The sequence below is a fragment of the Pseudomonas sp. Z1-14 genome (genome assembly GCF_051132005.1).
Lineage (GTDB): Bacteria > Pseudomonadota > Gammaproteobacteria > Pseudomonadales > Pseudomonadaceae > Aquipseudomonas.
This window is the reverse complement of record NZ_CP071646.1, coordinates 1,067,642-1,182,559: the sequence shown is the minus strand read 5'-3', so window position 1 is coordinate 1,182,559 and position 114,918 is coordinate 1,067,642. Positions and strand designations below refer to the sequence as shown.

Here is a 114,918-nt window from a genome sequence, read left to right as displayed (position 1 = left end):
CCTGGTCCGGATCCCGGATGGTCCCCTGGTTGCCAGTGACAGCTGCACCTCGGCTCGGGGTACTGCGCGGGCCCAGGGTGCTGTCCTTGAAGCCACGCACCGAGTTGAAACCACCGGCGTAGTAGTTCTCGTAGAACGGCAGGCCGTCGGTCGAACCGTAGCCATCGCCATAACCCAGCTCGGTGTGCAGGCGCATGGTGTAGTTGTCAGACAGCGGCTGGAACAGCTGGCCGCGGTAGTCGAGCTTGAAGAACGACAGGTCGCTGCCAGGCGTGGTGGTTTCCAGGACCAAGCTCTGGGAACGGCCACGGGTCGCCAACACACCCTTGTTCAGGGTCGACTCGGACCAACCAACAGACGCCTTGAAGTTCAGGTACTTGTCGCCCTCTTTCTCGACGAAATCGAAAATTTCGTCAACGGTATAGCGGCCAGTGCTGATCTCGTCCTGCTGGGCGGTGAGGCCGAAGGTCAGGCGCGACGTTTCGCTGATCGGATAGCCGATGTTGACGCCGGCACCCAGGCTGTCCACCGCATAGCTGGAGATGTCAGAGTCGAGCTCGTCGTAGTCGGTGGTGCGATAGAAGGCGTTGTAGCCCAGGCTCACACCGTCGGCAGTCCAGTAGGGGTCCACGTAACCGAAGTTGTAGCGGGTCTGGTACTCGCTGCGGGTCAGGCCCACGCTGACGCGGTTACCGGTACCGAGGAAGTTGTTCTGGGTGATCGAACCACCCAGGATCAGGCCCGCGCTCTGGGCGAAACCGACACTGGCGGTGATCGAACCGGAGGCTTGTTCCTCGACGCTGTAGTTCACATCCACCTGGTCATCGACGCCCGGTACGGCCGGGGTCTCGACGTTGACTTCCTTGAAGAAGCCCAGGCGCTCCAGGCGGGTCTTGGACTGGTCGATCAGGTAGGTCGACGCCCAGCCACCTTCCATCTGGCGCATTTCGCGACGCAGCACTTCGTCCTCGGACTTGGTGTTGCCACGGAAGTTGATGCGGTTGACGTAGGCACGCTTGCCGGGGTCCACGCCGAACGTGATGTCGACGGTATGGTCTTCATCGTGCGGTTGTGGCACGCCGTTCACGTTGGCGAAGGTGTAACCCTCGTTACCCAGGCGGCGAGTGATCAGCTCGGACGTGGTGGTCATCAGCTTGCGCGAGAACACCTGCCCCTTCTGCACCAGCAACAGCGATTTGACCTGGTCTTCCGGAACTTTCAGGTCACCACTGAGCTTGACGTCACGAACGGTGTACTTCTCGCCTTCGTTGACGTTGACAGTGATGTAGACGTGCTTCTTGTCCGGGGTGATGGACACCTGGGTCGAAGCAATGTCCATGTTGATGTAGCCACGGTCCAGGTAGTAGGAACGCAGGCGCTCCAGGTCACCGGAGAGTTTTTCACGAGCGTACTTGTCGTCGTTCTTGAAGAACGACAGCCAGTTGGTGGTCTTGAGTTCGAACAGGTCGATCAGGTCTTCATCCGGGAACACCGTGTTGCCGACCACGTTGATGTGCTGGATGGCGGCGACGGTGCCTTCGTTGATGTTGACCTTCAGGCCGACGCGGTTGCGCGGCTGCGGCACGACTTCGGTGTCGACAGTCGCCGAATAACGGCCCTGGGCAACGTATTGGCGTTGCAGCTCGTTACGGACGCCTTCGAGGGTCGCGCGCTGGAAGATCTCGCCTTCGGCCAGGCCGGATTGCTTGAGGCCTTTCATCAGGTCTTCAGTAGAGATCGCCTTGTTGCCTTCGATCTCGATACTGGCAACCGATGGGCGCTCGACGACCGTGATGACCAGGACATTGCCGTCGCGGCCCAGCTGGATATCTTGAAAGAAGCCGGTCTTGAACAGCGCACGAGTGGATTCCACCAGGCGCCGATCATCCGCCTGCTCGCCGACGTTCAACGGCAAGGCACCAAAGACGCTACCCGCGGAAACCCGCTGGAGGCCGTTGACGCGAATATCAGAGATAGTGAAGGACTCGGCGTGAACTTCGGCGATCATCAATACGGTGAGAACCGCAGTTAGCAGCAGACGTTTCATGAAGTCCTTTCTTATTCCAACTGGCAATAAACAAACTGCCGCAAAATGCGGCAGATTCGCAATTCAGCGAAGCGTTACAGACGACCCAGATCGTTGACCAGAGCAAGCAACATCACCCCGACCACCAAGCTGATACCGATCTGTATCCCCCAACCTTGCACCCGATCCGACAAGGGACGACCACGCGCCCACTCGATCAGATAAAACAGCAGATGCCCCCCATCCAGTACCGGAATGGGCAGCAAATTCAGAACCCCCAGGCTAATGCTCAGATAAGCAAGGAAATTCAGGAAATCAGCGACGCCCGACTGGGCAGAAGCGCCCGCCACTTTAGCAATGGTTATCGGTCCACTCAAGTTTTTTACCGAGAGCTCGCCGAACAACATTTTCTTCAGCGAGTCCAGGGTCAGGACACTCATGGTCCAGGTACGACGCGCACCCTCGCCAATCGCCTCAAGAGGGCCGAAGCTGACCTCGCGGATCATTTCCGGCGGCCACTCGACCGCCTTGACGCCCGCCCCCAGGTAACCGGTCGGCGCCTTGCTTTCGCCACGGGCGGCCAGAGTCACCGGGACGTCGATTGAAGCACCGTCGCGTTCGACGCGCAGCAGGATTTTGGTATCAGGACGTACACGAACCGAATCAACCACCTGTTGCCAGTCATTCACCGACTGGCCATCGAATGCCAGCAATCGGTCGCCGGTTTTCAGACCTGCGGCGTGAGCCGGGCCTTTCGGATCGAGCTCGGCCAGCACAGGCGGCAGCGCCGGACGCCATGGGCGGATCCCCAGGGAACGGATCGGATCCGGCTCGTCGGCGCCCTTGAGCCAGTTGTCGAGAATCAGCTCTCGCGGCGAATCCGCCGTCGAGCCCTGCTCGCGCACCAGCAATTGCAGCGAGCCACTTTCGCCCAGGCGGCGCACCAACTGCAGGTTGACCGCCGCCCAGCCCGAGGTGGGTTCACCATCGATGGCGACAATTTCCTGGCCTGCGCCCAACCCGGCCCGAGCCGCCACGCTGCCGGCCTCTACCGCACCGATGACCGGGCGCACCTGCTCGCTGCCGAGCATTGCCAAAGCCCAGAAAAACACCAGGGCCAACAGGAAATTGGCGATCGGGCCCGCCGCCACGATAGCGATACGCTGACGAACGGTCTTGCGATTGAAAGATTGGTCAAGCTGATCGACAGGCACTTCGCCTTCGCGCTCATCGAGCATCTTGACGTAGCCGCCCAGCGGGATGGCCGCGACGACGAACTCGGTGCCCTGCTTGTCGTGCCAGCGCAGCAAAGGCATGCCGAAGCCAACGGAAAAACGCAGAACCTTGACGCCACAGCGACGCGCGACCCAGAAATGGCCGAATTCGTGAAAAGTGACCAGCACCCCCAGCGCAACCAGGGTGCCGACAATCATATAGAGCGCGCTCATCTGTTTTCTCCACAATCCTGCCCGGGACAACCCTGGCTAAGGTACCGCAGTCTCAACGCCCGTGGCGCTTCAACCAATGGCCCGCCAGCTCACGAGCCCTGGCGTCGACGGTAAATACCGCATCGAGATCATCAAGCGAAACCACGGCCTCGAGATTCAAGACCTCCTCGATGATACTCGCGATCTCGAGGTAACGGACACGCCCATCGAGAAACGCTGCGACCGCCACTTCGTTGGCCGCGTTAAGCATGGCCGGGGCACTGTCGCCGGCCTCGGCCGCCTGCCGAGCCAGGCGCAGGCAAGGAAACCGCTGCTCATCGGGCGCCTGGAAATCCAGACGGGCGATGGCAAACAGGTCCAGCGGCGCCACCCCCGAATCGATCCGCTCCGGCCAGGCCAGCGCATTGGCGATCGGCGTACGCATGTCCGGGTTCCCCAGCTGGGCGAGGACCGAACCATCGACATAATCCACCAGGGAGTGGATCACGCTTTGTGGATGGATCACCACCTCGACCTGGGACGGCCGGGCATCGAACAGCCAGCAGGCCTCGATCAGCTCCAGCCCCTTGTTCATCATGCTGGCGGAGTCCACGGAAATCTTGCGTCCCATGGACCAGTTCGGGTGGGCGCAAGCCTGCTCGGGCGAAACATGCACCAATTCTTCCAGGGGTGTCTGCCGGAATGGGCCGCCAGACGCTGTCAGAAGAATCCGCCGAACGCCGACCGCCCCCAGGCCGCGGGAAAAATCCTGCGGCATGCATTGGAAAATCGCATTGTGTTCGCTGTCGATGGGCAGCAGTACCGAGCCGCTTTTGCGCACCGCCTGCATGAACAGTGCACCGGACATCACCAGCGCTTCCTTGTTCGCCAGCAGGATTTTCTTGCCAGCCTCCACCGCCGCCAGCGTCGGACGCAAGCCAGCCGCCCCTACGATTGCCGCCATCACGGCGTCGACTTCAGGGTCGGAAGCCACCTGGCAAAGGCCCTCCTCCCCCACCAGCACACGGGTTTGCAGGCCAGCGGCGCGCAGGTCGTCCTGCAGCGCCCGCGCCACATCGGCATGTGGCACCACGGCAAAGCGCGGCGTGTGGCGGATGCACAGCGCCAGCAGCTCGCTCAGACGGGTGAAGCCACTGAGAGCGAATACCTGATAGCGCTCCGGATGGCGACCGATGACATCAAGGGTACTCAGTCCGATGGAGCCCGTGGCCCCCAGAACGGTAATCTGCTGAGGACGACTCACGGTGCCGCCATCCACAACAGCACGGCGAAGATCGGGATTGCGGCGGTCAGGCTGTCGATACGGTCCAGTACACCACCGTGGCCCGGCAGCAGGTTACTGCTGTCCTTGACCCCGGACTGACGCTTGAACATGCTTTCGGTCAGGTCACCGACGACCGATACGAAAACCACCAGGGCCGCGCCGAACAGGCCCATCAGCAATTGCGCGACGGTCCAGTCCCGCACAAAACCGACCACAGCGGTGATGACCAGGCTCAGGGCCAGGCCACCATAGACACCTTCCCAGCTTTTGCCCGGACTGACTTTCGGCGCCAGCTTGCGCTTGCCAAAGGCACGACCGGAGAAATAGGCGCCAACGTCAGCCCCCCAGACCAGCACCATCACCGCCATGATCTGCCAGTTACCCAGTGCGCCCTGCTTGATCCAGATCAGCCCTTGCCAGGCCGGCAGCAGGATCAACAGGCCGATCATCAGCTTGGTCGCGGCATTGGCCCAGTGGTGCGTAGTGCGTGGATAGGTCAGCACCAGGAAGGTTGCCGTCGCCCACCACAGCACTGCCGCCCCCAGCACCCACGGCGCGATGCCAGGCACCAGGTACATGATGAACAGCATGACGGCGACCACTGCCGCGTAGATCATGCGCGCCGACTGCGCAACAAAACCTGCCAGCCGCGCCCATTCCCAGGCGCCCAGCGTCACGACCAGGCCGATGAACAGGGCGAAGCCGGCTCCTTCAAGCAGGAAAAAGCCAGCCAAGGCGATAGGCAACAGGATCAGGGCGGTGATGATTCGTTGTTTGAGCATTAAACCCGGGCTCCAGCTTCGATCTGCTCGCTCGTTTTACCGAAACGACGCTGACGGGAAGCGAAATCGGCCAGCGCAGTGCGCATGGCTTCGTGTTTGAAGTCCGGCCAGAACAGGTCGGAGAAGTACAGCTCGGCGTAAGCCAGCTGCCAGAGCAGGAAATTGCTGATGCGATGTTCGCCACCGGTGCGGATGCACAGATCCGGCAACGGCAGGTCGCCGGTTGCCAGGCAGGTTTGCAACAGCTCGGGCGTGATGTCTTCGGGCCGCAGGTGACCGGCCTGGACTTCCCGCGCCAGGCGCTGGGCCGCCTGGGCGATATCCCACTGACCGCCGTAATTGGCGGCAATCTGCAGCACGAACCGATCGGCGCCAGCCGTGGCGGTCTCGGCTTCGCGCATCGCAGCCTGCAGTTCCGGGTGAAAGCGCGAGCGATCACCGATGATCCGCAGACTGATCCTGTTCTCGTCGAGCCGCTTGGCTTCACGCCGCAACGCCTTGAGGAACAGGTCCATCAAGGCGCTGACCTCATCGGCCGGACGCTGCCAGTTTTCGCTGGAAAACGCGAACAAGGTGAGCACCTCGACCCCGGCCTCGGCACACACCTCAATGACCGCCCGAACCGCGTCGACCCCGGCTTTATGCCCGGCAACACCGGGCATAAAGCGCTTCTTGGCCCAGCGGTTATTGCCGTCCATGATGATCGCCACATGGCGCGGTACCGCGAACGGCACGGCCTGCTTGGTCTTATCCATGAAAACGAGACCCTTATACGGCCATCAGGTCTTTTTCTTTCTCGTCCGTAGCCTTGCTGATCAGGGCCTCGGATTCTTTGGTCAGCTTATCGATATCAGCGATGGCACGACGCTCTTCGTCTTCACTGATTTCCTTGTCCTTGACCAGCTTCTTCAGCTCACCCAACGCGTCACGACGGATATTGCGCACGGCAACACGCGCATCTTCCGCGGCGCTACGGGCCTGTTTCGTGAAGCCTTTGCGCGTTTCCTCGGTGAGGGCCGGCATCGGGATCAGCAGCAGCTCGCCCAGGTTGGTTGGGTTGAGGTTCAAACCGGCGCTCTGGATCGCCTTGTCTACAGCGGCGAGCATGTTGCGCTCGAAAGCCACGACCTGCAGGGTGCGCGAGTCTTTCACGGTGACGTTGGCGACGCTGCTCAGCGGCGTGTCAGTGCCGTAGTAAGGCACCATGACGCTACCGAGGATGCTCGGGTGAGCCTTGCCGGTACGAATCTGGCCGAATGCGTGGTTCAGAGACTCCAGGGATTTCTGCATGCGCTCTTGAGCGTCTTTCTTGATGTCGTTGATCATTGCTTGCCTTCCTCGATCAGTGTTCCTTCGGCGCCACCGTGCACGATGTTGAGCAGGGCCCCGGGTTTGTTCATGTTGAAAACGCGCAGCGGCATCTTGTGGTCGCGGCACAGGCAGATAGCGGTCAGGTCCATTACACCCAGCTTGCGATCCAGCACTTCATCGTAGGTCAGATGATCGAACTTCTCGGCATGCGGGTCTTTGAACGGGTCAGCGGTGTACACGCCATCCACCTTGGTAGCCTTGAGCACGACATCGGCGTCGATCTCGATCGCTCGCAGGCACGCGGCCGAATCCGTGGTGAAGAACGGATTGCCGGTACCCGCGGCAAAAATCACCACCTCCTTGGAATTGAGGTGGCGCATGGCCTTGCGGCGATCGTAGTGATCGGTCACGCCAACCATGGAAATCGCCGACATCACGATCGCGGAGATATTGGCACGCTCCAGCGCGTCGCGCATAGCCAGGGCGTTCATCACAGTGGCCAGCATGCCCATGTGGTCGCCCGTGACCCGATCCATGCCCGCCGCGCTCAGCGCCGCGCCACGGAACAGGTTGCCGCCGCCGATGACCAGGCCGACCTGAACGCCGATCCCGACCAACTGACCAACTTCCAAGGCCATGCGGTCCAGCACCTTCGGGTCGATCCCGAACTCTTCCGAGCCCATCAGGGCCTCGCCGCTAAGCTTGAGTAGAATGCGTTTATAGCGAGCCTGATAACCACTGCCCTGCTGAGCCATTGCGAATCTCTCCTGCGGCGTATTTTTCAAAAAATTCTGTTGCGGGCTGTTTGCAGCCTGCGTTCACTCTAGCTTGACGCTGACACAGCGCCATCGGAACACGGCTTTGTAAGCCAGTTCCGACAGGAAACCAATATAAATCGGCATCCTTATCCGAAAAGAGGCTGCGCGCGTGAGCGGGCAGCCTCTTCAGGGCGACAGTTATACAAACTGTCTTATTGCTTGCTGGCAGCCAGCTGAGCAGCTACTTCTTCAGCGAAGTTGTCTACTGGCTTCTCGATGCCTTCGCCCACTTTGAAGTAGGTGAAGGAAACGATTTCAGCGCCGCCCTTCTTGGCCAGTTCACCGACCTTGATTTCAGGGTTCTTGACGAACGCCTGCTCAACCAGGCTGGCTTCAGCCAGGAACTTGGTGATACGACCGGCAACCATTTTTTCAACGATTTCGGCTGGCTTGCCTTTGATCTTGTCTTCGTTGAGCTGCATGAACACAGCTTTTTCACGCTCGATGGCGTCAGCGGAAACTTCCGACGGCAGCAGGAACTCAGGGTTGCTGGCAGCGACGTGCATTGCGATGTCTTTGGCCAGCTCGACGTTGCCGCCTTTGAGGGCCACAACAACACCGATCTTGTTGCCGTGCAGGTAAGAACCGACAACATCGCCTTCGACGCGAACCAGACGACGGATGTTGACGTTTTCGCCTACTTTGGCAACCAGGGCTTCACGAGCCGATTCCTGAGCGGCGATCAGCGGAGCTGCGTCGGTCAGTTTGTCGGCGAATGCTTTTTCGACGCTGGCGGCAACGAATGCCTTGAAGTCGTCTTGCAGGGCCAGGAAGTCGGTCTGCGAGTTGACTTCGATGATAACGGCAGCTTTACCGTCATCCTTGATGCCGATCGCGCCTTCAGCGGCAATGTTGCCGGCTTTCTTGGCAGCCTTGATGGCGCCCGAAGCGCGCATGTCATCAATGGCTTTTTCGATGTCGCCGCCAGCCTTGGTCAAGGCTTTCTTGCAGTCCATCATGCCTTCGCCGGTACGCTCGCGCAGTTCTTTGACCAACGCTGCAGTAATCTCTGCCATTTCAAAATCCTCTTGGATAGGTTTTCAACCATTCCACCCGACCGAACGGGCGATCAATTCTTCCTGAAAAACCACTGCTTATAGACCGCTGCAGGTTACAAACAGGTAGCTGCGCTGGCGACAAGTGGTTTTCGAGGTGGCAAAAAGGGGGCCAAGCCCCCTTTTTGCTTACTGAGTCAACGCCAGGGCGTCAATTACTCAGCGGCTGCTGCCGGAGCTTCTTCAGCGAAGACTTCGGTGCCGCCATTTACATTGTTGCGACCACGGATGACAGCGTCAGCCATCGAACCCATGTACAGCTGGATGGCGCGGATGGCGTCATCGTTGCCTGGGATGATGTAGTCAACGCCTTCCGGGCTGCTGTTGGTATCGACAACGCCGATGACCGGGATACCCAGCTTGTTGGCTTCGGTGATCGCGATGCGCTCGTGGTCAACGTCGATCACGAACAGCGCGTCAGGCAGACCGCCCATGTCCTTGATACCGCCCAGGGAGCGGTCCAGCTTCTCAAGATCACGAGTGCGCATCAGCGCTTCTTTCTTGGTCAGCTTGGCGAAAGTACCGTCTTCGGACTGGACTTCAAGGTCACGCAGACGCTTGATGGAAGCGCGAATGGTCTTGAAGTTGGTCAGCATGCCGCCCAACCAGCGGTGATCGACGTACGGCGAACCGCAACGTGCTGCTTCTTCAGCAACGATCTTGCCAGCGGAACGCTTGGTGCCGACGAACAGAATCTTGTTTTTGCCCTGGGCCAGGCGCTCTACGAAGGTCAGTGCTTCGTTGAACATCGGCAGGGTTTTTTCAAGGTTGATGATGTGGATCTTGTTGCGCGCGCCGAAAATGTACTTGCCCATTTTCGGGTTCCAGTAACGGGTCTGGTGGCCGAAGTGCACACCGGCCTTCAGCATATCGCGCATGTTGACTTGGGACATGATAGTTCCTTGATAAGTCGGGTTTGGCCTCCACGTATCCCAATGACCAACCAGCGACTGTAAAAGCCGAAGGCACCCAGGTCATCGTGTCGACACGTGTGTGGATTTAAGCTTACGGGGTCATCCCCGGAAAGCGGCGCATTTTATACCACAGCAAGGATTAAAACGAAACCCGGATTCTGAAAACCTGGCGAAGCGCTTGCACGCCGCCCGTTCATTGCCTGGGAATACGCACCCTTATAGAGAGAAGCGATGCACGCGGGCGCGGATTTGCGCTGATCGTCTGGTAGAATCGCCTTTTTCAGGGCCGCAACGACATCATCCGCCGCCCATTTCGTTTTGAACAGCGCCGTCGGGCGCAGAGAGAGCCTGTATGACCGTCACCCTCAAGACTCCCGAGGACATCGCCAAAATGCGTGTCGCCGGCAAACTCGCCGCCGAAGTGCTGGAAATGATCGCCGACTACGTCAAGCCGGGCGTCACCACCGAAGAGCTGGACCGCATCTGCCACGATTACATCGTCAACGAGCAGAAGGCCATCCCGGCTCCGCTCAACTATAAAGGCTTCCCGAAGTCGATCTGCACCTCGATCAACCACGTGGTCTGCCACGGCATCCCCAACGAGAAACCGTTGAAGGATGGCGACACCCTGAACATCGACGTCACCGTCATCAAGGACGGCTACCACGGCGATACCAGCCGCATGTTCCACGTCGGCAACGTACCGGAGTGGGCCGAGCGCCTGTCCAAGGTCACCCAGGAATGCATGTACATGGCCATCGAACTGGTGAAGCCGGGCTGCCGCCTGGGTGACATCGGCGAGGTGATCCAGAAGCACGCGCAGAAAAACGGTTTTTTCGGTGGTGCGTGAGTTCTGCGGCCACGGCATCGGCAAGGTGTTCCACGAAGAACCGCAGATCCTCCACTACGGCCGCGCCGGTACCGGCATGGAACTGCAGGCGGGCATGACCTTCACCATCGAACCGATGATCAACCAGGGCCGCGCCGACACCAAGGTACTGGGCGACGGCTGGACCGCCATCACCAAGGACCGCAAGCTGTCGGCGCAGTGGGAGCACACGCTGCTGGTCACCGAGACTGGCTACGAGATCTTCACCCTGCGCAGCGATGACACCATTCCCCGTGTTTCCGCCTGATCAGAACCCAGCCTGACCGATCCGATAGATATAGATAGAAAGGAAAGCCATTCAATGCCGCAGGTGGATCCCGAACTCTTCGACCGCGGCCAGTTCCAGGCTGAACTGGCCCTGAAGGCAAGCCCCATCTCGGCATTCAAGAAGGCGATCCGCCAGGCCCACGAAGTGCTCGACCAGCGCTTTCGCAGTGGCCGCGATATTCGTCGGCTGATCGAGGACCGCGCCTGGTTCGTCGACAACATCCTGCAAAAGGCCTGGGAGCAATTCAACTGGAGCGAGGACGCCGACATCGCCCTGGTGGCCGTGGGCGGCTACGGGCGCGGCGAACTGCACCCCTACTCCGATATCGATCTGCTGATCCTGCTGGAGAGCGCCGACCACGAGATTTTCCGTGATTCCATCGAGCGTTTCCTCACGCTGCTGTGGGACATCGGCCTGGAAGTCGGCCAGAGCGTGCGTTCGGTGCAGGAATGCGCCGACGAGGCCCGCGCCGACCTCACGGTGATCACCAACCTGATGGAAAGCCGCACCATTGCCGGCCCCGAGCGCTTACGCCAGCGCATGCTCGACGTCACCAGCACGGCGCACATGTGGCCGAGCAAGGACTTTTTCCTTGCCAAGCGCGCCGAGCAGAAGGCTCGCCATCACAAGTACAACGATACCGAGTACAACCTGGAACCCAACGTCAAAGGCTCGCCAGGCGGGCTGCGGGACATCCAGACCATCCTGTGGGTCGCCCGTCGCCAGTACGGCACGCTGAACCTGCGCGCACTGGCCGGCGAAGGCTTCCTGGTGGAAAGCGAGAACGCCCTGCTGGCCTCCTCCCAGGAATTCCTCTGGAAGGTCCGCTACGCGTTGCACATGCTCGCCGGGCGCTCCGAGGATCGCCTGCTGTTCGATCACCAGCGCTCCATCGCCGGCCTGCTGGGTTTCGAAGGCCAGGACGCCAAGCAGTCCATCGAAAACTTCATGCAGCAGTACTATCGCGTGGTGATGAGCATCGCCCAGCTCAGCGAACTGATCATCCAGCACTTCGAGGAAGTCATCCTCGCGCCGGAAGACGAGGCGCCGCCGCAGCCGATCAATTCCCGGTTCCAGTTGCACGACGGCTACATCGAGGCGCGCCACGCCAACGTGTTTCGCCGCACGCCGTTCGCCATGCTCGAGATTTTCGTGCTCATGGCCCAGCAGCCGGAAATCAAGGGTGTGCGCGCCGACACCATCCGCCTGCTGCGGGAAAACCGTCACCTGATCGATGACGACTTCCGCCACGATATTCGCAACACCAGCCTGTTCATCGAACTGTTCAAGTGCAAGATCGGCGTGCACCGCAACCTGCGGCGCATGAACCGCTATGGGATCCTCGGGCGTTACCTGCCGGAGTTCGGCTACATCGTCGGGCAGATGCAGCACGACCTGTTCCACATCTATACGGTCGATGCGCACACGCTGAACCTGATCAAACACCTGCGCAAGTTGCAGTACACCCAGGTGTCGGAGAAATTCCCGCTGGCCAGCAAGCTCATGGCCAAGCTGCCCAAGCCCGAGCTGATCTACATGGCGGGGCTGTATCACGACATCGGCAAGGGCCGCCAAGGCGACCATTCGGAGATTGGCGCGGTGGATGCCGAGGCGTTCTGCCAGCGGCACCAGTTGCCGGTGTGGGACAGCCGGCTGATCGTCTGGCTGGTGCAGAACCACCTGGTGATGTCGACCACCGCCCAGCGCAAGGACTTGTCCGACCCGCAGGTGATCCACGATTTTGCCCAGGCGGTGGGCGATGAAACCCGCCTGGATTATCTCTACGTGCTGACCGTGGCCGACATCAACGCCACCAACCCGACCCTGTGGAATTCCTGGCGCGCCAGCCTGTTGCGCCAGTTGTACACCGAGACCAAGCGTGCCCTGCGCCGTGGCCTGGAGAACCCGGTGGATCGCGAAGAACAGATCCGCCGCACCCAGAGCGCGGCCCTGGACATCCTGGTACGCGGCGGCACCGATCCGGATGATGTCGAGCAACTCTGGTCGCAACTGGGCGATGACTACTTTCTGCGCCACACCGCCGGCGATGTGGCCTGGCACACCGATGCGATTCTCCAGCAGCCGGCCGATGGCGGGCCGCTGGTATTGATCAAGGAAACCACCCAGCGCGAATTCGAGGGCGGTACGCAGATCTTCATCTACGCCCCGGACCAGCACGATTTCTTTGCCGTGACCGTGGCGGCGATGGACCAGCTCAACCTCAACATCCATGACGCCCGAGTCATTACGTCCAGCAGCCAGTTCACTCTCGACACCTACATCGTGCTCGACACTGACGGCGACTCGATCGGCGACAACCCGGCGCGGGTCAAGCAGATTCGCGACGGTCTCACCGAAGCCCTGCGCAACCCGGCGGACTACCCGACCATCATCCAGCGCCGGGTGCCACGCCAGCTCAAGCATTTCGCCTTTGCGCCGCAGGTAACGATCCACAACGACGCACAGCGCCAGGTCACCGTGCTGGAACTCAGCGCGCCGGACCGCCCAGGCCTGCTGGCGCGGGTCGGCCATATTTTCCTGGAATTCGATCTGTCGCTGCAGAACGCCAAGATCGCGACCCTCGGCGAGCGGGTGGAAGACGTATTCTTCATCACCGACGCCCATAACCAGCCGCTGTCCGACCCGCAGCTGTGCAGCCGTTTGCAGGAAGCGATCGTGCGGCACCTGAGCGTCAACCAGGAACCCGACATCAACCTGACGCGCATCAGCATCTGAACGAACATATTCCCCCTGTGGGAGCGAGCTTGCTCGCGAAAGCCGCGGATCAGTCAATGATTTTGTCGACTGACACAGCGTATTCGCGAGCAGGCTCGCTCTCACAAGGGGCAGTGCCCCACATTGAACGAGGCCCCCGATGAACAACGCCCTGTCCCAGCTCCAGCCCTACCCGTTCGAGAAGCTTCGCGCCTTGCTCGGCAGCGTCACGCCCAATCCGGACAAGCGCCCGATCGCGTTGTCCATCGGCGAACCCAAGCATCGCTCGCCCGCTTTCGTGGCAGAAGCCCTGGCCGGCAATCTGGAAAAAATGGCGGTGTACCCGACCACCCTTGGCATCCCCGAGCTGCGCGAAGCCATCACCGGTTGGTGCGAGCGCCGCTTCAACGTGCCAGACGGCTGGCTCGATCCGGCGCGCCATGTGCTGCCGGTCAACGGTACCCGTGAAGCCTTGTTCGCCTTCACCCAGACCGTGGTCAACCGTGGCGATGACGCCCTGGTCGTCAGCCCGAACCCCTTCTATCAGATCTACGAAGGCGCAGCGTTCCTGGCCGGGGCCAAGCCACACTACCTGCCATGCCTGGACACGAACGGCTTCAACCCGGATTTCGATGCCGTCTCGCCGGACATCTGGAAACGCTGCCAGATCCTGTTCCTCTGCTCGCCGGGCAATCCGACCGGCGCCTTGATTCCGGTGGACGTGCTGAAGAAGCTCATCGCCCTGGCTGACGAGCACGACTTCGTCATCGCCGCGGACGAGTGCTACAGCGAGCTCTACTTCGACGAACAGACCCCGCCGCCAGGCCTGCTCAGCGCCTGCGTCGAACTGGGTCGCAAGGACTTCAAGCGCTGCGTGGTGTTCCACAGCCTGTCCAAGCGCTCCAACCTGCCGGGCCTGCGCTCCGGTTTCGTTGCTGGCGACGCCGACATCCTCAAGGGCTTTTTGCTCTACCGCACCTATCACGGTTGCGCGATGCCGGTTCAGACCCAATTGGCGAGCATTGCCGCGTGGAACGACGAAGTGCACGTCCGGGCCAACCGCGCGCTGTACCGGGAAAAATTCGACGCGGTGCTGGAAATCCTCAGCCCGGTGCTCGACGTGCAACGCCCCGACGGCAGCTTCTACCTGTGGCCGAACGTGGCCGGCGACGACGCGGCATTCTGCCGTGACCTGTTCGAACAGGAACACGTGACGGTCGTCCCAGGCTCGTACCTGTCGCGCGATGTGGATGGCGTCAACCCCGGCGCCGGTCGCGTGCGCATGGCCCTGGTCGCGCCATTGGCCGAATGCGTGGAAGCGGCGGAACGAATCCGCGCATTCATCCAGCGCCGGGGTTGATGGCTCTATCGAGCCGAAACGGACCGCTGTCGTGGCGAGGAAGCTTGTTCCCGCCGGGCTGCGCAGCGGCCCTAAAAGCAGACAACTCAATCTGTCTGATGCATTCGATCCATACAACACGCTGCCCGTACAGCAAATTGCGGTCATGGGCTGCTGCTTGTGAATGCTTGCAAAAGTCCCACCCTGGGACTACATTCTCACCCATGAGAATTATCGCCCTCAGTCATCTGAAAGCCTTTTGGGAGAAATACCCAGATTCCGAACAGCAACTTAAGGCTTGGCTTGACGATGCCAAAAAAGCCACTTGGACCAACCCAAACGACATCAAGGCGCAATACGGTAACGCAAGCATTCTCAAGAGTCGCCGCGTGGTGTTCAACATCAAGGGTAACGACTACCGCCTGGTGGTCGCCATTGCCTACCGCTTCGGCGCTGTGTACATCAAGTTTGTCGGCACTCATCGCCGATACGATGAGATCGACGCAAACACCGTGGAAATGGAGTAATCATCATGAACATTCGCCCAATCCGCACCGATGAAGAATACCGGGTAGCTCTCAAAGAGATCTCTCCCCTGTTTGAGAATGAGCCTGAACCTGGCACCCCGGAAGGCGATGCTTTCGAAGTCATGGTCACTCTGATCGAGGCATATGAAGCCAAGCATTTCCCGGTGGATCTGCCCGACCCAATTGAAGCCATCAAGTTTCGCATGGAGCAATCCGGACTCACCGCGGCCGATCTTGCTCCGGCTATCGGAAAAACGAACCGCGTATACGAGGTGCTCAACCGTAAGCGCTCGTTAACTCTGCCCATGATCTGGAAGCTTCACGATATGTTCGGCATCCCAGCAGAAAGCCTGATAAAGCCAATAAAAGCTGCCTGATACTAGCCCGGCCCGCCGGGCTTTTTCAAACCAGCAAGGACAAGAAATGGCCTCAACCAAAGAGAAAGAAATACCAGAGGTCGACCTGGGTGAGTTCGTAAAGCACATCGGGCCAAAACTACTACCTCACGACAACACGTGCGAAACACGATCAGATGCTGCTCAAGATTCTAGATTCGCCGGCTGAAGCAATCCAAAAATAGCAGTACAGGATCGCCACCATTCGTATTTGACTATGCCCATCGCGAGCAAGGTTTGTTAATAGAGCCTGTGATCGACCCCAGGCTATTCGGGAAATGAGGCCAGTATTTATTTACCCAACCCCAAATTCGCCGTAACCGTCCGGGCAACACACCTTCCTAACACCGTCGCTTGAGGCGATGGTGTCCACCTAAATTTAAGTGGACACCATTTTTAGCCTTTTTAAGCGGACGCCTATGCCACAAGAACGCCGTTCCTATTCAAAGTCCTTCAAGGCCCAGGTCATCGCCGAATGCGCTCAGCCTGACACCTCGATCGCCAATGTCGCGTTGACCCACAATCTCAACGCCAACCTCGTCCATAAATGGATACGCGTGCATGCGCAGAAAAACCTGACACTTCAAACCGCCTTCATCCCGGTCAAGACACCGCCGCCGGTGCCGATGCATCAGGCCCTTCCTGCCACGATCCGAATCGAAGTGCCGCATTCAAAAGGCGTAGTCGTGGTGAGTTGGCCGGCAGAAAATGCAGCGGCGTGTTCTGCTTTCCTGCGAGACCTGCTGCGATGATCCGCATCGACTCCATCTGGCTCGCCACCGAGCCCATGGACATGCGCGCCGGCACTGAAACTGCGCTGGCGCGGGTCGTGGCGGTGTTCGGTGCGGCGAAGCCGCACTGTGCTTATCTGTTTGCCAACCGTCGTGCCAATCGCATGAAAGTGCTGGTGCATGATGGCTTGGGGATTTGGCTTGCAGCCCGGCGCTTGAATCAAGGACGTTTCTTTTGGCCGGGCGTGCGGCACGGCTCTGAAGTCGAGTTGGATGCAGAGCAACTTCAAGCCTTGGTGCTCGGCTTACCTTGGCAACGCGTCGGTTCCGGAGGAGCTATCACGGTGCTCTAACTTGTCTGCCATAGTGCGCTTGCCAGCGCAATTGGCCCATCAGTCTATCGCCGCCACTAGCCCTCTCTGGCAAAATCGGCTGCATGACTTCGCATCCGAATCTCGATCAATTAAACCCTGAAGAATTGCGTGCCTTGGCGGCGCAGTTGATCCAGCGCGTCGAGACGATGGACAAGCAAATCACTCATCACAAGTCGGTCAACGAGAAATTGGCCCACGAGATCGCGCTGCTCAAACGCTTCAAATTTGCCAAGCGCAGCGAGCAGTTGAGCCCGGATCAAGCCAGCCTGCTCGACGACTTGATCGATACGGATATCGCCGCTATCGAAGCCGAACTTGAGGCGCTGCAACCGGCACCTGTCGAAGCCAAAGTGCGCCAGCAACCCAAGCGCGCACCGCTGCCACCGCAGTTTCCTCGCACACTGATCCATCACGAACCGGACAACAGCCACTGCCAGTGCGGCTGCGCCCTCAAGCGCATCGGCGAAGACGCCAGCGAAAAGCTCGACTACACGCCCGGCGTGTTCACCGTCGAGCGCCACATCCGTGGAAAGTGGGCCTGCGAACAGTGCGAAACGCTGATCCAGGCGCCGGTACCGGCGCACGTCATCGACAAAGGCGTCCCGACCGCAGGCCTGCTGGCCCACATCATGGTGGCCAAGTTCGCCGACCATCTGCCGCTGTATCGCCAAGAGAAAATCTTTGGCCGCGCCGGGCTGCCCATCGCCCGTTCGACCTTGGCGCAGTGGGTGGGCAACTGCGGCGTGCAACTTCAACCGCTGGTTGATGCGCTGCGCGAAGCCGTGCTGACGCACGGCGTCGTTCACGCCGACGAGACGCCGGTACAAATGCTGACGCCTGGCGCGAAAAAAACTCACCGCGCTTACGTCTGGGCCTATGCCACCAGTCAGTTCTCCGACCTAGCGGCGGTCGTTTACGACTTCAGCCCGAGCCGCGCTGGCGAACATGCCCGAGCCTTCTTGGGCAGTTGGAACGGCAAGCTGGTCTGCGATGACTTTGCCGGCTACAAGGCAGGCTTTGAACTGGGCGTTACAGAAATCGGCTGCATGGCCCATGCACGCCGAAAGTTCTTCGATTTGCACGCGACCAACAAGAGCCAGGTCGCCGAAAAAGCGCTGCACTACATCGCGGCATTGTACGAAGTTGAACGAGAAGTCCGAGAGCTGGAGCTGAGTGATCGGCAGCGAATACGGCAGGAAAAAGCGGCGCCAATCGCCGACGCACTTCATACCTGGATGATCGCCCAAAGACAGCTTGTGCCTGAGGGTTCGGCCATCGCCAAGGCGCTGGATTACAGCCTCAAACGCTGGGTAGCGCTGACGCGCTATCTCGATGACGGTGCTGTGCCCATCGATAATAACTGGTGCGAGAATCAAATCCGGCCGTGGGCTCTTGGGCGCTCGAACTGGCTGTTCGCGGGCTCGTTACGCAGCGGTAAACGTGCGGCGGCGATCATGAGTTTGATCCAGTCGGTGCGGCTCAACGGGCATGATCCGTATGCTTACTTGAAGGATGTTCTTACACGCCTGCCGACGCAGCGGGCGAGTGAGATTACCGCGCTGTTGCCACACAGGTGGACGCCCGTTTAATCACACAAGGTGTGTTGGGCGGACGCTTACAATTCGCCTCCGCCAAATCCAGCTCCGCCAGCACCTCACGCAACACGTCATCGCCTATCTGGTGCTGGCGACTGAGGCGATACAGCTCCAACCGCTGCGCTCGGTACGCCTTCAAACGTAACCGGCGCTCCAGCAGGTCCATTTCGAACGCCAGCGCCTGGGCTTCGGCCGAGTCGTTGAATACTTCAAGCTGATGACGATACTCGGACATCAGCCGCGCCTTGACCTCCGCCGCCAGCGCCGCCGTGGCCGCGTCAGGCGCGGCTGTCTCGGCCGGTTCCTCCACTTCCAAGGCATGAATCGCCGCTTCAGCGGTTTTACGCCAGGCCTCACGGACTTCGTTGCGGCGTTTATCGTCCGGCCCCTTCTCGACGCCGCGCAACAGCAGAGGCAAAGCGATGCAAGCGGCGACCAGTGACAGCAGAATCACCCCCGCAGCGATGAAGATCAGCAAGTCGCGCTCGGGAAACGCCTCACCCGCCCCCAACAGCAACGGCACCGACATCACGCCCGCCAGCGTTACCGCCCCGCGCACGCCGCCAAACGTCAGCAACCAGCAAGAGCGCGCGGTCGGCACCAGGGTCAACTCGCCCTTGCCGCGCCAGCGGCGCAACAGCCCGGACAAGCGCCAGATGCTTTGCACCCAGACAAAACGCAACACCAGCAGCACCAGGAAAATCGCCACCACATCCAGGCAGCGGTAGAACAACATCGGCCACAACGTGGTCTCGTGGCTGGTCACGGCTTTGATGATGTCCGGCAGTTGCAAGCCCAGCAGCAAGAAAATCAAGCCATTGAAGGCAAATTCCAACAGCGCCCAGACGCTGCGATTGAGCAACCGCGTACCAGTCTGGCGCGGCAGCAGGTCAAGCCAGCTCTGCATCATCCCAGCCGCAACCGCCGAGAGAATGCCCGAGGCGCCCAGGCGTTCAGCCAGCACATAAGCGGCAAACGGCAGCAATAACATGAACACCACATGGGTGGCGGGGTCGTCCCAGCCCCGGGCGATCATCCATGCCCGCAAGCGTCCCACCAGCCAACTCAGGGCCACACCTACCAGCAGGCCACCGACAGCGACCAGGACAAAAGTCAGGCTGGCACTGGCCAGGGAGAACACCCCGGTGATGGCCGCTGCCACAGCGAACTTGAAAGTCACCAGGCCCGACGCATCGTTCATCAGTGCCTCACCCTGGAGCATGTGCATCAACGGCGCGGGCAAGCGGTCCCGGGCAATTGCCGACACGGCCACCGCGTCAGTCGGCGACAGCACCGCCGCCAGGGCGAAGGCCACCGGCAACGGAATGCTTGGCAACAACCAATGAATGAAATAACCCGCGCCGACCACCGTGAACAACACCAGCCCGACCGCCAGCGTCAGGACCGGCCCGCGCAGGCGCCACAGGTCACGCTTGGGCATGCGCCAACCGTCAGAGAACAGCAACGGCGGGAGGAACAGAAACAGGAACAACTCGGGATCGAGCGCCACATGCAGCCCCAGCGACGGCCAGGCCAGCACGGCACCGGCAGCGATCTGCACCAGGGGCAGCGGCAGCGGGATCAATCGCCCGACCAGGCGCGAGACGCCCACCAGCATCAACAGGATCAGGACGGTATAGGCGCTTTGCATAACAGCTTTCCAGTAACAGCCACACACATCCGGCAACAGCTTGCCGTTGAAGTGCCATGTTAACCGCTTGGCATTGGCCTGGCCGTTACACCTATGTCGCAGTCCTCCCTAATTTGGATGCCAGCAGATCTGGAGCGCGGCGACACCGCCAGGCCGCCACAAGATGTCTTCGTCGCGTACCTCGGCACCAGCGCAAAGGGTCCGGCCACGCCACACTTCTCCGGGCTTGGCGTGACCGGTCACTACCCAAGCTAAACTGCCCGCTCCGCAGCATTGAGGGTCGAGCGTGCCGGCACGATATCGTCGCCTTCGCTCTCGCTATCACTACCGAGCCGTTCGGTCGCATTCGTTTCGACCAGGGGCAACATGCCTTGTAGCTCATCTGGATGCGCGGGCCCGGTGGTAAGCCTGTCCAACGCAGCGGAAGCCTTGTCCGCCAAGGGCTGCGTCATCACAGCCGTGGTCACCCATGCGGCGACCACAGGGGCCATAGTCGCGGTGACGGTCGCCTTGCCCGCCGCCGCTATTCCCGCCGGCGAAACCCCGGCACGCCTGGCCGCGTTGACAGCCGCCGTCTGGGCCATGCCGATCGCGGTGATACCACCGGCCAATGCACCGAGGCCACTGACCAGCCCCGTGGGTGTAACCAGCGCTTGCAGCGATTTGCTGCCGTCGCGCACCGCGTCCAGGGGTAAGCTGCCGACCCGCTTCGCAATTCCCATGGCGGCACTGCCCACGCCATAGCCCTTGAGGTCCTTGTAGCGCTGGTGCCAGTCGTGGCGACCCAAAAGGTATTCCGGGCCAACCCGATGTTTCGATTTATCAATGGAATGTTGCAGATCATAGGCGGCCATGCCGGAAAGCGGAGAACCGACGGCAGCTATCACCGAGTCCACTTTGCTCCCCGTCTGGGCATCGACGGTCTTCGTCACGATGGGTTGGATAACCGTGCGCAGTACGTTTCGCGCGGAAAAGGTCTGGAAGGTCAGGCTGCCTTCGATCGCCTGAGTCGCCAGGCTCGGCTTCACCGCCTGGGCCGCCTCCTGCATGACCGGCTCCAGCTGGGTATCCTCTGCAACGAGCCATTGGGTATCACTAGTCGCACGTTTCATCAGCCCATTGCCGACGGTATCGGCGGCACTGCTGACCAGGCCGGAAATCGCCGACAACGCCAACGGCGCTGTTATGGAGCCATTTCCCGTTACCGCTGGGGCGAAGTCCAATGCGATGGACGCGGCACCGAAAGGAACCGAGCGCACGAATCCAACAGCATCATGGGCCGCGCGATCCAGCCGCGAACCCTTGGCCAGAACGGCGTCGACGCTTTGCGCAGTTTCCCCATCATTGGCCAAGGTACGCGAACGATCGTCGATCAGCGCTTCGAAGGCTTCGCGATTGGCGCCGTTCATATGGGGCTCGAAAACCCTGGTGAGCTGGGCTTTGATGGCGCCCGCCCGATCTGCCAGGTCCTGTTCAGCCGTGACCGGGCCAATCGGGACGGATGCAGCGGTCCCGGTGCTCGCCGTTGTTGAATGAGCCGGCACGCCGTGTTGCTGGGGCGGGAGTGTTTCTTGGGATTGATTCGTCAAGGCATGAAGCGGTATCGGTAAGATGGCATCCATGGGGAGTCTCTTATGCGAAATAAAGTGCTGGGGTTCACCTGTGCTGTGTGGTCGCCTTGGCCTATCGGTTCCGTACCGTCCGATCCGCCGACAGTCGAGGCACGCAGTGGAACGACGTGGCATAATCGTCGGCTGATTTTCAGGACGATACCGGGAACGTTTTGGGGGAGCATTCATGCCCAATGAAATCAAGCACTTAAAGCTTTACGGCATCAAAGCCTGCGACACGATGAAAAAGGCCCGCACCTGGCTCGATGAACACGCGGTGCATTATGACTTTCACGATTACAAGACTGCCGGCATCGACCGTGAGCACCTGGCCCAATGGTGCAACGAGCATGGCTGGCAAGTGGTGTTGAACCGTGCCGGTACGACCTTTCGCAAACTCGACGACGAACGCAAAGCCGATCTCGACCAGACGAAAGCCATCGAACTGATGCTCGCCCAACCCTCGATGATCAAGCGCCCGGTGCTCGATCTCGGTGACCGAACCCTGATTGGCTTCAAGCCAGATATCTATGCGGCAGAGATCAAGTAAGCCTGCCCAGTCCATTTTGTTGAGGTAATTTTCATGTCCACTACCCTGTTCAGCCTGGCCTTCGGTGTCGGCACTCAAAACCGTGAAGGCGCCTGGCTGGAAGTCTTCTACGCCCAACCGCTGCTCAACCCGTCGGCCGAGATCGTTGCCGCCATTGCGCCGATCCTTGGCTACAGCGAAGGCAACCAGGCCATCACGTTCACCACGGCCCAGGCCTCGCAACTGGCTGAAGCGCTGCGCAACGTCGACGCCGCGCAAGCCAAGCTGCTGACCCGCCTGGCTGAAAGCCACAAGCCGCTGGTCGCCACGCTGCTGGCCGAAGATGCGCAACTGGCATCCACGCCTGAGGCGTACCTCAAGCTGCACCTGCTGTCCCATCGCCTGGTCAAGCCCCACGGCCTGAACCTGGCCGGCATCTTCCCACTGCTGCCGAACGTGGCCTGGACCAGCCAGGGCGCGATCGACCTGGCCGAACTGGCCGAGCACCAGCTCGAAGCCCGTCTGCGTGGCGAGTTGCTGGAAGTGTTCTCGGTGGACAAATTCCCGAAGATGACCGACTACGTGGTTCCGGCCGGCGTGCGTATCGCCGACGCCGCGCGCCTGCGCCTGGGCGCCTATGTGGGCGAAGGCACCACGGTGATGCACGAAGGTTTCGTCAACTTCAACGCCGGTACCGAAGGGCCGGGGATGATCGAAGGCCGGGTCTCGGCGGGTGTGTTCGTCGGCAAGGGCTCGGACCTGGGCGGCGGTTGCTCGACCATGGGCACCCTGTCGGGTGGTGGCAACATCGTGATCAAGGTTGGCGAAGGCTGCCTGATCGGTGCCAACGCCGGCATCGGCATCCCGCTGGGCGATCGCAACACCGTGGAGTCGGGCCTGTACGTGACCGCCGGCACCAAGGTTGCGCTGCTGGATGAGAACAACCAATTGGTCAAAGTGGTCAAGGCTCGCGACCTGGCCGGCCAGCCGGACCTGCTGTTCCGGCGCAACTCCGAGACCGGCGCAGTGGAATGCAAGACCCACAAGTCGGCCATCGAGCTGAACGAAGCACTGCACGCGCATAACTGAACCGCTTCACACCTCACCTGTGGGAGCAATCTTGCTCCCACAGGGTCCGGCGTAACTCCAGCAGGGCCCGAAAGCATGTTAATTCCATCCCCCTGGCGTGCCGATTTTCCGGCCCTCGCCGCCCTGCAACGGCAAGGCCAGACCTATCTGGACAACGCCGCCACCACACAGAAACCCCAAGCCCTGATGGACGCCCTGGCGCATTACTACGCCAACGGCGCGGCCAACGTGCACCGGGCGCAGCATCTGCCCGGCGCACTGGCCACCCAGGCGTTCGAGGACAGCCGACTCAAGGTTTCCCAGTGGCTCAATGCGGGAAATTGCGGACAGATCGTTTTTACCCACGGCGCCACGTCGGCGCTGAACCTGCTGGCCTATGGGCTGGAACACCTGTTCAACCCGGGCGATGAAATTGTCATCAGCGCCCTTGAGCATCACGCCAACCTGCTGCCCTGGCAGCAACTGGCCGAGCGCCGCTCGCTGGCGCTGGTGGTGCTGCCCCTGGATGCCGACGGGGTGATCGATACGGAGGCCGCCACCAGGCTGATCGGTCCGCGCACCCGCCTGCTGGCGGTGAGCCAGTTGTCCAACGTGCTTGGCACCTGGCAACCGGTGCCGGCGTTGCTGGCGATGGCCAAGGCGCAAGGTGCGCTGACGGTAGTCGATGGCGCACAGGGCGTGGTCCACGGGCGCCATGATGTGGAAGCGCTGGGCTGCGACTTCTATGTTTTTTCCAGCCACAAGCTTTACGGTCCCGAAGGCCTGGGCGTGCTGTTCGGCCGTACCGACGCCCTCGCTCGACTGCGTCATTGGCAGTTCGGCGGGGAAATGGTGCAAACGGCTGATTACCACAGCGCCACGTTCCGCCCGGCGCCGTTGGGTTTCGAAGCCGGCACGCCGCCCACCGCCAGCGTGATCGGCCTGGGAGCGACGCTCGACTACCTGTCCGATCTCGACGGGCAGGCGGTAATCGATCACGAAACCGCGCTGCACGATTATCTGCTTCACGGGCTGCTGGCGCGCAACGGCGTGCGGCTGGTGGGCAACCCACAACTGGCGCTGGTCAGCTTCGGCGTCGAAGGCGTTCATAACGCTGATCTGGCGCACCTGTTGACCGAGCAAGGCATTGCCGTGCGCGCCGGGCATCACTGTGCGATGCCGCTGTTCAAGCAGTTGAAGCTTTCCGGGGCGATTCGTGTGTCGCTGGCGCTGTACAACGACTCCGCCGATATCGAACGGTTCTTCGAGGCGCTGGATCAGGCCCTGGAGATGCTGCGATGAGCCTGCCTGCCGATGCCGCTGCGGCACTGCGGATTTTCCAGGACGCCTCCGGCTGGGAGCAACGCGCCCGGCTGCTGATGCAGTGGGGCGATCGCTTGCCACCGCTGAGCGATGCAGACAAGTGCGAGGACAACCTCGTCAACGGCTGTGAAAGCCAGGTATGGCTGGTGGGTCGGCTGCATGATGGGCACTGGCAGTTTTCCGCCAGCAGCGATGCGCGCTTGATACGCGGGTTGGTGGCGTTGTTGCTGGCGCGGGTCAACGGGTTGTCGGCTGAGGATTTGCGCCAGGTCGATTTGCCGGACTGGTTCAATCAGTTGGGGTTGTCACGGCAGTTGTCGCCTTCGCGCAGCAATGGCTTGAATGCGGTGTTGAAGCGGATGCGCGAGTTGGCTGGATAACCGCCAAAAAGCATCGCGAGCAAGCTCGCTCCCACAGGGGCTCAGGATATACGCAATACTGTATCCAGCCCGATCCAATGTGGGAGCGAGCTTGCTCGCGATGAGGCCATCAGCCCCACCTTCAAACCTCAGGCTTAAGCCGGTCCGCCGGACGCCGCACGCCCGCGACGATCTTGTCCACAGCCTTGGTCGCCGCGACCATGCCGAACGTCGCGGTGACCATCATCACTGCGCCGAACCCGCCAGCGCAGTCGAGCTTGACGCCGTCGCCGACAAAACTCTTCTGCAGGCAGATGCTGCCGTCCGGTTTCGGGTAGCGCAATTGCTCGGTGGAGAATACGCAGGGCACGCTGTAATGACGGGTCACGGTGCGCGAGAAACCATAGTCGCGGCGCAAGGTGGAGCGCACCTTGGAGGCCAGCGGATCGTTGAACGTACGGTTGAGGTCGCAGACCTGGATCAGCGTCGGGTCGATCTGCCCGCCTGCGCCGCCGGTGGTGATGATCTGAATCTTGCGGCGCTTGCACCACGCGATCAACGCAGCCTTGGCGTTGACGCTGTCGATGCAGTCGATCACGCAGTCGATGTTCGGCGTGATGTACTCGGCCATGGTGTCGCGGGTGACAAAGTCGGCCACCGCGTGCACGGTGCAATCGGGGTTGATCCCCCGCAGCCGCTCGGCCATCACTTCGACCTTGGGCTTGCCGACGGTGCTGTCCAGGGCATGTAACTGACGATTGGCGTTGCTGACGCAGACGTCATCCAGGTCGAATAGCGAAATCTCGCCCACGCCACAACGGGCAATCGCTTCCGCCGCCCAGGAACCAACGCCGCCGACGCCGACAATCGCCACATGCGCCGCCCGCAGGCGCTCCAGGCCTTCGATGCCATACAAACGGGCAATGCCGGCGAACCGTGGATCTTCTGTACTCATGACCATTACCCCAAAAACCGGCGCGCATTATAGGGCTTTGCCGTGGTAATTCGAGCCTCAGGCGACCGATCGCGAAATGTTCCCACCCGATAATTTCTTGTGGGAGCGAGCCTGCTCGCGAAGGCGTCGAATCAGCAGCATCAAATGTTGACTGACAAATCGCTTTCGCGAGCAGGCTCGCTCCCACAGGTTTTGAGTTCCAACTGAGGGGAGCGGCGGCCCATGGCGATCGTTTTGCTATAAGATAACCGCCATTTTGCGCGAACCAGCCCGCGCCAGTACAAGCCTTGCGTCCATACTATATTCCGGAGTTTCCATGACGGCCCACGCCGACCTCTCGCCGACCCTGCAACTCGCCTGCGACCTGATCCGCCGTCCGTCGGTGACGCCGGTGGATGCCGATTGCCAGAAACTGATGATGCAGCGCCTGGGCGACGCCGGTTTCAAGCTCGAACCCATGCGTATCGAGGATGTGGATAACTTCTGGGCCAGCCATGGCAAGCATGACGGTCCGGTATTGTGCTTCGCCGGTCACACCGATGTGGTCCCGACCGGTCCGGTACAGGCCTGGCAGCTCGACCCGTTCGATGCGGTCATCGACGAACAGGGCATGCTCTGCGGCCGTGGCGCGGCGGACATGAAAGGCAGCCTGGCGGCGATGGTGGTGGCGGCCGAACGGTTCGTCGCCGACTACCCGGATCACCAGGGCTCGATCACCTTCCTGATCACCAGCGACGAAGAAGGCCCGGCCCACCATGGCACCAAAGCCGTGGTCGAGCGCCTCAAGGCCCGCCAGGAACGCCTGGACTGGTGCATCGTCGGCGAACCATCGAGCACCACGCTGGTGGGTGATGTGGTCAAGAATGGCCGTCGCGGCTCCCTCGGCGCAAAACTGACGGTGCGCGGCAAGCAAGGCCACGTGGCTTATCCACACTTGGCGAAGAACCCGATCCACCTGGCCGCGCCTGCCCTGGCCGAATTGGCCGCCGAGCATTGGGATCACGGCAACGATTTCTTCCCGCCGACCAGTTTCCAGATCTCCAACCTCAACTCCGGCACCGGCGCGACCAACGTGATCCCCGGTGACCTGGAAGCCGTGTTCAATTTCCGCTTCTCCACCGAGTCCACCGTCGAAGGCCTGCAGCAGCGGGTCGCCGACATCCTCGACAAGCATCAACTGGACTGGCACATCGACTGGGCGTTGTCCGGCCTGCCATTCCTCACCGAGCCGGGCGCACTGCTCGACGCCGTGTCGTCGAGCATCAAGGACGTCACCGGCCGCGAGACCAAGGCCTCCACCAGCGGCGGCACCTCCGACGGTCGCTTCATCGCGACCATGGGCACTCAAGTGGTTGAGCTGGGGCCGGTCAACGCGACGATCCACCAGGTCAACGAACGCGTGCTGGCCGCCGATCTCGACGTGCTGACCGAGATCTACTACAAGACGCTCATCAAGTTGCTCGCCTGATGCTCGCCTGCCCGATCTGCAATGAACCCTTGAATGCGGTGGACAACGGCGTGGCATGCCCCGCCGGGCATCGTTTCGACCGCGCGCGGCAGGGTTACCTGAACCTGCTGCCGGTGCAGCACAAAAACAGCCGCGACCCCGGCGACAATCAGGCGATGGTCGAGGCCCGCCGCGATTTCCTCAACGCTGGTCATTACGCCCCGGTCGCCCGGCGCCTGGCTGAACTGGCCGCCGAACGTGCGCCCGGACGCTGGCTGGACATTGGCTGTGGCGAAGGTTATTACACCGCGCAACTCGCCGACGCCCTGCCCGACGCCGATGGCTACGCCCTGGATATTTCCCGCGAAGCCGTCAAGCGCGCCTGCAAACGCAACCCCCAACTGACCTGGTTGATCGCCAGCATGGCGCGGGTACCGCTGGCGGACGGCTGCTGCCAGTTCCTCGCCAGCGTGTTCAGCCCGTTAGACTGGCAGGAGGCCAAGCGCCTGCTCAGCCCCGGCGGCGGCTTGATGAAAGTCGGGCCTACCAGCGGCCACCTGATGGAGCTGCGCGAGCGGCTGTATGATGAGGTTCGCGAATACACCGATGACAAACACCTGGCCCTGGTGCCGTCGGGGATGGCGCTGGATCACAGTGAAACCCTCGAGTTCAAGCTCACGCTCGACAACAGCCAGGATCGGGCCAACCTGCTGGCGATGACGCCCCACGGCTGGCGCGCCAGCGCCGAACGCCGCGCCAGCGTGATCGAGCAGGCCGAGCCGTTCGAGGTGAGCGTGTCGATGCGCTACGATTATTTCGTTCTGCAGTAACCTTCTTTTATTCCGGGCTTCGGACAACTGTCCGGGGCCAGTTAAATCCGCGAATGGATTTTTCGAGACCGCAGTGAGGACATCCATGCGCCAACCCGATATCGAGATTTACCTCAAGGACGCCGACGTCGACCACAAGGCGATCGCCGCCTGGCTCGGCCAGGCCCTCGGCCCGTGCAGCGACTGGGTGCAGAAAGGTCAGACGTACAAGTGCAAGGCCGGCGACATCCCGGTGACCTGGTTGCCCAAGGCTGTAGGCAAATGGAACAGCCTGTACCTGGAAAGTGACCAGACCCCGTGGGAAGACGACATCGCCTGCGCCCGCGCCGCCTTCGCCGCGCTGAACGTCGAAGTGCGCTGCGCGCCTGGGTCGTGGGTGGAAGAAGAAGGTGAGGATTCGGCGGATCGCTGGATTCGCATCAGCGCCGATGGGGAAGAAGAGATTACCTGGAAGACGGCGTGACGGCTTGGAGGCATGCCACAATCGCCATGCCTATGAAAGATCCATGTGAACAGTGACCCTATGTGGGAGCGAGCTTGCTCGCGATAGCGGTGTGACAGTTGATGAAGTATTGCCTGATACACCGCTATCGCGAGCAAGCTCGCTCCCACAATGGGTTTTGTGTAGCAGTGAATGCGGCTTACAACCCCACCACATCCTCAGCCTGCAAGCCCTTCTGCCCTTCCACCACCGCGTATTCGACCTGCTGGCCTTCGGTCAGTGAACGGTGGCCTTCGCCACGGATCGCGCGGTAGTGGACGAACACATCCGCCCCGCCTTCGCGCTGGATGAAGCCATAACCCTTGGCGTCGTTGAACCACTTCACACTGCCAGTTTCGCGTGTTGCCATGATGCTCACTCCCGTTCTTGTTTTCTGAGCCGGCTTTTCGAGGGAAAGCCGTACGCGTTTCAGCCGCCGTCCCACCATCCGTCGGAAGGCCGGGGCAGTAACTGGCCGAGTATATGACACCCGGAAAAACTCTCAACTGACTTTACTTCGCCGCTTTTTTGCCGATTTTCGGTGAATCCGGCACACTAGTACCGCTTGCTCTTATCCACTCACGCAGAAGCCGTATGACCCGCTCCCCGTTCCGCCGTCTTGTGTTTGGCACCCTGCGCCGACTGTTGTACCTCTGGGTTCGCTCCGAGACCATCAACCAGTCGTCCTTCACCCTCAACCTCGACCGCAGTCGTCCGGTGTTCTACGTCCTGCAAGATCCTTCGCTCACCGATCTGGCGGTGCTCGACACCGAATGCACCAAGGCCGGCCTGCCACGTCCGGTGCTGCCCGTCTCGGTGGGCGGCCTGCTGGAGCCGGCGGCGTTTTTCTACCTGACGCCGGCGCCGGACTGGCTCGGGCGCCAGGACAAACGCGGTGCGCCGCCGACCCTGACGCGACTGGTCGACGAGTTGACCCACAACGCCGCCGAGGACGCCCAGATCATTCCGGTCAGCGTCTTCTGGGGCCAGTCGCCCGACAGCGAATCCAGCCCCTGGAAGCTGCTGTTCGCCGACAGCTGGGCGGTCACCGGACGCCTGCGCCGCTTGCTGAGCATCATGATCCTCGGGCGCAAGACCCGCGTGCAGTTCTCCGCGCCCATCCATTTGCGCGAACTGATCGAGCACGACAAAGGCCATGAACGCACCGTGCGCATGGCCCAGCGGATCCTGCGGGTGCACTTTCGCAATCTGAAAGCAGCGGTTATCGGCCCGGACATTTCCCACCGGCGCAACCTGGTCAAGGGGCTGCTGAACCAGCCGCTGGTCAAGCAGGCCATTCTCGAAGAGGCCGAGCGGGAAAAGATCCCGGCCGAAAAAGCCAAGGCGCAGGCCCTGCGTTATGGCAATGAGATTGCCTCGGACTACACCTACACCGCGATCCGCTTCCTGGAAGTGGTGCTGAGCTGGTTCTGGAACAAGATCTACGATGGCATCAAGGTCAACCACATCGAAGGCGTGCAGAACGTTGCCCAAGGCCACGAAGTCATCTACGTACCCTGCCATCGCAGCCATATCGACTACCTGCTGCTGTCGTACCTGCTGTTTCGCAATGGCCTGACCCCACCGCACATTGCCGCCGGCATCAACCTCAACATGCCGGTGATCGGCGGCCTGCTGCGCCGTGGCGGCGCGTTTTTCATGCGTCGCACGTTCAAGGGCAACCCGCTTTACACCGCCGTGTTCAACGAATACCTGCACACGCTGTTCACCAAGGGGTTCCCGGTGGAGTACTTCGTCGAAGGCGGCCGTTCGCGTACCGGGCGCATGCTGCAACCGAAGACCGGCATGCTCGCCATTACCCTGCGTAGCTTTTTGCGCTCCTCGCGCATGCCGATCGTCTTTGTGCCGGTGTACATCGGTTACGAGCGCGTACTGGAAGGCCGCACCTACCTCGGTGAGCTGCGGGGTGCGAGCAAAAAGAAGGAGTCGATCTTCGACATCTTCAAGGTCATCGGCGCCCTCAAGCAACGCTTTGGCCAGGTCGCGGTTAACTTTGGCGAGCCAATCAAGCTGGCGGAGTTCCTCGACGGCGAACAACCCGGCTGGCGCCAGCAGGAGCTCGGGCCGCAGTTCAAACCCGACTGGCTCAACGCGACCACCAACCGCCTCGGCGAACGTGTCGCCCGCCATCTGAACGAAGCCGCGGCCATCAACCCGGTCAACCTGGTCGCGCTCGCGCTGCTGTCCACCAGCCGTCTGGCCCTGGACGATCACGCCATGGCCCGCGTACTGGACCTGTACCTCGCGTTGCTGCGCAAAGTGCCATACTCGCCTCACACCACCTTGCCCGAAGGCGATGGCCAGGCGCTGATCGCGCACGTCAAAGGCATGGACCTGCTGTCGGAACAGAAGGACGCCCTGGGCAAGATTCTGTATCTGGATGAGCAGAACGCGGTGCTGATGACCTACTACCGCAACAATGTCCTGCACATCTTCGCCCTGCCGGCGCTGCTCGCCAGTTTCTTCCAGAGCAGCTCGCGCATGAGCCGCGAACAGATCCTGCGCTACACCCGTGCCTTGTACCCCTACCTGCAATCGGAGCTGTTCATCCGCTGGTCGCTGGAAGAACTGGACGCGGTGGTCGACCAGTGGCTCGACGCGTTCGTCGAGCAGGGCCTGCTGCGTTTCGAAAAAGATCTCTACCTGCGCCCGGCGCCGAGTTCGCGGCATTTCGTGCTGCTGACGCTGCTGTCGAAAAGCATCGCCCAGACCTTGCAGCGTTTCTACATGACCGTCTCGCTGCTGCTCAACAGCGGGCAGAACAGCATCAGCGCCGAAGAACTGGAGGACCTCTGCACCGTCATGGCCCAGCGCCTGTCGATCCTGCATGGGCTGAACGCACCGGAGTTCTTCGACAAAAGCCTGTTCCGCCACTTCATCCAGACAATGCTCGACCTCGACGTCCTGCGGCGCGACGAAGCAGGCAAGCTGAGCTATCACGAACTGCTCGGCGAGTTGGCTGAAGGCGCAGCCAAGCGGGTGCTGCCGGCGGAAATTCGTCTGTCGATCCGCCAGGTGGCGTTGCATCGCAGCGAAGATGCGGCGGATCAGAGCGTTCCAACGGCTACGGACTGAACCCTGGGCGCCTGGTTGCATTCGGGCGCCCTGAATATGAAGATCCCTGGCAATGCCGTACGCTGATTCTTTTCCAAACGTTCAAGGAAAGTGCCCATGCTCCGCCCTACCCTCCGTTTCACCGGCCTCTGCGCAGGCCTGGTGATCTGCGCCAACGCCATGGCCCTGTCGCTCGGTGATCTCTCGCAGAAGGACGCCACGGGCGGTCTGAAGGATGCCCTCACCCAAGGCGCCCAGATCGCGGTCAAGCAACTGGGTAAGCCTGGCGGTTTCAGCAACAACCCCGACGTGAAGATCGAGCTGCCGGGCAAGCTCGGTAAAGTCGCCAGCAAGATGAAGGCCTTCGGCATGGGCGCTCAGGTCGACCAATTGGAAACCAGCATGAACCAGGCTGCCGAAGCCGCCGTGGTGCAGGCCCAGCCGATCCTGGTGGATGCGGTGAAGAACATGAGCGTGACGGATGCCAAGGGCATTCTGAGCGGCGGCAACGACTCGGCCACGCAATACCTGAACAAGAGCAGCCGCGAGCAGATTCGCGCGAAGTTCCTGCCGATCGTCAAGCAAGCCACCGACAAGGTCGGCCTGGTCCAGAAGTACAATGCCTTCGCCGGCCAGGCTGCGACACTCGGCGTGGTGGACACCAAGAGCGCCAACGTCGAGAACTACGTGACCGAGCAGGCGCTGAACGGTCTGTTCGAGATGATCGCCAAGCAGGAAGCAACGATCCGCCAGAACCCGGCGGCCGCGGCGACCAGTTTGGCCAAGAAAGTGTTTGGCACCCTCTGAGCCCTATCCGACAAATACAATAGTTGTGGCGAGGGAGCTTGCTCCCGCTGGGGTGCGTAGCGCCCCCAGGTCTTTTGCGGTCGCTGCGCAACCGAGCGGGAGCAAGCTCCCTCGCCACAGGTTCGATGTGCGCCTGTGGGTCAGGTTTTCCTGACCCTGAACCACGCCGCATACAACGCTGGCAGGAACAACAGCGTCAACGCCGTCGCCACGATCAAGCCGCCCATGATAGCCACTGCCATGGGCCCGAAGAACAGGCTGCGCGACAGTGGGATCATCGCCAGGACCGCCGCCAGTGCAGTCAGTACAATCGGCCGGAAACGGCGCACGGTCGCTTCGATGATCGCCTGCCAGGGGGCGAGCCCCGCCTTGATGTCCTGTTCGATCTGGTCCACCAGGATCACCGAATTACGCATGATCATCCCAGACAACGCGATAGTGCCGAGCATGGCGACAAAACCGAACGGCTGGCGGAACACCAGCAGGAACAGCGTGACGCCGATCAGTCCCAGCGGCGCGGTGAGAAATACCATCGCCGTGCGCGAGAAGCTGCGCAGCTGCAGCATCAGCAACGTCAGCACCACCACGATGAACAGCGGCACGCCCGCATTCACCGATTTCTGCCCGCGGGTTGAATCCTCCACCGTGCCCCCGACTTCCAGCAGATAGCCGTCCGGCAACTCTGCGCGGATCGGGTCCAGGGTCGGGAAAATCTGTTGCACCAGCGTCGCCGGTTGCTCCTTGCCATAGATGTCGGCCCGTACGGTCACGCTGGGCAGACGGTTGCGGTGCCAGATCACCCCTTCTTCAAAGCCGTATTCCAGCGTCGCGATCTGCGACAGGGCAACGCTCGTGCCGTTGTCGGTAGGCACCGCCAGGCTTGGCAACAGTGAAAGCTCGGTGCGCTCATGCACGGTGCCGCGCAGCAGGATCTCGATCAGTTCGTTGTCCTCGCGGTACTGGCTGACACTGGAGCCGGTGAGGGAGCTTTGCAGGAAGCTCGACAGGTTGGCGGTGGTGACGCCCAACGCGCGGGCGCGATCCTGATCGATGTTGAGGTACACCACCTTGCTCGGTTCTTCCCAGTCCAGATGGACATTGGCGACGTAGGTGTTTTCGCGAACCTTTGTCGCGACTTTCCGGGCAAGCGCGCGGACTTCTTCGATGTGCTCACCCGTCACCCGAAACTGCACCGGATACCCCACGGGCGGGCCGTTTTCCAGGCGTGTGACCCGCGAGCGCAGGGTCGGGAACTGCTCGTTCAGTGTGCTGATCAGCCAACTGCGCAGGGGCTCGCGGTCCTCGATGGTCTTCGCCAGGACGACGAACTGGGCAAAGCTCGGCGCCGGCAGTTGTTGATCCAGCGGCAAGTAGAAGCGTGGTGAGCCGGTGCCGACGTACGCCACGTAATTGTCGATGCCAGCGTGGTCCTTGAGCAGCGCTTCAAGGCGCTTGACCTGCTCCGCGGTGTTGACCAGCGAAGCGCCTTCGGCCAGCTTCAGGTCGACCATCAGCTCCAGTCGTCCCGACGCCGGGAAAAACTGCTGCGGGACAAAACGGAACAGCACCACCGAGCCGACGAACAACAGCACAGTCAAGGTGATCACCGTCTTGCGTCGACGCACGCACCACTCCACCGTTCGCCGGACTCGCTGATAGAACGGCGTGCCATAGGGGTCCGGCTGGCCGTCAGCGGTGCCATGCCTGGCCGCGTGAATCTTCGCCAGGTCCGGCAGGAGTTTTTCCCCGAGATACGGCACGAACACCACCGCGGCCACCCAGGAAGCGAGCAGCGCGAGGGTCACCACCTGGAAAATCGAACGGGTGTACTCACCGGTGCCCGATTGCGCGGTGGCGATCGGCAGGAACCCCGCCGCGGTGATCAGGGTACCGGTGAGCATCGGGAACGCCGTGCTGGTCCAGGCAAAGCTGGCCGCCTTGATCCGGTCGTAGCCCTGCTCCATCTTGACGGCCATCATCTCCACCGCGATGATCGCGTCGTCCACCAACAGCCCCAGCGCCAGCACCAACGCGCCAAGGGAAATCTTGTGCAAACCGATGCCCAGGTAATACATCGCAGCGAAGGTCATCGCCAAGACCAGCGGAATCGCCAGCGCCACCACCATTCCGGTGCGCAGCCCCAGGGAAAAGAAGCTCACCAGCAACACGATCGTCAGTGCTTCCACCAGTACCTGGACAAACTCGCCGACGCCAGTCTTCACCGCAGCCGGCTGGTCGGAAACCTTGCGCAGTTGCATGCCGGCCGGCAGGGTGTTCTGGATGCGGGCAAACTCGGCTTCGAGGGCCTTGCCGAGGATCAGGATGTCGCCGCCCTCCTTCATCGCCACGGCCAGGCCGATGGCGTCCTCCGCCATGAAACGCATGCGCGGCGCCGGTGGATCATTGAAGCCGCGACGAACATCGGCCACGTCACCGATGCGGAAGGTCCGGTCGGCCACGCGGATCGGAAAGTCACGGATTTCGTCCACGGTCTGGAAATTCCCCGAGACCCGTAGCTGCAATCGCTCGCTGCCGGTCTCGAAGAAGCCGGCGGTCGATACCGCGTTCTGCGCCTCCAGCGCCTGCTGGACTGCCGCCAGGGGCAGGCCGAGGGTCGCCAGCTTCACGTTCGACAGCTCGACCCAGATTTTCTCGTCCTGCAGGCCGACCAACTCGACCTTGCCCACGTCCTTGACCCGCTGCAGCTGGATCTGGATACGGTCGGCGTAATCCTTGAGCACGCCATAATCGAAGCCGTCGCCGGTGAGCGCGTAGATATTGCCGAAGGTAGTGCCGAACTCATCGTTGAAGAACGGTCCCTGGATACCCGGCGGCAAGGTCTGCCGGATATCGCCGATTTTCTTGCGGATCTGGTACCACAGCTCGGGAATCTGCTTGGAATGCATGGAGTCGCGAGCCGCAAAAGTCACCTGGGATTCTCCCGGGCGGGAAAACGAGACGATCTTTTCGTAGTCGCCGGTTTCCATGAGCTTCTTTTCGATACGCTCGGTGACCTGGCGCGACACTTCCTCGGCCGTGGCCCCTGGCCAGACGGTACGGATGACCATGGCCTTGAAGGTGAATGGCGGATCTTCGCTCTGACCCAGCTTGGTGTAGGAAAGCGCGCCGACGATCGCCAGCAAGAGCATCAGGAACAGTACGATCTGGCGGTTACGCAACGCCCATTCGGAGAGATTGAAGCCCATCGGGGATTACTCCTTGGCCGCCAGGTTGACCACGCGATTGGAGCGATCCACCGGCCGAACCTGCTGGCCGTCCAGAAGCACATGCACGCCAGCGGCCACCACCCAGTCATTGGCGCTCAGGCCTTCGAGCACCGGCACGGTCTTTTCACCGAAGGCGCCAACACGCACCGGGACTTTCCTGAGCGTGTTGTCGGGCTTGACCACCCAGACGAAGGTGGCGCCGTTCTCGGCGGTGAGGGCCGACAATGGCACCGACAGCGGCGCCTTTTCAGCGGTCTGGATAAACACCCGAGCGCTCTGGCCCAGTTCCGCCGGGACGCTGCCAGCGGTGAAGGCGACGCGCGCGGCGAAGGTACGGGATTTCGGATCGGCGGCCGGCGAGAGTTCGCGGATGCGTCCGCTGAAGCGCTGATCGGGCTGGCTCCACAATTCAACCGACACTGGCTGGCCGATCTTGAACCGACCAAATCCCTGCTCCGGCAGGCTGATCAACACTTCACGCTCGCCCTCGGTGGCCAGGGTGAAGACGGTCTGTCCAGCCGACACCACCTGGCCGACTTCCACCGCCCGCCGGGCCACCACGCCGTCCTGGGGTGCACGCAACACCGAATAGCTGGCCTGGTTGCTGGCAACGTCGAATTCGGCCTTGATCTGCTTGAGCCGCGCGGCACCGGAGCGATAGAGATTCTCGGCGTTGTCGTATTGGGAGCGGCTGACCATCTGCCGCTCCATCAACGTCTTGTAGCGGTCACGCTCGGCTTTCACCAGGCTCAGGTTGGCCTCGGCCGCGGCGACCTGGGCCCGACTGGCTTCCAGTTGCAGGCGCACATCCTCGGGGTCGAGTTCGGCCAGCGCCTGGTTGGCCTTGACCCGCTGGCCCTCTTCCACCAGCCGGCGGCTCACCTTGCCGCCAATGCGAAACGCCAGGTCCGGCTCGAATCGCGCCCGTACTTCGCCGGGATAACTGTCCATTGCCTGGGCCGAAGGCTCCGGCTTGAGGACCATCGCAGGGCGCACGGCGACCGGCGTCGGCTCCTCATGACCGCACGCAGACAATAAAAAAGCCAGGCTGACTGGCACGGCGAGGGGCAGGACATAGCGGAACATGGTGGATGACCTTTCGCTAATGGTGCTTGGAATAATTATACTGGCGAGTATGTTATTAATAGCAAACTCACCAGTCCAGTATTAAAAGCGAATAATGTCGAACAATCCTCCCTCCTCCAGCGGCCCTGGTCGCCCCAAGGATCTGGCCAAGCGCCAGGCCATTCTCGACGCCGCGAAACGCCTGTTCCTGAGCCTGGGCTACGCCAGCACCAGCATGGACGCCGTGGCCACCGAGGCCGGCGTCTCGAAGCTGACCGTCTACAGCCACTTCAATGACAAGGAAACGCTGTTTTCCGCCGCCGTGATTGCCAAGTGCGAGGAACAGGTGCCGCCGCTTTTCTTCGAATGGGCCGACGGTGTTCCGATTGAACACGTGCTGCTGAACATCGCCCGCGGCTTCAACCAACTGATCAACAGCGACGAATCGGTGAACCTGCATCGGCTGATGGTGGCGTTGGGTAGCCAGGATCCGAAGCTCTCGACCATCTTCTACCAGGCCGGCCCGCAGCGAATGCTCTCAGAGATGGAAAGGTTGCTGACCAAGATCGACCAGAGCGGCGCCCTGAGCATCGACAAACCGCGCAACGCCGCCGAGCATTTTTTCTGCCTGATCAAGGGCGCGGCAAACTTCAGGTTGTTGTATGGCTGCGACGGGCCGCAGGACGCCGAAGCGGCCGAAGCGCATGTGCAGGAAGTGGTGGGGTTGTTTGTGCGGGCTTATCGGCCTTAGTTCGACCGGTCACTTTCGCTGGCTGGGAGGGCCTCTTCGCGAGCAGGCTCGCTCCCACAGGAGAACTGTGGTGAATATGGATTCTGCTGAACAGCTCCCTCCCAAGACCCTATGTGGGAGCGAGCCTGCTCGCGAATGAAGTCACCCCGGTCTCAGGCCTTGAGCGCTTTCTTCGGATAGATATCGTACCGACTGGACTTGCCTTCCAGCCCATGGCTCGGCTTCGGCCCTTCAATGCAGGGGGCCTTGCGCGGGCGCTTGACCACCACCCGGTGGGTCGCCAACGCCAGCGCGGCGGCAAGCAGCGCCGGGGCGTCGGTATCATCGCCCACCAGCGGGCGGAACAGGCGCATCTCTTTTTTCACCAGGGCGGTTTTCTCCCGATGGGGAAACATCGGGTCCAGGTAGATCACCTGGGGCGGCTCGCCTTGCCAACTGCGCATCACTTCGATGGAATTGCCCTTGAGCAAGCGCATCCGCGCCACAATCGGCGCCACATCGAAATCTTCCGCACCGCGAGCCAGGCCATCCTCCAGCAAAGCACCGATCAAGGGTTGACGCTCGATCAGGCTCATCTCGCAGCCGAGACTCGCCAGCACGAACGCATCCTTGCCCAACCCCGCCGTGGCATCCAGCACTCGCGGACGCACACCCTGGGCGACACCGACTGCCTTGGCGATCATCTGGCCACTGCCGCCCCCGTACAAACGACGATGGGCTGCGCCGCCCTCGACAAAATCCACCCGCACCGGTCCCGGCGCATCGGGACCCAGCTGCTGCAATTGCAACCCGTGCTCGCCGACCTGCAAGGCGAACTCGCCGTCATCCATCTGCAACGGCAGGCCGAGCTGCTCGGCCCACTGCTCGGCGCGGGGCTGGAACGCCGGGGCCAGGGCCTCGACATGGATGCGGCAAGCCGCGAGTTGCTCAGTCATGAAAACATGCTCAAAAAATTAAGGATCGGCAAAAACGGCCGATAACAACGGTGAACGGCATTTTGCCAGAGCTGAGCGTCGACCGAGAAAAATGTCAGACATTCAATCCACATCGATAGGCGTTATCTCCCCTTACGGCGATTACAGCCTGCGCAACACCCAAGCGCTGAGCGGCGTCAGTCACCTGTGGCAGGATTTTTTTGCCCGGGCCCTGGCCGACCAGTTGGGTGAAAACGCACCGGCGCCCGGCAGCTACCAGCCAGTCGCCCTCGATGAAGCGGTTGAACCGACCCTGGGCGCCGAGCTGCTGGAGCATATCGTCAGCCAGCGCACCTGCGACGTGACGGAAACCCAGGTCAAGCCACCCGAGCCGTTATTCCTGCCGATCGCCGAGTTCGAACTGGATTTGCTCGACAAGCCGTTCCCGCCCTTCCCGCCAGAAGAAATCGTCGCACAGCAAAAGCAGCAGGCCTTCGAGAGCAATTGGGTTCGCCCGATCGTCCTCGCCGCCGGTCAACCGTTGCCAGAACCGGGCCCGGCACCACAGCCGCGTCGACTGCCCCTGCCGATTGCCGAATTCGAACTCGACCTGTTGGACAAGCCATTCCCTCCATTCCCGGAAGAGGAATTGGTGGCGCAGCAGAAACAACTGGACTTCGACACTCGCTGGGCGCGTCCGATCGTACTGCAGAACCTGCGCATCGCTGCCTGATCCCTCAACGACAAATCCACCACGGCCCCACATCCAGATGAAAATGGTTGCGGTGCGCCGCGTTGTAATCCGGACTCAAGACCACACTGAACATGTCGCAGGCGCCATCGCGCACCTGCCGTAGAAACTGCGCATCGGTGTTGTCCTTCGGCCAATCCCTGAGCACGCTGACGGCTCGTCCATCGGCCAGGCGAAACCCGGCGATGTCCAACGCGCTGGCAGTGGCGTGCTGGCTGCGCGCGCCGCTTTCACGACCGTACATGTTGCGACAGGCAAAACTGCCCAGGTGATCGACCCGCGTGACTTGCTTGCCATAGGCGGCCATTGCCGCCGGCTGCAACGCATGGCGCTCGAACAGCGCGAAGGCCACCGCCAGTGGGCAACTGGCGAGGAAGCTGCTGCTCAGCGCCACCTCACCGCCCTGCACCCGCAGCACATTGGTCAGCGGGCACGAGGTATTGGCGCCGCTGTCGGCCTGGCGAGCGGTGCGCAGCCCCGACGTGGCGAGCGCCTGGTCGCACAGTTGCGGATCGTTGCGCAGCGCCATGAGTTTGTAGCGGGTCAGCAGATTTGGCGGCGCTTTCACGTCCAGCGGCGCCCAGGGGTTCCATTGCGGCGGCACGGCCAGCCAACCGCGCCATACCGCCACCACCGCGACGCCAGCGATCAGCGCCAATACCATCAGTCCTTTCAAAAACCGCACGTCAACGCCTCGGGCTTCAACCCTTGAATAATTGATTGGCCTGGTTGAAAGGCATTGAGCGACGGGTGAAGGTGAAGGTCCCCTGCCGTTGGATTTCTTCGGCGGCGCGGAAAAACTCGCCATACGCCGCCAGCGCGAGGGCCGATCCGACACTGATGCGCTTGACGCCTAGTTCACTCAGCTGGGCTACCGTCAGGTCCAGCGCGCCGGACATCAGTACGTTAACGGGCTTGGGCGCCACGGCCCGGACCACCGCCAGCACTTGCTCGGCGCTGCTCAGCCCCGGCGCGTACAGCACATCGGCGCCGGCGTCGGCGAAGGCCTTCAGGCGTCGGATCGTGTCGTCCAGATCCGGCCTGCCATGCAGGAAGTTTTCCGCTCGCGCGGTCAGCAGGAAAGGGAAAGGCAGACTGCGCACCGCCTCGGCGGCGGCCTTGACCCGCGCCACGGCGAGCTCGAAATCGTAGATCGGGCTGTCTTCGCGGCCCGTGGCATCTTCGATGGAGCCCCCTACCGCGCCGGCTTGTGCCGCGCGGAGCAAGCTGCGGGCGCAGTCTTCGGGCGCATCGGCAAAGCCGTTTTCCAGGTCGACGGCCACTGGCAGGTCCGTGGCCGCAACAATCGCTCGCACATTCGCCAGCGTGTCATCCAGGCCCAGGGCGCCGTCAGGTCGTGCCAGGGAAAAAGCGTGACCGGCACTGGTCGTCGCCAATGCTTCAAAGCCGAGGCTGGCGAGCATCTTTGCCGAACCGGCATCCCATGGATTGGGAATGACAAACGCCCCATCGCGTTCGTGCAAGGCCTTGAACGCCTGGGCTCGGCGGGTTTGTGCATCCATGAAAGTCGCTCCTGAGCAATTTTGCGGAGTTCGCCTCAGAGCAGACCGAGTTGCTCGGCGGCGGGTTCTCTATATAGCTCAGGCAGCGCCGGCAAGCCAGGCAAACGCTTCATCAGGCTGCTGTGAAAATGCATCGCGAGTTTCGCCGCCAGCAGATTGTCCGCGGTGTGCAGGAACATATACGGCGTGCGCCCCTCTTCGATCCACACGGCGATTTTTTCTACCCATGGCGTCAGGAACGGCTCGTTGGCCTCCACTACCGGATGACCGACGAAGCGCACCTGCGGGTATTGAGTGAACGCCGCCGGTCGCGTCGGCACCCGGGGCTTCTTGTATTGCGCGTGAATGACTTCAGGGGCGGTCGACGCGCAGCTGAACAGGCCGCGGGGATCGAGACAGATGCGTTCGACACCACGATCGAGCAGCAAGCGGTTGAGCTGTCGTTCGGCGTCGCCTTTGGCAAAAAAATCATCGTGACGCACCTCTACGGCCAACGACCGTGGGAACGCGTCGATGAATGCCGCCAGCTCCTGCAATCGATTGGGCGTGAACGCCTTGGACAGTTGCAGCCAGAACGGCGAGACGCGCTCGCCCAAGGGGCTTAGCAACTGGACAAAGGTTTCGGTGGCGGTCAGGTGTTCGCGCAGGTCGCCGCCGTGGCTGATGTCACCGGGGATCTTGGCGGTGAAGCGAAAGTGCTCGGGCATGATTTCGGCCCAGCGCTGAACGGTGGACGCGGCCGGGCTCGCGTAGAAGGTCGTGTTGCCTTCCACGGCGTTGAATACTTGAGAGTAGAGACCGAGGAAATCGGAGCTTTTGGCGTCCTGGGGATAAAGATAATCGCGCCAGGCGTTTTCGCTCCAGGACGGGCAACCCAGATAGTAGGGCAACCGCATCAGATGTAGAGGTCGAGGCCCAGCACTTCCATATCCCAATCAACAAAACCGGCGGTGCTCAGGTAGCTGGCCAGCGCCGTGGCGACACTGCGGCTCATGGCGCGGTGATACAGCATGTCTTGCTGACGGGCGGGAAGATTGCTCAGGCGTTGCGCAGAGGCTTTGGCGGCGCGGGCGGCCAGTTGCTCTTCGGACGGAAATTCCAGCTCACCATCGATGTCATCGAAGTTTTCCGGCTCAGCGGCTTTACCCGCACGAGGCCGACGCTTGATGGGGTAGGACTGGGATGAAACGCCGTCTATACGCATAACAGAATGCTCGGTATCAATGATGGCAATTTAGCGGCACATTCGTATCCGCGCAAATGCGCAAGTGATAACTAGAACACATAAAGGCAAAAAGGTTTAAAAACCGGCGAAAAAAGTGACGACTGGCAATTTTGGGTGTGACTTTTGGGTCTTGGGACGACTTTGGCGGATTTTGAGCCGGAGCAACGCCTTCGTGGCGAGGGAGCTTGCTCCCGCTGGGTTGCGAAGCAACCCCAAGACTTAATTTCAGCCCGACCAGTAAGGATACCAAGGAGATTTCAGGGCCGCTTCGCGCCCCAGCGGGAGCAAGCTCCCTCGCCACAATGGTGCTCGCTCGAGAGTGTGGTCAAGTTTGGGTTTACCGTTCGGACTTGGGCGTCGCGACCTTGTCCCGCAGGTACACCGGCTGCGCATCGTCGGCAGGGATGGCTTCGCCGCGTTCCCAGGCAAAGCGTGCCAGGGCCAGCAGGTCTTCGGCATGGGGCAACATCGAGGCATCCTGGCCGACAAGGCTGACGCCGATTCGCTCGCCGTAGCCCCAACCGGTACCGGCGCCGAACCAGTCGCCGCTGGTGTCAGCCGACAACGCCGCCGCTTCGGGTGGCAACACCGCCTCGGCACCGACCAGGCGCATCTCGCCAGCGGTTTCGCGATAGCAGCCCCAGTACACCTCGTCCATGCGCGCATCGATGGCGGCCGCTACCTGATGCGCGCCGTGCTCGCGCAAGGCGCGCTGGGCCAGTACGGCCAGGTTCGAGACCGGCAATACCGGGCGTTCCAAGGCGAAGGCCAGGCCCTGCACGACGCCAATGGCGATGCGCACGCCGGTAAACGCCCCTGGGCCGCGACCAAAGGCGATCGCATCCACGGTTTGCAAGGTGATCCCGGCATCGCTGAGCAATTGCTGAATCATAGGCAGCAATTTTTGCGCATGCAGGCGCGGGATCACCTCGTAGTGGCTCGTGACCTTGCCGTCATGCAGCAAGGCAACGGAGCAAGCTTCAGTCGCGGTGTCCAGGGCCAGCAAGGTGCTCATCGATATGTCCGTAAATCAGGTGGGAAAAAGTGCGCCAGTATAAACAACTACGGCCCGCAAGCGGGCCGTAGTTGAGGCTGCGATCAGCGTTTTCAGCTCAGTGCTTCAAGCACCTTGCCGGTGATCGCGTCGACCGAGCCGACGCCCGGGATGTGGCTGTACTTCGGCTTGCCCTGGGCAGCGGACAGCTTCTGGTAGAAATCCACCAGCGGCTTGGTCTGGGAATGGTAGACCGACAGGCGATGACGCACGGTTTCTTCAGTGTCGTCCTTGCGCTGCACCAGCTCGTCGCCAGTCACGTCGTCCTTACCGGCGACCTTTGGCGGGTTGTAGACGGTGTGATAGACACGACCGGACGCTTCGTGAACGCGACGCCCGGCAATACGCTGGACGATTTCCTCGTCATCGACCGCGATCTCGACAACATGGTCGAGCTCCACGCCAGCGCTCACCAGGGCTTCAGCCTGAGGGATCGTGCGTGGGAAGCCATCAAACAGGAAGCCGTTGGCGCAGTCGGCTTGAGCAATGCGGTCCTTGACCAGCGCGATGATCAGGTCATCCGACACCAGGCCGCCGGCATCCATGATGCTCTTGGCCTGAACACCCAGTGGGGTGCCAGCCTTGACCGCGGCGCGAAGCATGTCGCCAGTGGAGATTTGCGGGATACCGAATTTTTCGGTGATGAACTTTGCCTGAGTACCTTTACCGGCCCCGGGAGCTCCCAGCAGAATGACGCGCATCGATGTGCTCCTCAATTTTTTTATGTAAAACGCTCGGATTCGCCTCGTGGGGCCAATCTTCGAAAAACTTGATCGTGACCGCCCAAACGGCCAAAGGCTGATCAAGATACACAGCGGGCCCGACCCACACAAGCCGCCGAAAGTCGGAGTAACCCGCGCCGCACGCGACCTTCGTAGGGGGTAGTGAGAGTCGCAACCGGGCAACAAACTGTCGCCTGGCCGACCTCCCTGCCCCTGCCAACAGCTACGCCCGGACAGACCGGGCGTGCTGTTTTTTAACCCTCCGGGAGATTAGCCGGTGTTGCGCAAACCGGCGGCAATCCCTGCCACAGACACCAGCAACGCCTGTTCCACAGGGCTGCCCTGGGCCACGTCCTGCTGCCGCGAACGTGCCAGCAGCTCGGCCTGCAACAGGTGCAGCGGGTCGAGGTAGGTATTGCGCAGGCGGATGAATTCCAGCGTGTCTGGGCTATGTGCCAGTAGCTGCGACTGGCCGGTCAGGCCCAGGACCACCGAACAGGCCTGCGACAATAGGTCGCGTAAATGCTCGCCCAAAGGCAGCAACGCCGGTTCCACCAGACGCTCGTCATAGGACTGGGCAATATCGGCGTCGGCCTTGGCCAGGACCATCTCCAGCATGTCGATGCGGGTGCGGAAGAACGGCCATTGCTCACGCATCTGCCCGAGCAGTTCGCCCTCGCCGCGCTCCAGCGCCTTGCCCAGGGCGGTTTCCCAACCGAGCCAGGCCGGTAACATCAACCGGGTCTGGGTCCAGCCGAAAATCCACGGGATCGCCCGCAGGCTTTCGATACCGCCGGCTCGACGTTTGGCCGGACGGCTGCCCAAGGGCAGGCGGCCCAGTTCCTGTTCCGGCGTGGACTGGCGGAAATACTCGACAAATTGCGGATTTTCCCGCACTACGGCCCGGTAGGCATTGACCCCGTCGGCAGCCAGTTCATCCATCAGATGCCGCCATTGCGGGGTTGGCGGCGGTGGTGGCAGCAAGGTCGCTTCGAGCACTGCGGCGAGGTAAAGATTGAGATTTTGCTCGGCGATGTCCGGCAGGCCGAATTTGAAACGAATCATTTCGCCCTGTTCGGTAGTGCGGAAACGTCCGGCCACCGAGCCCGGCGGCTGGGACAGGATTGCCGCGTGCGCCGGGCCGCCGCCACGGCCGACGGTGCCACCGCGGCCATGGAACAACAGCAATTCGACTTGCTGCTCGCGGCAGATGTCCACCAACCGCTCCTGGGCGCGGTATTGCGCCCAGGCTGCCGCCGTGGTCCCGGCGTCCTTGGCCGAGTCGGAATAGCCGATCATCACTTCCTGGGGACCTTGCAGGCGCGAGCGATAACCCGGCAGCAACAGCAGGCGTTCGATCACCGGCCCGGCGTTGTCCAGGTCGGCGAGGGTTTCGAACAGCGGCACTACGCGCATCGGCCGCAATACGCCGGCCTCCTTGAGCAGCAACTGCACCGCCAGCACATCGGAAGCCGCGCCGGCCATGGAAATCACATAAGAGCCCAGGGACGCTGCCGGTGCCGCCGCAACCTCGCGGCACGTGGCCAGGACTTCCGCCGTATCGGCCGACGGCTTGAAGTAAGGCGGCAACAAGGGCCGGCGATTATTCAGCTCGCCCAAGAGGAAACCGATGCGCTGCTCTTCGTCCCATTCCTCGTAACGCCCCAGCCCGAGGTAATCGGTGATCTCGGTCATCGCCGCCGTGTGCCGCGTCGAGTCCTGGCGCACGTCGAGGCGCACCAGGAACAGGCCGAAGGTCACCGCGCGGCGCAGGCAATCGAGCAACGGCCCGTCGGCAATCACGCCCATGCCGCACTCATGCAGGGACTGGTAGCACAACTCCAACGGATCAAGCAGTTCACGGTTGTCCTGCAACACCTCGACGGTGGCCGGCGTCGTGCCCTTCAGGGAGGCCTGGGCCCAGTTGCGCGTGGCTCGCAGGCGTTCGCGCAATTGCTTGAGCACCGCGCGATAGGGCTCGGCGCTGTCACCGGCCTGGGCGCGCAAGGCCTCGCTGGCTTTCTGCATGGACAAATCGGCGGCCAGATGGTCGACGTCGCGCAAATACAGGTCCGCCGCCATCCAGCGCGCCAGCAGCAACACCTCGCGAGTGACCGCGGCGGTGACGTTCGGGTTGCCGTCCCGGTCGCCACCCATCCACGAGGCAAAGCGGATCGGCGCGGCCTCCAGCGGCAGGCGCAACCCGGTGGCGGCATGCAGGGCATGGTCAGCCTTGCGCAGGTAATTGGGGATGGCGTGCCAGAGCGAATGCTCGATCACCGCGAAGCCCCACTTGGCCTCGTCCACGGGCGTCGGGCGGGTCCGGCGAATCTCTTCGGTGTGCCAGGCTTCGGCGATCAACCGCTGCAAGCGTTCGTGGATCTGCGCGCGCTCGGCACTGGTGAGGTCGCGATGGTCCTGGGCGGCCAGTTGCGCGGCGATCGCGTCGTATTTCTGGATCAGCGTACGCCGGGCGACTTCCGTGGGGTGCGCTGTGAGCACCAGTTCGATTTCCAGCCGGCCCAACTGCCGCGCCAACGCTTCGGCGCCATGGCCTTCGGCTCGCAGGCGCGCCAGCAGCTCGGGCAGCACGCGTGCTTCGAACGGCGCCGGCCTGGATTCTTCGCGGCGGTGAATCAGCTGGTATTGCTCGGCGATATTGGCCAGGTTGAGGAACTGGTTGAACGCCCGCGCTACCGGCAGCAACTCGTCCTCGCTCAACTGGTTGAGGCTGGCGCTCAGTTCCGCATCCATCGAACCGCGTCGGTCAGCCTTCGCGCCTTTGCGAATCTGCTCGATCTTGTCGAGAAAGGCGTCTCCGTACTGGTCGCGAATGGTATTGCCCAGCAGCTCGCCGAGCAGGTGGACGTCCTCGCGCAAGCGGGCATCAATATCGGTCATCAGCAGGTCTCCAGCAAAAAGGTCCGGACAGCTTTGTAGGAGAGAGTGCCGATGCCGGTCGCTTATGACAAGCGACGAAGGGACTTTAAACCTTGTCAGCCAAAGCTAGTCTCATGGGTAAGCCACACAACGGCTTGTCACTGTCGCGCCCGCCACGAGCGGGTCCATTGAGGCGCCATCATGAAAATCCGTGAACTTGCTCAGCACTGGGAAGAAAACGCCAAGGGTCACCTGACCCAGACCGGTTATACGATTCATCTGGATGTAGAAGCCGCCGCACGCCTGGCGGCGATCTGCGACATGTACCCCAAGCGCCAGCCCGAAGAACTGCTCGGCGAATTGATCGGCGCGGCGCTGGAGGAGCTGGAAGCCAGCTTCCCCTACATCAAGGGCGCGCAGGTCGTGGCCACCGATGAAGAAGGCGACCCGCTGTACGAAGACGTCGGTCCGACCCCGCGATTTCTCGCCTTGTCCCGTCGTCATCTGCGCCAACTCTCCTCGCAAAACGACAAGTCCAAGCACTGATTCCCCTCCCCCCGCATCGCGTTATCCCGGCACCGCTACCGAGTTTGTGGTGCCGGAATACCGCTGCGCACCTTGAAAGTTCAGCTTTTTGGCAACTGACCGATCAGTCAGCATTTCTTTTGGCGATTGGCCATCCTTACCTGAACTTTTGAAAAACGCCTCGGGTCACACCGAGTAACCATACTGGAACGGTCGTTTAAATAAACGCGCCCTGGCGCCAGCGCCAAAACAGACGTCACGGCTTCGGTCCCAGCATGGATTAGTGTTTTTTCAGGAGTTTTCCAATGGAGTTGAAGCCTATGAATACCTGCACTGCCAAACCCTCATCCACTGGCTTGCGCGGCCTGAAGTTGGCTGCCCTGGCTATCGGTAGCAGCTTCATCCTGGCCGGTTGCGCCGGCAATCCACCTTCGGAGCAATACGCGGTCACGCAATCGGCGGTCAACAGCGCCGTCAGCGCAGGCGGCACCGAGTTCGCAGCGGTGGAAATGAAATCCGCCCAGGACAAACTCAAGCAGGCCGAGATCGCCATGCACGACGAGAACTATGAAGAGGCCAAGCGTCTGGCCGAACAGGCCGAATGGGATGCGCGCGTTGCCGAACGCAAGGCCCAGGCAGCCAAGGCCGAACAGGCCCTCAAGGATTCCCAGAAAGGGGTTCAGGAACTGCGTCAGGAAGGCATGAACAAGGTTCAGTAACCCTGTTCGAGCCACGACGTACTTCTCATTGATAAAAGGACGACAGACTATGACGCACAAACATTTCATGATGCCCGCCCTGCTTGCCGCCTGCGTAGCCCTGGCCGCTTGCTCCCACGACCCGAACGCGAACCTGGAACAGGCCCGTACCAACTACAACGGCCTGCAGGCCGACCCGGCGGCCACCAAGGTCGCGGCCCTGGAAACCAAAGAGGCCTCCGACTTCCTGGCCAAGGCCGACAAGGCCTACCTGGACAACGAAGACGAAGCCAAGGTTGACCAACTGGCCTACCTGACCAACCAGCGCGTCGAAGTGGCCAAGCAGACCATCGCCCTGCGCAACGCCGAAGCCGAGCTGAAAAACGCCGGTGACGAACGCGCCCGCGCACTGCTCGACGCCCGCAACGCGCAGATCAAGCAGTTGCAGGACAGCCTCAACGCCAAGCAGACCGAGCGCGGTACGCTGGTGACCTTCGGTGACGTGCTGTTTGCCACCAACAAATCCGACCTGCGCGCCAGCGGCATGACCAATGTGAGCAAACTGGCGCAGTTCCTCCAGGAAAACCCGGATCGCAAGGTGATCATCGAAGGTTATACCGATAGCACCGGTTCGGATTCCTACAACCAGTCGCTGTCCGAACGCCGCGCCAGCTCCGTGCGCACCGCCCTGGTAAAAATGGGCGTCGACCCGGCCCGCATCGTGACCCAGGGTTACGGCAAGGAATTTCCGGTCGCCGACAACACCAGCGTCTCGGGCCGTGCCATGAACCGTCGCGTGGAAGTCACCATTTCCAACGACAACCAGCCAGTCGCCCCGCGCTCGACCATGAGCGCCAACTGATCGGCTGACTGCAACGCAAAAGCCCCGCCTGACTTCAATCAGGTGGGGCTTTTTATTGGCTGAATATTTTTTAGCTGACCATCCCCCTGTGGGAGCGAGCCTGCTCGCGAAGACGGTCATCCAGTCGATACATCTGTCGACTGAGCTAGCGCTTTCGCGAGCAGGCTCGCTCCCACAGGAAATCGAATCGGTTACGGTTGCAACTTCTGCGGCGTCTCCTGCCCCATGCAGCGCACCGCGCGTTTCTTCTCGTTGATCAGCACACCGGTCAGGCCTTTCTGCTCGGTGTCGAACAGCACCAGTACGCCATCGATGCATTGGGCGACCTGGGGTGCCGGCTCCAGGGCGACTTTATAGTCTTCGCCCGGCACGGTCTTGAGCATGGTGAACTGGTTGAGCAGCAACGCATCCTCGGGCTTGGCGAAATGCAGATAGCCGTAGTACCAGAGCGCCGCGACAGTGCCGAGAATGCTGCAGATACCGGTGATGATCAGGGGGATGGCGTTGCGTTCTTCGCTCATTGCGGGTTCTCGGATGATTCAACGGAAGATTTCGGGTAGTTCGGCACCTCGCCCAGGCGGCGCAAGCCATCGAAGTGCAGGGGATCGTCGAGGTAGCGCAGCATCACGGTTCGCCAGGTCGGGTCGGCGAAAGTCTGCACGTGGCCGCCCCGGGTCAGTTGCAGGACCCGGGGCGGCGGCGCAGCTTGATACAAGCGGATGCCGTTGGAAAGGGGCACGATGGGGTCGTCAAGGCTGTGGTAGATCAGTTTCGGCACGCCGTTCAATTGTGCGATCGAGCCAATGGCGCTGTCGCCGTCCGGCACCAGCCAGGACAGCGGCACCTGCAACGCCCAGGTCAGCCATGAAGTGCTCAGGGCAAAGCGTCCGACGTCGCGATAGCTGGCGGGCACGCCATCAAGCACCAGCGCCTTGAGCTGCTGTTGACGCTGAGGATGCTCCACCAGGTAATGCACCGCCAGCGCGCCACCCAGGCTCTGGCCGAGCAGCACCAGCGGCTTGCCTTGGACCTCGGGCGATTGGTCGAGCCATTTGAACGCAGCGTCGATGTCCCGGTAGATCGCCGGCAGGCTCGGCTCGCCCTCGGACACCCCATAACCCCGGTAATCGACCATCAGCACTTGATAACCCTGCTCCGGCAACCACCAGCTCCCGCCGAGGTGCCAGGACAGGTTGCCGCCGTTGCCGTGCAAATGCAGCACCGTGCCCTTGACCTCGACACCCGGCTTCACCGGCAGCCACCAGCCACGCAGCTTCAGGCCGTCGGCCGTGGTCAGGGTGACGTCGCGGTATTCGAGCTTGGCCCGCTGCGGCGTGAACGGCAGGCCGCGTTCGGGGTAGAACAGCAGGGAGCTGCAGCCACTCAGGGCCAGCAGCAGGCAAATGATGCCGAGGGTTCGCATCCGGTGAAGCCTCGTAAAAATCAGAAGTTATACGCAGCCCCCCTGTGGGAGCGGGCTTGCTCGCGAAGGCGGTGTGTCAGTCGAAATTGTCATTAACTGACACACCGTCTTCGCGAGCAAGCCCGCTCCCACAAGGAAACTGTGTTGTGCTCAAAGAATGTTCGAATAATCCGCTTCGATCCGGTCCAGGCTCAGGTGGTTCAAGAAGTTGGAGAAGCACATCCACGCCGACAGGGCGTTCATGTCGCGGAACTGCTCCGGAAGGTATTTGGGCGGCACGACCAGGCCCTCATCCACCAACTGGCGCAGGGTGCGCATATCCTCCAGGGTGGTCTTGCCACAGAACAGCAGCGGCACCTGCTCCAGCTTGCCTTTGCGCACGGCCAGCTGAATGTAGTTGTAAACCATGATGAAGCCCTTGAGGTAGGACAAGTCTTTGGTAAATGGCAGACCGGTCGGCACCGAGCCACGGAAAACGCGGCTGGCGTTGCCGTAGCTTTCGGCCATTTCGAAGCCCTGCTCGCGGAAAAACTCGAAGACCTGCAGGAAGTCGGCCCCCTCCTCCACCATATGGATGGCGCGGGTGCGGTTGGTGAGTTTGCGCAGGCGACTCGGGTAGGAGGCGAAGGTGATGATTTCCATCAGGATCGCCAGGCCTTCCTGGGTCACCGTCGACGAGGGCGGGCCCTTGGACAGGAAGGTGCAGATCGGCTGGTTCAAACCATTGAGGGTGGTGCCAACGTGCACCAGCCCTTCGTGGACCTCCAGGGCGCGCACATCCCGCTCGTTGAACATCGCGTCGGTGCGGATCTTGATGTAGTCGGCGCCCGCCGCCGCGTCAGCAACGATACCGTCGGATTCGAATACGCGAATGGTTTCCTCGGCCTCGCCAAACACCCGGTTGAGGCGATGCTGCAACAGGCTGACGGCCTCCTTGGCACTAAGCACCTTGGGCTCGTCCTTGAGGTCGCCACGGCCATCGATGTTGTTCAGGTAGTCGGAGAGCATCAGGCCCAGGTCGGCCAGGGTCGGGTCACCGGCGTGAAAGGCGTCGGAAGCGGCGCCGTACAGCTCCTGGGAAATCAGTCCGAAGTCCTCGGTGCCGCGCGCTTCGAGCATGCGCACCACCATGCGGTACTCCTTGCACATGCGCCGCATGATCTGGCCCACCGGGTTGAACTGCCCAAGCTGGCGGGTGATGTCGCGCTCGATGTTCTGGAACTCCAGCTTCACTTTGCTGGAATCGAAGGACAATGGCCGGTTGAGGTAATAATCACGATCCACCGCAGGCATTTCCTTGCCCTTGGCCTTGAGAAACCCCTTGCGGATGCTCTCGTCCCACTTCACCGCGTCGAGAATGCGGATCGGTGTCTGCGCCAGCACAATGCGATCGGACAAGGTGCGTATCGTCTGCTGGTAATCGTCCACCCGAAACTCCTGTGAAAAAACGTCCGCGTGTAGCCGTTATTGGGATTTGCTCAGTCGCTGGTAGCGCACGGCTTCCGAGAACACATCGGAATTGGCCGGGTCGTCGAGGTAGCTGAAAACCTTGTTCATGTCGCTGTCCACCAGCACGCCATCACCCTCCTCGCTCTGGTTTGGCTGGCCGCTGAGGAGCTTCTGGCCGATGGCCTGGTTGATCTGTTCCATGTCCAGGTTGTAGACCACCAGTTCCTGCTTGTCGGTCAGTTCGAAACCGGCGATGACGAAATGGCCGCCGAAGCGAGCCGGCACCTTGGCCGACAAATACCAGCGACTGCCGTGGCGGGAGACGGTCAGGGGAATGGCTTCGCGCTCCTGAGGCCTGGCCCTGAAATAACTGACGGCCTGGTAGCGATGCTTGCCGACCTCCGTCAGCTCCAGGTTCACCGGCTCACCCCAGGCGTTGGTGCTGGTCCAGTGGCCGAGCAGGCCCTTGGGCGCGGCTTCGCTGTCGGGCAACGGCGCCTTGAACGACACCAGGCAGCCACTGAGCAGCAGCAACGACACGGCCAGTGCAACGGCACGCCAGGCTTTCATTGGAACTCCCTATGGCTTCAGCGCCTTGTCTTTGTGGCGAGGGAGCTTGCTCCCGCTTGAGTGCGCAGCGCTCATAAAAGAGGGGCCGCTGCGCAGCCCAGCGGGAGCAAGCTCCCTCGCCACAGGGGACCGTAATAACCCACCAGGGTCACACCGACGCCAGTACCAAGTGCATGTAACGGGTCAGGATGCCGAGCATGTCTTCTTCAGCTACCGGCTCGGCGCCATTGAGCAAGCCCTGATATTCCATCCGTCCGATAATCGCCGTCAACACTTTGGCATCCTGTTGTGGCTCGCGGGAGCCTAGGACCTGGAAAAACTGACAGGTGCCGTGCAACAAAATCTGCTGGTGAGAACGCACCAACACCGCCAGGCGCGGGTTGAGCAGTGCTTCCTGGCGGAAGGCCTGCTCGGCCATCAGATAGTCGCGACGACTGTGCAATTGATGCTGCACGTAGTCCGCCGTCATCCGCGCGATGTCGTCCGCCAGTTGTGAGCGCGACGCGGCGCTGCCATCCCCGTAGGCGACCATCTCGCGCAGCAGGCCTTCATTGTTGGTCCACAGCTTGGCCATGAACGCCGCGCTGCGTTCCACGTACTGGGCGAAGGTGTCGGTGAGCAGGTCGTCGATGTCCTTGAAATAATAAGTGGTGGCCGACAGCGGCACGCCCGCTTCGGCGGCCACCGCGCGGTGGCGCACCGCACGCACGCCATCGCGCACGACAATGCGCATGGCCGCGTCGAGAATCTCCTGGCGGCGCTGTTCACTGCCCTGTCGGCTGGCCTTGCGACCCTGGTACTGAACACTTTCAGCGACAGCAGTGGCGACGCCCGCTGCACCTTCTGGAGCCATTGCACGATTCACGACAGGTCTTTCCTCGCTATTTCAGAAGTAACCAATTGATACGTTTGTACCAGACAGGCATTAAAAAGCCGCCCATCAAGGCGGCTTTTTAATTGAAACACTTACGCTTGGGGCCGCATGTGCGGGAACAGGATGACATCCCGGATCGACGGTGAGTTGGTCAGCAACATCACCAGGCGATCGATACCGATGCCCTCGCCAGCCGTCGGCGGCATGCCGTACTCCAGGGCGCGAACGAAGTCGGCGTCGTAGTGCATGGCTTCGTCGTCACCGGCGTCCTTGTCGGCCACCTGGGCCATGAAGCGCTCGGCCTGGTCTTCCGCGTCGTTGAGCTCGGAGTAGGCGTTGGCGATTTCACGGCCACCGATGAACAGTTCGAAACGGTCGGTCACGCTCGGGTTCTCGTCGTTGCGACGGGCCAGCGGCGACACTTCGAACGGGTACTGGGTAATGAAGTGCGGCTGCTCCAGCTTGTGCTCGACCAGCTCTTCGAAAATCATCACCTGCAGCTTGCCCAGGCCTTCGAAGCCGAGCACCTTGGCGCCGGCCTTCTTGGCGATGGCACGCGCCTTGTCGATGTCCTGCAGGTCGGCCGCAGTAATTTCCGGGTTGTACTTGAGGATCGAATCGAATACCGACAGGCGCACGAACGGCTCGCCAAAGTGGAACACCTTGTCGCCGTACGGCACGTCGGTGCTGCCCAGGATCAACTGTGCCAGCTCGCGGAACAGTTCTTCGGTCAGGTCCATGTTGTCGTTGTAATCGGCGTAGGCCTGGTAGAACTCGAGCATGGTGAACTCGGGGTTGTGCCGGGTCGAAACGCCTTCGTTACGGAAGTTGCGGTTGATCTCGAAGACCTTCTCGAAACCACCGACCACCAGGCGCTTGAGGTACAGCTCCGGCGCGATGCGCAGGAACATTTCCATGTCCAGGGCGTTGTGGTGGGTTTCGAACGGCTTGGCCGCCGCGCCACCCGGAATGGTCTGCAGCATCGGCGTCTCGACTTCCAGGAAGTCACGCTTCATCAGGAAGCTGCGGATGTGCGCGATGACCTGCGAGCGCACGCGGAACGTGTGGCGCACGTCTTCGTTGACGATCAGGTCGACGTAGCGCTGGCGGTAGCGCTGCTCGGTGTCGGTCAGGCCGTGGTGCTTGTCCGGCAGCGGGCGCAGGGACTTGGTCAGCAGGCGCACGCTGGTCATTTCGACGTACAGGTCGCCCTTGCCGGAGCGGGCCAGGGTGCCTTCGGCGGCAATGATGTCGCCCAGGTCCCAGGTCTTGACGGCGGCCAGGGTTTCTTCCGGCAGGGTCTTGCGGTTGACGTAGACCTGGATGCGACCGGTCATGTCCTGGATCACCAGGAACGAACCACGGTCGAGCATGATGCGACCGGCAACCTTGACCGGAATCGCCGCCTCGGCCAGCTCTTCCTTGGTCTTGTCCGCGTACTTCTTCTGCAGGGCATCGCAGTACGAATCGCGGCGGAAGTCGTTGGGGAAGGCCTGGCCCTTGGCGCGCTCGGCAGCAAGCTTTTCCTTGCGCAGGGCGATCAGGGAGTTTTCTTCCTGTTGCAGGGCTTGCGGGTCGAGTTCTAGGTCGCTCATGTCTTTAAGGTTTCCATCACAGGTTCGTTGCCCCCGGCCCGGGCCGGAGTCTGCCGGCGAGCCGCGCTTCGAAAGCGTGCCCGCCCGCCACGTGGGTGTCGCGTTACAGCCCTTGCTTGAGGCTGGCGATCAAATATTCATCGATGTCGCCGTCGAGCACCTTGTCGCAGTCGCTGCGTTCAATGCTGGTGCGCAGGTCCTTGATCCGCGAAGCGTCGAGGACGTACGAGCGGATCTGGTGACCCCAGCCGATATCGGACTTGGTGTCTTCCAGGGCCTGGGACGCCGCGTTGCGTTTCTGCACTTCCTGCTCGTACAAACGCGCCCGCAGCATCTTCATCGCGGTGTCTTTGTTCGCGTGCTGGGACCGTTCGTTCTGGCAACTGACCACGGTGTTGGTCGGTACGTGGGTGATCCGTACGGCCGAGTCGGTGGTGTTTACGTGCTGGCCACCGGCCCCCGAGGAACGGTAGGTGTCGATACGCAGGTCGGCCGGGTTGATCTCGATCTCGATGTTGTCATCGATTTCCGGCGAGACGAATACCGCCGAGAACGAGGTGTGACGACGGTTGCCGGAGTCGAACGGGCTCTTGCGCACCAGGCGGTGCACGCCGATCTCGGTACGCAGCCAGCCAAAGGCGTACTCGCCCTTGATGTGCACGGTAGCGCCCTTGATCCCGGCGACTTCACCGGCGGACAGTTCCATGATGGTTGCGTCGAAACCGCGTTTGTCGGCCCAGCGCAGGTACATGCGCAGCAGGATATTGGCCCAGTCCTGGGCCTCGGTGCCGCCGGAGCCGGCCTGGATGTCCAGGTAGGCGTTGTTCATGTCCATCTCGCCGCTGAACATGCGGCGGAACTCCAGCTTGGCCAGGTTCTCGTCCAGGCGCGTCAGCTCGGCGACCACATCGCCGACCGCGCCTTCGTCGTTTTCCTCGACGGCCATGTCCAGCAGGTCGCGGCAATCGGCCAGGCCGCTGGACAACTCGTCCAGGGTCTCGACGATCTGCGCCAGCGCAGAACGCTCGCGGCCCAGTTCCTGGGCGTAGGAAGGGTTGTTCCAGACATTCGGATCTTCAAGCTCGCGATTGACTTCGGTCAGACGCTCATGCTTTTGATCGTAGTCAAAGATACCCCCGAATAGTTTCGGAGCGCTCGGACAGGTCCTTGATGGTGTTCAGGATCGGGTTGATTTCCATGGCGGGCAGCACTCGTTGGCGAACTTTTGAAAGCCGGCGAGTATAACGTAATCAAGCGTCGGCGGCAGCCCGCCTGGCGGCTTTAGGGGGAATGAGATTGAGCGTACGGCCCCTGTGGCGAGGGAGCTTGCTCCCGCTGGGTTGCGCAGCAGCCCCAAAACGGCCCCCTCAATCGACCTGGCACACCGAGCCAACTGGTTTCAGGGCCGCTGCGCGCCCCAGCGGGAGCAAGCTCCCTCGCCACAAAAGCAATCTCGCCAGGCAGGTTTATTCAACCCCCACCCGATTGCGCCCATTGTGCTTGGCCAGGTACAGCCCCTTGTCCGCCGCCGAGATCAGTTGGCGGCACTCGCCGCCCTGTTGCGGGGTGAAGGTCGCGACGCCGATGCTGATGGTCAGGTTTTCGCCGCCGTCGGGCGTGGCATGCGGGATTTTCAGGGCAACGACGCTCTGGCGCAGCTTTTCGGCCATCAGCCGTGCACCGCCAGGCGAGGTGCCGGGCAGGACCAGGGCGAACTCCTCGCCGCCATAACGGGCCGGCAGGTCGGACGGACGACTGCAGGCATCGCGAATCGCCGTGGCAACCTTGCGCAGGGCTTCGTCGCCTTCAAGGTGACCGTAGTTGTCGTTGAACGACTTGAAATAATCCACATCGATCATCAACAGCGACAGCTGGGACTGGTCCCGCAGCGCCCTTCGCCACTCCAGCTCCAGGTATTCGTCGAAGTGCCGGCGATTGGACAGCCCGGTCAGGCCATCGGAGTTCATCAGCCGTTGCAGCACCAGATTGGTGTCGAGCAACTGCTGCTGGCTGACCCGCAACGCACGGTAGGCCGCGTCGCGCTGCAACAGCATCATGTAGGAGCGCGAGTGATAGCGGATCCGCGCTACCAGTTCGATATTGTCCGGCAACTTGACCAGGTAATCGTTGGCTCCGGCGCCAAACGCCGCGCTCTTGATCAGCGGGTCCTCCTTGGTCGACAGGACGATGATCGGGATGTCGCGAGTGGCCGGATGGTTGCGGTATTCGCGCACCAGGCTCAAGCCGTCGAGACCGGGCATCACCAGGTCCTGGAGAATCACCGTCGGCTTGATGCGCACGGCGTGGGCGATGGCCTGGTGAGGGTCGGAGCAGAAGTGGAAGTCGATGTTCTGCTCGTTCGACAACCCGCGTCGCACTGCCTCGCCGATCATCGCCTGGTCATCGACCAGCAAGACCATGGCGGCGTTCTCATCGCGCTTGAAGTCGTCGAGCTGTAATTCATTCATGGGGCTCACCTGAGTACTGCTGGGGTGCAAGAGGGCATCATTGGCTGAAAATTTCCACCAGGCGTGGCGCTATCCGGTCCAGCGCGAGTATCTGCGCCGCCGCGTCGATAGCGGCGGCCGCCTTGGGCATGCCATAGACCGCGCTGCTCTGCTGGTCCTGGGCGATAGTCACACAGCCCTGCTGGCGCATCAGTTTAAGCCCTTGCGCACCGTCGCGGCCCATGCCGGTGAGCAACACGCCTACCGCCTCACCACTCCAGAAATTGGCGACACTCTCGAAAAACACATCGATGGAGGGCCGATAGATTTCGTTGACGGGCTCCGCCGTGTACGCCAGCGTGCCGTTTTTCAACAGGCGCAAATGATGATTGGTTCCGGCCAACAGCACCACCCCGCCTCGCGGTGTCTCGCCCTCGCGGGCCAGCCGGACCTCAAGGCCCGACACGCCACCAAGCCACTCGGCCATGCCGGCGGCAAACACTTCGTCCACATGCTGGACCAGCACGATGGCCGGGGCGAAATCACGGGGTAGCGCCTTGAGCAGCACTTCCAACGCGGCGGGGCCGCCGGCAGACGAGCCGATCGCCACCAGGCTGTTGCGTGACACCGAGGCCCGCTGCGCAGCCGGCGCGGCGCGCTCACGGTTGCCCCGCTCGCCGATCAGCCAGCCGATGTTGGCGATCTTGCGCAGCAAGGGGGCAGCGGCGTCCTCGGGCCTGCCGACGCCCAGCGCCGGGGTATCCACTACGTCCAGGGCGCCATGGCCCATGGCTTCGAACACCCGATGGACGTTCTGCTGGCTGTCGCCAGTGACGATCACGATGGCGCACGGCGTGTCGGCCATGATTCGCCGGGTCGCCTCGACACCGTCCATGATCGGCATGAACAGGTCCATCAGGATCAGGTCCGGCGTGTATTCATGGCAACGCTGCACCGCCTCGGCGCCGTTGGCGGCCACCCAGACCAACTGATACGCGGGCTCGAATGCCAGCGCGCGGCGCAGGGCCTCGACCGCCAGGGGCATGTCATTGACGATGGCGATCTTCAAGCGCGCGCTCCTCCGATCAATTCGACCACGGCATCGAGCAAGGCGTCGTCATGAAAACTCGCCTTGGCTAGATAATAGTCGGCTCCGGCATCCAGGCCACGGCGGCGATCTTCCTCGCGATCCTTATAGGAAACCACCATCACCGGCAGCGATTGCAGGCGGTTGTCGCGGCGCAGCAGCGACACCAGTTCGATACCGTCCATGCGCGGCATGTCGATGTCCGTGATGAGCAAGTCGAAATCCTCCGAACGCAACGCGTTCCAGCCATCCATGCCGTCTACCGCCACCGCCACGTCATAACCGCGATTGAGCAACAGCTTGCGTTGCAGCTCTCGCACGGTCAGGGAATCGTCCACCACCAGGATCCGCTTGCGTGGGGCCTGGGCCTCGTTCTGCCGGGCGATGCGTTCCAGGCGCCCGGTGTCGAGCAACTTTTCTACCGAACGCAGCAGGTCTTCGACATCGACGATCAACACCACCGAGCCGTCGTCGAGCAAGGCACCGGCGGAAATGTCCTGGACCTTGCCCAGGCGCTCATCCAGGGGCAGCACCACCAGGGTTCGCTCGCCGATGAAGCGTTCCACCGCCACGCCATAGATCACTTCACGCTCGCGGATCACCACGACCTTGAGACTCTGGCCGTTATTGGGCGCTACCGGGCGGTTGAGCAATTGCGTGGCGGCGACCAACCCCACATGGCGGCCTTCATGCCAGAAATGCTGGCGGCCTTCGACCTGGACGATGTCCTCGGGCGCCAGGTCGCACATGCGTTCGATATGGGCCAACGGAAACGCATAGGCCTCGCCGCCGACTTCCACCACCAGGCTGCGCACCACCGAAAGCGTCAGCGGCACCTCAAGGTGGAAGCGACTGCCCGCGCCCGCCGTCTGCTCCAGCACCACTGCGCCACGCAACTGCCGGACCATATGCTGGACAGCGTCCAGGCCGACACCGCGCCCGGACACCTCGGTGACTTTATCCCGCAGGCTGAAGCCGGGCAGGAACAGGAAAGTCAGCAATTCCTCTTCGCTCAGGCTGGCGGCGGTGTGCTCGGGAGAAAGACCACGCTCCACGACGCTGCGGCGCACCCGTTCCAGATCCACGCCGACACCGTCGTCCGCCAATTCCAGCACCAGCAGGCCGGCCTGGTGCGAGGCACGCAAGCGAATCAGGCCTTCGGCAGGTTTGCCAACCAACAGCCTTTGCTCCGGCGTCTCGATGCCATGGTCGACGGCGTTGCGCAGCAGGTGAGTCAGGGGCGCTTCGAGTTTTTCCAGTACGTCGCGATCGACCTGGGTTTTCTCGCCTTCGATTTCCAGGCGTACCTGTTTTCCCAGGCTGCGCCCCAGGTCACGAACCATGCGCGCCTGGCCCGCAAGCACATCGGCAAACGGACGCATGCGGCAGGCCAGCGCCGTGTCGTACAAGACTTGCGCGCGCTGGCCGGCCTGCCAGGCAAACTCGTCCAGCTCAGCGGTTTTTTGCGCCAGGATCTGCTGGGTTTCCGCCAACAGCCGCCGGGCATCGTTGAGTGCCTCCTGGGCCTGCAGACTCAAGGCATGGTCCTTGAGATGCACATTCAGGTCTTCAAGAGCACGCAGGCCATTGCCTTGCTGGCGCTTGAGCCGCAGCAGGGTCGCCAGCCAAGGCTTGAGACGCTGGGTTTCGACCAGCGACTTGCTCGACAGGTCCAACAGGCTGTTGAGGCGCCCGGCAGTGACCCGCAAGACCCGTTCGCCCTCCTCGGTGACATGCTTTTTCCTTGCCGCCGGCTCTACAGGCTCCATGGGCATGGGCACAGGCTCAGGCATCTCGACCCGCACGGGCTCGAGGGGTATCTCGCTGGTCGGCGACATGGCGCCTGAAGCCGCCTCAGCGGCAGGATCCAGCAGGCGCCCCAATAACGCGACATAGGCCTCGATGTCCTCGGCGCCGACGCTGTTGCCTGGGGTCGCGATGCGCGTCAGCAGGTCGGTGCCTTGCAGCAAGGCGTCGATATGCTCGGCACGCAATACCAGGCGGCGTTCCTGGGCGCTGACCAGGCAATCTTCCATGACGTGGGCCACGCTGACCCCGGCGGGGATCCCGACGATTCGCGCGGCGCCCTTGAGCGAGTGGGCCGCGCGCATGCATGACTCAAGGTGGTCAGCCTGGGTCGGGTCACGCTCCAGGGCCAGCAGGCCGGCGCTGAGTACCTGGGTCTGAGCCTCGGCTTCCAGGCTGAACAGTTCGAGCAACGAGGCGTCGCGCATCTGATCGGGGGTCATGACAGGCTCCGGGACACGGCGGACAACAACTGCTCTTCATCCAGCCAACGCAGGCTGCGGCCTTTGTACTGCAACACGCCACGGGTGTACTTGCCCGCCGATTGCGAAGCACCCGCCAGGATGCGTTCGTCAATCGCATGAATGCCGTCCACCTCATCCACCGGCACCAATACCGGTCCGCCCTGGGCGGCGATAATCAGCATGCGCGGCATGATTCGCCCACCGGAAGGCGCAGCCGAACCAGGCTCCAGCCCCAACAACTCGACTAGCGACAGGCAGGCCACCAGGGCGCCGCGCACATTCGCAACGCCGAGCAAGGCACGCGAACGCTGGTGCGGCAGCGAATGGATCGGCTGCAACGGCGCCACTTCCACCAGGCTGCGAGTACTCAAGCCCAACCATTCTTCGCCCAGGCGGAACATCAATACCGAGCGCGTGACGATGTCACTGTCGACCGGTGCAAGAGCCAGCTCTCGATCACCCTGGCGCAGGGCATAACGGTCGAGCAAACGGGTGGCCGCCGCCGAGTACACCGAACAGTTGCGGCAATGGATATGTTCGACCAGCAATGGGCAGGACTTGTCGCCGTGAACCCCGATGCGGTTCCAGCAGTCATCGATGGCCTGGGCATCGTCATGAGTCACGTTATAGGAAGCCGAACCACTCATCGTTTGCGCTCACTCTCAGCCGGGCGCCCACTGCGGGCCGCACGTTCCTGCAATCGACGGGCACCGGCCACGTCTCCCTGGGATGCCAGCAGCGCCGCCAGATGCACCAGGGCCTCGGCGTGTTGCGGTTCAAGATACAGCGCCTTGCGATAAAAACCCTGGGCCTCGAGCGCGTTGCCGGCCATGTCGCTGAGCAGGCCCAGCCAATAGAACACCTGCGCACTGGGCGCATGGCTGCGCAAATATTCTTCGCAAGCCGCACGGGCCTCGGCACTTTTGCCGCCGTTGGCCAGGGCGGCGATATTGGCCAGCAAGGTCACCGCGTCGCTGCTCCTGGCTGGGGCGATTGGCGTCACACTAGCTGCAAACGGTCGAGGCTGAAGCGGCGGCGCAGCGACTCGTGGTGGCGGCTGGCGAATCGGCAACGGACTTGGCAACAGCGTTGGCAGCGGTTGCGGCTCGGGCGCGCCCTGGCGGCTGAAGGCGAACGATTGGGGGATGCCGATCGAGCGCATGCCCAACCGCCCCAGCAAACTGCCCTCGGCGGGGCCGATGAACAACACGCCGTCCTGATGGGTCAGGCGCTTGAGCACCTCGAATACCTGTTGCTGGGTCGGCTGGTCGAAATAGATCAGCAGGTTGCGACAGAATACAAAATCATACGGCGACTCATTCACCAGCAAGGCCGGATCCAAGAGGTTGCCCACTTGCAGGCGCACCTGTTCACGTATGCGCTCATCGAGGTAATAGCCGTCCTCCTCGGCACTGAAATACCGTTCGCGAAAACCAAGGTCCGCGCCACGGAAGGAGTTCCTGCCGTAACGCGCTTGCCGGGCTTTATCAACGGACAGCGGGCTGACGTCCATCGCATCGACTTTGAACTGATGCGGCCCGAGGCCTGCGTCGAACAGGGCCATGGCGATCGAATACGGCTCTTCGCCAGTGGAGCATGGCAGGCTGAGGATGCGCAGCGCGCGCAGGTGCTTGATCGCGGCGAGGCGCTGGGAGGCCAGTCGCCCCAGCGTCGCGAAGGATTCGGGATAACGGAAGAACCAGGTCTCCGGGACGATCACCGCTTCGATCAGCGCCTGCTGCTCCTGGGCAGAATGCTGCAGGCTTTGCCAATAGTCATCGGTGGTCCGGCCGGGCACGGCAAGGACGCGCTGGCGCACGGCCCGCTCGATAATCGCGGTGCCGACGGACGTCACGTCCAGGCCGATGCGCTCCTTGAGGAAATCGAAAAAACGCTGGTCGTTGTTCATCGCCGATCCTCGAAACCATCAAGGTCCAGCGGCAGCGTGGGGAACAGCACCGCACGCACCGACTCGTCGAGCAAATCGTTGACTCGTACCCACTGCAACATTCCTTGGGCATCCTCCCGTACTGGGCCCAGGTAAGGCGCCTGGGGGTTATCCAGGCCATAAGGCTTGAAGTCGGCCGGATCACAACGCAGGGTGTCGGTGGCCTGTTCCAGGATCAAACCCAGCACGTGTGCTGCGTGCTGCGCCTGGGGCCGGTAATTGACCAGCACCAGCCGGGTGCTGGTGCGCGCCTCGGCGGCCTGGCCGAAGGTCAAGGCGCACAGGTCGAGCACCGGCACCACCCGGCCACGCCAGGCGAAGACCCCGGCCACCCAGGACGGCGTCCGGGCAATCGGCTTGAGCGGCAGGCGCGGTAGCACCTCCACCACATCGATGGCTTGCAGGGCGTAGCGCTCGTTACCGATGCAAAACACCAGGAACAACGCCTGCCGAGCCGCCGGCCCGGTACCACGTCGGGCATCGAAATCGCTCATCAGACTTTGAAACGCGAGACGCCGCTGCGCAGGCCCACGGCCACCTGGCTGAGCTCGTCGATGGCGGAACTGGCCTGGCGCAGGGACTCCACGGTCTGGCTGCTGGCATCGCCCAGTTGCACCAGGGCGTGATTGATCTGCTCGGCACCGGTGGCCTGGGCCTGCATGCCTTCGTTGACCATCAACACCCGCGGCGCCAGCGCCTGGACCTGATGGATGATCTGCGACAATTGCTCGCCGATCTGCTGTACCTCGGCCATGCCACGGCGCACTTCTTCGGAAAATTTGTCCATGCCCATCACACCAGCCGAGACAGCGGACTGGATCTCGCGGACCATCTGCTCGATGTCGTAGGTGGCGACAGCGGTCTGGTCGGCCAGGCGCCGCACCTCTGTGGCGACCACGGCGAAACCGCGCCCGTACTCACCGGCTTTCTCGGCCTCGATGGCGGCGTTGAGCGACAACAGGTTGGTCTGGTCGGCAACCTTGACGATGGTCACCACCACCTGGTTGATGTTGCCGGCCTTCTCGTTGAGGATCGCCAGCTTGGCGTTCACCAGGTCGGCGGCGCCCATGACCGAATGCATGGTTTCTTCCATGCGCGCCAGGCCTTGCTGACCTGAGCCGGCGGCGACCGAGGCCTGGTCGGCGGCGCTGGAGACTTCGGTCATGGTGCGCACCAGGTCGCGAGAGGTGGCGGCGATTTCACGGGACGTCGCGCCGATCTCGGTGGTGGTGGCTGCGGTTTCGGTGGCCGTGGCCTGTTGCTGCCGTGAGGTCGCGGCGATCTCGGTCACCGAGGTGGTGACCTGCACCGAGGAACGCTGGGCCTGGGACACCAGCGACGTCAACTCGGCCATCATGTCGTTGAAGCCGGTCTCCACAGCGCCGAACTCGTCTTTGCGCGCCAGGTTCAGGCGTCCGCTCAAATCGCCGCTGCGCATGACATCGAGTATCTCGACGATGCGGCTCATCGGCGCCATGATCGCGCGCATCAGCAACAGGCCGCAAAGAACAGCCACCAGCACCGCGACGACAAACGACAGGCCCATGGCGACCTCGGCGGCGGTCACCGCACGGCCGATGGTCAGGGCGGCCTGCTCAGCCAACTCACGATTGCGCTCGATGATCTGGTTCAAGTGCCCACGACCGTCGAGCCATGCCGGCGTCAGGTCTTTTTCCACCGCCAGCCGAGCGCCTTCGTAGTCCTTGCGCTGGTACATATCCAGTACCTTCGCCAGGGCTTTGTTGAAGTCCTGGTGATTGACTTCGAATTCATCGAATGAGGCCTGGTCGGCCGGGTCCTGGATCAGCTTCTGGTATTGCTGCATTTCATCGCGCAGATGCTGCTCGTACCGCTGGTAGAGCGCCTTGTCTTCGTCGGTGATTTCCCGGTGATCGGACAGACCCACGAGCTGCTGGGTCTTGACGTAACTGTCGACCCAGCCCCCACGGATCATGGAACTGTAATACACCCCTGGAACGGCGTCGGTACGTACTTCCTGTTCACTGGCCTCGATCTTCAACAACCGCGAGTAAGTGACCACCACCATCAGCAACATGATGGCAATAATCACCGCAAAACTCGCCAGAATGCGTTGGCGCAACGTCCAGTTCTTCACAGGAAAACCTCGGGTACTTTGAATTGCCGGGAGTATAGCCGAGGGTGGTGGTGCGTCTGTATGGCGGTCTGGGGGAATTTGACGAAGCCGAGGATCGCGATTTTTCAGGTTGAGCGATGCTCCTGTGAGAGCGAGCTTGCTCGCGATAGCGGTGGGTCAGTGAATAAAATACTGACTGACCGGACGCCATCGCGAGCAAGCTCGCTCCCACAGGGAAAGTGGTGGGCAATTATTGTTCAAACATCACAAAATTATTTCCTGAGACAGGATCATGCAGCCGCCTGACGCACCTGCTTCTCCAGTTCCGCCTTCAGCCCAGGTTCCAGCTTGAGTTGTCGCGCCAGTTCGTCGAGATAGGATTTCTCCATGAAGTTTTCCTCATCCACCAGCATCACGCTGGCGATGTACATTTCGGCGGCGATTTCCGGTGTGCTGGCCGCCCGGGCGACGTCGCCGGGATCCAGCGGTTTGTTGAGCTCGGCGTGCAGCCAGTGTTGCAGTTCCTGGTCGTTGTCGAGCTTGGTGAATTCGCCTTCGATCAGTTGACGCTCGCGTTCGTCCACATGGCCGTCGGCCTTGGCCGCCGCGACCAGGGCCTTGAGGATCGCCTGGCTGTGCTGCTCGACTTGCGCCGGCGGGACGCGATCCAGGGTCTGCGGTTCGGTTTTCGGCGCATTGCCCTGCTGGGCCTGCCAGTTGCCGTAAGCCTTGTAGGCAATCACGCCCAATGCAGCCAGGCCGCCATAAGTCAGGGCCTTGCCGCCGAAGTTACGGGCTTTCTTGTTGCCCAGCAGCAACCCCATGGCGCTGGCCGCCAGCGCCCCGCCCCCTGCGCCAGAGAGCATTCCGCCGAGGTTGCCGGAGCCGCCGAGCAAACCACCCAGACCGCCGGACGACTTGCCCTGGGAGCCGCCGGCCTTGTTCTGCAACATCTCCTGGCCGGACTTGAGTAACTGATCGAGCAATCCACGGGTGTTCATTTGCTGCCTCCACGCATTCGGGTTAACCGGATCATAAGGCCCCCAGCGTAGATCGAAAGTGCCCCACCGCCCTCGGCCAGATTGCTTCGAGATGTTGCCTGCGGACTTGCCGGTGATTTGAAGGCAGCCACAGCCATTCGATAAAAACGATATACACTCCAAGACATCGATAAATACGTCTCCTGGGTATCCAAAAATGATGACCCTGCGCCAGATCCGTCATTTCATCGCGGTAGCCGAAACCGGTTCGATTTCCGCCGCCGCGCAAACCGCGTTCATTTCCCAATCCACCCTGACCCTGGCCATCCAGCAACTGGAAGAGGAAATCGGCGTCAGCCTGTTCAACCGTCACGCCAAGGGCATGACGCTGACCCACCAGGGACATCAGTTCCTGCGTCAGGCGCACCTGATACTCGCCACCGTCGACAACGCCAAGCGCAGCCTGCAACAAAGCACCGATCAGGTTGCCGGACAGGTCACCATCGGCGTGACCAGCCTGGTCGCCGGGTACTATCTGGCGGACCTCTTGACCCGTTTCCAGCGCGCCTACCCCAATGTGGCCATCCGCGTGATGGAGGACGAACGCCCCTATATCGAACATCTGTTGGTCAGCGGCGAAATCGACGTCGGCGTGCTGATCCTGTCCAACCTGGAAGACCGCCACGCCCTGCAGACCGAAGTACTGACCCACTCGCCCCATCGTTTGTGGCTGCCGGCCCAGCATCCGTTGCTCGAACACGACAGCATCAACCTTGCGGATGTGGCTCGCGAGCCGTTGATCCAACTGAACGTCGACGAGATGGATCGCAACGCGCAACGCCTGTGGCGCGGTGCCGGCCTGCAACCGCAGATCACCCTGCGTACCGCCTCGACCGAGGCGGTACGCAGCCTGGTGGCGGCCGGGCTGGGGGTATCGATCCAACCGGACATGACCTACCGCCCATGGTCGCTGGAAGGCGACATCATCGAGGCACGACCCATCGCCGACCTCAACCAGACGCTGGATGTCGGACTCGCCTGGCGCCGAGGCACGGCACGCCCGGCCTCGGTCGACCCGTTCCTGGCTGTTGCCCGCGAACAGCCCCACGGACGCAAGCCATCTATTTAATCGAATGCTGCCTTGAGTATTTCGAATTTGTCGGCCTGGCGACTGGGCACTAGTCTTGCTGCAGCCCCACAATCCAATGTGGGAGCGAGCCATTGTGGGAGCGAGCTTGCTCGCGATAGCGGTCTTTCAGTCAATTTAATGCTGCCTGTCATACCGCTATCGCGAGCAAGCTCGCTCCCACAGGGCCTGTGTTCACCGTTATAAAAAAGAGAAGGCGAATATGGCCGGCACGCAAACTCCGTTATGTACCGCGTTGTTGATCGACGGCGAAAGCGTACCCGGCGAGGGCTTTGTCGAGCCGATCCTCAACCCGGCCACCGGTGAAGTGCTCGCCCATATCGCCGAGGCCAGTACCGAACAGGTCGAAGCCGCGATCCTCGCGGCTCATCAGGCCTTTGACGGCTGGTCGCGCACCACGCCGCAGCAACGCTCGAACCTGCTGTTGGAGATCGCCGGCGCTATTGAAAAAAATGCCGACCACCTGGCCCGTCTCGAATCCCTGAACTGTGGCAAGCCACTGCACCTGGCGCGTCAGGACGACCTGAGCGCCACGGTGGATGTGTTCCGTTTTTTTGCCGGCGCCGTACGCTGCCAGACCGGCCAGCTCAGCGGCGAATACTTGCCGGGCTACACCAGCATGGTGCGTCGCGACCCGATTGGCGTGGTGGCGTCCATTGCGCCCTGGAACTACCCGATCATGATGGCGGCCTGGAAAATCGCCCCGGCCCTGGCCGCCGGCAATACCCTGGTGTTCAAGCCTTCGGAACACACGCCGCTGTCGATCCTGGCCCTGGCGCCGATCCTGGCCGAGATCCTGCCGCGCGGCGTCATCAACGTCATCTGCGGTGGCGGCGAAGGCGTTGGCAGTCATCTGGTCAGTCACCCCAAGGTGCGCATGGTCTCGTTGACGGGCGATATCGTCACCGGCCAGAAAATCCTCCAGGCCGCGGCAAAAACCCTCAAGCGCACGCACCTGGAACTGGGCGGCAAGGCCCCGGTGATCGTCTGTGACGACGCCGACCTGCAGGCAGTGGTCGAGGGTGTACGCACCTATGGCTACTACAACGCCGGCCAGGATTGCACCGCCGCGTGCCGGATCTACGCCCAGGCCGGGATTCACGACCGGCTGGTGGCTGAACTCGGCGCGGCGGTCGGCAGCCTGCGCTTTGCCGGCAAGCGCGACGCCGACAACGAAATCGGCCCGCTGATCAGCACCCGCCAGCGCGACCGCGTCGCCAGTTTCGTCGAGCGTGCCCTCGGCCAGCCGCATATCGAGCGCATCACCGGCGCGGCGGTGCATTCCGGCGCCGGTTTCTATTACCAGCCCACGCTCTTGGCGGGCTGCAAGCAAAGCGACGAGATCGTCCAGCGCGAAGTATTCGGCCCGGTGGTCACCGTGACCCGTTTCGATGAACTCAGCCAGGCGGTGGACTGGGCCAACGATTCGGAATACGGCCTGGCCTCCTCGGTCTGGACTCAGAACCTCGACAAGGCGATGCAGGTGGCGGCGCGGCTGCAATACGGCTGCACCTGGATCAACAGTCATTTCATGCTGGTCAGCGAGATGCCCCACGGTGGCCTGAAACGCTCGGGCTATGGGAAGGACCTGTCCAGCGATTCGCTTCAGGACTACAGCGTGGTGCGCCATATCATGGCCCGGCATGGCCAACATCTGTAGGGAACAGCACTACTCTAATAACAGGCCAGCCATGGCGCTTTACCCCCGTTCGAAAACTGCCCCGACCATAATTAAAGCAAGAGGGATTTTCATGTACGCGCACAAGACCGCATTGCTCAGTGCAATCACCACGGCGCTGCTGGCCAGCGCCAGCCTCCAGGCCGCCGAACCGCTCAAGGCCATTGGCGCTGGCGAAGGCCAACTGGATATCGTCGCCTGGCCGGGCTACATCGAACGCGGCGAAAGCGACAAGGCCTACGACTGGGTCACTGGTTTCGAGAAAGAGACCGGCTGCAAGGTCAACGTCAAGACCGCCGCCACCTCCGACGAAATGGTCAGCCTGATGACCAAGGGCGGCTACGACCTGGTCACCGCCTCGGGTGATGCCTCGCTGCGGCTGATTGCCGGCAAGCGCGTACAGCCGATCAACACCGCGCTGATCGCCAACTGGAAAAACCTCGACCCGCGCCTCAAGGACGCGCCGTGGTACGTGGTCAGCCAACAGACCTACGGGACGCCGTACCAGTGGGGGCCGAACGTACTGATGTACAACACCGAGGTGTTCAAGCAGGCGCCGACCAGCTGGAGTGTGCTGTTCGAGGCGCAGAACCTGCCCGACGGCAAGCCGAACAAGGGCCGGGTGCAAGCCTACGATGGGCCGATCTACATCGCCGACGCGGCGCTCTACCTCAAGACCGCCAAGCCCGAGCTGGGCATCAAGGATCCGTACCAGCTCGACGAAGCCCAGTACAAGGCCGTGCTGGAATTGCTGCGCGCCCAGCAGCCGTTGATCCACCGCTACTGGCATGACACCACCGTGCAGATGAGCGATTTCAAGAACGAAGGCGTGGTGGCATCCGGCGCCTGGCCCTACCAGGTCAACGGCCTGATCAACGAAAAACAGCCGATCGCCTCGACCATCCCCAAGGAAGGCGCCACCGGCTGGGCTGACACGACGATGCTGCACGCCGAAGCCAAGCATCCCAACTGTGCCTACAAGTGGATGGACTGGTCGCTGCAGCCGAAAGTCCAGGGCGACGTAGCCGCCTGGTTTGGCTCGTTGCCGGCCGTGCCCGAGGCGTGCAAGGCAAGCGAACTGCTGGGCGCCGAGGGCTGCAAGACCAACGGGTTCGACCAGTTCGACAAGATCGCCTTCTGGAAGACTCCGCAAGCCGAGGGCGGCAAGTTCGTGCCGTACAGCCGCTGGACGCAGGATTACATTGCGATCATGGGTGGGCGCTAAGTCGCAGTCACCTGTCTGGACCGGGGGGACATGGTTAGCCCTGTGGCGAGGGAGCTTGCTCCCGCTGGCGCGCGCAGCACGCCCAAAACCGACCGACGCGGTATGACCTGCCCACCGCATCGGCTGGTTTTGGGGTGGCTGCGCCACCCAGCGGGAGCAAGCTCCCTCGCCACGGGACCGCGTTCCAACCGTTGAGATTTCATATCCGCCCCGCTTTCTGGAGCACCGCACCATGACGCTTGCCGTCCAGTTAACTCACGTTTCCCGTCAGTTCGGCGAAGTGAAGGCCGTTGACCGGGTCTCCATCGACATCCAGGACGGCGAGTTCTTTTCCATGCTCGGCCCGTCCGGCTCGGGCAAGACCACTTGCCTGCGGCTGATTGCCGGGTTCGAGCAGCCCAGCGCCGGTTCGATTCGCATCCATGGGGAGGAAGCCGTCGGGCTCGCGCCGTATCAGCGGGACGTCAACACGGTGTTCCAGGACTACGCCCTGTTCCCGCACATGAACGTACGCGACAACGTCGCCTACGGCCTGAAAGTCAAAGGCGTCGCCAAGGCCGAGCGCATCAGGCGCGCCGATGAAGCGCTGGAGATGGTTGCCCTGGGCGGCTATGGCGAACGCAAGCCGGTGCAACTGTCTGGCGGCCAGCGCCAGCGCGTTGCCCTGGCCCGCGCGCTGGTCAATCGCCCGCGTGTGTTGCTGCTGGATGAGCCCTTGGGCGCGCTCGACCTGAAGCTGCGCGAACAGATGCAAAGCGAGTTGAAAAAACTGCAACGCCAGCTGGGTATCACCTTCATCTTCGTTACCCACGACCAGACCGAGGCCCTGTCGATGTCCGACCGCGTGGCGGTGTTCAACAAGGGCCGGATCGAACAGGTCGATACCCCACGCAACCTGTACATGAAGCCGGCCACCACCTTCGTCGCCGAATTCGTCGGCACTTCCAACGTGATTCGCGGTGAGTTGGCCAGGCAACTGAGCGGTTATCCACAGCCGTTCTCGATCCGCCCGGAACATGTGCGCTTTGCCGAAGGTCCGCTGGCCGGCGATGAAATCGAAATCAGCGGTCTGCTTCATGACATCCAGTACCAGGGCAGCGCCACGCGCTACGAGTTGAAGCTGGGAAACGGCCAGACCTTGAGTCTCAGCCAGGCCAACAGCCAATGGAACGACAGCGGCGCCCAGCACCATACCGGCCAGCACCTCGCCGTGCGCTGGGCCCGCGAGGCGATGGTTGCCCTGCACGATACCGCCGGCAGCGAGGCCTGAGATGAGCACCCTGGCCATGACTGAAACCGAGACGCACGGTTCGCCGTTGCGACGCTTTTCGAACCTGTTGTACCGGCGTCCCAACCTGTACCTGTCGCTGTTGCTGGTGCCACCGCTGATCTGGTTCGGCGCGATCTACCTGGGCTCGCTGCTGACCTTGCTGTGGCAAGGCTTCTATACCTTCGACGACTTCACCATGGCGGTCACGCCGGACCTGACCCTGGCCAATTTCTCGGCGCTGTTCCAGCCGTCGAATTTCGACATCATTGCGCGCACGTTGACCATGGCGATCGCGGTGTCCATCGCCAGCGCCATTGTCGCCTTCCCGATCGCCTACTACATGGCGCGCTACACCAGCGGCAAGACCAAGGCGTTTTTCTACATAGCGGTGATGCTGCCGATGTGGGCCAGCTATATCGTCAAGGCTTACGCCTGGACACTGCTGCTGGCCAAGGGCGGCGTGGCGCAGTGGTTCATCCAGCACCTGGGGCTGGGGCCGGTGTTGCAGTTCGTGCTGGGCATTCCCGGCGTCGGTGGCAGCACGCTGTCTACTTCGCACCTGGGGCGCTTCCTGGTGTTCGTCTACATCTGGCTGCCGTTCATGATCCTGCCGATCCAGGCCTCCCTGGAGCGCTTGCCGCCATCGCTGCTGCAAGCTTCGGCGGACCTCGGCGCCAGGCCACGCCAGACCTTCATGCAGGTAATCCTGCCGCTGTCGATCCCGGGCATTGCCGCCGGCTCGATCTTCACCTTTTCCCTGACCCTGGGGGATTTCATCGTGCCCCAGCTGGTGGGCCCGCCGGGCTACTTCGTTGGCAGCATGGTCTACGCCCAGCAAGGCGCCATCGGCAACATGCCCATGGCCGCGGCGTTCACGCTGGTGCCCATCGTGCTGATTGCCATCTATCTGTCTGTCGTCAAGCGACTGGGGGCTTTCGATGCACTCTGACTCCAAGGCTTCGTGGGGCTTGCGGATAGCGGCATGGGGCGGGCTGGTGTTCCTGCATTTCCCGATCCTGATCATTTTCCTCTATGCCTTCAACACCGAAGACGCTGCGTTCAGCTTCCCGCCCAAGGGCCTGACCCTGAAGTGGTTCAGCGTCGCCTTCTCGCGCCCGGACGTGCTGGAGGCGATCAAGTTGTCATTGCAGATCGCAGCCGTCGCCACCCTGATCGCCATGGTGCTCGGCACACTCGCGTCGGCGGCACTGTACCGCCGTGATTTTTTCGGCAAGCAGGGTATCTCGCTGATGCTGATCCTGCCGATTGCGCTGCCAGGGATCATCACCGGCATCGCGCTGTTGGCGACCTTCAAGACCCTGGGCATCGAACCCGGCATGTTCACCATCATCGTCGGTCATGCGACCTTCTGCGTGGTGATCGTCTACAACAACGTCATCGCCCGTCTGCGCCGCACCTCCCACAGCCTGATCGAAGCGTCGATGGACCTGGGCGCCGACGGCTGGCAGACCTTTCGCTACATCATCCTGCCTAATCTGGGGTCGGCCCTGCTGGCCGGCGGGATGCTGGCGTTTGCCTTGTCGTTCGATGAAATCATCGTCACCACGTTCACCGCCGGTCATGAGCGCACGCTGCCGCTCTGGCTGCTCAACCAGCTCAGCCGCCCTCGCGATGTGCCAGTGACCAATGTGGTGGCGATGCTGGTGATGTTGGTGACGATGCTGCCGATACTCGGCGCGTATTACCTGACGCGCGGCGGGGAGAGCGTGGCGGGGAGTGATGGGAAGTAAAAGGGCTTTTTGTGGGAGCGAGCTTGCTCGCGATGACTGACAAATACTCAACACAGATGTCGACTGTAAGACCGCTATCGCGAGCAAGCTCGCTCCCACAGGGACCGGTTCCAGCAGACACAGAACTGCTTCGATGAGGACAACACTATGCAAACCAAACTGTTGATCAACGGCCATCTGGTGAACGGCGACGGCCCTGGCCAGGCCGTTTTTAATCCGGCGCTGGGCCGGGTCCTGGTGGAAATAAATGAAGCCAGCGAGGCCCAGGTCGATGCCGCCGTGCGCGCCGCCGACGGCGCTTTCGATGCCTGGTCGCAAGTGCCGCCCAAGGACCGCTCCCTGCTGCTGCTCAAGCTGGCCGATGCCATCGAGGCCAATGGTGAAGAACTGGCCAGGCTCGAATCGGACAACTGCGGCAAGCCATTGAGCGCCGCGCTGAACGATGAAATCCCGGCGATCGCCGACGTGTTCCGTTTCTTCGCCGGCGCCAGCCGTTGCATGAACGGCTCGGCGGGCGGCGAGTACCTGCCGGGGCACACCTCGATGATCCGTCGCGACCCGGTGGGCGTGATCGCTTCCATCGCCCCGTGGAACTACCCGTTGATGATGGTCGCCTGGAAAATCGCCCCGGCCCTGGCCGCCGGTAATACGGTGGTGCTCAAGCCGTCGGAACAGACGCCACTGACCGCGTTGCGCCTGGCGGAACTGGCGTCGGAAATTTTCCCGGCAGGTGTGCTCAACGTCGTTTTCGGACGCGGGCAAACCGTCGGCCAACCGCTCGTCACGCACCCGAAAGTCCGCATGGTTTCCCTGACCGGGTCCATCGCCACCGGCTCGAACATCATTTCCAGCACCGCCGAGAGCGTCAAGCGCACGCACATGGAGCTGGGCGGCAAGGCCCCGGTGATCATCTTCGATGACGCCGACATTGATGCTGCGGTGGAAGGCATCCGCACCTTCGGCTTCTACAACGCCGGCCAGGACTGCACGGCCGCCTGCCGCATCTATGCCCAGCAAGGCATCTACGACAAATTTGTCGAAAAACTCGGCGCCGCCGTCGCCAGCATCAAGTACGGCCTGCAGAGCGAACCCGATACCGAGATGGGACCGTTGATCACCGCTCAGCACCGTGACCGCGTGGCCGGCTTCGTCGAGCGGGCCATCGCCCAGCCCCACATCCGCCTGGTCACCGGTGGCAAGGCCGTGGACGGCAACGGCTTCTTCTTCGAACCGACGGTGCTGGCCGACGTCCAGCAGGACGACGAAATTGTCCGCCGCGAAGTGTTCGGTCCGGTGGTGTCCGTCACGCCATTCCTTGAGGAAGCACAAGTGCTGGCCTGGGCCAACGATTCGGACTACGGCCTGGCCTCATCGGTGTGGACCGCCGACATCGGCCGTGCCCATCGCTTGTCGGCACGCCTGCAATACGGCTGCACCTGGGTGAATACGCACTTCATGCTCGTCAGCGAAATGCCCCATGGCGGTCAGAAACGTTCTGGCTATGGCAAAGACATGTCGATGTATGGGCTGGAGGATTACACGGTGGTGCGGCATGTGATGTTCAAGCATTGACACGAGACAATGTTGGCAACACATGCCAACGCCTGCCATGAGTTCGTCCTGCTAAGGTTTTCGTCGATCGGTGCACGCTCGCCGGTTGACGGAAAACCTGGTACCGCCTAGGGTGTCTACAACGTATACACTTTGGAGATCCCCCATGGCCTCGCCCGTTTTGTCCTTCCGCGTGGAAGAAGGTTTGGCCCAGCAGCTGGACTTGCTGGCTGCCGCCACCGACCGCGACCGTCAATATCACCTGAAGCGTGCATTGGTTCGATACGTAGAGGCCGAGTCCTGGCACCTGCAAGCGATCAGCGAAGGCATAGCGGATGCCGACGCCGGGAATCTGACCGATCTGGATGCCGTGAAGGCTAAGTGGGCAAAGCGTGCCGAGCATCGTACTGACCAACAAAGCACAAAGTGACCTCGACTCTATCCACGAACATTACCAAAGCGCACTCGGCGCAGAAGGCGCTGACGATGTCATCGCCACGATTCTGGAATCGCTGCGCCAACTGCAACGTTTTCCCGGCTCGGGGCGTCCTTCAGTGGTCCCCGATATTCGGGAGCTGGTGCTGACGCGCTACCCGTTCGTTGCCCCCTATCGGCTCAAGGACGGACAATTACAGGTCTTGCGGATACTGCATCAACGCAGCGAACGTCCTCAGGACTGGTCAGTACAATAAGGGCGCCGGGCTGCTAGCCCCGTTGCAACGACCTTCAAAACCGCGAAACACGGCCCATCGCATCCATCAGATAACGCATGGCGATCCGGTCGCTTTCCGACAACTCTCGATAACGTTCGACCAGCCTCGCTTCCTCCAGGCTGAGCGGGCGTTTGCTCCGTATTCTGGTCAGGCCAGGAAAGATCCCCAGTATCTCGGTAATGCTCTGTATTTTGGTCATGGGTTGTCCTTCGTTACGTCGATTCAAAGCGTAGAAAGACAGTCTTAAAGTAATTGATCAAAAAATTCCCGAATCCTCACAAAAACAGAAATAACTGTAAGAATTTTTAACCAAGCCACGCTTTCCCATCTCTCCAAGCGGGCATTTCCCCTATGATTTTGCGTTTCGGTGAACCGATCCAGCTCTCAGGCATCTGTTCTAACGTTCGTCGCGTTTGGCCAAAGGCATGTCCGAACTCCTTTACCAGTCTCTGTAGCCAGGATCGGCTCGGGATTGTCTTCAGATAAGGTTGTATTTATGCACCGCAGGAATCTGCTCAAGGCCTCCATGGCCTTCGCCGCCTACACCGGACTGTCGGCCTCCGGGCTCATGGCCGCGCGTGCCTGGGCTGCCGATCAGACCGCCGACGGCGAAGCCCGTCCCTTCGATTTCAACCAATTGAAAGACCAGGCCCTGCGACTGGCCGCAAGCCGCTACGTCGACACCAAGCAAGTCCTGCCGCCGACGCTGGCGCAGATGTCCCCCTTGCAGTTCAATGCCATCCAGTACGACGCCAATCATTCGCTGTGGAATGAACTGGACGGCAAGCTGGACGTGCAGTTCTTCCATGTCGGCATGGGCTTCAAGCAGCCGGTGCGCATGTACAGTGTCGACCCGAAGACCCGCATGGCGCGTGAAGTGCACTTTCGCCCGGAACTGTTCAACTACGAGAAGACCACCGTCAATACCTCGCAGCTCACCGGCGACCTCGGGTTCGCAGGGTTCCGGGTGTTCAAGGCACCGGAGCTGGACCGGCACGACATCGTTTCGTTTCTCGGCGCCAGCTACTTCCGCGCGGTGGACGCCACCGGCCAGTACGGCTTGTCTGCCCGCGGCCTGGCCATCGACACGTATGCGAAAAAACGCGAGGAATTCCCGGACTTCACCAAGTTCTGGTTCGAAACGCCGGACAAGAACAGCACCCGCTTCGTGGTCTATGCCCTGCTCGACTCACCGAGCGCCACCGGTGCCTACCGCTTTGACATCGACTGCCAGCCTACCCGGGTGGTGATGGAAGTCGACGCGCACGTCAACGCCCGTACCGCCATCGAGCAGCTGGGCATCGCGCCGATGACCAGCATGTTCAGTTGCGGCACCGTCGAGCGACGCATGTGCGACACCATACACCCGCAGATCCACGACTCCGACCGCCTGGCCATGTGGCGCGGCAACGGCGAGTGGGTCTGCCGCCCGCTGAACAACCCCGCCACCCTGCAGTTCAATGCTTTCGCCGACAACAACCCGAAAGGTTTCGGCCTGGTGCAGACCGACCACGACTTCGAGAGTTACCAGGACACCGTGGACTGGTACAGCAAACGGCCAAGCCTGTGGGTCGAACCTACGACCGCTTGGGGCGAAGGCTCGGTCGACCTGCTGGAAATTCCTACCACCGGCGAGACCCTGGATAACATCGTTGCGTTCTGGACGCCGAAAAAACCGGTCGCTGCCGGCGATTCGTTGAACTATGGCTACAAACTCTACTGGAGCGCCCTGCCGCCGGTCAGCACGGACCTGGCCCGCGTCGACGCCACCCGTTCCGGCATGGGCGGCTTCATCGAAGGCTGGGCTCCCGGCGAACACTACCCCACCGTCTGGGCACGGCGCTTCGCGGTGGACTTCACCGGTGGCGGTCTCGATCAGTTGCCAGCGGGCACCGGCATCGAGCCGGTGGTGACCTGCTCCCACGGCGAGGTCAAGGATTTCAACGTGCTGGTGCTGGACGCGATCAAGGGTTATCGCATCACCTTCGACTGGTACCCGACCGACGACCGCGTGGACCCGGTGGAGATGCGCCTGTTCATTCGCTCCAAGGACCGGACGCTGAGCGAGACCTGGTTGTACCAGTACTTCCCGCCGGCGCCGGATAAGCGTAAGTACCCCTGAGCCCTGCTGCGTCAGGAATGACGCCTTCGCGAGCAGGCTCGCTCCCACAGTGGACAGCCCTCTGTGATCCTTTTGTGGGAGCGAGCCTGCTCCGGGCGGCGATCCGACGATGAGGCCGGTACAAGCACCAAATTTTTTCAATCAGACAAACAAAAAGCCCCGGTCAATGAGACCGGGGGTTTTTGTTTCAGCGGCCGCTCAGTCGCGCAAATCCGACTCATGGATCGGCTGGTCCCGATGCGTCGCCCGCTGGTACTGCGCCGGCCAGGTGGCCTTGCGTCCGCCCAGGTCATCGTCGGCATGCAGCGCCCAGTACGGATCGCGCAACAGCTCGCGAGCGAGGAAGATGATATCGGCCTGGCAGGTGCGCAGGATGTGTTCGGCCTGGGCCGGCTCGGTGATCATCCCGACCGTGCCAGTGGCGATTTCCGACTCCTTGCGCACCCGCTCGGCGAAGCGCGTCTGGTAGCCCGGGCCGGTGGGAATCTCGGCGTTGGCGGCGGTGCCGCCCGACGACACATCAATCAAGTCCACCCCCAGCGCCCGGAATCGCCGCGCCAGTTCCACCGTTTCATCGGGGTTCCAGCCGTCTTCGACCCAGTCGGTGGCGGATACCCGAACAAAAACCGGCAACTCCTCAGGCCATACGGCCCGGACCGCTTCGGTCACTTGCAGTACCAGGCGGATACGATTTTCAAACGACCCACCGTATTGATCCCGCCGCTGATTGCTCAACGGCGACAGGAACTGGTGCAGCAGATAGCCATGGGCTGCATGGACCTCGACGACCTTGAAACCAGCCGTCAGGGCGCGTTTGGCCGCGTCGACGAATGCCTGGATGACATCGGCGATTTGTCCTTCATCGAGCTGCTTCGGTTGGGTGTGCTGGGGGTCGAAGGCAATCGGCGAAGGGCCGACCGGAACCCAGCCGCCCTCTTCCGGTTTGACGCTGCCATGCTTGCCCAGCCAGGGCCGCCAGGTGCTTGCCTTGCGCCCGGCGTGGGCCAGCTGGATGCCGGGCACGGCGCCTTGGGCGGTTATGAAGCGGGTGATGCGTTGCAAAGGCTCGATCTGTTCATCGTTCCACAACCCGAGGTCCTCGGCGGTAATCCGGCCATCGGCCGTGACGGCGGTGGCTTCGGTGAACACCAGGCCGGCACCGCCCACGGCACGACTGCCGAGGTGCACCAGATGCCAGTCGTTGGCCAGGCCATCGGCGCTCGAATACTGGCACATCGGCGAAACCGCGATGCGATTGGGCAGGGTCAGTTGACGAAGGGTATAAGGTTCCAGCAGCAGACTCATGGGGCACCTCTCGAATCAGTGGGCAGGCTCCAGGGTTCTGTTTGAAAAGTCGACGAGTGACAAACGGTGCAACACCCGCCCCCGCGGGCAAAACAATCGACAAGACGTCACAAGGCCTATCAAGCAGTGCTTAGAGACTAGTCGACAACCGGGGAGGAGGAAGGGTTCAGAGTCAAAAACCGCCCTTTCGAAGCCAAGCTTTGTCTTCAAGGCTTGTGTGAACTCCCGTGGCGAGGGAGCTTGCTCCCTCTCGGCTGCGCAGCAGTCGTAAAACCGATCATTGCGGTTTACCTGAAAGAATTGCTTCACGCCAACAGGGGCCGCTTCGCAGCCCAGCGGGAGCAAGCTCCCTCGCCACGGGGGCGGTAAGGCTACCGCGGTTCGATATGAGCAATCATCAACTGCACCGTTTCCTGGCCACGGAACTCGTTGAGGTCAAGCTTATAGGCCAGCTCTACCCAGCGCACGGTGGGGTTGGGCCAGATTTCCCGATCAATGCCGAAGGCTATGCCATCGAGTTTCACCGAACCGCACTCAGTCTTGAGAATGACCTTCAGGTGCCGTTCACCCACCACTCGCTGCTCGACCAGCTGGAACACGCCGTGGAACACCGGCTCCGGAAAATGCTGTCCCCACGGCCCGGCATGGCGCAGTGCCCGGGCCAGTTCCAGGTGGAACTCTTCCACCGCCAGAGAGCCATCCGACAACAGCCGCCCCGTCAGGTCTTCTTCACGTAGTTGCCGGCGCACCTCCGCGTCAAAAGCCTCGGCAAACAAGGCAAAGTTCGCCTCCGGCAACGTCAGCCCCGCCGCCATGGCGTGACCGCCGTATTTGCTGATCAGGGTCGGATGCTGCGCCGCGACAACGCTCAACGCATCGCGGATATGAAATCCCGGCACCGAGCGGCCCGACCCTTTGAGCAGGCCGTCCCCGGCATCGGCGAAAGCAATGGTCGGACGGAAATAGCGCTCTTTCATGCGTGACGCCAGGATCCCGATGACGCCTTGGTGCCATTGCGGATCGAACAGGCACAAGCCGAACGGCATCGACTCCACCGGCAGATCCTTGAGCTGGGCCATGGCTTCACGTTGCATGCCCTGTTCGATGGATTTGCGGTCCTGGTTCATGCCATCCAGCTGCGCCGCCATGTCCCGTGCCAGAGCCGGGTCGTCGGTAAGCAGGCACTCGATGCCCAGGCTCATGTCGTCCAGCCGCCCCGCCGCATTCAGGCGCGGCCCGAGGATGAAACCGAGGTCGGTGGACGTGATGCGCGAGTGATCGCGCTTGGCTACTTCGAGGATGGCCTTGATGCCGGGCCGGGCGCGTCCGGCGCGAATACGCTCCAGGCCCTGGTGCACCAGGATCCGGTTGTTGGCATCCAGCGGCACCACGTCGGCGACGCTGCCCAGCGCCACCAGGTCGAGCAGTTCGCCGATGTTCGGCTGCGGCTTGCTGGCATACCAACCGAGGCTGCGCAGACGGGCCCGCAGGGCCATCAGCACATAAAAGATCACCCCGACGCCCGCCAGTGCCTTGCTCGGGAACTCACAACCGGGCTGGTTCGGGTTGACGATGGCATCGGCCGCCGGCAATTCGAGCCCCGGCAAGTGGTGGTCGGTGACCAGCACCTTGAGGCCGGCCGCTTTCGCCGCTGCCACGCCTTCCACGCTGGAGATGCCGTTGTCCACGGTGACCAACAATTGCGGCGCGCGTGTCAGGGCGACTTCGACGATTTCCGGAGTGAGGCCATAGCCATATTCAAAGCGATTGGGCACCAGGTAGTCGACATGGGCCGCACCGAGCAGGCGCAGACCAAGCATGCCCACGGTACTGGCGGTCGCGCCATCGGCATCAAAATCGCCGACGATGAGGATGCGCTGACGCTGCTCCAGCGCCGCCACCAGCAGGTCCACCGCGGCATCGATCCCCTTGAGTTGCTGATAAGGAATCAGGCGCGCCAGGCTCTTGTCCAGCTCCGCTTCGGACTGCACGCCACGTGCTGCGTAAAGACGGGTCAACAACGGCGGCAGGTCACCGAGAAACGGCAGGGTGGCGGGTAACTGGCGGGGTTCTATGCGCATGGGGTAACGATCATTTCTCTATTTTTGTAGATCCTGTGGCGAGGGAGCTTGCTCCCGCTGGGCTGCGTAGCGGCCCTTTTTTGTGGGCGCTGCGCACCCAAGCGGGAGCAAGCTCCCTCGCCACAAAGCGTTCACTTGATACAGGGTCAACGGCTCAACCACGCTCGCCCAGCAACCATTGCAACTGAACCTCATGCTGGCCACGGTCGTCGGTCACGAAAATCGTCCCTTCGCTGATCATCACGTCCCACTTGATCACCCGTGGCATGTCCTTGGCCAGGGTTTCGAGCACTTCCTGGGGGACGGCGGCGATGTTCACGTTCTTCAGGTTCTTCACCGCGGGGATCACCTTGCCTTCCCACACCCGCAGGCTGCCGTAGGCCAGCAGGCTGGTGCGCTCGGTGCGGCGCGAGCACCAGGTCAGGCGATCGGCATCCGGCTGGCCGACTTCGATCCAGTGCAGCACACGGTCATCCAGACTTTTTTCCCACAGCGCGGGTTCGTCGACATCCGACAGCCCACGACCAAACGCCAGCAGCTCGTTGTACCAGAACGCGTAGGCCAAGAGGCGCACGGTCATGCGCTCTTCGGTTTCCGAAGGATGGCGGGCAATGGTCTGCTTCACATTCTCGTACACGCTGCGGTCGAGGTCAGTGAGGTTCAGTTCAAACTTGTAGGTCGTGGACGGCTGGGCCATGAACGGGCTTCTTGATACGAGGAAAGGCGGCAAGTCTAACCGATGCGACGGCTAATCCACGAATTGCCGACCATCAACCTGCGGCGACGATGGTCGGCCTATGATAAAACGCTCTATTCGTTCTGCCTTTGTCCTACAGGATCCGTCATGTCGCTTACTGCCAAACCTCTTGCCGGCGTCAAGGTCATCGAACTCGGCACGCTGATCGCCGGCCCTTTTGCCTCGCGTATCTGCGGTGAATTCGGTGCGGAGGTCATCAAGGTCGAATCTCCGGACGGCGGCGATCCGCTGCGCAAGTGGCGCAAATTGTATGAAGGTACGTCCTTGTGGTGGTTCGTCCAGGCACGCAACAAAAAGTCCGTGACGCTGAACCTCAAGCACCCCGAAGGCCTGGCGATCCTGAAAAAACTGCTTGGCGAAGCCGACATCCTGATCGAGAACTTTCGCCCCGGTGTGCTGGAAAAGCTCGGCCTGGGCTGGGACGTGTTGCACGCACTGAATCCGAAGCTGGTCATGGTCCGGCTATCAGGCTTCGGCCAGACTGGGCCGATGAAGGATCAGCCCGGGTTCGGCGCCGTCGGTGAGTCGATGGGAGGCCTGCGCTACATCACCGGCTTCGAGGATCGCCCACCGGTGCGCACCGGCATCTCCATCGGCGACTCGATCGCCGCGCTCTGGGGGGTGATCGGCGCGCTGATGGCCTTGCGTCATCGGGAGGTCAACGGCGGGACCGGCCAGGTGGTGGACGTGGCGCTATACGAAGCGATTTTCGCCATGATGGAAAGCATGGTGCCGGAGTTCGACGTGTTCGGTTTCATCCGCGAACGCACCGGCAACATCATGCCCGGCATCACGCCGTCGTCCATCCACACCAGCGCCGACGGCAAGCATGTACAGATCGGCGCCAACGGTGACGCCATCTTCAAGCGTTTCATGCAGGTCATTGGCCGGGACGACCTGGCGAACGACCCCCAGCTGGCCAGCAATGATGGCCGTGACGAACGCCGCGACGAGTTGTATGGGGTCATTGATCGCTGGGTCAACTCGCTGCCGTTGGATGCCGTCATCGACCAGTTGAACCAGGCCGGCGTGCCGGCGAGCCGGATCTTCAGTGCCGAGGACATGTTCAGCGACCCGCAATTTCTCGCCCGCGAGATGTTCCTGCAAGCCAGGCTGCCGGATGGCAAGGCGTTCAAGATGCCTGGGATCGTACCGAAGCTTTCCGACACACCGGGAACAGCCGAATGGGTCGGGCCAGCATTGGGCGAGCACACGGCAGAGGTGCTCGGTGAGCTTGGCTACGATGCGCAGCAGGTCGCCAGGCTGCGCACCGACGGCGCCGTCTAAGGCAAATGCTTCGGATAGCTGAAGATCCACGGTGGGAGCGAGCCTGCTCGCGAAGGCATCGGACGAGTCAACATGCTATTGACTGACAAACCGCTTTCGCGAGCAGGCTCGCTCCCACAAGGGTTCTGTTTTGCCTGATGCAGAGCACCGTGGCCATAAACACCAGGCAAAAAGAAACCCCGAGAAGTGGGGAGACAACTCGGGGTTAAACGTGACCCTTAAAGGTCCGTACAACAAGCTACAAGCACCGGAGCACAATGCTTGCTCTTGTTGGTAAAAAGTCTGACTCGCTAGAACGTAGGAAGGTTCCCGCGGGATGTCACTCAATTGGCAGCAAGCATGACCTTGTCGCGCGCCACGTTACGTAACGCCGCGATGACACACGGCTCCAGCCGCCCCTCGGCAATCAGCACATCGCGATGCAGGCCGTCGACCACGTCGGTCAGTTGGCGCTTGTCGGTCAGCTGGGCCTGGTTGAACAGCCGTTCGACCATGATGGCCCCCGAGGAATTCTTCAGCGTTACCAGGCATTCGCCTTTGGTACCGGAGGGCGTGAGCGTGACCTGATACGGGCTCAAGGCTTCATTGAGCAACAGGCTGATACTTTCCATTCGATCACCCTTCAATAGTCAAAAAAAAATCAACTGCACATTAAGTGACCCCGCGGCCCGGCGGAAAGTTCGCCAGCGCAACGAACCGGCACAACGGCGACCTGTTCAACCGAGCATGCGCGTTCAATATGACAGCTGGATATCAGCCTCAGCGGATGCAATCGATCAAGCCGGCAGCCGCTTGGAACGATCCCTCCGGCGTCCAACCTCGATCCAACCGCCCAGGACACCGCGCAACCGGCCATCGGCGGCATAAAAGGGCACCGACCAGTGATAGATGTCCTGCAATCCACTGCGCAACATCAGCTGGCGTTCGACAAACCGAGGCTGACGGGTTCGCAGCTGCTCCATCAGCTCCTCGTGCAACAGTTCGGCGGTCGCCGCCGGCATTGCCGCAGACTCCGTCAGACACGTGCCTCGCAGCTTCTCGAAGCGAGTCGCGAACCGCTCCTCATAACTTTTGTTGCACATGATCAGCCGCCCTTCGAGATCTCGAATGAAGATCGGATCGGGAATGGCATCCATCAAGGCGCGCTGGAACGCCAATTGGTCGTTGAGTACGGTCTCGGCCTTGAGGCGCTGTCCGATCTGGCCCTGCAAGCGGCGGTTCCACAGCAGCGACAACAGGCCGAACACCCCTGCCGCGATTACACACCAATAGCCCTGCAGGGGGATGCGTGACCAGAACGACGGCTCCTGATCAAGTGTTTTCTCGGCGAACCACTTGAAACGTAGCGCGCGCATATCTTCGGCGGGAAACGCTTCCAGCGCCTTGTTGAGGATCTCCAGCAATGTTTGGGAATCCTGCCGTACAGCGAGATAGTCCGGTTCCCACATGCCTTCGAGACTGCCCCCCACCTGCAGTTGCCCTGAAGGATAGAGGTGCACGGCGGTTTCGCTTTCGATGGTGGCATGGGCTTCGCGATTTTCCACTAACGCCCTTGCCTCGGCAGGGGTCATCACCGTGCGCAGCGCTATGGTCGGATGCTCGCGGCGGATTTCCGCTTCCAGGGCATGCCGTGCCGGCAACGCCAGCACCTTGCCCGCCAACTGATCCAGCGAACGAAGCGCGGGCTCCCCCTCACGGCCAACGAATACCCAGTCGAAACCGCCGAACGCATGGCTGAAATTCAGCACAGCCCGGCGCTCGTCATTCATCGCCAGGACACTAGACATGTCGGCTTCGCCGTTTTCCAGCATCTCTATCAATTGATCGGCAGAGAACGACTCCCGATGGATGAATTCAAGTCCGGTCATTTGCTCAATGGCATGGAGCATGTCAGCGTTCAGGCCGCTCCATTCCCCCTGTGCATTCTTGAACAGGTACAGCGGGATTTGCATCGACGCCACAACGACACGCGGGTTCTGCCTGATCCAGTCCAGCTGCCGGGCGTCGAGCACCAGTCTCTCGCCGGCTTCGAGCGGTGACTGTCCGGGAGTCGTCGACGGGTCAGCGCCGCCCCATTGGGTCCAGTACATCAGGGCCAGGCCCATCATCCAGCTCAACGCCGGCTTGCATCGGTTAACGAATAGCATCTGCATTCCTTCGAGATAACTCACCCGTCCTTCCTTGGGCGAAACCCGGCCAGTTTGGCATGCAGAAACAAAGAAGCCCGTCAGGAGACGGGCTTCAAGATGTGACAGCTTCCAGCGATCAGAGCGGTTTGCCGCGGTTGCCATGCTGGCTGACAAAGGCCTGCACGGCCTTCAGATCATTAGGCAATACGGTGCAACGCTCATCTCGCTCAAACAAATCAGAAAGATGTGCAGGCAGCTCAAGCGCTTTTCCTACGCCAGCTTTCTCCACGGCCTCTGGAAACTTCACCGGGTGAGCGGTGCCCAGGATGACCATCGGGATATCCAGGCTGCGGCGGCATTCGCGCGCCGCTCGCACCCCGATGGCGGTGTGCGGATCGAGCAACTCACCGCTCTGCTCGAACACTTCGGCGATGGTTTCGCAGGTCTGCGCGTCATCCACCGCCAGGGAGTCGAACAGCTTGCGGGCTTCGGTCCAGCGCTCGGCCTCGACGCTGAAACCACCGCCCTGGCGGAAGCTGTCCATCAGGCCCGCGATCGCCGCGCCATTGCGCCCGTGCAGGTCAAACAGCAAACGCTCGAAGTTCGACGACACCATGATGTCCATCGACGGCGACAACGTGGCGTGCAGGGTTTCCTTGACGTACTGGTTACCGCTCATGAAGCGGTGCAGGATGTCGTTGCGGTTGGTGGCGACGATCAACTGGTTGATCGGCAGCCCCATGTTGCGTGCCAGGTAACCGGCGAAGATATCGCCGAAATTGCCGGTGGGTACCGAGAACGCCACCGAGCGGGCCGGGCCGCCCAACTGCAGGGCCGCGTGGAAGTAATAGACGATCTGGGCCATGATCCGCGCCCAGTTGATCGAGTTCACCGCCACCAGCCGGGTGCCCTTGAGGAAGCTCTGGTCGGCGAAGCTGGCCTTGACCATTTCCTGGCAGTCATCGAAGTTGCCTTCGATGGCGATGTTATGGATGTTGTCGCCGAAAATCGTCGTCATCTGCCGACGCTGCACTTCCGAGACGCGGTTGTGCGGGTGCAGGATGAAAATATCGACGTTCTCGCAATGCTTGCAACCTTCGATGGCGGCCGAGCCGGTGTCGCCGGAGGTGGCACCCACAATCACCACGCGCTCGCCACGCTTTTGCAGCACATAGTCCAGCAGGCGGCCGAGCAATTGCAGGGCGAAATCCTTGAAGGCCAGGGTCGGGCCGTGGAACAGCTCCATCACCCATTCGTTACCGTTGAGCTGACGCAACGGCGCGATAGCGTTGTGGGAAAAGACGCCGTATGTCTCTTCCAGGATCTTCTTGAAATCAGCGTCCGGAATGCTCCCGGTGACGAACGGGCGCATCACTCGGAAGGCCAGCTCGTGATACGGCAGGCCGGCCCAGGAAGCGATTTCTTCCTGGGTGAAGCGCGGCAGGTTCTCCGGCACATAGAGGCCGCCGTCCGTGGCCAGGCCGGCCAGCAGGACATCTTCGAAATTCAGGGCCGGTGCCTGGCCGCGGGTACTGATATAGCGCATAGGGGCAAACCTTCGGTTTGAGCTGCGAGCTGTAAGCTACAAGCTGCAAGTAAAAGCGGATCTGCTTTTACTTGGAGCTTGCAGCTTGAAGCTCGCCGCTGCTTAGTTCAAATGCTCGACGCGGATACGGACCACCGGGCCAACGACTCCCTGAAGCGCCTCCAACGCTGCGATCGCATCGTTGATGCGTTGCTCGACCACGCGGTGGGTCAGCAGGATCATCGGCACCAGGCCGTCGTGTTCCTCGACTTCCTTCTGCATGATCGACTCGATGTTGATGCCGCGTTCCGAAAGAATGCTCGCAACCTGGGCCAACACCCCCGGATGGTCCTTCGCCTGGATACGCAGGTAGTAGGCACTTTCGCACGCTTCGATCGGAAGAATCGGGTGGTCCGACAGCGAGTCCGGCTGGAACGCCAGGTGCGGCACGCGATTTTCCGGGTCGGATGTCATGGCGCGAACCACGTCTACCAGGTCGGCAACCACCGAAGAGGCGGTCGGCTCCATGCCGGCGCCGGCGCCGTAGAACAAGGTCGAGCCCGCGGCGTCACCGTTGACCATTACCGCGTTCATCACACCGTTGACGTTGGCGATCAGGCGATCGGCCGGGATCAGCGTCGGATGCACACGCAACTCGATGCCGCTGGCGGTGCTGCGCGCCACGCCCAGGTGCTTGATGCGATAGCCCAGGGCCTCGGCGTAGTTCACGTCGGCGGTGGTCAGCTTGGTGATGCCTTCGGTGTAGGCCTTGTCGAACTGCAGCGGAATACCGAAGGCGATCGACGCCAGGATCGTCAGCTTGTGCGCCGCATCAATGCCCTCGACGTCGAACGTCGGGTCCGCTTCGGCATAGCCCAGCGCCTGGGCTTCGGCCAGCACGTCTTCAAAAGTGCGGCCCTTCTCGCGCATCTCGGTGAGGATGAAGTTGCCGGTGCCGTTGATGATCCCGGCCACCCAGTTGATCCGGTTGGCCGACAGCCCTTCGCGAATCGCCTTGATCACCGGGATACCACCGGCTACGGCGGCCTCGAAAGCCACGATCACGCCCTTCTCGCGGGCCTTGGCGAAAATTTCATTGCCGTGAACGGCGATAAGCGCCTTGTTCGCGGTGACCACATGCTTGCCATTCTCGATGGCCTTGAGTACCAGCTCGCGGGCAACGGTATAGCCGCCCATCAGCTCTATCACGATGTCTATCTCAGGGTTCGTGGCCACTTCGAAGACATCGTTGGTAATCGCAATACCGGTCGTCTGGAACTGAGGCTTTGACGTGCGCATGGCAATTTGTGCCACTTCGATCCCACGCCCGGCACGACGAGCAATTTCCTCGGCGTTGCGCTGAAGTACGTTGAAGGTGCCGCCACCGACGGTACCTAACCCACAGATGCCTACTTTGACCGGATTCACTCTTGACTCCCCATGAAACGGCCGACACAAGGTCGGCCGTGAATACAGCCGCGCAGCAACGCGACTTTGTGTTTAACGGCCCGGCAAAGATTTTCGCCAGGCCGTGATCTTCTGCAGCGCATTGGCCACGATCATTTCGCCCCAAGGGCCAGTTTGGCGACTTGCGGCGCCGGCTGGTAGCCCGGAATCACCTGGCCATCGGCCAAAACGATGGCCGGCGTGCCGTTCACACCAATGGACTGGCCGAGGGCGAATTGCTTGGAGACCGGGTTCTCGCACTTGGCGGCTTTGATTTCCTTGCCGTCGACCATTTTGTCCATGGCCGCTTTCTTGTCCTTGGAGCACCAGACTGCCTGCAATTGCTCATCACCCGGCGAGCCGAGGCCCTGACGCGGGAACGCCACGTAGCGCACCTCGATGCCACGCTTGTTCAGCTCTGGCACTTCGGCGTGCAGTTTGTGGCAGTACGGGCAGGTGGTGTCGGTGAACACGGTAATGTGCGACTTGGTTTCGCCCACCGCCGGGTAGACCACGGTTTCGGCGACCGGGATACCGTTGATCAATTTGGAGATGCCTTGGCGCTCGGTGATCTCGGTGAGATTCACCGGCTTGCCGTCCTTGAGCGCGAACAGGTTGCCCTGGACGATGTACTGACCGTCGGCGCTGGCATACAGCACACGGCTGCCCTGCAGCTTGACCTCATACAGGCCGGACATCGGGCTGGCGGAGATGGCCTCGATCGGCACTTCAAGCTCGAGGTTGGCGAGGCTTTTGCGGATCGCCTGGTCGGCCGCGTCATCGGCGATGGCAAAGGTACTGGCCAACGCAATGGCGGCGGCGGTGAACATCTGGATCAAACGCATGAGGACTCCTGAGGCAAACAAATAGGCGGGGACACCGAGGCAGAGATTCGGGTTCCAGCCGCCCACTGTGCAAACCGGGAAAGCCTACCACATAAGGCCCGTATGGCCGAATTCACCTGTCGCAAGACAACACACGATGTCGGTGTACCAGGTCCCCTGTGGCGAGGGAGCTTGCTCCCGCTCGGCTGCGCAGCAGTCGCAAATGGAGTCACTCCGCTCTGAGGGAAGATCGCGGCTGCTGCATTGGGGCGCTTCGCGCCCAGCGGGAGCAAGCTCCCTCGCCACAAAAGCGGGTGTTCATTCAGCCGCGCGGATGGTGCCTGGCATGCAACTCCTGCAACCGCGCCCGGGCCACATGGGTATAGATCTGGGTGGTGGACAGGTCGCTATGCCCCAGCAGCATCTGCACCACCCGCAGGTCGGCGCCGTGATTGAGCAGGTGCGTGGCGAAGGCATGGCGCAGCGTGTGGGGCGAGAGCGATTTGTTGATCCCGGCCACCTTGGCCTGGTGCTTGATGCGGTGCCAGAAAGTCTGGCGGGTCATCTGCTCGCCGCGCAGGCTGGGAAACAGCACGTCGCTGGGACGCCCGCCCAGCAAGTCATGACGGGCATCGCGCATGTAGCGCTCGACCCAGACGATCGCTTCTTCGCCCATCGGAACCAGGCGCTCCTTGCTGCCCTTGCCCATCACCCGCAACACGCCCTGGCGCAGGTTCACTTGTTCCAGCGTCAGGCTGATCAGTTCAGTGACCCGCAAGCCACAGGCGTACAACACTTCCAGCATGGCCCGGTCGCGCTGACCGATGGGGTCGCTGAGGTCCGGTGCCGCCAGCAGCGCCTCGACGTCCGCTTCCGAAAGGGATTTGGGCAGCGGACGCCCCAGTTGCGGCATTTCCACGCGCAAGGTCGGGTCCACCGCGATCAGCTTTTCCCGCAACAAATAACGATAGAACCCACGCAAGCCAGAGAGAAACCGGGCAGTAGAGCGCGGCTTGTAGTTCTGCTCCAGGCGCCACGCCAGATGATCGAGGATCAACTCCCGCCCGGCATTGGCCAGCTCCAGGTTGTTTTCCTGGAGCCAGCCGTGGAACAGGGCGAGGTCGCTGCGATAGGCATCGCGGGTGTTATCGGACAACCCCTTCTCCAGCCACAGGGCATCGAGAAACTGGTCTATCAGCGGGTGATCGATGGCAGGCATAAAGACTCTTGGGACGGGCGCACACGGCTACGAATGAGAATGAAGCCATGCAGGGTGCGCAAAGACCAAATCACAGGCAACAAAAAAGCAGCCCGCAGGCTGCTTTTTTTGCATCGGAAGCTGGGCTTAAGCCAGTTTTTCCTTGATGCGAGCTGCTTTACCGGACAGGTCACGCAGGTAGTACAGCTTGGCTTTACGCACGTCACCGCGACGCTTCACAGCCATGCTGTCGATCTGCGGGCTGTAGGTCTGGAAAGTACGCTCTACGCCAACACCGTTGGAGATTTTACGAACGGTGAATGCACTGTTTACGCCGCGGTTACGCTTGGCGATAACAACGCCTTCGAACGCTTGCAGACGTGCACGGTCGCCTTCCTTCACTTTCACCTGAACGACAATGGTGTCGCCCGGGGCAAAGGGAGGGATTTCTTTCGTCATCTGCTCTGCTTCGAGTGCAAGGATGATTTTGTTAGTCATGCTGTGCTCCTAAGGCAAGTCATCGGACTTACCATCGATACGTTGTTAACTATCGTCCCGCTCGCGGATGTATTCCTCGAGCAGCTTCTTCTCTTCTCCAGAAAGCGAGCGGCTTTCCAGAAGATCGGCGCGTCGTTCATAGGTCCGACCAAGGGACTGCTGTAAACGCCAACGCCGGATGTGCGCGTGGTTGCCACTTAGCAACACGTCGGGAACACGCTGATCCGCATACACCTCCGGTCGGGTGTAGTGCGGGCAATCCAGCAGACCATCCGTAAAGGAATCTTCCTCGGCGGAATCCGCATGCCCTAAAGCTCCAGGCAGCAGTCGTGTAACCGCATCGATCAGGACCATCGCCGGCAGCTCGCCGCCAGACAGTACATAGTCGCCAATCGACCACTCTTCATCGACATGAGCTTCAATGAAACGCTCGTCAATGCCTTCGTAACGGCCGGCAATCAGGATCAATGCATCCGATTTCGCCAGCTCGCGTACCGCCGACTGAGTCAGTTGACGGCCTTGGGGCGACAGGTAGATCACCTTCGCACCCTCCCCGGCTGCCGTCCTGGCCTGAACCAGTGCATCTTCCAGGGGCTTGATCTTCATCACCATGCCCGGACCACCGCCAAACGGGCGATCGTCCACAGTGTGATGTCGATCCGTGGTGTAGTCCCGCGGATTCCAACAAGTGAGCTGCAACAGCTCCTGTTTCACCGCGCGGCTGGTTATGCCGTATTCGCTGATGGCGGAAAACATCTCGGGAAACAACGTGATGACTTCAACGCGCAGATTAGCCACGTCTAGAAATCCGCATCCCATTCCACCTTCATCTCGCCTGCTGCCAGGTCAACGGCCAACACGCATTGCTCGGTATAGGGCAACAGGCGTTCGCGATCATCCAGGCTGCCGACGCAAGGCTTTACCACCATGACATCGTTCGAACCGGTCTCGAGCAGGTGATCGATCTTCCCGAGCAGTTGCCCGAGGTGGTCGATGACCTTCAGACCTACAAGCTGGTACCAGTAGTACTCGCCGTCGGTCAGTTCAGGGAACAGGTTGCGCGGCACGCAGATCTCATAACCGGCCAGAAGACGCGCTTCTTCACGATCATCAAGACCCTTGAGCTTTGCGACCAGGAACTTGTCGTTCCCACGTCCGCTGACCAGCTCAACCTGTTTCACGCTACCTTCGCGCTTGAGCGTCCAGGTTTTGTAGTCCAACAGGTTTTTGATCGGATCAGTAAAGGAGTAAACCTTCACTTCGCCGCGAACGCCATGAACAGAATAGATCTTGCCGACAACGATCAGATCATCAGCATCTTTTGGCGTCGCGTTCATATTGCTCAGGCCGCAGCCTTAGCCGATTCCTTCAACAACTGAGCAACACGCTCAGAAGGCTGTGCACCAACGCTCAGCCAGTAGGCTACGCGCTCTTGGTTCACGGACAGACGGATTTCCTGACCACGGGCAACAGGGTTGAAGAAACCAACCTGTTCCTTGTGGGAACCGTCACGCGGATTGCGGCTGTCGGTTACGGTCAGGTGGTAAAACGGGCGCTTTTTGGAGCCGCCAAGGGCAAGACGGATTGTTAGCATGTGAACATCGTTCCTGTAGTCGGTGCTGCAAATCTAAATGCACAGCGGGCATAGGTGCCCGAAAGGCCGCATATTCTAAGGAATATCCGGACTTTTGCAAATGACTTTTTCCGGCGCATGGCGCCGTGCGATCAAGATTTGCCGTAGAGCCGTCATGAAAAACGGCAGGTAGCTCCCGCATAGCACGGGTTTGCTGGAGATCCCCGCATCCGTGCGGGGCAACGCCGACATGACAGCCGGCGCAGATTCTTTACATTTTCGGCATACCGCCGCCGGGCAACATACCGCCCATGCCGCGCATCATCTTGGCCATCCCGCCCTTGGCGGAGAACTTCTTCATCATCTTCTGCATCTGCTTGTGTTGCTTGATCAAGCGACCGATGTCCTGCACCTGCGTGCCGGAACCCATGGCGATACGGCGTTTGCGCGAACCGCTGATCAGGTCAGGGTCGCGACGCTCGGCCGGGGTCATGGAGTTGATGATGGCTTCCATCTGCTTGAACTGCTTCTCGGCCGCGCCCTGTGCATTGCCCATTTGCGCCAGGTTCACGCCACCAATGTTCGGCAGTTTGTCCATGAGGCCGCCGAGGCCGCCCATGTTCTTCATCTGTTGCAACTGGTCGCGGAAGTCTTCGAGGTCGAAGCCCTTGCCCTTCTTCAGCTTCTTGGCCAGTTTGTCGGCCTTGTCCTTGTCGAGGGTCTGTTCGGCCTGCTCGATCAGGCTGAGCACGTCGCCCATGCCGAGGATACGCGAGGCGATACGCTCGGGGTGGAACGGCTCGAGCGCCTCGCTCTTCTCGCCCATACCGATGAATTTGATCGGCTTGCCGGTAATCGCGCGGACGGACAGCGCGGCACCGCCACGGGCATCGCCGTCGACCTTGGTCAGGATCACGCCGGTCAGCGGCAGTGCGTCGCCGAAGGCCTTGGCCGTGTTGGCCGCATCCTGGCCGGTCATGGCGTCGACCACGAACAGGGTTTCCACCGGGCTGATCGCGGCGTGCAGTGCCTTGATCTCGCCCATCATCTCTTCATCGATGTGCAGGCGACCGGCGGTGTCGACGATAACCACGTCGATGAACTTGAGCTTCGCTTCCTTTATAGCAGCCTGGGCGATGTCCACCGGCTTCTGGCTCAGGTCGGACGGAAAGAACGTCACGCCGATGTCGTTGGCCAGGGTTTCCAGCTGCTTGATCGCCGCCGGGCGATAGATGTCCGCGGACACCACCATCACCGACTTCTTCTTGCGCTCTTTAAGGAAGCGCGCCAGCTTGCCGGCAGTGGTGGTCTTGCCCGCGCCCTGCAGGCCGGCCATCAGCACGACCGCCGGAGGCACGGCGCTCAGGTTCAGGTCTTCGTTGGCGGCGCCCATCAGGCTTTCGAGTTCGGCCTGGACAATCTTCACGAAGGCCTGGCCCGGCGTCAGGCTGCGCGACACTTCGGTGCCGACGGCGCGTTCCTTCACCGAATTGACGAAGTCCTTGACCACCGGCAGGGCGACGTCGGCTTCGAGCAACGCCATGCGCACTTCGCGCAGGGTGTCTTTGATGTTGTCTTCGGTCAGTTTCGCCTTGCCGGTGACATGGCGCAGCGTCTGCGAGAGACGGTCGGTTAGGTTTTCAAACATGCGCGATCCTTTCAGGCCCAGATAAGACCGGGATAATGGCGGCCCAGACCGTGAAATATGTGCTCGGCGAGCCTGCGGCGTGGGCAGGTCGCGGATTATAGCGAAGAAGCGTGCGACGTACACCTCGCCGTCGGTTGCGGTGGTCTTTCGTGCGGTGGGGGTTCTATGCCAAACTCAGCGCCTTTCGGGCTTGCCTAACAGGATTTATGCTCCCCTTGTCACCCAGCTTGCTTGCTTCCCTCGCCGCCGCTTGTCTTTATGCCGCTGCGACCTTCTATCAGGGCACCCGCCTGGCCTCCGGCGCCAAGGCGAACAAGCGCCTGCTGGTCGCGCTCGGCGTGCTGGCGGTGCTTGTCCACGCGGCCAGTCTTGTCACCCACCTGATGACGCCGATCGGCCTGGGCCTGGACTTCTTCAATGCCGCCAGCCTGATTGCCGTGGCCGTGATTGCCCTGACGCTGCTGGCCTGCTCGCGCATCCCCGTGGAAAACCTGCTGGTGCTGCTGTTCCCGCTGGGACTGGCCACGGTGCTGCTGGCGCAGTTCGCGCCGTCGGGCACCGTGCAGATCATCGACGAAGAGCCAGGCATTCTCGCTCATATCCTGTTGTCGATCCTCGCCTACGGCCTGTTCACCATCGCGGTGTTCCAGGCATTGCTGTTGCTGGTGCAGGACCATCAGCTCAAGCACAAGCACCCGTCCGGGCTGATCCGCAACTTTCCGCCGCTGCAAACCATGGAAAGCCTGCTGTTCGGTTTCCTCTGGGCCGGCTGGACGCTGCTGTCGCTGTCGCTGATTTCCGGCTGGCTGTTCGTTGAAAACCTGTTCGCCCAACACCTGGTGCACAAGACATTGTTGGCGTGCCTGGCGTGGATCGTGTTCAGTGTGCTGCTGTGGGGGCGTAATCGTCTCGGCTGGCGGGGCCACAAGGCAATTCGCTGGACCCTGGCCGGATTCTGCCTGCTGATGCTCGCCTACTTCGGCAGCAAGCTGGTCCGCGAATACATCCTGCATGTCTGACGGACGACACTGATGGATAGGCTGCCCTTGGGGCCATTGTTTGCGGTAATGGTCGTGCTGATCCTCTGGTCGGCGCTGTTCACGGCCATCGAAGCGGCCCAACAGTATCTGCTCGCGCAACGCAAAGCGTCGCGCTCTGGCGACAAGCCACTGGCGAAGCTGAACTTCCCTATCGCCAGCCTGATCCTGGGCAACACCCTCTGTCGTGCGCTGGCCGTGGTAATCGGCACCTGGCTGGCGATTTTTGCCTGGCTGGAAAACGGCCCGTGGCTGGCCTGGCTCGGCACCAGCGCGGCCTTGCTGGTTTTTGCCGATTACCTGCCTCGCACCCTGGCGACCCGCTACCCCGACGCGGTGCTGGGCCTGGGCAACAGCTTGCTTGCCCTGCCGCTGAAAATTGTCTATCCGGCCGCCTGGCTGCTCAACGGTTTCAGTCAGTTGCTGCTGCGCCCGTTTGCCCGCAAGACCGGCGCTGTCCAGCACAGCGACGATGAGATGCCCGCACCGCCACGCGCTGAGCATGAACAGGAACACAGCGGCCGGGTCCATCCGGTATCCGGCATCCACGCGCTGGACAACATCACCGTCAACGACATCCTCGTGCCCCGCAGCGAGGTGGACGGGATCAACCTCGACGACCCTATCGGCGAAATCATCGAACAGCTGCGCCTGAACCGTCGGACCCGCCTGCCGGTGTTCCACAGCGACATCAACCAGGTCGAAGCGGTGCTCAACACTCGCCAGATCCGTCACCTGCTGGCGGACGCGAGCCTGACCAAGGAAGCGCTGCTGGCCGCCTGCCACGAGCCTTACTTCGTCCCCGAGAGCACGCCGCTGCAGCTGCAGTTGCTCAACTTCCACAAGCAGCAGCGACGCCTGGGCATGGTGGTGGATGAATACGGCGAAGTGCTGGGCATCGTGACCCTGGAAGACATCCTCGAGGAAATCGTCGGCGAGTTCGAAAGCGAGCACAGCCTCGACAATCCCCATGTCCATCCCCAGCCCGATGGCCGCCTGATGATCGAGGGCGCGGCGTCGATCCGCGAGTTGAACAAGACCCTCGGCTGGCACCTGCCTTGCGATGGCCCCAAGACGCTCAACGGCCTGGTCACCGAGGCCCTGGAAACCATCCCCGAAAGTCCGGTCTGCCTGAAGATCGGCCGCTACCGGCTGGAGATCATCGAGACCGTCGACAACCGCGTCAGCCAGGTGCTGGTGTGGCATAACAGCTCGGTGCCGGTGGTAATCTAACCGCCGTACCCGTGGCGAGGGAGCTTGCTCCCGCTGGGCGGCGCAGCAGCCCCAAAGCATCCACCCCAACCTGCCTGACACACCGAGTGATCAGGTTTCAGGGCCGCTGCGCGGCCCAGCGGGAGCAAGCTCCCTCGCCACAAAAGCTCAGCACACGCTTCAATATTGTGCGCAGGCTCTCTTGTCGATTCGTTAGCCCCCTTCCTATACTCAACCCGCTTACCCAGCCCCGCCCGAACCCAGTGCTTACCCGGCACTCAGACCGTTCCGGGCAGCCCACCGGCAATATCCGCTGTAACCCTGCGACTGTTCCTACCCGAAACAGCGACAGCGCCCCAACCCACATCCCTGGGTGTTCGACCATAATAATTCGCTCCAACGGAGCACATGACTGTCAGGGATAACCGCATGACCACCACCACTTGCAATGACGCCGTGGCGAACCCACCGACCAACTCGGCCACCCGCGTGGCAACCGCGAGTTTCATCGGCACCGCCATCGAGTTCTACGACTTCTACGTCTACGCCACCGCCGCCGCCCTGGTGATCGGGCCGGTATTCTTTCCGCAGACCTCGGGCACGGCACAGATGCTGTCGTCGTTCCTGACCTTCGGTATCGCCTTCCTCGCCCGCCCGCTGGGCTCGGCGCTGTTCGGCCATTTCGGCGACCGGATCGGGCGCAAGTCCACCCTGGTGGCCTCGCTGCTGTTGATGGGCGTGTGCACGACCCTCATCGGCGTGCTGCCCGGCTACGCCAGCATTGGCGCGTGGGCGCCGATTCTCCTGTGCCTGCTGCGTTTCGGCCAGGGCCTGGGGCTGGGCGGTGAATGGGGCGGCGCGGCGTTGCTCGCCACCGAGAACGCCCCGAAAGGCAAGCGCGCCTGGTTTGGCATGTTCCCCCAACTGGGCCCCTCCATCGGCTTCCTGGCGGCCAACGGATTGTTCCTGACCCTGGCCATGACCCTCGACGACGAGCAGTTCCGCTCCTGGGGCTGGCGAATTCCGTTCCTGCTGAGCGCCGCCCTGGTCATCGTTGGCCTTTATGTGCGTCTCAAGCTCCATGAAACGCCGGTCTTCGCCAACGCGGTGGCCCGTCAGGAACGGGTGAAGATCCCGCTGGTCGAGCTGTTCAGCCAGTACTGGGCGCCGACATTGCTCGGCGCGGCCGCGATGGTGGTGTGTTACGCCCTGTTTTATATCTCGACGGTGTTTTCCCTGAGCTATGGCGTGTCCACCCTCGGCTACAGCCGCGAGACCTTCCTCGGCCTGCTGTGCTTTGCCGTGCTGTTCATGGCCGCCGCCACGCCCCTGTCGGCCTGGGCCAGCGATCGCTACGGGCGCAAGCCGGTACTGGTTATCGGCGGCGTCCTGGCGATTGCCTCGGGTTTCCTCATGGAACCGTTGCTGACCCACGGTTCCACCGCCGGCGTGGCATTGTTCCTGTGCATCGAACTGTTCCTGATGGGCGTGACTTTCGCCCCCATGGGCGCGTTGCTTCCGGAGCTGTTTCCGACTCATGTGCGCTATACCGGCGCCTCGGCGGCCTACAACCTGGGGGGCATCGTCGGTGCCTCGGCCGCGCCATTCTTCGCCCAGAAACTGGTGGCGATGGGCGGCTTGAGTTATGTCGGGGGCTATGTTTCAGCGGCCGCGCTGCTCAGCGTCATCGCCGTGTTGTGCTTGAAGGAAACTCGCCATAACGACTTGAATCGGGTCGCCTGATAATCGCATCGCGAGCAGGCTCGCTATCCTATTTAAATCGTCGGCAGACACAGATTTATCTATGACGAAGATTCATTGTGGAAGCAAGCCTGCCAGTGGGGACCGCGACTCGGTTATTCATCTTACAGACACCAACACTGCCGCCCCTCAGCCTCGCTCAAACGACCTCTACCTAGCAGCTCTGTTAGTTGACACCTTCCGCATAAAATTCGAACCTAACGCCCTAAATCGCAGCCTCGGTATGCACCTCATGGCTCTCCGTAAAAATACTGAGCTTTGCCATTACTACTACGATCCACTGGACCGTTTGGTCAGTACTGCCTCCCAGAAACAGATCACACTTCAGCGCTTCTACTGCAAAAACCGGTTGACTACAGAAATTCAAAACCAAGTGGAGCACTCGATATTTCAGCAAGGTGACCAGCTCCTGGCACAACAATGTCAAGGTCTCGAGACGGCTCTATTGGCGACTGATCAGCAACGTTCAGTATTATTTGCTTTGAGGGCTCAGCCTCATGGAATTGCTTATCTGCCTTACGGTCATCGGCCCTTTAGCAATGGACTAATGAGTGTGCTGGGTTTCAATGGCGAGCGCTCGGATTCGGTGACGGGACATTACTTGTTGGGCAACGGGCATCGAGCGTTCAGTCCAGTAATGATGCGGTTCAACAGCCCCGACAGTTTGAGTCCGTTTGGTAAGGGGGGATTCAACTCATATGCCTACTGCCATGGAGATCCGGTTAATTTTAGGGATCCAACGGGGCAGTTTGCTGGGGCATTGATCAACGCCTTCAGGATTTATAAGACCGTAGCGAAGCGTACATGGAAGTTGTATGCAACGTTTTTACGTCCACGCTCAGCTGGCCTTCAAACCCTTGCCCAAAACACCAACAGGGCTGGTTTTACACTCTTGGGTATGGGAGAACTTGCGCAAGCCGCAGGCTATCCGGCCGGAGTCTATGCATCCAATACTGGGACGGTTCTATTGGGCTTGGGCAGCACTATCAAAACGACGCAAAAGCTTGTCAAAGCTGTTAGAAGTTCAGAGCTAGCGGGGACCGTCAAAAGAAGAATAATCGGCCTGGCTGGAGGCAGTGGAACTTCCGACGACGCCATCCTAACCGGAGTAAAGGTAGAGCCTAGATCACATTCTTCAACCGCAACGCCCCGTTCATCCGTCATCCCATCGGCCAATGAAGTGCGTGGAATCAAGGAGGCTTAACGATAAATCTAATATCGCGAAAAAATAGGGTACTTATTACGACTCCAAGACCGCGCTCGCTAGAAGCAGACGTAAATCGGATCGCCAATTCCGAGGCTTACCCGAGAAGGCATATTCTTAGGCAGCCAGCTGAACCGGTCGGCCTGCAACCTGTCGCCCCCCCCTAAATGCCACACATAAATACCTGTTAACAATCGCACCATTGAAACCACCCCCCACCTGCCCCATCTAAGACCCATACCCCATTGCGCAGGTGCCCCATGAGCGACCAGCACTCTACTGAAGCCACTCACGAATACGCTGACTCCGAACAGATCGAACACACCGTTTCCGGTACGGGCCTGGCCCTGCCCGGCCAGAGCCTGCCGGACAAGGTCTACATCATCCCGATCCACAATCGCCCGTTCTTCCCGGCCCAGGTACTGCCGGTCATCGTCAACGAAGAACCGTGGGCCGAGACCCTGGAGCTGGTGGCCAAGTCCGATCACCATTCCCTGGCGTTGTTCTTCATGGACACGCCCCAGGAAGACCCGCGCCACTTCGACACCTCGAAACTGCCGCTGTACGGCACACTGGTGAAGGTCCACCACGCCAGCCGTGAGGCCGGCAAATTGCAGTTCGTTGCCCAGGGCCTGACCCGCGTGCGCATTCGCACCTGGCTCAAGCACCATCGCCCGCCGTACCTGGTGGAAGTCGAATACCCGCATCAGCCAAGCGAGCCGACCGACGAGGTCAAGGCCTACGGCATGGCGCTGATCAATGCGATCAAGGAACTGCTGCCGCTCAACCCGCTGTACAGCGAAGAGCTGAAGAACTACCTCAACCGCTTCAGCCCCAACGATCCTTCGCCGTTGACCGACTTTGCCGCCGCGCTCACCTCCGCCACCGGCAGCGAATTGCAGGAAGTGCTCGATTGCGTGCCGATGCTCAAGCGCATGGAAAAAGTCCTGCCGATGCTGCGCAAGGAAGTCGAAGTGGCGCGGCTGCAGAAAGAGATTTCCGCCGAGGTCAACAGCAAGATCGGCGAACATCAGCGCCAGTTCTTTCTCAAGGAGCAACTCAAGGTCATCCAGCAGGAGCTGGGCTTGACCAAGGACGACCGCAGCGCCGACCTGGAACAATTCGAACAGCGCCTGGAGGGCAAGGTGCTGCCGGCCCAGGCACAGAAACGCATCGAAGAGGAAATGAACAAGCTCTCGATCCTGGAAACCGGCTCGCCGGAATACGCCGTTACGCGTAATTACCTCGATTGGGCAACATCGGTGCCGTGGGGCGTGTATGGCCAGGACAAGCTTGACCTCAAGCACGCCCGCAAGATTCTCGACCAGCACCACGCCGGCCTGGACGACATCAAGGACCGCATCCTGGAATTCCTCGCGGTGGGCGCTTACAAAGGCGAGATCAGCGGTTCGATCGTTTTGCTGGTTGGCCCTCCGGGTGTGGGCAAGACCAGCGTCGGCAAGTCCATCGCCGAATCCCTCGGGCGGCCGTTCTATCGTTTCAGTGTCGGCGGCATGCGCGACGAGGCCGAAATCAAGGGCCACCGGCGCACCTACATCGGCGCCCAGCCGGGCAAGCTGGTGCAGGCGCTCAAGGACGTCGAAGTGATGAACCCGGTGATCATGCTCGACGAAATCGACAAGATGGGCCAGAGCTACCAGGGCGACCCGGCTTCCGCACTGCTGGAAACCCTCGACCCGGAACAGAACGTCGAATTCCTCGACCACTACCTGGACATGCGCCTGGACCTGTCGAAAGTGCTCTTTGTGTGCACCGCCAACACCTTGGACTCGATTCCCGGCCCGCTGCTGGACCGGATGGAAGTGATTCGCCTGTCGGGCTATATCACTGAAGAAAAAGTCGCCATCGCCAAGCGCCACTTATGGCCCAAGCAACTCGCCAAGGCCGGCGTTTCCAAGGGCAGCCTGAGCATCACCGACAGTGCCCTCAAGGCACTGATCGACGGTTATGCCCGGGAGGCCGGCGTCCGTCAGTTGGAAAAACAGCTGGGCAAACTGGTGCGCAAGGCGGTGATGAAGCTGATCGACGAGCCGAAAGCCGTGATCAAACTCGGGCCGAAGGATCTCGAGGCGTCCCTGGGCAAACCGGTATTTCGCAATGAGCAGGTGCTGTCCGGCGTGGGTGTGATCACCGGACTGGCCTGGACCAGCATGGGCGGCGCGACCCTGCCGATCGAGGCAACGCGTATCCACACGCTCAATCGCGGCTTCAAGCTCACCGGGCAACTGGGCGAAGTCATGAAGGAATCGGCTGAAATTGCCCACAGCTACGTCAGTTCGCACCTGAAGCAATTCGGCGGTGATCCGAAGTTTTTCGATGAGGCTTTTGTTCACCTGCATGTACCGGAAGGCGCCACGCCCAAGGACGGCCCGAGTGCCGGCGTGACCATGGCCAGCGCCCTGCTGTCCCTGGCGCGTAACCAGCCGCCGAAAAAAGGCGTGGCCATGACCGGTGAACTGACCCTTACCGGGCATGTCCTGCCGATTGGCGGCGTGCGCGAAAAAGTCATCGCGGCGCGTCGGCAGAAGATCAATGAGTTGATCCTGCCGGACGCCAACCGGGGCAATTTCGAGGAACTGCCGGACTACCTCAAGGAAGGTGTCACGGTGCACTTTGCCAAGCGGTTTGCGGATGTGGCGAAGGTGTTGTTCTGACGGTCCTGTAGTGCCTGTGCTGGCGCCTTCGCGAGCAGGCTCGCTCCCACATTGGATAAGTGTCGTTCACAGCGTTTGTGATCCACACCGAACCCTGTGGGAGCGAGCTTGCTCGCGATGGGGTCCTCACAAGCAACACACCCTCATCTGACACACCCGGTAGCATCTTCGGTTATGCTCGCCGTTCGTCGTGAACGCCGGAGCCCTTATGTCTCTCACCCGCCTGCTCGTACCTGTCAGCCTCGCCTTGTTGAGTGCCTGTGCCATGCAACCGAAACACAACGTGACGGTGGAGAAGCTTAGCCAATGCCCGGTGCAGCTCAATAACGGTCAGAACCTGATCCTGAGCCTGCCGACCAACCCCAGCACCGGCTACCGATGGACGGTTCAGGATTCAGCCGGCGGCGTGTTGAAGGCATTGGGCCCGGAGGTCTATCGCAACCCGGAAGACGCCGGTATCGTCGGCGCCGCCGGGGTATCAACCTGGCGCTTCCAGGCATTCAACGCCGGCACCGGGCGCTTGCGCCTGACGTATCAACAACCCTGGGCGCCTGAAGTCCCCCCCGTGGAAACCTTCGACTGCGCCATTTCGGTGAATTGAACGTGGGTTGGCTGATACTCGTGCTGATGGGGGCGGCCACCTTTCTCCTCCAAAAACATCACTAACAGAGATTAAATGTGCGAGCGAGCAAGCTCGCTCCCACAGGTTTTTTGGTTAAAATGCCGGCCTTTTCACTATCCCTGCCGCCGGAACCGTCGTGAGCAAAGAACCCGATCGCCTATTCGCCCAGCCCTTGGCCCAGGTGCCCGACTTCGCCTTCAATGAAGACGTGGTTCGAGTGTTCCCGGACATGATCAAGCGCTCGGTGCCAGGCTACCCGACCATCGTCGAGAACCTCGGCGTGCTCGCCGCGCAGTTCGCCCAGCCCAATAGCGTGCTGTATGACCTCGGTTCGTCCCTGGGCGCGGTGACCCAGGCGCTGCGCCGTCATGTGCGCACCGACGGTTGCCGGGTGATCGCGGTGGATAACTCGGCGGCCATGGTCGAGCGCTGCCGCGAATACCTCAACGGCCAGGACTCGATGTTCCAGGAGCTGTTGCCGGTGGAGGTGATCGAAGGCGACATCCTTGCGCTGGCGTTCCAGCCGGCCTCGGTGGTGGCGTTGAACTTCACCCTGCAATTCATCGCACCCGAACAACGCACCGCGTTGCTGACCCGCATCCGTCAGTCCTTGCTGCCCGGCGGCGCCTTGATCCTCTCGGAAAAACTGCGCTTCAACGATGCCGAGGAACATGCCCTGCTGACCGACCTGCACGTGGCGTTCAAGCGCGCCAACGGCTACAGCGAACTGGAAATTGCCCAGAAACGCAGCGCCATCGAAAACGTCATGAAGCCCGACAGCCTCGAAGAACACCGCGAGCGCCTGCTGGCGGCCGGCTTTTCGAAAGTCGTGCCGTGGTTCCAGTGTCTTAACTTCGCCTCGTTGATTGCCTTGCCATGATTGATCTGTCCCCCCTCGCCCGCCATCTGGCCGGCACGCCCCTGGCCGACTGGGCCGCGACACTGCAAACGCAGCTCGATATCAAGATGGAAAAGGGCCACGGCGACCTGGAGCGTTGGCAAAGCGCCCTCGATGCGCTGCCGGCCTTGCAGCCCACCACCGTGGATCTGCTGAACGAGCTGACGCTGGACGCAGATTGCTCTGACGAAACCCGCGCCCAGATGCGTACCGCGCTGATGGGTCTTTCTCCGTGGCGCAAGGGCCCGTTCGATCTGTTTGGCGTGCACGTGGACACCGAATGGCGCTCGGACTGGAAATGGTCACGCGTCGCCCCGCATCTGGACCTCAAGGGCAAGCGCATCCTCGATGTCGGCTGCGGCAACGGCTACTACATGTGGCGGATGCTCGGTGCCGGCGCGGACACGGTGATTGGCGTCGACCCGAACTGGCTGTTCTTCTGCCAGTTCCAGGCGGTGCAGCGCTACCTGTCACAGCCCAACGCCTGGCACCTGCCGTTCCCATTCGAAGCCCTGCCGCCGGAGCTGGAAGGTTTTGACACGGTGTTCTCCATGGGCGTCTTTTACCACCGCCGCTCGCCGATCGAGCATCTGTTGGCCTTGAAGGACTGCCTGGTAAAAGGCGGTGAGCTGGTGCTCGAAACCCTGGTGATCGAAGGCGACGAACACCAGGTGCTGGTGCCCGAGGACCGCTACGCGCAGATGCGCAACGTCTGGTTCCTGCCATCGGTCCCGGCGCTTGAGCGCTGGTTGCGCCGCGCCGGGTTCAGCGACGTGCGCTGCGTGGACGTCAGCCTGACGACCGTGGAGGAACAGCGCAGCACCGAGTGGATGAAGTACCAGTCACTGGGTGATTTCCTCGATCCTGCGGACCACAGTAAAACCATCGAAGGACTGCCGGCGCCGATGCGGGCGGTGATCGTGGCGCGTAAGTAAACAGCCCAAGCAACACGACATCCTGGTAGGGAGCAATGGGCTCTAAAGGCTTGCTTATCATCGTGGCGAGGGAGCTTGCTCCCGCTGGGCTGCGCAGCAGCCCCCGCCCCTTCACCACGATGCACCTGGAAAAACCGGTTAGCAGGTTTTACGACTGCTGCGCAGCCGAGCGGGAGCAAGCTCCCTCGCCACAGGGTTGTGTGTTCAATCTTGGGATCTGGCTCGCCTGGCCTTGAAAAACTCGCTCAACACCGCGCTGCATTCCTCAGCTAACACCCCGCCCTCGAACATCACTCGATGATTCAAGAATCCCTGGCTGAAAAACTGCCCCTGGCTCTGCACGATCCCAGCCTTGGGTTCCAGCGCCCCGTAGACGACCCGGGCGATGCGTGAGTGGACGATAAGGCCGGCGCACATGCTGCACGGTTCCAGCGTCACATACAGCGTGCTGCCAGGCAGACGATAGTTGCTCACCGCCTGGGCAGCGGCGCGGATGGCGACCATCTCCGCGTGGGCGCTGGGGTCGTGGCCACTGATCGGGCAGTTGAAGCCACGCCCGATGATCTCACCGTCCTGCACCAGCACCGCGCCCACCGGTACTTCGCCCAGCGCGGCGCCTTGGGCGGCGAGGGCCAGGGCCTCACGCATGAAATCCTGGTCGCGGCTGCGGTCGATGATCCGCGCGGGACGAATCTGGCGCATCACGCCACCTCGATGGCGGCCATCAGGCCGGTTTCCATGTGATCGATCACATGGCAGTGGAACATCCACACGCCGGGATTATCCGCCACCAGCGCCACCTGTGCCCGCTCGTTCTTGCCCAGCAGGTAGGTGTCGGTGAAATACGGAATGACCTTGTGCCGGTTCGACGCAATCACCTTGAAGCTCATGCCGTGCAGATGGATCGGGTGCTGGTACTGGGTCATGTTCTTCAATTCGAATATATAGCTCTGGCCTTTCTTCAGCGTGGCAATCGGCCGATCGGCGCAGGTCTTGTCGGTGATATCCCAGGCCTTGCCATTGATTTGCCACAGGCTCGGCGGCTTGCCATTGTCGACATTGACCGAGACCGAACCGACCCATTCGAAATTGAAGTTGAGTTTCTGCGCATTGGCCAGGTCCGGCTCGGCCACCGGGTTAGGCGGCAGCGCCGGCGGCCACTGGCTCGGTGCGTCATTGTTGGGCACCGAACGCAGCGTCCCCAGGCGCACCGGGCCATTGCGCAACGACAACTCTTCACCGGCCGGCGGCGCCTTGATCGCCAGGCAGATGCGCATACCCGGGCCCAGCCAGTACTCCTTGCCCAACGGGCGCGGCGCGACGGGATTGCCGTCGAGTGCATAGATCTGCGCCTCGACGCCGGGGATATTGATGCGGTAAGTCAGCGTGTTGTCGAGGTTGAGCAAACGCACCCGGGTAATCTGCCCGGCCGGCAAATCAATAACCGCCTGGGGCACGCCGTTGATCGTCGACAGCCGCCCGGCGGTGCCGCCACGCGCCGCCTCGCGAGGGATGCTGAACGCGACGAACTCGCCCTGCATGTCCACATGCCAACTCTTGAGGCTCAACGTCTGCTCGTATTTGAAGCCGGTAGGCTCACGCTCTTCGATGATCAACGGCCCCACCAGCCCGCGTCCGAGCTCCTCGCTGCTGTTGACGTGCGGGTGATACCAATAGCTGCCGGCGTCCGGCACGCGGAATTTGTAATCGAAGTACTCGCCTGGCAACACCGGCAGTTGCGAGACATACGGTACGCCGTCCATCTCCAGCGGCAAGCGGATGCCGTGCCAGTGAATGGTCGTCGCGACCGGCAAATGGTTGATGAATCGCACCCGCAACCACTCGCCCTGGCGCACCCGCAACTCGGTGCCCGGCGCTGACGGACCAAAGGCCCAGGCCTGGGTCTTGTGCCCGGCCACCAGTTCCACATCCAGCGGCGCCGCGATCAGTTCATAGTCGTGACCGGCCTCTGAATCGGCCATCTTGCCCAACCAATACCGCGACGCGCCTCCCGCACCTACGCCAACGACAACAAGACCGGCCAGGCCACCGAGTATTTGGCGACGGGTAAAGGACATGAACGCGACTACCTCTTGAATCTGGGACGGGCCGGTGGGGCCCGGAAAAGGCGAATACGATACACCTGCAATTGAGAAATATTAAGTGAAGGATTGTCGCGGGGCGCGCTCGGGCGATGAACCCCTTTTTCAAACTTGATGTCCAGGCAATGGATTTGTGTTGCTTCGTCCCACCGGAAAATGTTCGGATACCGGTCTAAGCGGGACCGCACGGTATCTTTCATACAAAGGGATTTATTCATGAGCAAAATTGGCGCTTGCATCACTCTGTCTGCAACCCTGGCATTTGCCGTATCCACAGCTTTCGCGGCGGTTCCCACCGATATTTCGGGTGTCGCCCTTGGCTCGACTCTGGAAGAAGCCAAAGATGCGATCATGAAAGCCAACCAGGCCTATACGATCAGCCCGCTGAAAACTGTCGATGGCACCGAGGCCGGCGTGACAGCCGTGACCAACAAGACTCTTGCCCAAGCCGACCAGTTTGCCGCGCTTCAAGACGATGCTGGCAAGGTATGGTTTGTCGGGCATATGAAGCACTACGAAGAAGGGTCGCGTATCCCACTCGACAATCTGGTGGCATCGCTGACCGAAAAATTCGGCCCGACCTCGTTCCGCAATTCCCAGATGGGAGAAGTCATGTACTGGGAGTTTGACCGAAACGGCAAGCTGTATAAGGGTGTAGACCAAGTCTTTAACGACCGTGGCATTGGTCCTTGCGCGCAGGTGCACTTTAGCAATATGCACATTCCTGGCGTTTCCTTCCCTGCACCACAAAACTTCCCATCCGAGTGCAGCCTTCTGATCATGGCTTATTCACAACCTGATCAGGACAAGATGGTGCGTGAGTTCTCTCTGAGCGTAACCGATGTCAAAAGCATGTATGACCAGTTGAATGCCAAAGAGACGCAAGCAAAGGCGGAACAGGCCAGGAAACTGGAGGAAGAAAAATCCAAGGCGGCCAAACCGAACATCTGACCCCTCAAATGCAAAAGGCCCGCATCACCCGGGCCTTTGCTTTTTTGCTAGCGACTACCGCTCAAAACATTCCCACTCAATCGTCGTAGGCGGCTTGCTCGACACGTCGTATCTCACGCGAGACACGCCTTCGATTCGTTGACGAGTTCCAGGACTGTCTCCCAACCAAAGCCTCCAGCTCTTTGGAAGCCATGCCAGGCAATCGCCGGCCTTCTTTCGCCACGCTGACCTGCAACGCCACCTAGGCCACATCCAATACGTTCCCGGTAAGCGGATAGTTGCCTCTGGCCTGCAGCCAATCAACACGATGCGCAGAAGGCGGCTCCTTGAATGTCAAAAAATAGCGGGCTCCTTTTCGCGATCCGTGATCGACCGTCTCGATATCGCATCCGACACCGGGATCTGCCTGCCATTCGTGATGGATTTGCAGGAGAGGCGCGTGATTTGGGCCGATCTGGGGCTCACGTCATCGCCGCGGTGGAACAACGTTCAGAACAACCTGAGTGGGATATCGTTGATGCTGCGGGCTTTGGTGCATACACCACGTCCGGATTTGGAGACGCTGTTCGATTTACATGCACGAGCCCGAGGAGAACGGGTGGCTTCGCCACAACAGGCACAGGCGGTATTTGCGCCTCATCAAGGGGTAACTCCGTTCGATACGGACTTGATTCGATCACAATTTCTCTAATAGCTAAGCCAGCCGTTGCCATCCAATCCAGGCGTAACGAACTTCGCATGAAGGGCTTCAGCGGTCGACGGGCTTCCCCGGACGATATCGGTCAATCACAGCAGCCCCCGCTCCGCCGTCCTCCGCAAACGCCCGCGAGACGGCGTCAACGATTTCAGCCCACACCCCGACCTGTTGCAGGACAGGCATTTCCTTGGCAAGCACATTGCTCAACTCGCCGCGATTCTGCTCGATTGAGCGCAGCACTCGATCCGCCTGGTGATCGGGCATCTCGACCACCTCCTTCAGTACCGCCCGCGCCCGCGCGTGGCTGCGCAGATAACGAGACTCTTCGCGCATCTGCTCAGTCAACGTCCGGCCAATGATATTGGCCAGAAACACGGTATGAGGTCCGAGATCCGGATAACGCCACAGCGGTCGGGCCTGGTCAGCGCCCTGAAAAGAGAAGTTCGACACCACACCATCTGGATAGGTGGCCTGCATGGGCTCGAAGACTACTCGCTCGCGTACAGCCTGCATGAGCGGCTTGGACACCTGGTCCAGCACCCGGTCGTAGCTGCGGCGCTCGCCCACGTCATCTGTAATGACCGCTGAGATCGGCAGAATTACCGGATCCGGAATCGCGCCGTCGCGTCGCAGTACGTCGTTGACCAAAAACCGGTGCACACGACCGTTGCCGTCAGCGAGCGGGTGTATATAGACGAAACCAAAGGCTGCGACTGCGCTGCGCATTACCGGCGACTGGCCCTGCGTCCTCTCGAGGAACACTCCCAGCCCTTCAAGCATCGCGTCGATTTCATCGGCCGCCGGGGCGACGTAATGAACGACCTCCTCGTAGCGCACCGTTTCGCCGACGAAAACCGGAGACTGACGCACGCCGAAGTGGGTGATCGTCGTCCGATCACCGAGAATTTCCTGCTGCAACTCTGCCAGCGCGGCATTGCTCAATGGGACCGCACCTTGCCCTGTACGACGCGCCATCACGTCGGCAAAGCGTTGCACCCGCCCTAGCCGGTCGGCCTCGCCTTCGATGGCGAAGCTGGCCTTGCTCTCGCGTAGCGTCATCCAGACCGCCGACCGCATCAACAGATCCTCGCCGAACTCGTCTTTCAATTCACCGAACAGGCGTGGAACGTCCAGTTCGACCGCACGCATTACCGCCTCGGTCTTGATCACGCAAGGACAGAATTCGCGCGTGCCGGGCAGGTTGTCATTTACCCGCCAGCGCTGCACCTTGACCACTCGGTCGCGGGATGCCGACACCAGCTTGGCCTCGTCAATGGCATCGACGTAATTGCCGCCCAAGCGCTCGGGCACGACCAGAGTGTCTCCGGTCAGCCATTCATATAGAAACGCAGCACGACGCGCGTACTGCCCAGTAGGCTCGACCGTAACCCAGTCCTGGACGAAAACAGGCCCGGTCTTCTCGAACAGACGGGCAAGGAACTCCAGATGCGGGACTTCATGACGCAGATGGAACTGCAAATGTGCAGCCGGCTCCTCATCCGGCCGCATCGCCTCGGTGTAGGTCTCCAGACGAAAGCCATCGATGACTTGAGTTGCGCGTCGCCCGCCTACTTGACTCATCACCGGCAGTCGCCCCAAAGGCCGCACATCATAGATTTGGGCCAGCCAGGCGGCGCCTATCGCGTCTGCGGGCAAATCGGTCATATAGGGCTTCCGCGGACAAGTTGAGTTTTAGGGGCTAAAAAATGATGTCGTGCCGCCTGATCTGGTCAGCTAACGATTAAGATGGGATAAAAACGATTAGATAACAAGAGCTGTGCGCAAAAACGATTATTTCAACAACCGGCTCGTCAGAGCAGAGAAAGAGGCTGAACCCGCCCCTTTCTCCCTCCGATCGCAAAATCGACGTTGCATCGACTCAGGACAACAGGGAGGTTACCCCCTGTTGAGGTTCCGTTATTCCCACTCAATCGTCGCCGGCGGCTTGCTCGACACGTCATACGTGACGCGGGAGATGCCTTCGATTTCGTTGATGATCCGCCCGGACACGGTTTCCAGCAGCTCGTACGGCAGGTGTGCCCAGCGAGCGGTCATGAAGTCGATGGTTTCCACGGCGCGCAGGGCCACGACCCAGGCGTAGCGACGGCCATCGCCGACCACGCCGACCGATTTCACCGGCTGGAATACCACGAATGCCTGGCTGACCTTGTGGTACCAGTCGGCCTTGCGCAGTTCTTCGATGAAGATGTGGTCGGCGCGACGCAGCAGGTCGGCGTATTCCTTCTTCACTTCGCCGAGGATCCGCACGCCCAGGCCCGGGCCGGGGAATGGGTGGCGGTAGACCATGTCGTAGGGCAGGCCCAACTCCAGGCCGAGGCGACGTACTTCGTCCTTGAACAGTTCGCGCAGCGGCTCGACCAGTTTCAGGTTCATCTCTTCCGGCAGGCCACCGACGTTGTGGTGGGACTTGATCACGTGGGCCTTGCCGCTCTTGGCGCCGGCCGACTCGATCACGTCGGGGTAGATGGTGCCCTGGGCCAGGTACTTGATGTTGTCCAGCTTGCAGGATTCGGCATCGAACACGTCGATGAAGGTGCGACCGATGATCTTGCGCTTCTTCTCCGGGTCGGACTCGCCGGCCAGGTTGTTCAGGAACTGCTCTTCAGCGTTGGCGCGGATCACCTTGACGCCCATGTTCTCGGCGAACATGGCCATCACTTGCTCGCCTTCGTGCAGGCGCAGCAGGCCGTTGTCGACAAAGACGCAGGTCAGCTGGTCGCCAATGGCCTTGTGCAGCAGCGCGGCAACCACCGAGGAATCGACACCGCCGGACAGGCCGAGCAATACGTTGTCGGTGCCGACCTGGGCGCGAACCTGGGCGATGGCATCTTCAGCAATCTTGGAAGGCGTCCACAGGGCTTCGCATTCGCAGATGTCGAGGATGAAGCGCGACAGGATGCGGCCGCCCTGCTTGGTGTGGGTCACTTCCGGGTGGAACTGTACGCCGTAGTAGCGGCGATCGTCGTTGAACATGCCGGCGATCGGGCAGCTCGGGGTGCTCGCGAGGATGTGGAAGTCTTCCGGCATCTTCGTGACCTTGTCACCGTGGCTCATCCACACGTCGAGGCCGAACAGGCCGTCGGCGTCGATGTGGTCTTCGATGCCGTCCAGCAGGCGGCTCTTGCCGACCACGTCGACACGGGCATAACCGAACTCACGCAGGTCGGAACCTTCGACCTTGCCGCCCAATTGCTCAGCCATGGTCTGCATGCCGTAGCAGATGCCGAACACCGGTACGCCGAGGTCGAACACCGCTTGCGGGCAGCGCGGGCTGTCGGCTTCGTGCACGGACTCGGGGCCGCCGGCGAGGATGACGCCTTTGGGAGCGAACTCGCGAATCGCTTCTTCATCCATGTCGAACGGATGCAGCTCGCAGTACACGCCGATCTCACGCACGCGGCGGGCGATCAGCTGGGTGTACTGGGAACCGAAGTCGAGGATCAGGATGCGGTGAGCGTGAATGTCGAGGGCCATGACTCATTCTCATGTAGTGAATCAGAAACAACTCGGGGCTGAATGAACAGCCCCGGTGATTAACGTTTTGCTGGAAGCCTTAACCTACACGGTAGTTCGGCGCTTCCTTGGTGATCTGTACGTCGTGGACATGGGACTCGGCCATGCCGGCGCCGGTGATGCGCACGAATTCCGGCTTGGTGCGCATCTCTTCGATGTCCGCGCTGCCGGTGTAGCCCATGGAAGAACGCAGGCCGCCCATCAGTTGATGGATGATCGCGCTCAGGGTGCCCTTGTACGGCACGCGACCTTCGATGCCTTCCGGCACCAGCTTCTCGGCACCCGCGGAGGAGTCCTGGAAGTAACGGTCGGAAGAGCCCTGGGCCTGGGACATGGCGCCCAGCGAACCCATGCCGCGATAGGCCTTGTAGCTACGGCCCTGGAACAGTTCGATCTCGCCCGGCGCCTCTTCGGTGCCGGCGAACATCGAACCCATCATCACGCAGTACGCACCGGCGACGATGGCCTTGGACAGGTCACCGGAGAAGCGGATACCGCCGTCGGCGATCAGCGGCACGCCAGTGCCTTCAAGGGCGGCGGCGACGTTGGCGATGGCGCTGATCTGCGGCACGCCGACACCGGCAACGATGCGGGTGGTGCAGATCGAGCCAGGGCCGATACCGACCTTGACCGCGTCGGCGCCAGCTTCGGCCAGCGCCTTGGCGGCTTCGCCGGTGGCGATGTTGCCGCCGATCACCTGTACGTCAGGGAAGTTCTGCTTGACCCAGCGAACGCGGTCGATCACGCCTTTGGAATGACCGTGGGCAGTGTCGACCACCACCACGTCAACGCCGGCATTGACCAGGGCGGCGACGCGATCGCCGGTGTCCTTGCCGGTGCCGACCGCCGCGCCAACGCGCAGACGACCCTGGTCGTCCTTGCTCGCCAGCGGATAAGCCTTGGCTTTTTCGATATCGTTGACGGTCATCATGCCTTTGAGGGCGAACTTGTCGTCGACGATCAGCACGCGCTCGATGCGGTGCTTGTGCAGCAATTCACGGACTTCGTCCTTGCTGGTGCCTTCCTTGACCGTGACCAGGCGCTCTTTCGGCGTCATCACCTGGCGAACGCTGGCGTCCAGGCGATTCTCGAAACGCACGTCACGGGAGGTGACGATGCCGACCAGGTCGCCATCGTGCAGCACCGGAACGCCGGAGATGTTGTGCATGCGGGTCAGTTCGAACAGATCCCGGACCGTGGCGTCAGCCTCGATGGTGATCGGATCCTTGACCACGCCAGCCTCGAACCGCTTGACCTTGCGCACTTCGGCGGCCTGCTGTTCGATGGTCATGTTCTTGTGGATGATACCGATACCGCCTTCCTGGGCCATGGCAATGGCCAGACGGGCTTCGGTCACGGTGTCCATGGCGGCGGAAACCAGCGGGATATTCAGTTCGATGCCACGGGTGAGACGGGTTTTGAGACTGACTTCGTTAGGCAGTACCTCGGAATAACCGGGCACTAGGAGAATGTCGTCGAAGGTCAGAGCTTCTTGGCTGATACGCAGCATCGCGGGGGCTCCCGAGCGGGAAAATGGAAGCGCGCCATTATACTCATGGACCCCGTCTGGCTCAATGTAAAACTCTGTCTATTATTGGCGGGGTGATTGAGGGGCTGAAACCACTGCGTTTCTGACCCACACATTGAACCCTGTGGCGAGGGAGCTTGCTCCCGCTCGGTTGCGCAGCAACCGCCAAAAAGCCGGGGCCGCTGCGCAGCCCAGCGGGAGCAAGCTCCCTCGCCACAAGGGCTGCGCAGAAAGGGAGTGTCCTCGCTACAACTCCACCCTCACCCAACTCACCGGCTGGTCCAGCCAATCGGCGAACTCATCGATGAACTCCTGCTTGAACCCCGCCTCCAGCCAGTTGTTGAAGATGAAACCCAGGTTGGAGAAGGCGCAGGGTTGCAGGAACAGGAACCCGTTGATGTCATCTTCATGTCCGCACTCAGGGCAGGTGAAGTTGTCGGTGCGACCAGGCATCCACTCCTCCAGGCTTTCGAACAGCGCTTCGCCAATTTCCTTGCGGCACTCGGCGCAGCCGGCTTCTTCAAGAAAGCCTTTGGCCGGCGTGTAGATGCAGCGCTTGGTGATGATCTCCAGGCCGTTGACCGGTTCGCCGAACGGCAACGCGTCGGGATGCAGGACTACCTGGCGGGCGCCGGGGGCGATGGCGTGGGCTATGCGATTGCCAGTGCGACCGCAAGTGGTCAATTGCTCTTCGACGATGTTCTTGCGCACCAGCCAGCGCACGATCGCCCGAGCCCGGGGCTCGTGAACCGGCAAGGTGGAAATTTTCGGGACGATGATGCTTTGCGAATTCATGGCGAGGCCTGGCTGTTTCCCTGGCGGGTCTTATAAAAGGCCGGCAGCTTAATCCCTGGCCCGGCCAGGTCAAGCACTCAGATAGCGCCCGATCAATGCCAGGCCGCTGGCGAGCACCAGCCAGGTGACCAGTCGTACAAACGCCTCTCGCGACATCTTCATGGTCAAGCGGCGCCCAACCCACAGCCCTAGCGCCATGGCCGGCAACAAACACAGCGCCAGTACCAGCAAGGGTAGCTCGGCATACACCCCGGCGACGATGAACAGACTCAAGCGCACCACCGTGCTGCAACTAATCAGCGCACTCTGGGTCGCCCGGGCCGCCTCCTTGGATAACCGGCTATTCAAATAAATGGCATATAAAAAGCCGCCGCTGCCAAACAGCGCGCCGAACATTCCGCCGACCGTGCCCATCGGCAGCGCCCACAGCGCCGACAGTTGCGTCGGCCGGGTCTTTATCCACAGGCTGTAGATCGCATAGGCGCTGATGAACAGGCCCATCAACAACAGCAACAGGTCGGATTTGAGGTTGAGCAGGAAAATCACCCCGAGGGTGCAACCCACCGCCATGCATGGCAACAATCGCAGCAACTCGGGCCGGGCGACGTCCCGACGCGATGGCAACAAGTTGCCGAATGCCGCGACAAAATCCAGCAGCACCAGCAGCGGGATGATTTTCGCCAGTGGCATGTACAGCAGCAGGATCGGCGCGGCCACCAGTGCCGTGCCGAACCCGGCGATGCCGAACACGATGTAGGCCAGGGTAATGGCCAGCCCGATCACCAGCCATTGCGTGGGGGCGAACGCCCACTCACCCAACCACGAGAAAAAATCCATCCGGCACGTCCTTGTCGAGAGCACCGGCGACTTTAGCCAGATTTATTGCGGCATATCCACTATTACCGTGGTGCGCCATCGCGAACACATGGCTTGCCGCAGGCGCCCGCGTGCCAGATGCCCCCTGCGCTCAATGCGCCAACATGTTGTGATGCACGCTGTACATGATCCACAGCGACAGCCCGACCAACAGCGCAATCACCACGGTCGAGAACGCCAGGGCCGTCAGGTTCCAGCGTTGTTGCGGTGAGAAGTTCAGGTGCAGGAAATAGATCAGGTGCACAACGATCTGGATCACCGCAAAAATCGCCACGATCCCGGCCGTCAAGGGCTTGGGCAATGTGGGATACATCACCAGGGCGAACGGGATAACGGTGAGGATGACCGACAGAACGAACCCGGTGAGGTAGGATTTTGCGCTGCCGTGGCTGGCATCGACGCTGCTCTGATGACTGCTCATTTACATCACTCCAAACAGATAGACCACGGTAAACACACAGATCCAGACCACGTCGAGGAAGTGCCAGAACAGGCTCAGGCAGCCCAGGCGGGTGGCGTTGACGGTGGTCAGGCCGTTGCGTTGCACCTGGAACATCAGCACGGCCATCCACAGCAGCCCCGTGGCGACGTGCAGGCCGTGAGTGCCCACCAGCGTGAAGAAGCCGGTGAGAAAGGCGCTGCGGTTGGGGCCATAGCCTTCGGCGATGAGTTTCTGGAACTCATGGATTTCCATGCCGATGAACGCCAACCCCAGGACGAAGGTCAGGCCGAGCCAGGCCAATACCTTCTGCTTGTTCCCGGCGCTCAGCGCGAGCATGGCGAAGCCGTAGGTGATGCTGCTGAACAGCAGGATGAAAGTTTCCGTGAGGACGTAGGGCAAT

The 114,918-nt window shown here is 61.5% G+C and carries 104 protein-coding genes and 1 pseudogene (2 of these 105 only partly in view); 42 read left to right on the top strand and 63 right to left on the bottom strand.

What is annotated here, in order from left to right; genetic code table 11:
- The 9 genes from bamA to rpsB form a co-directional block, all read right to left on the bottom strand.
- Positions 1 to 2,047, bottom strand: partial view of an outer membrane protein assembly factor BamA gene (bamA, locus tag J3P89_RS05560; RefSeq protein ID WP_434628705.1) — the 5' portion only. The gene continues 341 nt to the left of window position 1, outside the view; 2,047 of the gene's 2,388 nt are visible here — the first part of the coding sequence; the start codon lies at positions 2,045 to 2,047; its stop codon lies beyond the left edge, outside the window.
- 74 nt (positions 2,048 to 2,121) lie between these two features.
- On the bottom strand, positions 2,122 to 3,474 hold the full coding sequence (gene rseP / locus J3P89_RS05555; protein WP_434572117.1) for an RIP metalloprotease RseP: 1,353 nt from the start codon (positions 3,472 to 3,474) through the stop codon (positions 2,122 to 2,124).
- Between the two features lie 52 nt (positions 3,475 to 3,526).
- Entirely contained in the window at positions 3,527 to 4,717 is a 1,191-nt protein-coding gene (gene ispC, locus J3P89_RS05550; protein WP_434628703.1) for a 1-deoxy-D-xylulose-5-phosphate reductoisomerase, read from the bottom strand.
- Positions 4,714 to 5,520, bottom strand: coding sequence for a phosphatidate cytidylyltransferase (locus J3P89_RS05545; protein WP_434696926.1), 807 nt, complete (start codon positions 5,518 to 5,520; stop codon positions 4,714 to 4,716). Before J3P89_RS05545 ends, ispC begins: the two co-directional genes overlap by 4 nt.
- A complete protein-coding gene (gene uppS, locus J3P89_RS05540; protein WP_305499090.1) occupies positions 5,520 to 6,275 on the bottom strand; it encodes a polyprenyl diphosphate synthase in 756 nt (251 codons plus the stop codon). The genes J3P89_RS05545 and uppS overlap by 1 nt, the downstream gene beginning before the upstream one ends.
- A 13-nt stretch (positions 6,276 to 6,288) precedes the next feature.
- Positions 6,289 to 6,846 carry a ribosome recycling factor gene (gene frr, locus J3P89_RS05535; protein WP_434696925.1) on the bottom strand — a complete coding sequence of 186 codons (558 nt, stop codon included), beginning with the start codon at positions 6,844 to 6,846 and terminating at the stop codon, positions 6,289 to 6,291.
- On the bottom strand, positions 6,843 to 7,586 hold the full coding sequence (gene pyrH / locus J3P89_RS05530) for a UMP kinase (protein WP_039591983.1): 744 nt from the start codon (positions 7,584 to 7,586) through the stop codon (positions 6,843 to 6,845). Before pyrH ends, frr begins: the two co-directional genes overlap by 4 nt.
- A 215-nt stretch (positions 7,587 to 7,801) precedes the next feature.
- The gene (gene tsf / locus J3P89_RS05525) at positions 7,802 to 8,665 is read right to left on the bottom strand and encodes a translation elongation factor Ts (protein WP_024619613.1); all 864 of its coding nucleotides are present in this window, start codon (positions 8,663 to 8,665) and stop codon (positions 7,802 to 7,804) included.
- Between the two features lie 194 nt (positions 8,666 to 8,859).
- Positions 8,860 to 9,597 carry a 30S ribosomal protein S2 gene (gene rpsB / locus J3P89_RS05520; protein WP_003198231.1) on the bottom strand — a complete coding sequence of 246 codons (738 nt, stop codon included), beginning with the start codon at positions 9,595 to 9,597 and terminating at the stop codon, positions 8,860 to 8,862.
- A 373-nt stretch (positions 9,598 to 9,970) separates the two neighbouring features.
- On the opposite strand from rpsB, the pseudogene map reads away from it, so the two are divergent.
- From map to tnpC, 8 genes and pseudogenes are all read left to right on the top strand, one after another.
- Positions 9,971 to 10,754, top strand: a pseudogene (gene map, locus J3P89_RS05515) (type I methionyl aminopeptidase).
- 54 nt (positions 10,755 to 10,808) lie between these two features.
- Positions 10,809 to 13,511, top strand: coding sequence for a [protein-PII] uridylyltransferase (locus J3P89_RS05510; RefSeq protein WP_305499088.1), 2,703 nt, complete (start codon positions 10,809 to 10,811; stop codon positions 13,509 to 13,511).
- A 139-nt stretch (positions 13,512 to 13,650) separates the two neighbouring features.
- The gene (gene dapC / locus J3P89_RS05505) at positions 13,651 to 14,850 is read left to right on the top strand and encodes a succinyldiaminopimelate transaminase (RefSeq protein WP_434656034.1); all 1,200 of its coding nucleotides are present in this window, start codon (positions 13,651 to 13,653) and stop codon (positions 14,848 to 14,850) included.
- 203 nt (positions 14,851 to 15,053) lie between these two features.
- A complete protein-coding gene (locus J3P89_RS05500) occupies positions 15,054 to 15,356 on the top strand; it encodes a type II toxin-antitoxin system HigB family toxin (RefSeq protein ID WP_434572107.1) in 303 nt (100 codons plus the stop codon).
- A gap of 5 nt (positions 15,357 to 15,361) precedes the next feature.
- On the top strand, positions 15,362 to 15,733 hold the full coding sequence (locus J3P89_RS05495; RefSeq protein ID WP_434572106.1) for a helix-turn-helix domain-containing protein: 372 nt from the start codon (positions 15,362 to 15,364) through the stop codon (positions 15,731 to 15,733).
- A gap of 437 nt (positions 15,734 to 16,170) precedes the next feature.
- Positions 16,171 to 16,503, top strand: coding sequence for an IS66-like element accessory protein TnpA (gene tnpA, locus J3P89_RS05490; protein WP_434694657.1), 333 nt, complete (start codon positions 16,171 to 16,173; stop codon positions 16,501 to 16,503).
- Entirely contained in the window at positions 16,500 to 16,835 is a 336-nt protein-coding gene (tnpB, locus tag J3P89_RS05485) for an IS66 family insertion sequence element accessory protein TnpB (RefSeq protein WP_017279403.1), read from the top strand. Before tnpA ends, tnpB begins: the two co-directional genes overlap by 4 nt.
- A gap of 83 nt (positions 16,836 to 16,918) precedes the next feature.
- The gene (gene tnpC / locus J3P89_RS05480; protein ID WP_434694656.1) at positions 16,919 to 18,445 is read left to right on the top strand and encodes an IS66 family transposase; all 1,527 of its coding nucleotides are present in this window, start codon (positions 16,919 to 16,921) and stop codon (positions 18,443 to 18,445) included.
- Here tnpC and J3P89_RS05475 read toward each other — a convergent pair.
- Together J3P89_RS05475 and J3P89_RS05470 are read right to left on the bottom strand one after the other, a co-directional pair.
- On the bottom strand, positions 18,408 to 20,102 hold the full coding sequence (locus J3P89_RS05475; RefSeq protein WP_434696924.1) for a Na+/H+ antiporter: 1,695 nt from the start codon (positions 20,100 to 20,102) through the stop codon (positions 18,408 to 18,410). The two genes, tnpC and J3P89_RS05475, sit on opposite strands and share 38 nt — an antisense overlap.
- 251 nt (positions 20,103 to 20,353) lie before the next feature.
- The gene (locus J3P89_RS05470; protein WP_434696923.1) at positions 20,354 to 21,724 is read right to left on the bottom strand and encodes a type III effector protein RopAA; all 1,371 of its coding nucleotides are present in this window, start codon (positions 21,722 to 21,724) and stop codon (positions 20,354 to 20,356) included.
- A 175-nt stretch (positions 21,725 to 21,899) separates the two neighbouring features.
- On the opposite strand from J3P89_RS05470, the gene J3P89_RS05465 reads away from it, so the two are divergent.
- The 4 genes from J3P89_RS05465 (at position 21,900) to J3P89_RS05450 (ending at position 25,012) form a co-directional block, all read left to right on the top strand.
- Positions 21,900 to 22,262: an ArsC family reductase gene (locus J3P89_RS05465; protein ID WP_434628690.1), complete on the top strand. Its 363-nt coding sequence runs from the start codon at positions 21,900 to 21,902 to the stop codon at positions 22,260 to 22,262.
- A gap of 33 nt (positions 22,263 to 22,295) precedes the next feature.
- The gene (gene dapD / locus J3P89_RS05460; protein ID WP_434628688.1) at positions 22,296 to 23,330 is read left to right on the top strand and encodes a 2,3,4,5-tetrahydropyridine-2,6-dicarboxylate N-succinyltransferase; all 1,035 of its coding nucleotides are present in this window, start codon (positions 22,296 to 22,298) and stop codon (positions 23,328 to 23,330) included.
- 75 nt (positions 23,331 to 23,405) lie between these two features.
- On the top strand, positions 23,406 to 24,611 hold the full coding sequence (locus tag J3P89_RS05455) for an aminotransferase class V-fold PLP-dependent enzyme (protein WP_434628686.1): 1,206 nt from the start codon (positions 23,406 to 23,408) through the stop codon (positions 24,609 to 24,611).
- Complete coding sequence (locus tag J3P89_RS05450) at positions 24,608 to 25,012, top strand: SufE family protein (protein ID WP_434696922.1); 405 nt, start codon at positions 24,608 to 24,610, stop codon at positions 25,010 to 25,012. The genes J3P89_RS05455 and J3P89_RS05450 overlap by 4 nt, the downstream gene beginning before the upstream one ends.
- Before the next feature lie 121 nt (positions 25,013 to 25,133).
- On the opposite strand, the gene tcdA is transcribed toward J3P89_RS05450, so the two are convergent.
- Entirely contained in the window at positions 25,134 to 25,946 is an 813-nt protein-coding gene (tcdA, locus tag J3P89_RS05445; RefSeq protein ID WP_370871066.1) for a tRNA cyclic N6-threonylcarbamoyladenosine(37) synthase TcdA, read from the bottom strand.
- Positions 25,947 to 26,262: 316 nt separating this feature from the next.
- Here tcdA and dapE point away from each other — a divergent pair, with 316 nt between their 5' ends.
- From dapE to J3P89_RS05430, 3 genes are all read left to right on the top strand, one after another.
- Complete coding sequence (gene dapE, locus J3P89_RS05440; RefSeq protein WP_434572093.1) at positions 26,263 to 27,414, top strand: succinyl-diaminopimelate desuccinylase; 1,152 nt, start codon at positions 26,263 to 26,265, stop codon at positions 27,412 to 27,414.
- On the top strand, positions 27,414 to 28,223 hold the full coding sequence (locus tag J3P89_RS05435; protein ID WP_434572092.1) for a putative RNA methyltransferase: 810 nt from the start codon (positions 27,414 to 27,416) through the stop codon (positions 28,221 to 28,223). Before dapE ends, J3P89_RS05435 begins: the two co-directional genes overlap by 1 nt.
- Positions 28,224 to 28,308: 85 nt before the next feature.
- Positions 28,309 to 28,686, top strand: a complete 378-nt coding sequence (locus J3P89_RS05430; RefSeq protein ID WP_305499079.1) for a hypothetical protein — start codon at positions 28,309 to 28,311, stop codon at positions 28,684 to 28,686.
- A gap of 178 nt (positions 28,687 to 28,864) precedes the next feature.
- On the opposite strand, the gene J3P89_RS05425 is transcribed toward J3P89_RS05430, so the two are convergent.
- A complete protein-coding gene (locus J3P89_RS05425) occupies positions 28,865 to 29,074 on the bottom strand; it encodes a cold-shock protein (RefSeq protein ID WP_007927922.1) in 210 nt (69 codons plus the stop codon).
- Positions 29,075 to 29,298: 224 nt separating this feature from the next.
- Between J3P89_RS05425 and plsB the strand changes: the two genes are divergently transcribed.
- Together plsB and J3P89_RS05415 are read left to right on the top strand one after the other, a co-directional pair.
- Positions 29,299 to 31,800: a glycerol-3-phosphate 1-O-acyltransferase PlsB gene (gene plsB / locus J3P89_RS05420; RefSeq protein ID WP_434696921.1), complete on the top strand. Its 2,502-nt coding sequence runs from the start codon at positions 29,299 to 29,301 to the stop codon at positions 31,798 to 31,800.
- Positions 31,801 to 31,896: 96 nt separating this feature from the next.
- Positions 31,897 to 32,586, top strand: a complete 690-nt coding sequence (locus J3P89_RS05415; RefSeq protein WP_434696920.1) for a DUF4197 domain-containing protein — start codon at positions 31,897 to 31,899, stop codon at positions 32,584 to 32,586.
- 140 nt (positions 32,587 to 32,726) lie between these two features.
- On the opposite strand, the gene J3P89_RS05410 is transcribed toward J3P89_RS05415, so the two are convergent.
- On the bottom strand, positions 32,727 to 35,792 hold the full coding sequence (locus J3P89_RS05410) for an efflux RND transporter permease subunit (protein ID WP_434696919.1): 3,066 nt from the start codon (positions 35,790 to 35,792) through the stop codon (positions 32,727 to 32,729).
- A gap of 6 nt (positions 35,793 to 35,798) precedes the next feature.
- Positions 35,799 to 36,899, bottom strand: coding sequence for an efflux RND transporter periplasmic adaptor subunit (locus tag J3P89_RS05405; RefSeq protein ID WP_434696918.1), 1,101 nt, complete (start codon positions 36,897 to 36,899; stop codon positions 35,799 to 35,801).
- Positions 36,900 to 36,993: 94 nt separating this feature from the next.
- Here J3P89_RS05405 and J3P89_RS05400 point away from each other — a divergent pair, with 94 nt between their 5' ends.
- Positions 36,994 to 37,629: a TetR/AcrR family transcriptional regulator gene (locus tag J3P89_RS05400; RefSeq protein WP_434656008.1), complete on the top strand. Its 636-nt coding sequence runs from the start codon at positions 36,994 to 36,996 to the stop codon at positions 37,627 to 37,629.
- Positions 37,630 to 37,781: 152 nt separating this feature from the next.
- Here the strand turns inward: J3P89_RS05400 and J3P89_RS05395 are convergent, their stop codons facing one another.
- A complete protein-coding gene (locus tag J3P89_RS05395; protein ID WP_434696917.1) occupies positions 37,782 to 38,564 on the bottom strand; it encodes a class I SAM-dependent methyltransferase in 783 nt (260 codons plus the stop codon).
- A 91-nt stretch (positions 38,565 to 38,655) separates the two neighbouring features.
- Here J3P89_RS05395 and J3P89_RS05390 point away from each other — a divergent pair, with 91 nt between their 5' ends.
- Entirely contained in the window at positions 38,656 to 39,276 is a 621-nt protein-coding gene (locus J3P89_RS05390) for an energy transducer TonB (protein WP_434696916.1), read from the top strand.
- Between the two features lie 4 nt (positions 39,277 to 39,280).
- Here J3P89_RS05390 and J3P89_RS05385 read toward each other — a convergent pair whose 3' ends face one another.
- The 7 genes from J3P89_RS05385 to ppc all read right to left on the bottom strand — a co-directional run bounded on the left by J3P89_RS05385 (position 39,281) and on the right by ppc (position 46,719).
- Positions 39,281 to 39,958 (bottom strand): extensin-like domain-containing protein, encoded by a 678-nt coding sequence (locus J3P89_RS05385; RefSeq protein WP_434631165.1) that lies wholly within the window; start codon positions 39,956 to 39,958, stop codon positions 39,281 to 39,283.
- A 37-nt stretch (positions 39,959 to 39,995) separates the two neighbouring features.
- A complete protein-coding gene (locus J3P89_RS05380) occupies positions 39,996 to 40,817 on the bottom strand; it encodes an isocitrate lyase/PEP mutase family protein (protein ID WP_434696915.1) in 822 nt (273 codons plus the stop codon).
- 35 nt (positions 40,818 to 40,852) lie between these two features.
- Positions 40,853 to 41,713 carry a DUF72 domain-containing protein gene (locus tag J3P89_RS05375; RefSeq protein WP_434696914.1) on the bottom strand — a complete coding sequence of 287 codons (861 nt, stop codon included), beginning with the start codon at positions 41,711 to 41,713 and terminating at the stop codon, positions 40,853 to 40,855.
- Positions 41,713 to 42,021: a hypothetical protein gene (locus J3P89_RS05370; RefSeq protein WP_305499067.1), complete on the bottom strand. Its 309-nt coding sequence runs from the start codon at positions 42,019 to 42,021 to the stop codon at positions 41,713 to 41,715. Before J3P89_RS05370 ends, J3P89_RS05375 begins: the two co-directional genes overlap by 1 nt.
- Positions 42,022 to 42,379: 358 nt before the next feature.
- A complete protein-coding gene (tsaB, locus tag J3P89_RS05365; protein ID WP_434696913.1) occupies positions 42,380 to 43,057 on the bottom strand; it encodes a tRNA (adenosine(37)-N6)-threonylcarbamoyltransferase complex dimerization subunit type 1 TsaB in 678 nt (225 codons plus the stop codon).
- 92 nt (positions 43,058 to 43,149) lie between these two features.
- Positions 43,150 to 43,797 (bottom strand): adenylate kinase, encoded by a 648-nt coding sequence (adk, locus tag J3P89_RS05360; protein ID WP_434601734.1) that lies wholly within the window; start codon positions 43,795 to 43,797, stop codon positions 43,150 to 43,152.
- A 291-nt stretch (positions 43,798 to 44,088) separates the two neighbouring features.
- Positions 44,089 to 46,719 (bottom strand): phosphoenolpyruvate carboxylase, encoded by a 2,631-nt coding sequence (gene ppc, locus J3P89_RS05355; RefSeq protein ID WP_434696911.1) that lies wholly within the window; start codon positions 46,717 to 46,719, stop codon positions 44,089 to 44,091.
- A 180-nt stretch (positions 46,720 to 46,899) separates the two neighbouring features.
- Between ppc and J3P89_RS05350 the strand changes: the two genes are divergently transcribed.
- From J3P89_RS05350 to J3P89_RS05340, 3 genes are all read left to right on the top strand, one after another.
- A complete protein-coding gene (locus tag J3P89_RS05350) occupies positions 46,900 to 47,244 on the top strand; it encodes a pilin assembly protein (RefSeq protein ID WP_434572070.1) in 345 nt (114 codons plus the stop codon).
- 284 nt (positions 47,245 to 47,528) lie between these two features.
- The gene (locus J3P89_RS05345) at positions 47,529 to 47,942 is read left to right on the top strand and encodes a DUF4398 domain-containing protein (protein ID WP_014336761.1); all 414 of its coding nucleotides are present in this window, start codon (positions 47,529 to 47,531) and stop codon (positions 47,940 to 47,942) included.
- 49 nt (positions 47,943 to 47,991) lie between these two features.
- A complete protein-coding gene (locus tag J3P89_RS05340) occupies positions 47,992 to 48,783 on the top strand; it encodes an OmpA family protein (protein ID WP_305499061.1) in 792 nt (263 codons plus the stop codon).
- A 191-nt stretch (positions 48,784 to 48,974) separates the two neighbouring features.
- Here J3P89_RS05340 and J3P89_RS05335 read toward each other — a convergent pair whose 3' ends face one another.
- The 15 genes from J3P89_RS05335 to J3P89_RS05265 all read right to left on the bottom strand — a co-directional run bounded on the left by J3P89_RS05335 (position 48,975) and on the right by J3P89_RS05265 (position 65,542).
- Positions 48,975 to 49,304, bottom strand: a complete 330-nt coding sequence (locus J3P89_RS05335) for a hypothetical protein (RefSeq protein ID WP_305499060.1) — start codon at positions 49,302 to 49,304, stop codon at positions 48,975 to 48,977.
- Positions 49,301 to 50,206 (bottom strand): alpha/beta hydrolase, encoded by a 906-nt coding sequence (locus J3P89_RS05330; RefSeq protein WP_434696910.1) that lies wholly within the window; start codon positions 50,204 to 50,206, stop codon positions 49,301 to 49,303. Before J3P89_RS05330 ends, J3P89_RS05335 begins: the two co-directional genes overlap by 4 nt.
- A gap of 150 nt (positions 50,207 to 50,356) precedes the next feature.
- Positions 50,357 to 51,634, bottom strand: coding sequence for a flavohemoglobin expression-modulating QEGLA motif protein (locus J3P89_RS05325; RefSeq protein ID WP_014336757.1), 1,278 nt, complete (start codon positions 51,632 to 51,634; stop codon positions 50,357 to 50,359).
- A 36-nt stretch (positions 51,635 to 51,670) separates the two neighbouring features.
- Complete coding sequence (locus J3P89_RS05320) at positions 51,671 to 52,225, bottom strand: hypothetical protein (protein WP_305499058.1); 555 nt, start codon at positions 52,223 to 52,225, stop codon at positions 51,671 to 51,673.
- A 148-nt stretch (positions 52,226 to 52,373) separates the two neighbouring features.
- Complete coding sequence (locus J3P89_RS05315; protein ID WP_434572066.1) at positions 52,374 to 53,090, bottom strand: TetR/AcrR family transcriptional regulator; 717 nt, start codon at positions 53,088 to 53,090, stop codon at positions 52,374 to 52,376.
- 101 nt (positions 53,091 to 53,191) lie between these two features.
- A complete protein-coding gene (gene lysS, locus J3P89_RS05310) occupies positions 53,192 to 54,694 on the bottom strand; it encodes a lysine--tRNA ligase (protein WP_434628655.1) in 1,503 nt (500 codons plus the stop codon).
- A 103-nt stretch (positions 54,695 to 54,797) separates the two neighbouring features.
- Positions 54,798 to 55,893, bottom strand: a protein-coding gene (gene prfB, locus J3P89_RS05305) for a peptide chain release factor 2 (protein WP_095963568.1) whose coding sequence is annotated in 2 segments (ribosomal slippage) — positions 54,798 to 55,820 and positions 55,822 to 55,893 — 1,095 coding nt in all. Because the reading frame shifts where the segments join, the coding sequence is not laid out codon by codon here.
- A 267-nt stretch (positions 55,894 to 56,160) separates the two neighbouring features.
- Positions 56,161 to 57,162, bottom strand: a complete 1,002-nt coding sequence (locus J3P89_RS05300) for a diguanylate cyclase domain-containing protein (protein WP_434628653.1) — start codon at positions 57,160 to 57,162, stop codon at positions 56,161 to 56,163.
- A gap of 37 nt (positions 57,163 to 57,199) precedes the next feature.
- Positions 57,200 to 58,210, bottom strand: a complete 1,011-nt coding sequence (locus tag J3P89_RS05295) for a chemotaxis response regulator protein-glutamate methylesterase (protein ID WP_434628651.1) — start codon at positions 58,208 to 58,210, stop codon at positions 57,200 to 57,202.
- Positions 58,207 to 60,477, bottom strand: a complete 2,271-nt coding sequence (locus J3P89_RS05290) for a hybrid sensor histidine kinase/response regulator (protein WP_434696909.1) — start codon at positions 60,475 to 60,477, stop codon at positions 58,207 to 58,209. The genes J3P89_RS05295 and J3P89_RS05290 overlap by 4 nt, the downstream gene beginning before the upstream one ends.
- The gene (locus tag J3P89_RS05285) at positions 60,474 to 61,145 is read right to left on the bottom strand and encodes a chemotaxis protein CheW (protein WP_434696908.1); all 672 of its coding nucleotides are present in this window, start codon (positions 61,143 to 61,145) and stop codon (positions 60,474 to 60,476) included. Before J3P89_RS05285 ends, J3P89_RS05290 begins: the two co-directional genes overlap by 4 nt.
- The gene (locus J3P89_RS05280) at positions 61,142 to 62,407 is read right to left on the bottom strand and encodes a CheR family methyltransferase (RefSeq protein WP_434696907.1); all 1,266 of its coding nucleotides are present in this window, start codon (positions 62,405 to 62,407) and stop codon (positions 61,142 to 61,144) included. Before J3P89_RS05280 ends, J3P89_RS05285 begins: the two co-directional genes overlap by 4 nt.
- A complete protein-coding gene (locus J3P89_RS05275; protein ID WP_434696906.1) occupies positions 62,404 to 62,940 on the bottom strand; it encodes a chemotaxis protein CheW in 537 nt (178 codons plus the stop codon). The genes J3P89_RS05280 and J3P89_RS05275 overlap by 4 nt, the downstream gene beginning before the upstream one ends.
- Positions 62,940 to 64,562: a methyl-accepting chemotaxis protein gene (locus J3P89_RS05270; protein WP_434655986.1), complete on the bottom strand. Its 1,623-nt coding sequence runs from the start codon at positions 64,560 to 64,562 to the stop codon at positions 62,940 to 62,942. Before J3P89_RS05270 ends, J3P89_RS05275 begins: the two co-directional genes overlap by 1 nt.
- A 269-nt stretch (positions 64,563 to 64,831) precedes the next feature.
- A complete protein-coding gene (locus tag J3P89_RS05265; RefSeq protein ID WP_305499048.1) occupies positions 64,832 to 65,542 on the bottom strand; it encodes a tellurite resistance TerB family protein in 711 nt (236 codons plus the stop codon).
- A 196-nt stretch (positions 65,543 to 65,738) separates the two neighbouring features.
- On the opposite strand from J3P89_RS05265, the gene J3P89_RS05260 reads away from it, so the two are divergent.
- From J3P89_RS05260 to J3P89_RS05220, 9 genes are all read left to right on the top strand, one after another.
- Positions 65,739 to 66,650, top strand: coding sequence for a LysR family transcriptional regulator (locus tag J3P89_RS05260; RefSeq protein ID WP_305499047.1), 912 nt, complete (start codon positions 65,739 to 65,741; stop codon positions 66,648 to 66,650).
- Between the two features lie 220 nt (positions 66,651 to 66,870).
- Complete coding sequence (locus tag J3P89_RS05255; RefSeq protein ID WP_434696905.1) at positions 66,871 to 68,328, top strand: gamma-aminobutyraldehyde dehydrogenase; 1,458 nt, start codon at positions 66,871 to 66,873, stop codon at positions 68,326 to 68,328.
- Between the two features lie 91 nt (positions 68,329 to 68,419).
- Positions 68,420 to 69,571 (top strand): putative ABC transporter substrate-binding protein YdcS, encoded by a 1,152-nt coding sequence (gene ydcS / locus J3P89_RS05250; protein ID WP_434628638.1) that lies wholly within the window; start codon positions 68,420 to 68,422, stop codon positions 69,569 to 69,571.
- A gap of 232 nt (positions 69,572 to 69,803) precedes the next feature.
- Positions 69,804 to 70,841 carry an ABC transporter ATP-binding protein gene (locus J3P89_RS05245; RefSeq protein WP_434696904.1) on the top strand — a complete coding sequence of 346 codons (1,038 nt, stop codon included), beginning with the start codon at positions 69,804 to 69,806 and terminating at the stop codon, positions 70,839 to 70,841.
- Between the two features lies 1 nt (position 70,842).
- Entirely contained in the window at positions 70,843 to 71,790 is a 948-nt protein-coding gene (locus J3P89_RS05240; RefSeq protein WP_305499043.1) for an ABC transporter permease, read from the top strand.
- Complete coding sequence (locus tag J3P89_RS05235; RefSeq protein WP_434696903.1) at positions 71,780 to 72,592, top strand: ABC transporter permease; 813 nt, start codon at positions 71,780 to 71,782, stop codon at positions 72,590 to 72,592. Before J3P89_RS05240 ends, J3P89_RS05235 begins: the two co-directional genes overlap by 11 nt.
- Positions 72,593 to 72,739: 147 nt before the next feature.
- Positions 72,740 to 74,164: a gamma-aminobutyraldehyde dehydrogenase gene (locus J3P89_RS05230; protein WP_434696902.1), complete on the top strand. Its 1,425-nt coding sequence runs from the start codon at positions 72,740 to 72,742 to the stop codon at positions 74,162 to 74,164.
- A gap of 145 nt (positions 74,165 to 74,309) precedes the next feature.
- Positions 74,310 to 74,573, top strand: coding sequence for a CopG family ribbon-helix-helix protein (locus J3P89_RS05225; protein WP_434628628.1), 264 nt, complete (start codon positions 74,310 to 74,312; stop codon positions 74,571 to 74,573).
- Entirely contained in the window at positions 74,536 to 74,835 is a 300-nt protein-coding gene (locus tag J3P89_RS05220; protein WP_434696900.1) for a type II toxin-antitoxin system RelE/ParE family toxin, read from the top strand. The genes J3P89_RS05225 and J3P89_RS05220 overlap by 38 nt, the downstream gene beginning before the upstream one ends.
- A gap of 34 nt (positions 74,836 to 74,869) precedes the next feature.
- On the opposite strand, the gene J3P89_RS05215 is transcribed toward J3P89_RS05220, so the two are convergent.
- A complete protein-coding gene (locus J3P89_RS05215; RefSeq protein ID WP_434696899.1) occupies positions 74,870 to 75,055 on the bottom strand; it encodes a hypothetical protein in 186 nt (61 codons plus the stop codon).
- Between the two features lie 297 nt (positions 75,056 to 75,352).
- On the opposite strand from J3P89_RS05215, the gene J3P89_RS05210 reads away from it, so the two are divergent.
- Positions 75,353 to 76,978 carry a glucan biosynthesis protein D gene (locus J3P89_RS05210; protein WP_434628622.1) on the top strand — a complete coding sequence of 542 codons (1,626 nt, stop codon included), beginning with the start codon at positions 75,353 to 75,355 and terminating at the stop codon, positions 76,976 to 76,978.
- 198 nt (positions 76,979 to 77,176) lie between these two features.
- Here the strand turns inward: J3P89_RS05210 and J3P89_RS05205 are convergent, their stop codons facing one another.
- The 3 genes from J3P89_RS05205 to J3P89_RS05195 all read right to left on the bottom strand — a co-directional run bounded on the left by J3P89_RS05205 (position 77,177) and on the right by J3P89_RS05195 (position 81,061).
- Complete coding sequence (locus J3P89_RS05205; RefSeq protein ID WP_305499036.1) at positions 77,177 to 78,283, bottom strand: NADH:flavin oxidoreductase/NADH oxidase; 1,107 nt, start codon at positions 78,281 to 78,283, stop codon at positions 77,177 to 77,179.
- Positions 78,284 to 78,654: 371 nt separating this feature from the next.
- Entirely contained in the window at positions 78,655 to 80,364 is a 1,710-nt protein-coding gene (gene recJ, locus J3P89_RS05200) for a single-stranded-DNA-specific exonuclease RecJ (protein ID WP_434696898.1), read from the bottom strand.
- Between the two features lie 154 nt (positions 80,365 to 80,518).
- Complete coding sequence (locus J3P89_RS05195; protein WP_047227511.1) at positions 80,519 to 81,061, bottom strand: YaeQ family protein; 543 nt, start codon at positions 81,059 to 81,061, stop codon at positions 80,519 to 80,521.
- A gap of 147 nt (positions 81,062 to 81,208) precedes the next feature.
- Between J3P89_RS05195 and J3P89_RS05190 the strand changes: the two genes are divergently transcribed.
- Positions 81,209 to 82,408, top strand: coding sequence for a CaiB/BaiF CoA transferase family protein (locus J3P89_RS05190; protein ID WP_434628615.1), 1,200 nt, complete (start codon positions 81,209 to 81,211; stop codon positions 82,406 to 82,408).
- Between the two features lie 323 nt (positions 82,409 to 82,731).
- Here the strand turns inward: J3P89_RS05190 and J3P89_RS05185 are convergent, their stop codons facing one another.
- The 11 genes from J3P89_RS05185 to ffh all read right to left on the bottom strand — a co-directional run bounded on the left by J3P89_RS05185 (position 82,732) and on the right by ffh (position 93,249).
- Positions 82,732 to 83,019 carry a DUF3509 domain-containing protein gene (locus J3P89_RS05185; protein WP_305499033.1) on the bottom strand — a complete coding sequence of 96 codons (288 nt, stop codon included), beginning with the start codon at positions 83,017 to 83,019 and terminating at the stop codon, positions 82,732 to 82,734.
- Between the two features lie 165 nt (positions 83,020 to 83,184).
- Positions 83,185 to 84,555 carry a transporter substrate-binding domain-containing protein gene (locus J3P89_RS05180; protein WP_434697949.1) on the bottom strand — a complete coding sequence of 457 codons (1,371 nt, stop codon included), beginning with the start codon at positions 84,553 to 84,555 and terminating at the stop codon, positions 83,185 to 83,187.
- A 118-nt stretch (positions 84,556 to 84,673) separates the two neighbouring features.
- A complete protein-coding gene (thrC, locus tag J3P89_RS05175) occupies positions 84,674 to 86,083 on the bottom strand; it encodes a threonine synthase (protein WP_305499032.1) in 1,410 nt (469 codons plus the stop codon).
- A gap of 102 nt (positions 86,084 to 86,185) precedes the next feature.
- On the bottom strand, positions 86,186 to 87,490 hold the full coding sequence (locus J3P89_RS05170; protein WP_434696897.1) for a homoserine dehydrogenase: 1,305 nt from the start codon (positions 87,488 to 87,490) through the stop codon (positions 86,186 to 86,188).
- A 131-nt stretch (positions 87,491 to 87,621) separates the two neighbouring features.
- Positions 87,622 to 88,353: a DsbC family protein gene (locus tag J3P89_RS05165; protein WP_305499030.1), complete on the bottom strand. Its 732-nt coding sequence runs from the start codon at positions 88,351 to 88,353 to the stop codon at positions 87,622 to 87,624.
- Positions 88,354 to 88,654: 301 nt separating this feature from the next.
- Positions 88,655 to 89,551, bottom strand: coding sequence for a site-specific tyrosine recombinase XerD (gene xerD / locus J3P89_RS05160; protein WP_434696896.1), 897 nt, complete (start codon positions 89,549 to 89,551; stop codon positions 88,655 to 88,657).
- Positions 89,552 to 89,677: 126 nt separating this feature from the next.
- The gene (gene rplS, locus J3P89_RS05155; RefSeq protein ID WP_305499028.1) at positions 89,678 to 90,028 is read right to left on the bottom strand and encodes a 50S ribosomal protein L19; all 351 of its coding nucleotides are present in this window, start codon (positions 90,026 to 90,028) and stop codon (positions 89,678 to 89,680) included.
- A 45-nt stretch (positions 90,029 to 90,073) separates the two neighbouring features.
- Entirely contained in the window at positions 90,074 to 90,847 is a 774-nt protein-coding gene (trmD, locus tag J3P89_RS05150; RefSeq protein WP_434572025.1) for a tRNA (guanosine(37)-N1)-methyltransferase TrmD, read from the bottom strand.
- Positions 90,829 to 91,365, bottom strand: a complete 537-nt coding sequence (gene rimM / locus J3P89_RS05145) for a ribosome maturation factor RimM (protein ID WP_058544503.1) — start codon at positions 91,363 to 91,365, stop codon at positions 90,829 to 90,831. Before rimM ends, trmD begins: the two co-directional genes overlap by 19 nt.
- A 5-nt stretch (positions 91,366 to 91,370) precedes the next feature.
- Positions 91,371 to 91,622, bottom strand: a complete 252-nt coding sequence (gene rpsP, locus J3P89_RS05140; RefSeq protein ID WP_003185073.1) for a 30S ribosomal protein S16 — start codon at positions 91,620 to 91,622, stop codon at positions 91,371 to 91,373.
- 250 nt (positions 91,623 to 91,872) lie between these two features.
- Positions 91,873 to 93,249: a signal recognition particle protein gene (ffh, locus tag J3P89_RS05135; protein ID WP_434696895.1), complete on the bottom strand. Its 1,377-nt coding sequence runs from the start codon at positions 93,247 to 93,249 to the stop codon at positions 91,873 to 91,875.
- A gap of 206 nt (positions 93,250 to 93,455) precedes the next feature.
- Between ffh and J3P89_RS05130 the strand changes: the two genes are divergently transcribed.
- From J3P89_RS05130 to cmoB, 8 genes are all read left to right on the top strand, one after another.
- Entirely contained in the window at positions 93,456 to 94,268 is an 813-nt protein-coding gene (locus J3P89_RS05130; protein WP_434696894.1) for a cytochrome C assembly family protein, read from the top strand.
- 12 nt (positions 94,269 to 94,280) lie between these two features.
- Positions 94,281 to 95,519 (top strand): HlyC/CorC family transporter, encoded by a 1,239-nt coding sequence (locus J3P89_RS05125; RefSeq protein ID WP_434572020.1) that lies wholly within the window; start codon positions 94,281 to 94,283, stop codon positions 95,517 to 95,519.
- Between the two features lie 408 nt (positions 95,520 to 95,927).
- Entirely contained in the window at positions 95,928 to 97,241 is a 1,314-nt protein-coding gene (locus tag J3P89_RS05120; protein WP_434696893.1) for an MFS transporter, read from the top strand.
- A gap of 61 nt (positions 97,242 to 97,302) precedes the next feature.
- Positions 97,303 to 98,463 carry an RHS repeat-associated core domain-containing protein gene (locus J3P89_RS05115; RefSeq protein WP_434696892.1) on the top strand — a complete coding sequence of 387 codons (1,161 nt, stop codon included), beginning with the start codon at positions 97,303 to 97,305 and terminating at the stop codon, positions 98,461 to 98,463.
- Positions 98,464 to 98,723: 260 nt separating this feature from the next.
- Positions 98,724 to 101,138, top strand: a complete 2,415-nt coding sequence (lon, locus tag J3P89_RS05110) for an endopeptidase La (protein WP_434696891.1) — start codon at positions 98,724 to 98,726, stop codon at positions 101,136 to 101,138.
- Positions 101,139 to 101,346: 208 nt separating this feature from the next.
- Positions 101,347 to 101,739 (top strand): protease inhibitor I42 family protein, encoded by a 393-nt coding sequence (locus J3P89_RS05105; protein WP_434572015.1) that lies wholly within the window; start codon positions 101,347 to 101,349, stop codon positions 101,737 to 101,739.
- 157 nt (positions 101,740 to 101,896) lie between these two features.
- A complete protein-coding gene (gene cmoA, locus J3P89_RS05100; RefSeq protein WP_305499021.1) occupies positions 101,897 to 102,640 on the top strand; it encodes a carboxy-S-adenosyl-L-methionine synthase CmoA in 744 nt (247 codons plus the stop codon).
- Positions 102,637 to 103,593 (top strand): tRNA 5-methoxyuridine(34)/uridine 5-oxyacetic acid(34) synthase CmoB, encoded by a 957-nt coding sequence (gene cmoB, locus J3P89_RS05095; protein ID WP_434696890.1) that lies wholly within the window; start codon positions 102,637 to 102,639, stop codon positions 103,591 to 103,593. Before cmoA ends, cmoB begins: the two co-directional genes overlap by 4 nt.
- A gap of 204 nt (positions 103,594 to 103,797) precedes the next feature.
- Here the strand turns inward: cmoB and tadA are convergent, their stop codons facing one another.
- Positions 103,798 to 104,295 (bottom strand): tRNA adenosine(34) deaminase TadA, encoded by a 498-nt coding sequence (gene tadA / locus J3P89_RS05090; RefSeq protein ID WP_434696889.1) that lies wholly within the window; start codon positions 104,293 to 104,295, stop codon positions 103,798 to 103,800.
- A complete protein-coding gene (locus J3P89_RS05085) occupies positions 104,295 to 105,671 on the bottom strand; it encodes a multicopper oxidase family protein (RefSeq protein ID WP_434696888.1) in 1,377 nt (458 codons plus the stop codon). The genes tadA and J3P89_RS05085 overlap by 1 nt, the downstream gene beginning before the upstream one ends.
- 240 nt (positions 105,672 to 105,911) lie before the next feature.
- Between J3P89_RS05085 and J3P89_RS05080 the strand changes: the two genes are divergently transcribed.
- Positions 105,912 to 106,646, top strand: coding sequence for a hypothetical protein (locus J3P89_RS05080; protein WP_434601760.1), 735 nt, complete (start codon positions 105,912 to 105,914; stop codon positions 106,644 to 106,646).
- Between the two features lie 54 nt (positions 106,647 to 106,700).
- On the opposite strand, the gene J3P89_RS05075 is transcribed toward J3P89_RS05080, so the two are convergent.
- From J3P89_RS05075 to cyoC, 8 genes are all read right to left on the bottom strand, one after another.
- Complete coding sequence (locus J3P89_RS05075; RefSeq protein ID WP_434696887.1) at positions 106,701 to 106,898, bottom strand: hypothetical protein; 198 nt, start codon at positions 106,896 to 106,898, stop codon at positions 106,701 to 106,703.
- Positions 106,899 to 107,394: 496 nt separating this feature from the next.
- A complete protein-coding gene (locus J3P89_RS05070; RefSeq protein WP_434696886.1) occupies positions 107,395 to 109,008 on the bottom strand; it encodes a Fic family protein in 1,614 nt (537 codons plus the stop codon).
- A gap of 252 nt (positions 109,009 to 109,260) precedes the next feature.
- Positions 109,261 to 110,838 carry a glutamine-hydrolyzing GMP synthase gene (gene guaA / locus J3P89_RS05065; RefSeq protein ID WP_305499016.1) on the bottom strand — a complete coding sequence of 526 codons (1,578 nt, stop codon included), beginning with the start codon at positions 110,836 to 110,838 and terminating at the stop codon, positions 109,261 to 109,263.
- 79 nt (positions 110,839 to 110,917) lie between these two features.
- Positions 110,918 to 112,387: an IMP dehydrogenase gene (gene guaB, locus J3P89_RS05060; protein WP_305499015.1), complete on the bottom strand. Its 1,470-nt coding sequence runs from the start codon at positions 112,385 to 112,387 to the stop codon at positions 110,918 to 110,920.
- Positions 112,388 to 112,651: 264 nt separating this feature from the next.
- Positions 112,652 to 113,200, bottom strand: a complete 549-nt coding sequence (locus J3P89_RS05055) for a sugar ABC transporter ATPase (RefSeq protein WP_434696885.1) — start codon at positions 113,198 to 113,200, stop codon at positions 112,652 to 112,654.
- Between the two features lie 69 nt (positions 113,201 to 113,269).
- Positions 113,270 to 114,037, bottom strand: coding sequence for a sulfite exporter TauE/SafE family protein (locus J3P89_RS05050; RefSeq protein WP_434696884.1), 768 nt, complete (start codon positions 114,035 to 114,037; stop codon positions 113,270 to 113,272).
- Between the two features lie 130 nt (positions 114,038 to 114,167).
- Positions 114,168 to 114,497: a cytochrome o ubiquinol oxidase subunit IV gene (gene cyoD, locus J3P89_RS05045; RefSeq protein ID WP_434696883.1), complete on the bottom strand. Its 330-nt coding sequence runs from the start codon at positions 114,495 to 114,497 to the stop codon at positions 114,168 to 114,170.
- On the bottom strand, positions 114,498 to 114,918 hold the 3' portion of the coding sequence (gene cyoC, locus J3P89_RS05040) for a cytochrome o ubiquinol oxidase subunit III (protein WP_434571996.1). It continues 194 nt past the right edge of the window; 421 of the gene's 615 nt are visible here — the last part of the coding sequence; the start codon falls outside the window, past its right edge; its stop codon occupies positions 114,498 to 114,500.

Excerpts from the sequence above, each read along its gene's own strand:
- ppc (WP_434696911.1), bottom strand. The coding sequence starts at position 46,719 with ATGACCGATATTGATGCCCGCTTGCGCGAGGACGTCCACCTGCTCGGC.
- J3P89_RS05120 (WP_434696893.1), top strand. The coding sequence starts at position 95,928 with ATGACCACCACCACTTGCAATGACGCCGTGGCGAACCCACCGACCAAC.
- J3P89_RS05240 (WP_305499043.1), top strand. The coding sequence starts at position 70,843 with ATGAGCACCCTGGCCATGACTGAAACCGAGACGCACGGTTCGCCGTTG.
- trmD (WP_434572025.1), bottom strand. The coding sequence starts at position 90,847 with ATGGGATGCGGATTTCTAGACGTGGCTAATCTGCGCGTTGAAGTCATC.
- tsf (WP_024619613.1), bottom strand. The coding sequence starts at position 8,665 with ATGGCAGAGATTACTGCAGCGTTGGTCAAAGAACTGCGCGAGCGTACC.
- tcdA (WP_370871066.1), bottom strand. The coding sequence starts at position 25,946 with ATGAGTACAGAAGATCCACGGTTCGCCGGCATTGCCCGTTTGTATGGC.
- J3P89_RS05390 (WP_434696916.1), top strand. The coding sequence starts at position 38,656 with ATGTCAGACATTCAATCCACATCGATAGGCGTTATCTCCCCTTACGGC.
- xerD (WP_434696896.1), bottom strand. The coding sequence starts at position 89,551 with ATGCCTGCCATCGATCACCCGCTGATAGACCAGTTTCTCGATGCCCTG.
- J3P89_RS05190 (WP_434628615.1), top strand. The coding sequence starts at position 81,209 with ATGTCGCTTACTGCCAAACCTCTTGCCGGCGTCAAGGTCATCGAACTC.
- J3P89_RS05500 (WP_434572107.1), top strand. The coding sequence starts at position 15,054 with ATGAGAATTATCGCCCTCAGTCATCTGAAAGCCTTTTGGGAGAAATAC.
- J3P89_RS05400 (WP_434656008.1), top strand. The coding sequence starts at position 36,994 with ATGTCGAACAATCCTCCCTCCTCCAGCGGCCCTGGTCGCCCCAAGGAT.
- J3P89_RS05195 (WP_047227511.1), bottom strand. The coding sequence starts at position 81,061 with ATGGCCCAGCCGTCCACGACCTACAAGTTTGAACTGAACCTCACTGAC.
- J3P89_RS05290 (WP_434696909.1), bottom strand. The coding sequence starts at position 60,477 with ATGACCCCCGATCAGATGCGCGACGCCTCGTTGCTCGAACTGTTCAGC.
- J3P89_RS05165 (WP_305499030.1), bottom strand. The coding sequence starts at position 88,353 with ATGCGTTTGATCCAGATGTTCACCGCCGCCGCCATTGCGTTGGCCAGT.
- cmoB (WP_434696890.1), top strand. The coding sequence starts at position 102,637 with ATGATTGATCTGTCCCCCCTCGCCCGCCATCTGGCCGGCACGCCCCTG.
- J3P89_RS05255 (WP_434696905.1), top strand. The coding sequence starts at position 66,871 with ATGGCCGGCACGCAAACTCCGTTATGTACCGCGTTGTTGATCGACGGC.
- J3P89_RS05405 (WP_434696918.1), bottom strand. The coding sequence starts at position 36,899 with ATGTTCCGCTATGTCCTGCCCCTCGCCGTGCCAGTCAGCCTGGCTTTT.
- J3P89_RS05115 (WP_434696892.1), top strand. The coding sequence starts at position 97,303 with ATGACGAAGATTCATTGTGGAAGCAAGCCTGCCAGTGGGGACCGCGAC.
- J3P89_RS05125 (WP_434572020.1), top strand. The coding sequence starts at position 94,281 with ATGGATAGGCTGCCCTTGGGGCCATTGTTTGCGGTAATGGTCGTGCTG.
- J3P89_RS05395 (WP_434696917.1), bottom strand. The coding sequence starts at position 38,564 with ATGACTGAGCAACTCGCGGCTTGCCGCATCCATGTCGAGGCCCTGGCC.
- tnpA (WP_434694657.1), top strand. The coding sequence starts at position 16,171 with ATGCCACAAGAACGCCGTTCCTATTCAAAGTCCTTCAAGGCCCAGGTC.
- J3P89_RS05370 (WP_305499067.1), bottom strand. The coding sequence starts at position 42,021 with ATGCGTATAGACGGCGTTTCATCCCAGTCCTACCCCATCAAGCGTCGG.
- J3P89_RS05510 (WP_305499088.1), top strand. The coding sequence starts at position 10,809 with ATGCCGCAGGTGGATCCCGAACTCTTCGACCGCGGCCAGTTCCAGGCT.
- J3P89_RS05455 (WP_434628686.1), top strand. The coding sequence starts at position 23,406 with ATGTTAATTCCATCCCCCTGGCGTGCCGATTTTCCGGCCCTCGCCGCC.
- J3P89_RS05185 (WP_305499033.1), bottom strand. The coding sequence starts at position 83,019 with ATGGAAAGTATCAGCCTGTTGCTCAATGAAGCCTTGAGCCCGTATCAG.
- J3P89_RS05050 (WP_434696884.1), bottom strand. The coding sequence starts at position 114,037 with ATGGATTTTTTCTCGTGGTTGGGTGAGTGGGCGTTCGCCCCCACGCAA.
- J3P89_RS05435 (WP_434572092.1), top strand. The coding sequence starts at position 27,414 with ATGCTCGCCTGCCCGATCTGCAATGAACCCTTGAATGCGGTGGACAAC.
- lysS (WP_434628655.1), bottom strand. The coding sequence starts at position 54,694 with ATGAGCGACCTAGAACTCGACCCGCAAGCCCTGCAACAGGAAGAAAAC.
- J3P89_RS05130 (WP_434696894.1), top strand. The coding sequence starts at position 93,456 with ATGCTCCCCTTGTCACCCAGCTTGCTTGCTTCCCTCGCCGCCGCTTGT.
- cyoD (WP_434696883.1), bottom strand. The coding sequence starts at position 114,497 with ATGAGCAGTCATCAGAGCAGCGTCGATGCCAGCCACGGCAGCGCAAAA.
- plsB (WP_434696921.1), top strand. The coding sequence starts at position 29,299 with ATGACCCGCTCCCCGTTCCGCCGTCTTGTGTTTGGCACCCTGCGCCGA.
- rpsB (WP_003198231.1), bottom strand. The coding sequence starts at position 9,597 with ATGTCCCAAGTCAACATGCGCGATATGCTGAAGGCCGGTGTGCACTTC.
- J3P89_RS05345 (WP_014336761.1), top strand. The coding sequence starts at position 47,529 with ATGGAGTTGAAGCCTATGAATACCTGCACTGCCAAACCCTCATCCACT.
- J3P89_RS05070 (WP_434696886.1), bottom strand. The coding sequence starts at position 109,008 with ATGACCGATTTGCCCGCAGACGCGATAGGCGCCGCCTGGCTGGCCCAA.
- J3P89_RS05105 (WP_434572015.1), top strand. The coding sequence starts at position 101,347 with ATGTCTCTCACCCGCCTGCTCGTACCTGTCAGCCTCGCCTTGTTGAGT.
- ydcS (WP_434628638.1), top strand. The coding sequence starts at position 68,420 with ATGTACGCGCACAAGACCGCATTGCTCAGTGCAATCACCACGGCGCTG.
- recJ (WP_434696898.1), bottom strand. The coding sequence starts at position 80,364 with ATGCGCATAGAACCCCGCCAGTTACCCGCCACCCTGCCGTTTCTCGGT.
- tadA (WP_434696889.1), bottom strand. The coding sequence starts at position 104,295 with ATGCGCCAGATTCGTCCCGCGCGGATCATCGACCGCAGCCGCGACCAG.
- J3P89_RS05080 (WP_434601760.1), top strand. The coding sequence starts at position 105,912 with ATGAGCAAAATTGGCGCTTGCATCACTCTGTCTGCAACCCTGGCATTT.
- J3P89_RS05180 (WP_434697949.1), bottom strand. The coding sequence starts at position 84,555 with ATGCTATTCGTTAACCGATGCAAGCCGGCGTTGAGCTGGATGATGGGC.
- rpsP (WP_003185073.1), bottom strand. The coding sequence starts at position 91,622 with ATGCTAACAATCCGTCTTGCCCTTGGCGGCTCCAAAAAGCGCCCGTTT.
- J3P89_RS05265 (WP_305499048.1), bottom strand. The coding sequence starts at position 65,542 with ATGAACACCCGTGGATTGCTCGATCAGTTACTCAAGTCCGGCCAGGAG.
- J3P89_RS05230 (WP_434696902.1), top strand. The coding sequence starts at position 72,740 with ATGCAAACCAAACTGTTGATCAACGGCCATCTGGTGAACGGCGACGGC.
- J3P89_RS05260 (WP_305499047.1), top strand. The coding sequence starts at position 65,739 with ATGATGACCCTGCGCCAGATCCGTCATTTCATCGCGGTAGCCGAAACC.
- guaA (WP_305499016.1), bottom strand. The coding sequence starts at position 110,838 with ATGGCCCTCGACATTCACGCTCACCGCATCCTGATCCTCGACTTCGGT.
- J3P89_RS05215 (WP_434696899.1), bottom strand. The coding sequence starts at position 75,055 with ATGACCAAAATACAGAGCATTACCGAGATACTGGGGATCTTTCCTGGC.
- J3P89_RS05385 (WP_434631165.1), bottom strand. The coding sequence starts at position 39,958 with ATGGTATTGGCGCTGATCGCTGGCGTCGCGGTGGTGGCGGTATGGCGC.
- J3P89_RS05335 (WP_305499060.1), bottom strand. The coding sequence starts at position 49,304 with ATGAGCGAAGAACGCAACGCCATCCCCCTGATCATCACCGGTATCTGC.
- J3P89_RS05545 (WP_434696926.1), bottom strand. The coding sequence starts at position 5,520 with ATGCTCAAACAACGAATCATCACCGCCCTGATCCTGTTGCCTATCGCC.
- adk (WP_434601734.1), bottom strand. The coding sequence starts at position 43,797 with ATGCGCGTCATTCTGCTGGGAGCTCCCGGGGCCGGTAAAGGTACTCAG.
- rplS (WP_305499028.1), bottom strand. The coding sequence starts at position 90,028 with ATGACTAACAAAATCATCCTTGCACTCGAAGCAGAGCAGATGACGAAA.
- J3P89_RS05225 (WP_434628628.1), top strand. The coding sequence starts at position 74,310 with ATGGCCTCGCCCGTTTTGTCCTTCCGCGTGGAAGAAGGTTTGGCCCAG.
- dapE (WP_434572093.1), top strand. The coding sequence starts at position 26,263 with ATGACGGCCCACGCCGACCTCTCGCCGACCCTGCAACTCGCCTGCGAC.
- J3P89_RS05285 (WP_434696908.1), bottom strand. The coding sequence starts at position 61,145 with ATGAGTGGTTCGGCTTCCTATAACGTGACTCATGACGATGCCCAGGCC.
- uppS (WP_305499090.1), bottom strand. The coding sequence starts at position 6,275 with ATGGATAAGACCAAGCAGGCCGTGCCGTTCGCGGTACCGCGCCATGTG.
- J3P89_RS05245 (WP_434696904.1), top strand. The coding sequence starts at position 69,804 with ATGACGCTTGCCGTCCAGTTAACTCACGTTTCCCGTCAGTTCGGCGAA.
- J3P89_RS05330 (WP_434696910.1), bottom strand. The coding sequence starts at position 50,206 with ATGCGAACCCTCGGCATCATTTGCCTGCTGCTGGCCCTGAGTGGCTGC.
- pyrH (WP_039591983.1), bottom strand. The coding sequence starts at position 7,586 with ATGGCTCAGCAGGGCAGTGGTTATCAGGCTCGCTATAAACGCATTCTA.
- frr (WP_434696925.1), bottom strand. The coding sequence starts at position 6,846 with ATGATCAACGACATCAAGAAAGACGCTCAAGAGCGCATGCAGAAATCC.
- J3P89_RS05340 (WP_305499061.1), top strand. The coding sequence starts at position 47,992 with ATGACGCACAAACATTTCATGATGCCCGCCCTGCTTGCCGCCTGCGTA.
- rimM (WP_058544503.1), bottom strand. The coding sequence starts at position 91,365 with ATGAACGCGACGCCAAAAGATGCTGATGATCTGATCGTTGTCGGCAAG.
- ffh (WP_434696895.1), bottom strand. The coding sequence starts at position 93,249 with ATGTTTGAAAACCTAACCGACCGTCTCTCGCAGACGCTGCGCCATGTC.
- J3P89_RS05375 (WP_434696914.1), bottom strand. The coding sequence starts at position 41,713 with ATGCGGTTGCCCTACTATCTGGGTTGCCCGTCCTGGAGCGAAAACGCC.
- thrC (WP_305499032.1), bottom strand. The coding sequence starts at position 86,083 with ATGCGCTATATCAGTACCCGCGGCCAGGCACCGGCCCTGAATTTCGAA.
- J3P89_RS05475 (WP_434696924.1), bottom strand. The coding sequence starts at position 20,102 with ATGCAAAGCGCCTATACCGTCCTGATCCTGTTGATGCTGGTGGGCGTC.
- tnpB (WP_017279403.1), top strand. The coding sequence starts at position 16,500 with ATGATCCGCATCGACTCCATCTGGCTCGCCACCGAGCCCATGGACATG.
- tnpC (WP_434694656.1), top strand. The coding sequence starts at position 16,919 with ATGACTTCGCATCCGAATCTCGATCAATTAAACCCTGAAGAATTGCGT.
- J3P89_RS05350 (WP_434572070.1), top strand. The coding sequence starts at position 46,900 with ATGAAAATCCGTGAACTTGCTCAGCACTGGGAAGAAAACGCCAAGGGT.
- J3P89_RS05280 (WP_434696907.1), bottom strand. The coding sequence starts at position 62,407 with ATGAACAACGACCAGCGTTTTTTCGATTTCCTCAAGGAGCGCATCGGC.
- lon (WP_434696891.1), top strand. The coding sequence starts at position 98,724 with ATGAGCGACCAGCACTCTACTGAAGCCACTCACGAATACGCTGACTCC.
- J3P89_RS05470 (WP_434696923.1), bottom strand. The coding sequence starts at position 21,724 with ATGGATGCCATCTTACCGATACCGCTTCATGCCTTGACGAATCAATCC.
- J3P89_RS05465 (WP_434628690.1), top strand. The coding sequence starts at position 21,900 with ATGCCCAATGAAATCAAGCACTTAAAGCTTTACGGCATCAAAGCCTGC.
- J3P89_RS05055 (WP_434696885.1), bottom strand. The coding sequence starts at position 113,200 with ATGAATTCGCAAAGCATCATCGTCCCGAAAATTTCCACCTTGCCGGTT.
- J3P89_RS05495 (WP_434572106.1), top strand. The coding sequence starts at position 15,362 with ATGAACATTCGCCCAATCCGCACCGATGAAGAATACCGGGTAGCTCTC.
- J3P89_RS05450 (WP_434696922.1), top strand. The coding sequence starts at position 24,608 with ATGAGCCTGCCTGCCGATGCCGCTGCGGCACTGCGGATTTTCCAGGAC.
- J3P89_RS05075 (WP_434696887.1), bottom strand. The coding sequence starts at position 106,898 with ATGTGGCCTAGGTGGCGTTGCAGGTCAGCGTGGCGAAAGAAGGCCGGC.
- tsaB (WP_434696913.1), bottom strand. The coding sequence starts at position 43,057 with ATGAGCACCTTGCTGGCCCTGGACACCGCGACTGAAGCTTGCTCCGTT.
- J3P89_RS05275 (WP_434696906.1), bottom strand. The coding sequence starts at position 62,940 with ATGAGCGATTTCGATGCCCGACGTGGTACCGGGCCGGCGGCTCGGCAG.
- J3P89_RS05415 (WP_434696920.1), top strand. The coding sequence starts at position 31,897 with ATGCTCCGCCCTACCCTCCGTTTCACCGGCCTCTGCGCAGGCCTGGTG.
- J3P89_RS05425 (WP_007927922.1), bottom strand. The coding sequence starts at position 29,074 with ATGGCAACACGCGAAACTGGCAGTGTGAAGTGGTTCAACGACGCCAAG.
- J3P89_RS05300 (WP_434628653.1), bottom strand. The coding sequence starts at position 57,162 with ATGAATGAATTACAGCTCGACGACTTCAAGCGCGATGAGAACGCCGCC.
- guaB (WP_305499015.1), bottom strand. The coding sequence starts at position 112,387 with ATGCTGCGTATCAGCCAAGAAGCTCTGACCTTCGACGACATTCTCCTA.
- rseP (WP_434572117.1), bottom strand. The coding sequence starts at position 3,474 with ATGAGCGCGCTCTATATGATTGTCGGCACCCTGGTTGCGCTGGGGGTG.
- J3P89_RS05085 (WP_434696888.1), bottom strand. The coding sequence starts at position 105,671 with ATGTCCTTTACCCGTCGCCAAATACTCGGTGGCCTGGCCGGTCTTGTT.
- J3P89_RS05430 (WP_305499079.1), top strand. The coding sequence starts at position 28,309 with ATGCGCCAACCCGATATCGAGATTTACCTCAAGGACGCCGACGTCGAC.
- J3P89_RS05410 (WP_434696919.1), bottom strand. The coding sequence starts at position 35,792 with ATGGGCTTCAATCTCTCCGAATGGGCGTTGCGTAACCGCCAGATCGTA.
- dapD (WP_434628688.1), top strand. The coding sequence starts at position 22,296 with ATGTCCACTACCCTGTTCAGCCTGGCCTTCGGTGTCGGCACTCAAAAC.
- J3P89_RS05380 (WP_434696915.1), bottom strand. The coding sequence starts at position 40,817 with ATGGATGCACAAACCCGCCGAGCCCAGGCGTTCAAGGCCTTGCACGAA.
- J3P89_RS05210 (WP_434628622.1), top strand. The coding sequence starts at position 75,353 with ATGCACCGCAGGAATCTGCTCAAGGCCTCCATGGCCTTCGCCGCCTAC.
- J3P89_RS05205 (WP_305499036.1), bottom strand. The coding sequence starts at position 78,283 with ATGAGTCTGCTGCTGGAACCTTATACCCTTCGTCAACTGACCCTGCCC.
- J3P89_RS05320 (WP_305499058.1), bottom strand. The coding sequence starts at position 52,225 with ATGAAAGCCTGGCGTGCCGTTGCACTGGCCGTGTCGTTGCTGCTGCTC.
- dapC (WP_434656034.1), top strand. The coding sequence starts at position 13,651 with ATGAACAACGCCCTGTCCCAGCTCCAGCCCTACCCGTTCGAGAAGCTT.
- J3P89_RS05235 (WP_434696903.1), top strand. The coding sequence starts at position 71,780 with ATGCACTCTGACTCCAAGGCTTCGTGGGGCTTGCGGATAGCGGCATGG.